Below are 97352 nucleotides of genomic sequence, written 5' to 3' on the forward strand. Positions count from 1 at the left end.
AATATATTAGCTTTCAGCTTCATTAGCTTCATTAGAGTTTAGAAAATAAAAAATATGACTAACAAGCTAACGAAGCTAACAGCTAACGAAGCTGGGCATGTGCCAGTACTTTTAAAAGAAGTTATTCAGTATCTTGATCCAAAAAAAGGAGAGGATTTTATAGATGCAACTTTTGGTGAAGGAGGGCATGCCAAAGAAATTTTAAAATTAATATCACCAGAAGGTAAATTATTGGGCATAGATTTGGATTTTGAATCTGGGCCGAAACTCGATTCCGGATCGGCGAACTTAAAAGCGTCCGAACCGCTCGTCCCTCGTAGCTCCTTGAGCGAAGTGGGGCTTAGCTGGTCTGGTATCGAGCTTCGGTCTGGTAATTTTGCAGATATTGCGAATATCTCATCAAGGTTAAACCTTGATGAAGTGGATGGAGTTTTATTCGACTTTGGTTTTAGATCTTTTCATATCGATGCATCTGGTAGAGGTTTTTCTTACGCGAAAGATGAGCCCCTAGATATGCGTTATGACACAGAAACAAGTCTAACGGCTTTAGAAGTTTTGAATTCTTGGCCAGAAAACGAATTAGAAAGAATTTTCGAAGAATATGGCGAAGAAAGAGATTCAAGAAAAATTGCTAAGGCGATTGCAGAGTCGAGAAAAGATAAAAAAATATTAACAACGGGGGAATTAGTGACGGTTATAGATAGTGTTATTAGGGGTTATAAAGTAAAAACTTACAGTAGAATCTTTCAAGCATTACGTATTGCGGTTAACAACGAATTAGAGAATATAAAGCAGGGTCTGGAGGGTGCGTGGAGTATTTTAAAGCCCAATGGGCGAATAGTTGCAATATCGTTTCATTCGCTAGAAGACAGAATAGTAAAAAACTTTTTTAACGAAAAAAAACAATCTGGTGTTGGTGAGGTATTAACAAAAAAGCCAATTATAGCTAGCGAAGATGAATTAAAAGAAAATGCTAGGTCGAAAAGTGCAAAACTTAGAGCAATTAAGAAAATAGAAACTAGTATCTAGAAGCTAGAATTTAGAAAAAGAAAAGAAAAAATGAAGAATATATTAATAAATAAACTAGAAATAATTTTAACAGCGTCGGTCTTTGTGTTTTTAATAACTTATATTTTGTTTTCGGGTCTATCTACTTCTTTAGATTTTAAAATAGACGAACTATCGATGCGCCAGTTAGAAGCTAAAGAAGTGTATGGAAATCTTTTAACAAAATTAGCCCAAACCGAAGGTGTTGAAGCTTTGGCAATATTAGCCGGAGGGTTAAAATTGGTAGAAATAAACTTGGCAAATGGTTACGTGGATATTCGTTCTAGTAAAGAGGTTTCTTCTGTTGTGTCTTTTGCCAAAGACAAGCCTTAAAAGTTAGATTAGGAATATAATGGAAGGAGGAATAAATAGAAACCGAATTTTTTTTATCGGAGGGTTGTTTGTGGTGTTGTGTTTATCTGCTTTAGGCAGACTTTTTTATTTACAAATTCTAAGAGGTTCAGCTTATCAAGAAACTGCCAGTAATCAACAAAAATTTGAAGACGTAGTTTTACCTGAACGAGGAAGTATTTATTTAAAAAATTCCGAAAAAAGTATACCCGTAGCTTTAACCAGTACTTGGTATAATATTTGGGCATCTCCCAAAGATATTCCACCAGAAGAAAAAGAAATAGTAGCTAATAAATTAGCAGAGCTTTTAGAAATAGAAAAGGAAAAAGTTTTAGAAAGAATCAGTAAAGAAAATGATCCTTACGAACCTATTAAAGATAAAGTTAAAAAAGATGTTGTTTTAAGTTTAAAAGAGTTAAATTTTAAAGGTGTTCATTGGAAAGCTTTTCAAGATAGATATTACCCATTAGATGGATTAGCTTCCAGAGTTATTGGTTTTGTAAGTAAGACAATTTCTAGCGATGGATCTAGATCTGGGCAATATGGTTTGGAAGGTTTTTACGATAAAGAATTAAAAGGTGAGCTAGGCTATGTTGCTGGAGTTAAAAAAGCTTTAGGTTCTTTGGTTTTGCCTCTTTCGCATGTTACAAAAGCTAGAAATGGTGATGATGTTTATTTAACGATTGATTATAATATTCAATTAACTTTAGAAAAAGAATTAAAGATAGCTTTAGATAAATATTCAGCTGAAGGGGCTAGTGGAATTGTTATGGATCCAAAAACCGGAGCTATTCTTGCTATGGCGAGTTTGCCTAATTTTGATCCTAACAAATATAACGAGGTTAAAAATGCTTCCCAGTTTTTAAATACCAACATTCAACTTGTTTTTGAACCAGGTTCTATTTTTAAACCAATAACTATGGCTTCGGCACTAGATATTAATGTAATAACTCCAGATCTTAAATATTTCGACACAGGCGAAGTTACAGTAGATGGTTTTACAATAAGAAATTCTACACTTCAATCTTGGGGCGAACAAACAATGACGCAGGTTTTAGAAAGATCTTTAAACACCGGTGTTATTTTTGCGTTACGCCGTATTCCGCAGGGAGTTTGGCGTGAATATATTAATAACTTTGGTTTTGGTGAGAAGACCGGAATATCTTTATCTGGCGAAGCCAAGGGGGATATTAGAAATTTAAAAAGCGGGGTAGAAGTTGATTGGCTAACTTCTTCTTTCGGACAAGGTATTTCTGTAACTTCGATGGCGATGACAACAGCTATTGCATCTATTGCTAATGGTGGCGAACTTATGCGCCCATATATTGTAGAAAAAGTGGTTGACAGTTCTTCTGCCGAAGATAAGGTGGTTTTAGAAAACAAAAAAGAAATTAAACGGCGTGTTATAAAAAAGACTACTAGCGAAGCCGTAACCAAGATGCTTGTTAATGTGGTGGAAAATGGAAGTGGTAGGTATGCTAAGATTCCAGGATATTCGGTTGCTGGTAAAACAGGCACAGCCCAAGTTGCCGGTGTTAATGGTGGGTATTCGGATAAAACAATACATACTTTTGTAGGGTATAGTCCTGCATATGATCCAGCTTTTGTAATGCTCCTTAGGTTAGATTACCCACAAGGAGCAAGGTTTTCGGAATCTACCACGGGACCTGTTTTTAAAAATGTTGGGGAATATATTTTACATTATTTAAAAGTTAAACCGGATAAAGCCTTACAAAAATAAATTCTAAACCCTAAGCTCTAAATTCTAAATATGATGAGGAAAATAATACAATACATATTAAAATATCTAAGCATGGCTATTTTGGCCAAATATAAACCCAAAGTAGTTGTAATTACTGGTTCCGTTGGAAAATCTTCTGCTAAAGAAGCCATAAAAACGGTCTTAGAATATTCTTTCCCAAAAAAGGTTAGGGCAAACGAAAAAAATTTAAATACAGAAATTGGTGTACCCTTAACCATAATTGGTGGAATAGATGCCAAAAATAATGTTATTTTGTGGTTTAAAAATTTTTATAAAGCTTTAAAACTAATTTTTTCTAACGCCAAGTATCCCCAGATGTTGGTTTTAGAAATGGCAGCGGATAAACCTAACGATATTGTTTATTTAACTTCTTTTATATATTCCGATATCGCAGTTATAACAGCCATTGGTGAGATGCCGGTACATTTAGAATTTTTCCCCGAGCGCGATGAATATATTAGCGAGAAAGTTAATGTTTTAAAAAGCTTAAAACCAAATGGCCTCGCTATTTTAAATTACGACGATCTTTCTGTTCGAGAATTAAGGGATAGAGTGCCAACAGGCCGACAAAGAATATATTATGGTTTCCAAGCTGGAGCAGAAATAGAGCTTTCCGATTTTGTTTATAATCTTCCAACCAAACCAGAAGAAATTAAAGATTCCGGAATGGAATTTAAAATAGAAGATAAAAATATTGGAAAAGTTGAATCTTTTAAAGTTTCGAAAACAATTGGTTTACCAACACTATATGCTGTTTTGGCAGCTACAGCAGTTGGAAGAGCGTTTGATGTAAGTTTAAAAGATATTTCTAAAGCTTTAGAAAAATTTAGCCCACCAGAACATAGGTTAGAAATATTAAAAGGTATCAAGGATACTATTATAATAGATGATTCGTATAACTCTTCGCCGCTAGCTTGCGAAGCAGCTTTAGAGCTTTTATCTAAATTTAAGAAAAATAGAAAAATTACTGTTTTAGGTAGTATGAAAGAATTAGGAATTAATATGGAAGAAGGGCATAGAATGATAGGAAAGAAGGCTGCTAAAATTGCTAAAATTTTATTTTTTGTGGGAGATGAAATGCTTTTTGCGAAAGAAGAAGCCGAGAAACAAAAAAAGAAGTTAGGCGAAAATTTATTTTGGTTTAAGACTTCTAATGAGGCGATCGAAACTGTTAAAAATATTTTACAAAAAGATGACGTTGTGTTGATAAAAGCCTCTCGTTCGGTTAAGATGGAAACGATTGTAGAGGAAGTAAAGGGTTGATTTTTTTGATGGAAACATCATCCCTCGCAGACGACTCGCCTCGCTGAAGCTTTGGCGAAGCGGGTATGGAGCCTCTTTATTAGATAGTTGTTTTCTCCATAATGCTGCTCGGGATAATGTTTACCTTGTTTTGTAGTTTTTGCCGCCATCGTCTAGTGGCCTAGGACATAGCGTTCTCAACGCTGGAACCGGGGTTCGATTCCCCGTGGCGGCGCATTATGAAAGATTCGCGAAAAAATTTAATTTTAGTTTTAATTATTTTTACTCTTGGAACAGTTGTAGGCTGGTTTCTAAGCTATTTTTTTAATAGAAATATTGAGACGAAAGATCCTTCTATAAATAAGATTCATCCTGTATCGGTTGATTATAAATTTATAAATCCTCTGCTTGGTTTCGATATTTCTGATAATCAGGAAGAGTTTGGAAACCTTAAACCATTAAGAGACGAACTTAATAAACTTATAGATAATTAGTTGAGTAACAAGGATGCAGATTCTATCTCTATTTATTTTAGAAATATGGAAAATGGGCAGTGGATAGGAATAAACGAAGACGATGATTATGATTCCGCCAGCTTGTTAAAAGTTCCTTTTATGATGGCATATTTTAAAAAAACCGAAGACGATCCAACAATACTTTCAAAAAAGATTTATTATGCAGGAGATAGTATAAGTAAAGATGCTAATTCAGCACAAGTTCCAACTCTTATACCTAATACTTATTATAGTGTGGAAGATTTAATAAGAAATATGATAGTTGATTCGGATAATTTTTCGAAAAAGCTTTTGCTTGAAAATATAGATTTAAATTATGTTAATAGTGTTTTTAACGAGCTTGATTTTCCATTGTTAAGCAATGAAGGCTATAAGGTTTCTTCTAAAAAATATTCTTTATTTTTTAGAACGTTATATAATGCCACATTTTTAAATAGAGAAATGTCGGAGGAGGCTTTAAACTTACTGGCTCAGGCTGAGTTTAAATATGGTTTGCGCGGTGGTGTACCCTTAGAAGTGCCTATTGCACACAAATTTGGTGATTATGCTTTGTATCAAAATAAAAAAATAAGCCAGATGGAACTCCATGATTGTGGTGTGGTTTATTATCCCAATCATCCATATTTTTTATGTGTTATGACCAGAGGAAAAAGTTTGCAAGCACTCACAGAAATAATTAAAGAAATTTCTGGTTTAGTATATAATAAGTCCTCTGACGGTTTGCTTAATAACTAATAAATTCGATCATTTTCTAATTATAATAGCAGGTGTGTAAAACACCTGCTATTTTGATATTTTGCCGTGCCCCGTAGTAACTTGAGCTGAAGGTTTTTAATATCAAACCAAATTTGGTAGTATATTTTTAATAAATAGTTTAGTGGGTATTTTTAGTGTAAAAACAGTCCAAATTTAAAAACCTTGGTTTGATTACAGCTCAACTACTACGGGGCGTGTTAATATCTTAGTAAATGCCACCACATAATAAAAACAAGAAGCAAAACTTAATACCAGAGATTCCTTGGCATAGCTTCCCCTTGGGCGATGTTTTTTTGCGCCTAAATTCTAAAAGAGATGGTTTAACAACAACGGAAGCCGAAAAAAGATTACAGCAATTTGGCCATAACGAATTTAGTTCAAAAATTGTAAAAACATTTTGGCATATTCTGTTTTCTCAATTTCTAAACCCATTAATAATAATTCTTATATTAAGTGGTGGTGTAACTTTTTATTTTGATTATAAAAAAGATTCCATTGTTATTTTTGGTGCAGTAATTATAAATAGTCTAGTAGGGTTTTTTCAGGAATATAGTGCTAAAAAATCTTTAGAAAGTTTAAAAAAATTAGAAGTGCAGAATTCTTTGGTTTTACGTGATGGCAAGTTTATCTTTTTATCTTCTTCTAAAATTGTTCCCGGAGACATAATTATGGTAAGAGCCGGCGATAGAATTCCAGCAGATGCCCGAATTATTAATAGTTTTAATGCCAAGACCAGCGAAAGCCTGTTAACAGGCGAAGCTAAGGATGTTTTAAAATCTGCTGGCACGCTGGCTTCTAGCGCAGTTGTTTTTGAAAGAACTAATGTTATTTTTGGCGGTACAATTTTAGCTGAAGGCTCTTTGGAAGCCATTGTTTTTGGCACGGGTGATAATTCGGAAGTTGGGCAAATAGGTAAATTACTAAAAAATATTAAAATTACCAAAACCCCATTCGAAAAAAAAATATATAAGCTTAGCCAGTTTATAGGCCTAGGGGTTTTGCTTATAAGCGTGCTTATATTCATTTTCGCTATTTTCTTGGGTCGAGACATTAAAGAAATGTTTTTAATAGCTGTGGCCATAGCGGTGGCCGCGGTGCCAGAAAGTTTACCGGTGGCGGTTACTGTTATTCTAGCTATTGGCACTAGGCGGATACTAAAAGATAAGGGTTTAATTAAAAAGATGGTTGCGGTAGAAACCTTGGGTAATACGTCTGTTATTTTGACCGATAAAACAGGAACTTTAACCCATGGAGATTTGCGGGTGAGCAAAGTATTAACCCCAGAAAAAAGAGGCGGAATATTAGAAATGGATGCTACGCCAGAATATTTGCCCAACAGGATTCTGGCTTTATCGTATGGGTTATTAGCTTCGGAAGCGGTTATAGAAAATTTAGAAGAAGAATTTATTAAATGGAAAATAAAGGGCAGTGCGGTGGCTAAGGCTTTGGTGGAGGCGGCTTATAAGGCGGGCTTAGATTTTAAAAAATTAAATAAAAATTTTAAAAAATTAGGCGAAATAAATTTTAATAGCCAAAGAAAATTTAGTGTTTCATTTAGAGAAAACGAAAACGGCGAAGTTTGGGCTATTAGCGTGGGGGCAGCCGATATTTTGTTAAGCCAGATAAAAAGAATTCAAGTTTTAAATAGGTATGAAAGTATTAGTTCTTTTGAAATTTCTACCATAAAAGATGCTATAGATGCCATGGCCAGAAACGGTTTTAGCGTTTTGGCGATATGTTCAAAAAAGATTGAGGATAAAAATTTATTACAAAATAAAAACATTGATAATCTTTTAAAAGATGTTATGCGCGAGCTTAATTTAGTTGGCCTTTTGGGTTTAAAGGATTCTATAAGGCCTGATGTTAAAGATTTTATTGCTTTAAGCCACAATGCTGGCATAAGAACGGTTATGGTTACAGGGGATCATACGGCAACAGCTCGGTTGGTTGCAAAAGAAGTTGGGTTTTTCTCTAAAGAAAGAAAAGTACCCGAAGTTTTAGAGGGCAAGGATATTAATTTAATTAGCGATAAAGATTTTTATCATAGGGTGAAAGACATAGATATTTTTAGTAGAGTGACGCCAGAACAAAAATTAAAAATAGTAGAGGCATGGCAAAGCCATGGTGGAGTTGTAACTGCTATTGGAGATGGTATAAACGATGCCCCACTGCTCTTAAAAGCGAATGTAGGTGTTTCTTTGGCTAGTGGAACGGATTTAGCGCGAGAAGCTTCTGGTATGGTGCTTTTAGAGAATAATTTTTCTGTATTAATAAAAGCTATTAAAGAAGGTAGGGTTATTTTAGAAAATATTAAAAAAGTAACAGCTTATCTACTAAGTACTAGCTTAATAGAGATATTTTTAGTTTCCATATCTTTAGTTTTAAAGTTACCCTTGCCAATAACCGCTATCCAAATTTTATGGGTCAATTTAGTTAGCGAAGTTTTGCCAGCCATCGCACTTTCTTTTGAAGGCGCCGAAAAAGACATAATGAATTTAAAGCCACAGAGTATTAAAAAACCAATTTTAGATAATCTTGCAAGATTTTTAATTTTTGTAATTGGTATTGCAGGTGCTGGAATGTTATTTGGTATGTTTTTATTCTTTGGATCTTCTTTTGAAAGTTATGCTTATGCCCAGAGTATTGTTTTTGCAGGTTTAGGTGTGATTTCTGTTTTTTCGGCGTTATCCTTAAGAAGCTTAAGAAGGCCAATTTGGGAAGTTTCGTTTTTTAGTAATAAGTATTTGTTAGCTTCTTTGGGGTTAAGTTTATTGTTTTTAGCTGGAGCTATTTATTTACCCTTTCTTAATAGTATTCTTAACTTGCAGCCAATTGGTTTTTTAGAGTGGGTGGTTATTTTTTCTGCAGCAGCAATTAATATAATTTTAGTTGAAATTTCTAAATGGATATTTAATAAAAAACGTGGCAATATAATATAAGTATTATGCCCAGTAGAACAACTTTGACTAATTAAACTTAGTTGCGTCTATGGGGTATAAACACGAAGTGATGTAAATCCCTTAAAAAAGGTAAGTCGTGTCAATTTAAGTTTAATAACAAAGCAACAGTCAAAGTTGTCTAACTGGGTATGAGTTCTGAATTTATTATTTTAATTATTCTAATAGTGGCTGGTTTTGCCGGTTTGTTTTGGTTTTTATCTCGTCGTCGAGCTGAGCTCGATGAAAAGCCACAAGATCAACAGAACCTATTCTTGATGCTTCAAAACCAAATAAGCGATATATCTAAAGTATTAGATAGTAAGCTAGGCGAATCGCATCGCAGTATGCAAAACCAGTTTGGCCAAACAGCTCAAATTGTGCGCGATGTAACAGAGCGTTTAACTAAACTAGACGAAACCAATAGGCAAGTGGTTAATTTTGCCGATCAATTAAAAAGTCTTCAAGATATTTTAAAAAATCCCAAACAACGCGGAATTTTAGGCGAATATTATTTAGAAACTCTTTTAAAAAATGTCTTGCCACCAGGTAGTTATCAAATGCAATATGCCTTTAAAGACGGCACTATAGTGGACGCCGTTGTTTTTGTTAAAGACAAAATTATACCAGTAGATTCTAAATTTTCTTTGGAAAACTATAATCGCTTAGTAGAAGAAAAAAACGAAGCCGAGCGCATTCGTTTGGAAAAAGTTTTTGTAAACGACCTTAAAATGCGTATTCAGGAAACTTCTAAATATATTCAACCAGGGCAGGGCACAATGGATTTTGCTTTTATGTTTATTCCGCACGAAGCCATTTATTACGATCTTTTGGTAAATAAAATTGGCGCCATGCGAGACGAAGATACCGAGAACCTTATACAGCGCGCTACTAATAGATACAAGGTTATTATTGTTTCACCCACATCTTTTTTGGCATATCTGCAAACAGTTATGCAGGGCTTAAGGGCTTTGCAGATAGAAGAATCGGCTAAAGAAATAATAAAAAGGGTAGAAGATTTAAGCAAACACCTGGCTAGTTACGAAGATTATTTAGGCCGTCTGGGCAAAAATTTAGGCACTACTGTAAGTATGTATAACCATGCCTACAAAGAATTTGGTAAAATAGATAAGGATGTGTTACGAATAACAGGCGAAAAAATGGGGGTCGAAACCATGGTTTTGACTGGTCCAGAAAAAGATGAAGATATCTAACGTTGTTCTTTAAACCCAAAAGGAGGTGTTTTATGTCTGGCGAAGCTCGGTTCGCTCTAACGCTTTTGGGCATATATTGGGTGTTTTTTCTGCCCTATTTTATTGATGGGAGTATTAAAATGAACCGTCTCTTGAAGCAGATGAAGATCCAGCATGAAGATGAATAACCCTCTCACAAATACCGGCCTAAACCATAGTGTTTAGGCCTCTTTTCTTTTATATTTAGGTGTGTTAACATCTATCTTGTTCATAAAACACTGTTCATAAATCATCACCCCTCGCAGACGACACGGAGCCTCTTTATTATATAATTTTGTCTTCTCCGTGATGCTGCTCGGAATGATGATTTATTCTCATCGCATGTCTAAATTTGCTGTAATAAAAACAGGTGGCAAGCAATATAAAGTTGCCGAAGGTCAAAAACTAAAAGTAGAAAAGCTTAAGGCCGAAGAGGGCAGTGAGGTTGTTTTTGATAATGTTTTAATGGTTTCTAATGAGACGGATTTAAAGATTGGAACTCCTATGGTAGAGGGTGCCAAAGTTTCGGCCAAAGTAGCTAGGCAAGCTAGAGATAAGAAAGTAATTGTTTTTAAGTATCGCGCCAAAAAACGTTACAAAAAGAAAGCTGGCCACCGCCAACATTTTACCGAACTAGAAATCACAAAAATCTCCGCCTAGCAATCTCAAAATCATCACCCCTCGTGGGCGATATAGAGCCTCTTTATTTATATAAAATAGTCTTCTCCATAGTGCCACTCGGAATGATGATTTTTTTATTTTTTACCTCCTATGCTTTAAGGCATTTATCAAAGTCTGGTCGTCGGCATATTCAATTTCGCTGCCGGTAGACATACCTTGAGCTAGGCGGGAGGTTCTGTGGCCAAGGCCTTCTAAAAATTTTTCTAAATACATTATAGTGGCTTGGCCTTCGGCATTGGCGTTTAAAGCTAAAATAACTTCTGTTTCTTTTTTAATTCTATTCTTTAAGCCTATCAAATTTAGGTTTCTATTTTCTTCTTTATCTAAAAGCGAAACATGCCCGCCCAGTACGTGGTATAAACCATCAAAGTTTTTTGTTTTTTCTATGCTTAAAGCGTCGTTGTCGTTCACCACTACGCAGATTTTATTTTTATCGCGTTGGGGGTTTCGGCAGAATTGGCATAACGAAATTCCACTGGCGGGTTTATCAAAAAGCATAAAACATTCCTTGCATTCACCCACAAACGATTTTAAGCTAGAAATATCGTGCGCCATAAACTTTAATTCGCTTTCCGTCATTTTGGTTAAGCGCATAGCAAATTTAGCAGCTTGGCGCGGGCCAATGCCGGGCAGTTTTTGAAAGTGGGAAATTAGTTTTTGGATGGGGGCGGGAAACATTTAACCAGCGGCTCTAATTACGAATGCACTCGAATGACACTAATTAAATTCATTCGTAAATTCGTGTGCATTAGTGTATTGGTGTCGCTATTCTATGTGCTTAGCTAAATCTCTAAACTGAACTCTGTCGGCATCAAAATATAGCTCAATTTTACCAGTGGGGCCGTTTCTGTGTTTGGCAATATGAATTTCGGCTACGTTCTTTTTTTCGGTATTGGGTTTTTCTCTGTCTTCACGATAAATAAACAAAACCACATCGGCATCTTGTTCGATAGAGCCCGATTCACGCAGATCGGATAATCTTGGTATTTGCGGGCTACGCGATTCTACCGCGCGCGAAAGCTGGGATATAGCTAAAACCGGCACGTTTAATTCGCGCGCCAAATTTTTGAGCGATCTGGAAATTTCGCTAATTTCTTGGGTGCGTCCTTCGTTATTATTGCGTCCTTCCATAAGTTGCAAATAATCAACAATTATTAGACCCAAACCATGTTCGGCCTGTAAGCGGCGGGCCATAGTGCGCATTTGAATAATGTTGCTGGAAGCTGCGTCGTCTATAAAAATAGGCGCTTCGGCTAATACACCCATAGCTTCTTGGATTCTAGAAAAATCACTATCTTCGCCATCCATGCTTAATCGGCCGGTACGGAGTTTCCATAAATCAACGCCAGCTTCGGAAGCCAGCATTCTATCCACCAATTGTTCTTTAGACATTTCCAAAGAAAAAATGCCCACAGGTATTTTTTCTTTTATGGCTACGTGGCCGGCAATATTTAAGGCCAGTGAAGTTTTACCTAAAGATGGCCGAGCCGCTAAAACAATCAAATCTGATTTTTGTAAGCCGGCTAAATAATGGTCTAAATCCGAAAAACCTGTGGGCACTCCGCGCAGAGCACCATCGCCTTTATGAAGCTTATCTATTCTTTCAAAAGCATCTTCCAACGCTGATTTTATAGATACAAAATCTTGTTTTAAAGATTTTTCGGCAATAGAAAATATTCTTCTTTCGGCTTCGTCTAGGACAAGTTCAATATCTTGGTTTTCTTGCCAGCCTAGTTGAGCAATATCTTGCGAGGCCGATAAAAGGTCGCGCAGTATTTTTTTATGCCTGACTATTTTAGCGTAATGTAAAACGTTGGAAGCTGTGGGTACAGAATTTATTAAACCAGTTAAATAAGAAGTACCGCCTATGCTTTCAAGCTGGCTGGCTTCTTTTAGGCGATTAGACAAACTTAAAACGTCAACCGGTTCAGATTTCTCGTAAAGAAATAAAACTGCGCTGTATATCAACTGGTGCTGGCGTTTGTAGAAATCTTCTGAATGCAAAAAATCCGCTACGCGGATTATGGCATTTTTATCCATCAACAAAGCTCCTAAAACCGATTCTTCGGCTTCAATCGATTGTGGGGGCAGTTTGTCTATGGAAACTGGGTTGATGTCGGTTTTTGTTAATGGAGAAAGCATGTTTAAAAAATCATTCTTCGCAGACGACACGGAGTCCTCTCAATTGTAGAATCGGTCATCTCCGTGATGCTGTTCAGAATGATTTTTTACCTCTTATTTTTAAAGCTTGGTAATTCTTGGTCCGCTAGAAGTATCTTCCACTTCCCAACCAAGATTTTTTATTTGATCGCGGAGTTTGTCGGATAATGCAAAATCTTTATTGGCGCGAGCTTTTTCTCTGTCGGCCATCAAAGCCATAACCTCTACAGGTGGCTCAACTTCGCTCATCACAGGCAAGATATTTAAAATATCGTTTACCTCGTCTATAAAGTCAACGATTTTCTGTGCATCACTCTGGGATAAGTTGTGTGAATCTATAAGTTTGTTGGTTTCTGTAATAAGTTCAAATAATGAAGCTAAAGCTTTAGGGGTGTTAAAATCATCGGCCAGCTCGCGCCAAAATGTTTTGGCAAAGTCTTCCCAAGGCAGGTGAGAAGACTGTCTGTTTATTTCTTTTAACCTCTGTTTAAAATCAGCAATTCTGTTTATAGAAGCACTCGCCATTTGAATCGTTTTTTTAGAAAAATCTAAACCAGTGCGATAATGTTGAGACAAAACCATATAGCGTAAAATTTGCAGTGAATTTTCTTTTAAGAATTCACGTATGGTAATAAAGTTATCTAAAGATTTAGACATTTTTTCGCCATCAACCAAAAGCATGCCGGTGTGAATCCAAACTTCGGCTAGCGGGCTTAAGCCCGAAATTGCTTCCATTTGTGCTATCTCGGCTTCGTGATGCGGAAAAATTAAATCCATACCACCACCATGTATGTTATAGCGCGAACCAAAATGTTTTTCGGTAATAGCTGTGTCTTCTATGTGCCAACCGGGGCGTCCTTTACCCCAAGGCGAATCCCAAGACGGTTCTCCATGCTTGGAGGCTTTCCATAAAGCAAAATCGGCGAAGAATTTTTTACCTGCTTCAACATCTATTCTTACACCCTCTTTAAGTTCGTTTATTTTTTGGTGGGATAATTTTCCGTATTCTGGAAATTTTCTAACATCAAAATAAACGCTATTCTCGGCCACATAGGCAAAACCTTTTTTAATTAAGCGTTCCACTTGCGAAATTATTTCGGGAATATATTTAGTGGCAGGAGCATAGGTATCCACTGCGCTTACGCCGAGCAATTTCATATCGTCTATATATTCTTTTTCAAAAAAATCCGCCACCTCTTGCGGATTTTTATTTTCTTCGGCGGAACGTTTTATTATTCTGTCGTCTATATTGGTAATGTTCTGTAAATAATGAACTTTCATGTTTAGCCTCTCGCGCATAAATTTAACCAAGGCATCAAAAAATATATAGGTGCGGGCGTGGCCTATGTGGCTATAGTCGTAAACTGTAGGGCCACACACAAACAAATTGACCCCGCCAATCATCGGGGTTTTTATATCGTCTTTTTTACTAGTTAGGGTGTTGTATAGTCGCAAGGTTTTTAGCTTTCTAGCTTTCTAGCTTTCTAGCAAATTTCTAAAAAGCTAACAAGCTAATGTCCTAGAAAGCTATCCTAGAGCCACTTTTTAGATTTAAAAAAGGCAAAAAACAAAGCCACGGCGCCCAACATTATACCAATAATTATCCAAAAGTCATAAGGCTGGCCGGCGATGGGCATAACCACTGTGTTCATACTGAAAATATTGGCGAGCAACGTTAAAGGAAAAGTAACAAAAGCCATGATGGTCAGCACTTTCATTATTTCGCCGGTTTTGTGTTCTAGCAGTGCAGAATTTGTGGTTTGCAAGCCTTCTATACTTTCGCGGTTATTTTCGGCTTGATTTAAAACTTGGTGATGTTCGCCCAGAAGATCTATTAAATAGGGCCGAGCTTTTTGTTCAAAAGAATCGCTTCGGGCCAATAAACTTTCTAAAACAGCGCCTTGGGGGCGGAAGGTGCGCAAAAAATTTAAAACATCGCTTCGGGCCAGTGAAAGCGCCAAAAGCATTTCTTTGTGGTGCCCCGTAAAGATAGCTTCTTCTATTTTTTCTATATTGCCTTCCATATGATCTAGCTGGCGCAAAGAAAAAGTGTACATTTCTTTAATTAAATAGTAGAAAAGATATATAGCGCCCCGCGACATGGCTTCTTTTTTAGCGTGCCCTATAGGAGATTTACATTTTTCTAGAAAATTATCTAGCGGATCTATGTGGGAGTATCGCACCGAAATTATAGTATCGGGCGTAATTATAAAATCTATTTCTACGGGTTCCGATATCTTTTTTTCTTCGTTGAAAATGGGGAAGTGTAAAACTAAATAAATATAGCCGTTATAATCTTCGGCTTGAGAACGAATAGTCGGCTTTTCCAAGCCCTCTATTATTAAGGGATGGACGTTATAGTTTTCGGCTAAAAAACGCAGTTCTTTAGGCGAGGGCTGTTTGATATCTAACCAAGTTACGTTGGGCGATTTTAGGGTGGTCATTTTGGGTAGGGATTAGCTTTTAGCTTCTTAGGTTATTAGTTAAATTATACCAAAATTCAGCCGAAATTGATTGTGGAATAAAGTTTATAAAATTGTAAAAATAAAAACCCCTCCATGGAGGGGTGGGTTATCGAGGGCATATTTTTAGGCTAACCTTTCTAGGTTTTTTCTCCGAGACATAAGCTTGGCATTTTGGGCAGTGTCTTAGCTGTTTCACTTTTTTATTGTGGCATTCTTCGCAGTGATGGTCGGGGGAATAGTCTTCGTATAAAATTACACCATACCAATAGTAATTCGTTAAGAATTTGAATATAGTTATGTAAAAAGGGATTTTATAGAAATATTCTAGTTTGCCTATTTTTTTACCGCACAAACGGCAATAGGTGTTTATAATCGCAGGTCTGCGGTGGCAAAAAGTTAAAGATTTTAGCATAGCCCGCTCCTTTTTTTAAAAGAACATTCTTACCAAGTTATCAGTTTAGTGTTTGTATAGTCAATTTTTTAAATAAAATCCCCCGACCGTTTGGTCGGGGGTGTGCAGTATCTGATTTTGCACAAATCTTTAATCGTCAAAGAAAAGGTGCCAGAATAATGCTATTACAAAACATGCCATAGCTCCGTTGTTGGCGGGGTCATAATCGGCAGTTGCGCCAACAACTAAAAGCACTGCTCCCAGTAAAGCAAATACTCTTGGGTATGGTATTTCATAAAGCCACTGCATTTTGTGCCTCCTTTTGAAAGTTATTGAACCCCTTGTCCAACACCAGGTGTTGGACAAGGGGTTTCATTTAGAAGTTCCAATCTTTCATTAGCTTGGGCATGTATAACGCTTTTAGGATGAGCTAAACTGCGGACAATTTCTAGCTCGGCTTTTGTGGATGCTTTATTCATCATGGCACACAGGGCAGTGACTCTAATAGCGGAGTCACAAGCTCTGCCATAAATGACGTAGCATTCTGCGAATGTTTTTCCAGTCAATTCAGATACCATTTTATCCTCCCTATTTTTAAGAACTTTCCATGTATTTCTGTTGTTTTTACTATAGCAATATGCTTAGTATGTGTCAATGTTCTTATCACTCTTGACTGTGGAGTGATAATAGAATAAGATAGACCGTAGAAAGTAGATTCTAGAGGGTAGATTTAAGTCTGCTTTCTAGTATCCACTTTCTATTTTCTAATGATCAGCGAACGCCAAAAAGACATCCTCTGGGCTGTTATAGAAGAGCATACCAAACTGGCCGAGCCCGTCAGTTCTAAATCGCTTTCTGAAAAGCAGGGTTTTGATATTGGCGCGCCTATGATTCGTAAAGAAATGAATCAGTTAGAAAAAGAAGGTTTTTTGGCTAGCCCGCATACTTCAGCCGGAAGAATACCAACAGATAAAGCTTATAGGTTGTATATACAAGAAAATATGTCTAACCCCGCTTCGTCCCGACAGAGGTCGGGACTTCGCGGGGCAAGTAGGTCAACGGGATTAAGCCAAAAAGAAGAAGAAAAGGTTTCGGTTTCTTTAAAAAAGAATTGGCCCGATGAACAATCTTTATTAAAAGAAATTTCTAAGTTAACCTCCGAACTTTCTAAAGAACTTTCTGTGGCGGGCACAGTCGGCGGGGAAAATAATTATACCTTTGGTTTTTCCAATTTAATAGACGAGCCGGAGTTTTCCAGTTTTGCTAATATTAACCAATTGATGAATTTGATGGATAATATGGATAAATATTTTGACCTTCTTTGGAACAAATTTTTAGAGGAAGATCTGCAGGTTTTTATTGGTAAGGAGAATCCTATAAAAGAAATAAACGAATTTACGTTAATAACAGGCAAGTATCAATTACCAGAAGGCGAGTCGGGCTTTATATCGATTATTGGACCAAAACGGATGAATTACAAACGCAATATGGCGTTGATTGAATACATTGCTAGTTATTTAAATAAACAATTATAAAATTCCAAACTCTAAATCCTAAACAATATCTAAATTACAAATCACAAATTGTTTGGAAATTAGATTTTGGATTTTGTTTAGAATTTAGGATTTAGTGCTTAGAATTTATAAATTTATGGACGACCAAAATAACAATCAACAAGAAGAATCAAAAGACAAGTTATCTTTAACCGAAAAAGAACGCGATGAATATTTAGATGGTTGGAAACGTGCCAAAGCCGAGTTGATTAATGCTAAAAAAGAATGGGAAGGGCAAAGTAAAGATATTGCTAGTTATGCCAAGATGGATTTTATAAAACAAATGTTGCCCATATTAGATGCTTTAGAAGCCGCTAAAGAAACAGAGGGTTGGCAAGAAATCAAAAGATTAATAGAAGATATATTTAAAAAGAATGGAGTTACAGAAATTGATGCAGAAGGCAAAGAATTTGATCCGGCATATCACGAAGCCATATTAGAAGGCGAAGGCCAGACGGGCTATGTTATAGAAGTTTTACAGAAAGGTTATAAAATAAGTGATTTGATTATTAGGGCAACGAAGGTAAAAATAGGTAAACAAAATATCTAATTTCTAATTCCTAATTTCTAAAATTAGTCATTAGGCATTAGAGATTGATTAGGAATTAGATATTAGACATTATAAATTTATTAAAAATATGAGCAAAATTCTAGGCATAGACTTAGGCACAACTAATTCCGCTATGGCAGTGGTGGAAGCCGGTGAGCCAAAAATTGTAGAAAATAAAGAGGGCAATCGCACCACGCCTTCTATTGCGGCTATTCAAAAGGGTGGCGAAAGAGTTGTTGGAATACTCGCCAAAAGGCAGGCTGTAACCAATAGTCAGAATACTTTATTTTCAGTTAAGCGTTTAATCGGTCGTAATTTTAACGATGCCGAAGTCCAGCGTGATAAAAAATTACTGCCTTACGAAATTAGGGCGGCGGGTGATGGCTCGGTAGAAGTTAAAATGCAAGAGCGCTGGTATAAGCCTCAAGAAATTTCGGCTATGATTTTGCAAAAATTGAAGCAAGATGCCGAAGATAGATTAGGTGAAAAAATAACCGAAGCTGTTATAACCGTGCCCGCTTATTTTAACGATGCCCAAAGAAAAGCTACCAAAGAAGCTGGTGAAATTGCCGGCTTAAAGGTTAGCCGTATTTTAAATGAACCTACGGCGGCGGCTTTAGCTTATGGACTCGACAAGAAAAAGGAGGAGAAGATTGTGGTATACGATTTTGGCGGAGGCACGTTTGATGTGTCGGTGCTTGAAGTATCCGAAAATACGGTAGAAGTTAAAGCTGTAGGTGGCGACACGCATTTGGGTGGCGATGATTTTGACCAAAAAATAATTCATTATTTAATAGACGAGTTTAGGCGTGATCAAGGCATAGATCTGGCTAAAGACACTTTGGCTTTACAACGTTTAAAAGAAGGCGCCGAAAGAGCTAAACACGAACTTTCTTCGGCACTAGAAACCGAAGTTAATATTCCTTTTATTACCACAGATGCTAATGGTCCTAAACATTTTTTAATGAATCTTTCCCGTGCCAAATTGGAAGATTTGGTTAGGAACGAAATAGAAAAATCGGTAGAAATTACTAAAAAAACAGTAGAAGATGCCGGTTTTAAAATTTCCGAAATTGCCGAAGTTATTTTAGTGGGCGGGCAAACCAGAATGCCGGCCATGCAAGAAGCTGTTAAAAAACTTTTTGGCAAAGAAGCTCATAAAAATATTAACCCAGACGAAGTGGTGGCCTTAGGCGCGGCTATTCAAGCTGGCATATTACAAGGCGATGTTAAAGACGTTCTTTTGTTGGATGTTACGCCCTTATCTTTGGGTTTGGAAACTTTGGGCGGAGTTATGACCGTGCTTATTAACAAAAACACAACGATACCAACTTCAAAATCTCAAGTATTTTCCACCGCGGCCGATAGCCAGCCTCAAGTGGAAATTCATATCTTACAAGGCGAACGCTCAATGTCGGCTGATAACAAAACTCTAGGCAGATTTATTTTAGACGGCATACCCCCGGCGCCGCGCGGTACACCCCAGATAGAAGTTGCTTTTGATATTGATGCTAACGGCATACTTTCGGTTTCGGCTAAAGATAAAGCTACAGGCAAGGTGCAATCCATTCGCATAGAGGGTTCTTCGGGGTTATCTAAAGAAGAAATAGCCAGAATGAAAAAAGAGGCCGAAATAAATGCAGAGGCAGATAGAAAAAAGAAAGAAATTTCGGAAGTTAAAATAAATGCCGAAGCTTTAGTTTATAGTACCGAAAAAACTTTGCGCGACCTTGCTGAAAAAGTTCCAGCCGAAGTTAAAAAAGAAATAGAAGAAAAAATAGAAGATCTAAAAAAGGTAAAGGACTCTACCGATCTAGATATGATAAAATCTAAAACAGAGGCTTTAAGCCAAGTCATCCAAAAATTTGGCGCGGATTTGTATAAACAAGTCCCGACAGATAACTCGTCAGGACAAGCCGAGTCCAATAAATCGGATAAAGATAATGAATCACAAGAAGGGGAATTTAAAGATAAACCCTAAGCACTAAATCCTAAATTCTAAACAAATTCTAATGCTTAAAATTACAAATAGTTTGGAATTTATTATTTAAATATTGTTTAGGATTTAGATATTGGAGTTTAAAATAAAATTATGGCAGGTAAAGATTATTATCATATATTAGGTGTATCAAAAACCGCTTCTCAAGAAGAGGTTAAGAAGGCCTATAGGGAAAAAGCTCATAAATTTCACCCCGATAAGTCTGGTGGCGATGAAGCTAAGTTTAAAGAAATAAACGAGGCTTACCAAGTTTTAGGCAATGCCGATAAGCGTTCGCAATACGATCGTTTTGGCACGGCGGAAAGTTTTGGCGGCTCGCCAGGCGGGCCAGCTGGTTTTGATTTTTCTAACTTTGATTTTAACAATGTGGAATTTGATTTAGGTGATATATTTTCCGATTTTTTTGGCGGAGGCAGTTCTAAACGTGGCCATAGAGTGGCCCAACGTGGGCGCGATATTGGCGTAAGTTTAGAGATTTCTTTAGAAGAAGCTTTTAAAGGTATAGCCAAAGAATTAGAACTAAGAAAATTGGTGCGGTGCTTGCGCTGTAAGGGCGATGGCACAGAACCGAATACGGGCAAAATAAAATGTAAAACCTGCGAAGGCGCGGGCGAGCTTAAGAAAACCCAGCGAACGTTTTTTGGCGTATTTTCCCAAACTGCGGTTTGCCCCACTTGCCAAGGCGAAGGTCAGTACCCCGAACAAGCTTGTAAGGATTGCTCGGGCGAAGGGCGTGTTAGAAAAATAGAAAAATTATCTATACCGATTCCAGCGGGCATAGAAACCGGCGGAGTTTTAAGAATACACAGTAAGGGTGAGGAAGGTATTCGCGGTGGCGAAGCGGGCGACTTAGAAATTAAAGTTAATATTAAAGAGCATGAACTTTTTGAACGCGATGGCGCTGATATTTACAGCGAAATCGGCGTGCCGTTTGATATGGCGGTTTTGGGTGGCAATGCCGAAGTAAAAACTATAGACGGCCAAGTAGATTTAAAAATTCCAGATGGCACGGAATCTGGCGCAATTTTTAAACTAGCCGGCAAAGGTATGCCATATTCGGCTTCTCGCCGAGGCGACCAGTATGTAGAAGTTTATATTCGTACGCCAAAGAAACTTTCTAGTAAAGCACAGAAAGTACTGAAAGACATCGCCGGAGAACTCTAAAGACTATCGAGGTTTAGCCTCTATAGTTTTTACAGAGTGCCAAACGGCGCTCTCTTTTTTATGATAAAATATGTTTAATGAAAAAAGATTTTCAAAAATGGCATAATAAAAAGAGTTGGATAAATGATATTGATAAACCTCCGTTTTTTCATGAAAGGGAAATTTGGTTTTGTTATCTAGGCGCGAATGTTGGATTTGAACAGGATGGCGCGGGAGAAGACTTTTTAAGACCTGTTTTGATTTTGAGAAAGTTTAATAAATACATGTTTTGGGCCTTACCTTTAACAAAACCTAAAGTAAAAATGAATAATAAAAAGGAAATTTATTATCATTCTTTCTCTTTTGGTTCAGGAACTATTAGTATTGCTATACTCTCACAAATCAGGACCGTTGATGCTCGTAGGTTGGCATATAGAATATCTGAAATCAGTAAGCAGGATTTTTTAGAAATAATTAAAAAACTCAAGATATTGCTACCTTGAGTTTTTCTTTGTTACCTCTACCTTGCGGCAGAGTCGGGCCGAAGCCATTGTTAAGCCTTCATTGTAGCAAGTGTAATTATCCCTGTCAAATTTATATCTTTGTTTATTCTTTATCTGATTCGCCTTACGACAAACCGAGGCCGAAGCCATTGTAGTTTGAGTATAAAGCAGGCAATAAGTATAACCTAAAAATCAGCCCAAAAGGCTGATTTTTAGGTGCTATTGATAAATAACACTAGTTTATGATATACTAGAAACAGACTAGAAAACTTTTCCATGTATACTGAAAACGGAGGTGTAAAATGAGCTTAAAGCTTATTTGGTATAAACTAGTCGGTATACCTATAAGACTAGGCGAGAAGTTAGCAGATGTAATATATCTGCCTCAAGATACGTCTCCAGCCTTGCTCCTTGGTAAAGATTATTATCTTGGGAAACGGGTCGCAAACAAAAAAGACCTCGTGGAATTTTCTAGAAAATACAGGCTTGCCATCTGGTTCCCTACCATATTTGGGGTTGATACCGAAATATTAGAAAGCCCATTTGGACCAATTACAAGGGTTTATGAAATAATCGGTCCAGGACAAGTTGAACAGACTGAGCAAAATTTAATTAGGGGACTTCCCCGAGGGTCATTGATACTTTTCATAGAGGACAAGCAGTTTGAATGAATTAAACCTATCATGACGACACAAACCACGGTAGCCGGCTGGCTAAAAAACCAGCCGGATTTTTTGTGCAATCTATCGAGGTTGAACCTCAATAGAGGGGTTTAAAAAATAAACAAGTCTATCAATTTAATCCACCTTATCTTTTGATGATCTTACTTCTAACGGGGTATAATTACTTTATGAGTTCTATCTTAAATTATTTAGTGGATTTATCTCGTAATATAAATTCTAAATTCGATCTATTTTTTTTAGGCGCGCAGAGAATGGATACTTATTTTATAATTGGTTTTTTGGTGGCTTCGTTTTTAATTTCCATACTTTTAAAAAGGCGCAAGATAATATTGCTGGCGGTAGCGGTGTATATGGTTACGGCTTTATATCAAGCCTTGCCGTTTGATTGGGCTTTGGCTTATGGCAATAATGTTTATATTTTCTTGGGCGCGGTTTTAACCATATTCTTTTTGCTTTACGCTACCATTGCTAAAGGTATTTATGGGGGAGCGAGCAATGATCACGCTGGTAGGATAAAGATGACTTTGCTTTCGGTTATAACGCTTGGTTTTTTGGTTTCTAGCGCGCTTAACTTTGTGACCGATGTAGATGTCTTAAGTAATATAGCTTTGGTAGATAAACTTTTTTCGGGCGATATTAGCCGAGGCATTTGGGCAGGATTGCCTTTATTAGGATTCTTGCTTTTGAGAAAATAGGTTAGTCACATCAAGGTCAGACCTTTGGTTTGATTTTTTGCCTTATTTTTTGCTATTATGCCTTAAGTAATCCGCCCGTAGCTCAGTTGGTAGAGCAGCTCCCTTTTAAGGAGATGGTCGTAGGTTCGACTCCTACCGGGCGGACAGATTAAGTATTTAGAAATTAGTAATTAGAAATTAGAAATTTAGTTGATATGTATCTTTTTTATTTCACATTAGCTATAATTTTGGGATTAGTTTGGGCGTATTTTTTTAATCTTAAAAAAAGAAAAAAATAATAAAAAAATGAATCGAAAATCTATCAGTTTATTTGTATTTGCCTTAGCGTTGGTGCTTACCGCTTTCTATGGCGGTTTTTTCTATGGTAAAAGCCAAGTGCCTGCTATTTATTCAATTGAAGGCGTTGGTAACAAGGCCTTAAACCAACCCGATGATATAGACTTTAGTTTGTTTTGGGATGCGTGGAAAATTATTCAAGATAAATATGTAGATAGGTCCAGCTTAGATAAAAAGAAAATGGTTTATGGCGCTATAGACGGCATGGTCAAATCGCTTAAAGACCCGTACACTACTTTTTTTGAACCGGTGGAAGCTAAGCAGTTTAAAGACGATGTTTCGGGTTCGTTTGGTGGCATTGGCGCCGAGATTGGCATTAGAAAAGAAATTTTAACAGTTATTTCTCCGTTAGAAGATTCTCCAGCTCAAAAAGCTGGTTTAAGGGCGGGCGATAAAATTTTAAAAATTAACGATACTATTACGGCCGATATGGGCATAAGCGAAGCGGTGAGTTTAATACGCGGGCCCAAAGGTACTGCGGTTAAATTAACCATAAGCAGAGCGGGTGCTGATGCTGTAAAAGAAATTAGCATTGTGCGCGACGACATTAAAATTCCTACTGCCAAATGGCAACTTAAAAACGACAAAATTGCCTACATTCAATTATTTAATTTTGGAGAAACTGCGCCCTTTGAATTTAGAAAAACAGTGCTGGATGTTTTACGCAGCCCAGCCGATAGAATTGTTTTAGATTTAAGAAATAACCCCGGCGGTTATTTAGAAGTTTCTCAAGATATTGCTGGTTGGTTTATGGAATCAGATAGTGTTGTCGCCATAGAAGATTTTGGCAATGGCACACCATCCAAAAAATATCTAGCCAATGGTAATTCTGTTTTAAAAAATATGCCGATAGTGGTTTTAATGAATGAAGGCTCGGCTTCGGCCTCCGAAATTTTAGCAGGAGCTTTACGCGATAATAAAAAAGTAAAATTAATAGGCGCTAAAAGTTTTGGTAAAGGTTCGGTGCAACAGTTAGAAAATATGCGCGAAGGCACCAGTTTAAAAGTTACTATTGCCAAGTGGTTAACGCCTTCGGGAAAATCTATTATGCAGGAGGGTTTAGAACCCGATGTTAAAATTGAATTTACCAAAGATGATATTGATAATTTAAAAGATCCGCAATTGGATAAAGCCATAGAAATTATATTAACAAAATGACAAATTTCTAATAACTAATTTCCAATCAAATCCCAAGGTCTAATTACAAATGATTAAAAATATTTTGACATTAGACATTCAAGCATTTAATATTGATTAGTAATTAGATATTAGGCATTAGATATTTATGAGAGTGGTTTTACTAAAAGACGTACCAAAACTTGGCAAAAAGTCTGATGTAAAAATGGTTTCGCCGGGGTATGCCAAAAACTTTTTGTTTCCGCGTGGTTTGGCTATGGTTTTGACTTCAGCTGTGGCTATGGATTTAGATGTTCAAAGCGAGGCTAAAAAGAAACAAGCCGAGAGGGAGCTTGTTGAGATGGAAAGTATGGCTCAAAAGTTGGAAGGTTTAGAGATTGAAATTCCAATGAAGGTTTCTAAAGAAGGCATTGGTTATGCTAGTTTATCGGCTCAAAAAATTGCTGAAACTTTAAGCGGTATTGGTTTTAAAATAACTAAAAGCCAAATCAAGATTAAAAATCCTATCAAAAAACTGGGCGATCATATGGTTATGGTATCTTTGCCTCACGGTTTAGAATCCGAAGTGAAGATTATAGTTGTAGAGGAGGAATAAGGATAAAAATTAAAAAAGGACCGCCCTTCCTGGAAGGGCGGTCCTTTTGTCTTCGCTAAATCACACTAACGGTCTTTACTAATTTCTTATGCCCAGTAAAATCCATTTTCACTTTAGTGCTAAATTTTACTATGCCATCTTTTCCAGCGTAGAGCGTGTCGTCGCCACCCTTTTTAACATTTTTACCAGCCCAAACCTTACTGCCTCTTTGTTTAACTATAAGATTACCAGCTTTGGCTATTTGGCCGTCGTGGAGTTTTATACCTAATCTTTTTGATCTAGAATCGCGACCTAACGCGGTAGATCCAGTTGCCTTTGTATGTGCCATATTTTTCTAAATTTATTCTAAATTTAGCTAAAAATATGAGCATCCCTCCGAAGCTCTGAAAGAGCGAAGGGGGACAGCCATATTCATAACTATCTGATTCGCAAAATTTATGCAGGACACTGTCCAAAATCGTCCCAACATTCTAACAAACCTTTCCCTTTCTCGTCAACAGTCACAAAATTATGCTATAGCATAAAAAGCTGACTATTATATACCTTTAGTACACCGAGCATACGATCGTATGCTCGGTGTACTAAAGGTATACCCCTCGACTTCCCTCAATTTGACTCGGGACAAGGTCGCTCAAGGTAATCCCTCGTCGCTCTGCCCCCTCGGGATATTTTTCGCCCTTATTTTTATATTATATTGTTTGCGAAAAACAAAACCCGCAAGGTTTGACCTTGAACGGGTTACCCGGAATACTCCGGAAGTGCTTACGCTCTATATCGTTTACTTTCACGATAGACATTGCCGAGGGCAGTCATAAATTCCGAGCTACGCAAATTCTCTGCCAGCGCGGCACGCTTCTTTGAAGGAACGTCGCCGAGAAACTCATCAACATGGGCGAGGACGTCATGCCTGTCGACTGGTTCACCCCGGTTCGCACGGTCTGCAAACTCCATTAAAACATCCGCTGTGGTCAGAGGGCGACCCAGCCGCTCTTTGAGATCTACGAGCATCTGTCTAGCCATTGATTCATTACTCTTTTGGTCTGACATACTGTTACCTCCTTATTTTGGGGAAAGAACTATATATTTAGTCTAGAACAAGATTTACAATAAGTAAAGAAAGGTCATATTTTGAATTCAATAACCCTACTTCGCTAAAGCTACGCAGGGCAGGCATTTCCACCTTTTTTAGACTCTGAATTCAATCACGTCGCCGTCTTTGACGATATATTCCTTACCTTCAATGCGCAATAGGCCTAGATCGCGGGCTTTGGACCATGAGCCGGCTTCTAGGAGTTTGTCCCAGCGTATTACCTCGGCTCGTATAAAACGCTCTTCAAAGTCGGAATGGATGGCCCTGCCTGCACGAGGGGCTTTGGAATCAATAGGTATAGTCCAAGCGCGGGTTTCGTCTTCGCCTGTGGTGAAGTAGGTCATTAAGCCCAAAGTTTCGTAGCTTTTGCGTATAAGCTTTTTTAAGCCAGTTTCTTTAATGCCCGCCATTTCTAGTATTTCTTTTTTGTCGGCGTCAGTCGCGTTTGACGCGATTTCCTCAATCCCGATAGCTATGGCTAAATAGGGAATATTTCCAAGGAGTTTTTTTAAAGCTTCATCTGGTTGCCAGTTTTCTTCAAGTTCCGTTTCCGAAATATTAAATACAACCAGCATTGGTTTGTATGTTAAAATGCCGATTTCGTAGGCGATTTTAATTTCGTCAGAATCAAGCTGGTCGTGGAGCAATTTGTTTTCTTCCAACAAATTTTTTATTTTCTGCAAGACATCTCGGCGTTTAACTTTAATTTTGTCGCTCCGCCAGCTGGCGGATTTGGCTTCGGATTCAGCTCTGGTTAATGCTTTAGAAACTATGTCTAAATCTTTTAAAATTAATTCTAAATTTATGATTTCAAAATCCCGCACAGGATCTGGTGTGTTTTCTACATGTATAATATTGTCGTTTTTAAAAACTCTAACTAGGTGCAAAATAGCATCTACATCGCGAATGTTATTTAAAAATTCATTGCCTAAACCTAAGCCCTGCGAAGCGCCTTTTACTAAACCAGCAATATCGGCAAATTCTATTATGGCCGGCACGGTTTTTTTGGAATGAGAAAATTCGCTTAGTTTTTGTAAGCGTTCGTCTGGTATTGCAACCACGCCGATATTAGGGTCAATAGTTGCAAAAGGATAGTTAGCTATCACTACTTCCTTTTGGGTTAAGGTTTTAAATAGAGTAGATTTTCCAACGTTGGGTAAACCAACAATACCGATCTTCATGCATGCGAATAGCGCTCGCTCGTGCTTCGCACTCGCGAAATGCGAATGCGCCCACACGAATCAAATGCTATAATTATTCAAGATAACATGACTAGCAATATATTTCACGAATACGATATTCGAGGGCACTATCCAGCAGAAGTTAACGAAACTATTTTTTATAACTTAGGTAAAGCGTATTACGAAGCTTTTAAACCTAAAAAAATTGCTATTGGGCGCGATTCAAGATTATCGTCGGACACTTTATTTTTGTATTTAGCTTCGGCGTTACAAAATGGGAAAGTAAAAATTATAGATCTAGGCTGTGTGAGCACACCTTTTTGTTTGTGGTATTCGCAAAAATATAAAGTGGATGCCTTAATGATAACAGCTTCTCATAATCCTAAAGATGAAAACGGGCTTAAGCTTTTTTCGGCAAAAAATGGAATAGTAGATAAGCTTAATGGTTTGGGTAAATTAGAAACCAAGTTTAAAGGCATTGGTATAAGCGAAGCTAAAATAGAACACAAAATTGATTCAAAAAAACATTCGCCCATAGCCGAATATGTTGATTTTATAATTAAAAAATATACTCCTGCTTCGCCCACCCTTCGCACAAGGCTACGGAGTGGCACGGCAAGGCTTCGCAGGATAAGCAAAATCAAAATCGCGCTAGATCTTTCTAATGGTTCGGCCGGGCAGGAATTTATTTTGGCATTGGAAAAATTAAAAATAGATTTTGCCACTTTAAACGAAACCCCCAACGGAAAATTTCCCGCGCATAGTCCCAATCCACTTTTAGCCGAAAGCCAAAAAGGCATAAAAATATTGCTTAAGCAGAGTAAGTTTAGTTTTGGCGCAATTATAGATGGTGATGGCGACAGAATTTTGTTCTTAGATGAACTAGGCGAAGTAGTAGATTCAAGTTATATATTTTCTTTGTTTATAGAAAATTATCTGCCCTATAAAAAAGCTAAAGCGATTGTAAAAAATATTGCTATTGGGCGGATTGTAGACGAAATTGCCAAGAAAAAAGGCTTGCAATTAGGCGTGGTGCCGGTGGGCAGAACCAAAATGCAGACGGTTATGAAAAAAATTAAGGCGGAAATGGGTGCAGAAAAATCTGGGCATTATTTTTTTAAAGATTTATATTATGGCGATAATGCCGTCGCCGCAATACTGGCCATGGTTTTTATTTTAGCTAAAAAGAAAAAATCTTTGTCTAAACTTTTAGAGCCCTATAAAAATTATATAATTATTCCAGAAATAAACATTCCTTTTGAGGGCAGGGTGGATAAAATTTTAGGCGCCATAAAAGATAAATATAAAAACGAAAACATAAGCGAGATTGACGGCTTAACCGTAGAGAATCCAATCCCCGCAAAATCGCAAGGCGATAGCGGGGCAAGCTGGCGGTTTAACCTGCGCCGATCTAACACCGAAAGCGTCTGGCGATTGAATCTAGAAGGTAAAAATAGGGAAGAGGTTGATAAGTTGAAAGAGGAGGTAGAGAATATCTTAAAATCTTAAAAATAGCACGAGTCAGCGATCGCTGACTCGTGCTAAATGTTCTCCCTTAATACTCCCTTAGTAGTAAATAATAGTAAAATTTATACTTGAATCAATACTGGCAAAATCATTGGCCGGCGGTGAGTTTTTTGGAATAAGAATTGGCCCAAGCGTTCTTTTATTTCTTCCTTTATAAGCGCATCGTTAAAGGGGTGTTCGCTGGCCGTAGCGCCTTCCACAACTTTTCTAATAATCATTCTAGCGTCTAACAACATTTGTTTGTTGTCGCGCAAATAAATAAATCCACGGGAAATAATATCTGGGCTACCACGCACTCGGCCACTTTTTGAATCTACCACAGCTACCACCATAAACATGCCATCTTCGGCTAGCATTTGTCTGTCGCGAAGTACTACTGAACCGACATCACCAACACCCAAACCGTCTACCATAACCATCTCGGCCGGCACCGATTTTTTATCTACAGAAATTTGATCGGCAGTTACTCTAACCACATTGCCATTTTCTACTACAACTATGTTTTCTTCTGGCATACCAAAACGTAGCCCAAGATCTTTCATCGCAAATAACATTGAAAGTTGGCCGTGGACAGGCATTAAGAATTTTGGCCTAACCAATTCCAACATATACATTAAATCGTCCTGTTGGCCGTGTCCGCCGGCGTGAATATCTAGCATTTTGTAGTTGTAAACTTTTACGCCGTGCCTAAGTAAATTATCTTTTAAATGCTGAATAGTGCGTTCATTGCCGGGAATAATAGAGGAAGAAAATATAATAGTATCTCCCTTTTTAAGTTCCAGTTGTTTGTGGCGGTGGGTGGCTAAACGCATCAAAACGGCGTTTTCTTCGCCTTGGCCGCCGGTACCCAAAACAGTAATTTTGCTGTCTGGGTATTTATTGCTTTCGGAAGCAGAAATTAAAGTACCTTTTTTAGTTTTGATGTAGCCCAAAACTTTAGAAACTTCTACCGCAGCTTTCATGCTAAAGCCTTCCACCACCACTTTACGATTATATTTTTCGGAAATAGCAATAATTTGTTGGACGCGGTTAATGGCCGATGCAAACATACCCACAATAATTCGGCCCGGCGCTTCTTTAATTAATTTTTCTAAGTTGTCTTGAATATCGGATTCAGAAATAGAATGGCCCGGTTCTTCGGCGCCCGTACTGTCGCTCATAACCAAAAGCAAACCATCGTCGCCAATCTTTTTTAAGCGATCGATCTCGGCGGGTTTATCTATAACAGGATTATGGTCAAATTTAAAATCCGAAGTGCACATTATATTGCCCACTGGAGTTTTAATAAGCAAAGCCATATCGTCGGGAATACTGTGGTTGATGTGGATAAATTCAACTTCAAACACGCCAATTTTTCTTTTATCACCGCTTCTTATTTCGTCTATCATTAACTTGGGCAGTTGTTTAAATTCTTCGTGGCGTTTTATAACCAAACCCTTGGTTAACGGCGCGGCATAGATCATTGGATTCTCTAGGCGTTCTAGCATATAAGGCAAAGCGCCAATGTGATCAAAGTGGCCGTGTGTAAAAATAAGACCGCTTATTTTATCTGTTTTATCTTCCAAATATTTTATATTAGGAATTAAAAGATCTATACCCGGCATATCTTCCTCGGGAAATCTTACGCCAGCATCAATCAGCAAAATATCGCGATCGTCTTTATCGTAATCACGCCATTCTATCACCGTCATATTTCGGCCAACTTCGCCTAAGCCTCCTAACGGGATAATTCTTAAACAGTTTTTCTGCGGAGTTTTTGCCTGTTGTTCTGCGTTTTCTTCGTTGTTTCTTGGCATGAAGTTTGCCCTTGGGGTTCTTGGCCCACGAAAACTGTCTCCATCTTGGCTTGAGGATGATCTGAAAAATAGTTTACCTGAATTTGATGGTCGGCCACTGTGCCTGTTACCTTGTCTATTATTTTGTCTGTTACCACTATGTGGTCTGTATGGTTGATTCATAGTCAAATATTAAATTACTAATTTCTAATATCCAATTTCTAATAAAAACCTAAATGTCTAAATGATTTAATCTTAATTAGACTTTTAAGCATTAGATATTTTATTAGTGTGCCCTCGAGAGGATTTGAACCTCTATGAGCTTGCGCTCGCAGCGACCTGAACGCTGTGTGTCTGCCGATTTCACCACGAGGGCTCTCTTCTTTTATTTCTTTATTCTCTTAGTAGCGGTATGCCATTTATTTATATTTTCAAACCTTTGGGACGGAGTATTGATGGCTTCGGCATTAAGGCCTTTAATTTTTCCAGATACAGCATAAATATAATTTGGACTATAAAGGAATATAGCTGGAATATCTTGCATTATTATTTTCTCAAAGGCCTCATAGTTTTTTATTCTTTTGGTTGGATTATTTTCTTGCCGGGCTGATTCTAAAAGGCCATCAACTTTTTTATTATTGTATAAAGCTAAATTTAAACCAGGATCTCTTCTTTGGGTAGAATGCCAGAAAGAGAATGGGTCGGGGTTTAAACTCAACACCTCTCCAAAAAGTATGGCTTGATATTGGCGAGGCCTAATATTTTGGGTTTGAATGCCGTTAACGGGCACAACATCTAAATCTACTTTAGCTCCTATTTTTTCCCAGTTTTGCTTTAGAGCGCTGGCCACTTGAGTGTGTTCGGGCCAATCGGTTGTGGTTAAGGCAAATTCTAATTTTGTTATTTTTCCTTTTATTTTTTTCTCTCTTAGGCCATCTGCGCCAACTTTCCAGCCAGATTTATCGAGCACGTTTTTAGCGGTCTCAATATCAAAGTCATACTTTGTGTTTGATTCATTAATTTTTAAAAGCCCAAAAGGCAACGGGCCGTTTTGAATTTGAGCTTCTTCTTTTAAAATATCTTTTACTATATCTTCCTTGTCTGTAGCATAAGATAAAGCTTTTCTGACATCGGTTTCAGCTAAAACATCGGATCTAGTTTGGTTAAAGAATACACCGTAATATCTAGGAAGTTTTATGTCGTAAAAAATTAGATCTCTGGATTTTTTAAGTTCGGTTTTGTCTAAAACTGAACTCAAAGAAAAGCCATCAATTTCGCGGCGCTTAAAAGCGCTAACAAGGTCTTCTTGATTTTCGTAGAAACGGATTCTTAGCAGAGAGATATTTGCTTTTTCATAATAGCGCGGATTAGGAGAAAACTCCATAGACTTTATAATTCCCGAAGCATTTTTTGTTATTTTTGTAACTTGATATTGGCCCAAGCCTACCGGTTTTAAATTGAGCTGGGTTAATAAAAAGTTTTGAGGCTGAACGTTTTCCCAAATATGGCGAGGGAGAATGCCCAAGGTAGCGTTTTCCAAAAAGGGTTCGTAGGCTACGGGTAATTTTATTATAAAGCTATGATCATCTATTTTTTCTATTCTGACACCTTGCCAGTTATTTCTAAGCGGGCTTTGAAACTTGGAATCCTTAATTAGGTTTATGGTAAAAACCACATCATCTGTTGTTAAGGATTTTTTATCTGGCCAGCTTAAGTTTTCCCTAAGCTTAAATTCATAAATTTTGCCGTTGTCTCTTATTTGATAACTTTCGGCGAGGTCCGGAATAATTTCTCCTTTTTCATTATGTTTAACTAAGCCCGAAAAAACTAAAGTGGTTAAATCGCGATCAACTTCGCTAGCCGAAGCCAAGGCGGGGTTAATATAGCGCGGTTCGCCAATAATGCCTTCGGCATATGTACCGCCCTCGGAAGCAGCCGAGGTTCTTAAAAACCAATAATCATAAACGCCTAAAAATAGGGTAGAAGTAATAGCTAAGCCTAAAAACACTAAAACAGCGTTTATTTCTTTTTCGCTTAACTGCCTAAGCAAGTAACGCCAGTGTTTAACCGATAACGAACGCAAAAATTTTATACGTTCCCAAATTTTTTTAAATTTTTCTTTCAACAAATGATTAATTAGCTATATTAGCGTTAGATTCGCTATATTAGCGAGAAGTTATAAAACTATATTAGCTAGAGCCGTGCCAAAAAACAAAATAGATAAGATAATTGTAGCTACGAAAAGATATTTTTCGGGGCCTCTTTTGGTGTGATGAAATTCTCCTTCACCTCCAAAAGCGCCAGATAAGCCCGAGCCTTGGCGCTGAAGCAAGACAGTAATTATTAATAAGACAGCTAAAACGATTTGTATTATATTTATTATCATTTTTGCAATCCCGTTAGAAACAGTCCGCCCCTAGGCCCTTTGGGCGCGCAGAGCGCGGGCGTGGTTTCTAACGGGACAATAAAAACCTACCCTTTTAGGGTTAAAAACAGAGTATTTGTTAAGTAAAAAGAGGTTTTTTTAGTACAGTTTAATGGTAGCAATTTGAGTTAGATAAGTCAATTTTAAAATAAAAGACCGGCAGTTGCGTTTGCAACTGCCGGGTGATTGGTCACGAGGTGCTCATGACCCTCACATTTGATGATCCAGAGCAGACAAGAATGAACCTAGATCTGGCTAACTCTTTGTCTGACCTGTACACCAGATCCAGACCTTTTTTTGGGTTGCCCGGATCGCTTGCGAGGCAGAGGAAGAATTCGGTATGGCGAGACTTCCTCACATCGACAAACTCTCTGGAAGTTGCCACCTTGACCTCTTTGCCTAGCGTGCCATCTTTCTTTTTTAGGCACGCTACGAGACCGCGTCTAGTGGAAAGCAGCAGATGCTCGGCTCCGTTCTTAAAATAGCCGGCAACACTGTATCCTTCGGGCAATTCCACACTGCTTAGGTCTGGAACTTCTCTGGTCGTTTGCATTTCCAATTCTCCCCAGATATTGGAAATAGGTTATTGCTTGCCCGCGTCAAACACGGGATGAAAAATCTTTATTTCTAGATGACCTTTAAGTATTCTCCTTTCTGCCGCATTTGAGTTTGGAGGTCATCGTCTCCCCCTTTAGATTTTAAGAGGGCTGACTAACGGGGGTAGTAGAGGGGAGGTCCACTAGTCCGTTCCGTCAGCGTAGTACATACGCTTAGGTTGTCAGCCCTCATTTTTCATGAGGATCGGTAAAACTTAAGGTACTAATATACTAATTAAAATCTTTTATTGTTAAGTTGTCAAGCCTTTATTTAGAAATAGCTTTTCTATGCAATTTTCTATGATAGTTTATAGCAAATCGGTGAGCTTCATCGCGGATTGATTGAAAAAGATATTTTAAGCTTCTGCCAAATTTTTGAGCCAGTATCGGTTCTTTATTTTCGGGCAAATAGATTTCTTCTAATTTTTTAGCTAAAGATACAACTCTAATTTTGGTGGGGGACAATATTTCTAGCGCTGCATTTAGTTGTGTTCGGCCGCCATCCACGATTATCAACTGGGGCAGTGTCCAGTTATTGTTTAATCTGCGTTTAATAATTTCGGCTATCATAGCGGGATCGTTTATACCGTGCACGGTTTTTATTTTAAATTTTCTATATTCGTTTTTATTGGATTTGTATTCGCCGTTTTCTTGCAGTTCAAAAACAACCATAGAACCCACGGCTTCTGCGCCTTGAAAATTAGAGACGTCAAACGTCTCTAATCTTTTTGGGTTTTCTTTAAAGCCTAGTAACGTAAAATCGGATTTGTCGTCTTTAAATATAGAAGGCGAAGCAAATTCAAATTTTTCGGTTAATACTTTGGTATGTTTTAAAACAGAATCAAGGTTTGTTATTTGGTTTTTAATAGTTTTAGCTAATTCAAAGTTTTGGTTTTTTATTACTTGTTTTATTTCTTTTTTAAATTCTTTAAGTAAAACTTGGCTTCGGCCGGATAGCACCGATTTAATTGCCCGAATGTTTTTTTTATATTCATTTAGCATGAGTCTGCGATCGCTGGCTCGTGCTAAGTTTGTTGATTTAAGGCAACAGAAAGTTAAGCACCGGCCCATATGTGCATTTAAACATTTGGTCTCATGTTTTTGCTTGCAGGTGCAGTAGGGAAAAATATCGCGTAAAATATGCAAAGTTTTTCTAACAGCAGTGCCGTCGGTGAAAGGACCTAAACAGCTTTTAGTTTTTAGCTTATAGCTGTTAGGTTGATGCAGAGGAATAATTTTAGGGAATTCTTCTTTAGCTTGCCCTGAGCCCGTCGAATGGGTAATAGCAACGTATAAATAGTTTTTACTATCACGCATTAAGACATTAAACTTGGGTTTGTGTTTTTTAATAAGCTCGGATTCTTTTATTAAGGCTGCTATTTCCGAGTCAGTCCGCAATATTTCTATATCGGTAATTTCGGCAAGCATTTTAACTTTTGCTGGATTAAAAAACTTAACCCCTTTGTGCTTGTCCTCCGAAGCTTTAGCGAAGGAGGAAAAGTAGCTTTTGACTCTATTTTTTAAATTCCCCGATTTGCCAATATAAATAATCTCGCCGGCTTTATTCTTGAATAAATACACCCCCGGCGAAGCAGGTAATTTGGCTAGTTTTTTAGTGATTGACAGCATTTTCATTATCTGGTAATAATAAGACAACGAATCAGTTACGGCAAGTTCTTAAACAAAGGAGGCTCAAGATGGTACATTTAAGACTTACACATGCGTGTGAAAGTGGTGATCACGAGATGTGTTCAGGTGGTGAGGGATCTCCCGATACTTTTGGAGGTTGGAAATGCACCTGTCATTGTCATCACAAAAATGTTCCTTATGAAGAAACGATGAGTGCTAAGATAGCCGCACACCAATTTAGAGATGTTAAGCACTGGAATTTTAATAGAAAACCTTCATAAAAAAAGCTCCACATTGGATACAAAACTCCCGAAGGGTTACCCTTCGGGAGTTTTATATCCAGCACCTTTTTATTAGAAAAGGTGCTGGATCTATTTTACCGCGAACATTTCTTCTAAACGATTTACTCGGCGTTCCAAACCTTTGATTTGTTCGCCCTGTTGTTTGAGAATTATTTTTTCTATATTATCTATTCTTTCCCCAAGATGTTTCTCAACTTTATCGAGCTGTTCTTTGGTGGCCATCTTGTTTTCAATACTGGTTATCTTACTTTCAACACTATTAAAACCACGAGCTACCATTCGGGCTAAATCTTCGATTGTAGTTTTTTTGGCTGGCATAATACATCCATTATAGACTCAGTCATAAACAAGTCAAACCCCGCCCTTGAGGTAGTCTCAAGGGCGGGGTGGATTTTTGGCGGGTTTTGATGTAGAATGGGTGGTTTATGTCTAGCCAAGATTACATCAAAATCCGCGGGGCGAGGGTGCATAATTTAAAAAATGTTAGTTTAGACATTCCCAAAAACAAGTTGGTGGTTATTACCGGCCTTTCGGGTTCGGGCAAGTCGTCGCTGGCGTTTGATACGCTGTATGCTGAAGGGCAAAGAAGATATGTAGAAAGTTTGTCGGCTTATGCTCGGCAATTTTTAGGCATTATGGATAAGCCCGATGTGGATTCCATAGATGGCTTGTCGCCGTCAATATCCATAGACCAAAAAAGCGTATCAAAAAATCCGCGCTCTACTGTTGGTACTATTACCGAAATTTATGATTACCTGCGTTTGTTGTTTGCTAGAGTCGGCAAACCTCATTGCCCCAAGTGTGATCGCGTAGTTTCGCGCCAAAGTCCAACGCAAATAACAGATAAAATTTTAAAATTTAAAAAAGGCACGGCTTTAGTAATTTTGGCGCCAATCATTCGCGATCAAAAAGGTGAACACAAAGCAGTTATTATGAAGTTATCAAATTCCGGCTATGCCAGAGTTAGAGTTAACGGTGAAATTTTAAAAGTTGAAGAAGCTTTAAAATTAAATTTAGAAAGATACAAGCGCCATTCAGTAGAAGCTGTGATAGACAGAGTGACCCTAGAAAGTGATCCCTCCTCCTTCGCCCCCACTTCGCCAAGGCTACGAGGGGCAAGCAGGGCTTCGGAGGACAAGGATCTTCGTGCTCGCATTGCGGAATCCATAGAACAAGCTCTTAAATTAGGTGACGGTTTGATGATTGTCCAACACCTGGTGTTGGACAAGTATTCAAAAAAGGACCGCCCTTCCAGGAAGGGCGGTCCTTCCGAGGAGCTGTTTTCCGAAGCGATGTCGTGCGCTTATTGTGGTATAAATTTTCCAAATGTTGAACCAAGATCATTTTCTTTTAATAGCCCGCACGGCGCTTGCCCGCATTGCACAGGTTTAGGTAATACCAAAGAAATTGATCCAGATTTAGTTTTTCCAAGCAAGCATATAACTTTGGCGGAAGGCGCCATTAAGCCGTGGGCTTCGGCTTCGCACCGCGTCGGCTACCAAGGTTGGTATTGGAGTATTGTGGAAGAAATTTCGCAAAAATACAGTTTTTCAGTTTCGGTGCCTGTAAAAGATTTACCGCAAAAATTTATAAACATTATTTTATATGGTGACAAAGATCGCGATGGCGATTTTGAGGGAGTTATTCCAAATTTATTGCGCCGTTACCGCGAAACCGAATCAGAATTTACCAGAGCCGAGATAGAACGCTATATGATAGATAAGGTTTGTCCGGTATGTAAGGGCGCACGTTTAAAGCCAGAAGTTTTAGCGGTTAAGTTTTTAGGAAAAAATATTAGCTATGTGGCAGATTTATCTATAAATGAATGCAAAAAGTTTTTTTCGGAGATTAAAGGTGGCCCTGCTTCGCTAAAGCTACGCAGGGTAAACTTAACCCAATCGGAGCTTCAAATAACTTTGCCAGTAGTTAAAGAAATTTTAAACAGATTAGATTTTTTGCTAAATGTCGGGCTAGATTATTTAACACTTTCTCGTTCTTCGGCTACGCTTTCTGGTGGTGAAGCTCAACGTATTCGTTTAGCTACACAAATTGGTTCTGGTTTAACAGGGGTTCTATATATACTAGACGAACCTTCTATTGGTTTGCATCAGCGCGATCAAAATAGGTTAATTAAAACGCTTAAACATTTACGCGACATCGGCAACACTGTAGTGGTGGTGGAACATGATGAGCAGACTATCAATAATGCCGATTGGGTGATAGATGTAGGGCCGGGCGCGGGTAAACACGGCGGTAAAATAGTTTTTGAAGGAACGCCTCAACAGCTCAAAAAATCAGATAGCATTACAGGGCAGTATTTGTCTGGAAGGAAGAAAGTAGAAGGTGGAAAATTGAAAACGGAAAAGAAAAATTTATCTTCTACTTTCCATAATCTACCTTCTATTGTTATCAAAGGCGCACAGGAAAATAATCTCAAAAACATTACAGTCAAAATTCCCTTGGGACAGTTTGTAGCAATCACGGGCGTTTCGGGTTCGGGTAAGTCTAGTTTGGTAAACGATATTTTGGCTAAATTTTTATTGCAAAAATTTTATAATGCTAAAGAATCTCCCGGAAAATTTACAGAAATAACTGGTTGGGAAAATTTAGATAAAGTTGTGGTGGTAGACCAAAGCCCGATAGGCCGAACACCGCGTTCTAACCCAGCCACATATACCGGAATGTTTAGTGTTATTCGCGATTTATTTGCCGCCACGCGCGAAGCAAAAGTTAGAGGTTTCGGGCCAGGCCGGTTTAGTTTTAATGTAAAAGGCGGCAGATGCGAAGTGTGCGAAGGGCAGGGGGTAAGAAAAATTGAAATGCATTTTTTGCCCGATGTTTATGTGGAGTGCGAAGAATGCCATGGCACGCGCTATAACAAAGAAGCGCTAGAGGTGGAATACAAAGGCAAAAATATTGCTCAAGTTTTAAAAATGCCGGTGGAAGACGCTTTTGAATTTTTTAAAAATATTCCCTCGTTAAAACAAAAAATTGGAACATTGCTGGAAGTCGGTTTAGGTTATATGGAATTAGGCCAGCCGGCTACCACATTGTCTGGCGGGGAGGCTCAAAGAATAAAACTTGCCACAGAATTATCGCGGCGCGATACGGGCAAAACTTTATATAGTTTGGATGAACCAACCACGGGTTTGCATTTTGAGGATATAAATAAACTGCTTAGGGTTTTGCATTTGCTGGTTGAAAAAGGCAATACGGTTTTAGTTATTGAACATAATTTGGATGTTATTAGAACGGCGCATCATATTATAGACTTAGGTCCAGAAGGCGGTAATGGCGGAGGCAAAATTGTAGCGGTGGGCACTCCGCAGCAAATCAGCCAAACTAAAAATAGTTACACTGGACAGTTTCTGCGTAAGTGATCGGAAGGACCGCCCTTCCAGGAAGGGCGGTCCTTCCTGTACTCAATATTGACATTATTGGCAAATATTTGCTATGTTTTATGAGTTCTTTTTTAACTAATTTCCCAAAACCCTTTATAATGGGAGGAACTATGAAACTCGGATTTTACAGCTTTGACGTAGCTCCAGGAAACAACATAGCTATACTGGCGGCCGAAGCCAGAAGAAGGGGGCATGAGGTAGTTGATCCCGAGAAACAAAAGCCGGTTAGTGATAGAGCCATGGTTGAACTCATGACTTGCGATATGGTTGTAACAGGGCTTTCGTCTTTTAAAACGGAAATGGAGCTCGATGTTGCGCGTTATTTGAAAAATGAGACCAAGTGGGTTGTGTTGGAAGACGTGCCAGAATCTTGTCTGCGGCCAAAGGCGCGTGATTTTGCCAACAGGGCAGATTTACTTTTGATGGCTCCTCATACCAAACCGGAAGATGCTGCACGTTTTGGTTTTAGGAGAAATATCTGCTTGGGTCCGCCTCCGCTCTGGGGCAAGGAATACAACGAACTGATAGCGGCTAAAGAAGCTAATGTCCGACAGAATATGGAGAAGGTTGTTATGGGTGGCAACCCCATACAGCTTCAGACTAGTGATGTCGTGGTCGGCTTGGTGGGTGGAAAAGATTCACCAATAAACGATCTAGTTCTTGGGATGCTCATTCAGGCGTTAGCTGGTCATCATAAAGCCGTTGTTGGTTTTAGCCAACATCCTGGTGAGAAGGCTACAAAACCAGAAGATGAAGAGCGTTTTACGCGCGCTTTTCAAGAGCGGGCTGAAATGTTGAGCCGAATTTGGCATCTTTCTAAAAACTGGAAAGGTGTTGAAGTTGGGGCTGTAGCAGATGTGATGATTTACGCCGGTGGCACCAACGCCAGTATTTCGGGCGCCTATGCTAGGATTCCTGGTATCTATCTAGATCTTCCGGAAGTTCGGGCAAGAATGGTAACACAAAGCGGTAAAGAAACATGGTTTGTGGCTGAACTTGGTGGAGCGCTTGTTGTGGACAACAAGGAAGATCTTGGCCCGATGATCAAAACTGCATTGAGCAATGAAGGGAGACAGTATCTGCTTGATATGCAAGAGAAAAATTTTCCATTGCCTGAAGATTGGCATACGGAAAAGAAGATCATCGATTATTTGGAGTGTTTAGTTTAGGAAATTAGTGTATCCGCTCCGACCTCGTGTCGGAGCATTTTTAATTTTAGTTGTCCAAATGGCATAGTCAGCAATTTATGCGATCACATAAATTGCTGACCGGTGCTAATTATTGCAAGAAACTATACGACGCAAAATTTGGGTTGTCTTACTGGGGTTGACCCCGTTAGAGATCGCGCGGGCTCGTAGCGACCCCCCATCTCTAATTGGGGTTGACACCTTCTTGTATATACGTATAATGAAATAGTTCACTAAAATAACACAGGTAGAGGTAATGGCGGGTCGCTTCAAGCGAACCTCACTAAAGGCGGGGCAGGGAACTCCCCTCCAGAGTACCAAACCCCGCTTGTAAGCCAAACAGGATTCCATATCGGGCTATGTCCGGTTTGGAATGTCCTCCCTCCCCACGATTCTCGTGAGTTGGGCGTGGTCCGATACCTGTTTAGCTGAAAGGCTGGATGCGACCGCTAGGCATCCAGCCCGAAATTAAAACTCTGCAAGGGCAGAGGATGTAGTTCTTTATAATTTTGTTTGGCCAGAAAGGTCTCTTGAAAACGAGTAGAGCTTTGCCTCTCGACCTCGTATTCTTCCCGGATCTTTCTGGCCTTGTATAGTCGAGGAACTTTTACGGTTCATCTTCTCCTGTTCGTCTTTCTTCCTTTCAACGGATTGGGGTTGATTGCCGTGCAGAGGGAAGTTCCTCGCACTCCCGCTCCGACCTTGCGTCGGAGCGGTTTTTTAATTCCCTACAGGAATCCCGCACAAAGTGCGGAGAGGAGATCATTTAATCTAGATAGTTCAAATTACGTGTCCTGAGCATACGATCGTATGCTCAGGACACGTTTCAGAATTTATATACATATTAAAAAATCACTAGAAAAATTTAGAAAACCAAAAGAGCTTGACCCTAGTTCTAACATTTGCTACATTATCAATCGTAATAGAAGAGTGATAAAATCATTTAGATAATAGAGCATAGAAGGTGGAAAGTAGCTTTAAATCTATCTTCTAAAATCTACTTTCTAAATTTCAAACATATGATAAAAATCAAACCACTATCAGATCGGGTCTTAATTGAACCCATGACCAAAGAAGAAAAAACTAAATCGGGAATTTATTTGCCTGATACGGTAGATAAAGAACGTCCCGAACAAGGCCGGGTTTTGGCGGTGGGTCCGGGCAAGGTTGATGATGGCGAAATTATAAAAATGTCTGTAAAAAAAGGCGATGTGGTTTTGTTTACCAAATATGGCCCTAACGAAATAAAGGTTGCTGGCAAGACTTATTTAATCGCACGCGAAGATGATATACTCGCAATTTTGGAATAAGTTCCAAAATTGCGAAATTTCTAATATCTAATTACTAATTTCTAAAAAATATGGCAAAGCAAATATTATTTAACGAAAATGCTAGAACCGCCATGAGGCGGGGCATAGACAAGCTGGCCGAAGCTGTAAAAATGACGCTGGGTCCGCGTGGCCGCGCGGTGGTTATAGAAAAAAGTTACGGCGCGCCTCAAGTAACTTTTGATGGCGTTACGGTAGCTAAAGAAATTGAACTTGCCGATAAATACGAAAACTTGGGCGCGGAGTTTGTAAAACAAGCCGCCGACAAAACCAATACCAACGTGGGTGATGGCACCACTACGGCGGTGGTTTTGGCTCAAGCTATGATCAAAGCCGGCGAAGAATCTATCAGCAAGGGCGGGTTTAATGTTATTCAATTGGCCAACGAACTTAAAGAAGTTTCTAACGCAGTTATAAAAACTTTAGAAAGTCAGCGCGAACTCATTAACGATAACAAAAAAATCCAAGAAGTAGCCACGCTTTCGGCCAAAGACACCAACATTGGCAAACTTATCGCCGAAGTGGTAAAAGAAGTTGGTAAAGACGGTGTAATTTCGGTGGAAGATGCCAACACCGTGGGCAGTTCTTACGAAGTGGTGGAAGGCATGCAGTTTGACCGAGGTTACATTTCGCATTATATGGTAACCAACGCCGAAAAAATGGAAGCAGTTTATGAAAACCCTTTAATACTTATTACCGACAAAAAAATATCTGCCTTAACCGATTTTTTGCCGTTTCTAGAAAAATTAGCCAAAGCCGGCAAAAAGAATTTAGTGATTATTGCGGAAGACGTAGAAGGCGAGTCTTTGGCTACGTTAATAGTCAACAAAATTCGGGGCACGTTTAATGCTCTCGCCATTAAAGCTCCGGGTTTTGGCGACAGACGCAAAGATATGCTAGAGGATTTAGCTATTTTAACCGGGGGCGAAGTTGTGACCGAAGAAAAAGGTTTGCGCTTGGACGCCATAGAAATAGATGTTTTGGGACAAGCCAAAAAAGTTATTTGTGCTAAGGAAAACACAACCATTATTGGCGGCGCGGGTAAAAAAATAGAAATAGAAAAAAGAATTAAGCAAATAAAATCGCAAATAGAAAAAAGCACTTCCAATTTTGACAAAGAAAAACTAGAAGAAAGATTAGGCAAGCTTGCTGGCGGAGTGGCTATTATAAAAGTGGGCGCGCCCACCGAATCGGCTCAAAAAGAATTAAAACAGCGGGTGGAAGATGCGGTGGCGGCCACCAAAGCGGCTATGGAAGAAGGTATTGTGCCTGGGGGTGGTATGGCCTTCTTTAATATAGTTTTTAAAAAGGATGTCAAAAATAAAAGTGAATTACCCGTAGCTTTAGCTGCGGCCAAAATAATGTTTAAAGCTTTAAGATCGCCGGTGGAGGCTATTATAGAAAACAGCGGTGAATCTATAGATGAAGTTATAGCGGAATTAATGCAAGCTAAGAAAGCACCGAATTCCAGTTGGCTTGGTTTTAACGCTTTAACCAATAAAATTGAAAACCTAAAAGATTATGGCATTGCGGATCCCTTAAAAGTTACTAAAACGGCTTTTATAAATGCCGTATCAGTCGCTAGCAACTATTTAACCGTGGGCGCGGCTATAACCGAAATTCCAGAAAAAAATCCGCCAGCAGGCGGAGCCTCTATGCCGCATGGGGGAATGGAAGACTATTAAACAAACTCTAAGCACTAAATACTAAATTCTAAACAAATCTCAAATCTTAATTTTCCAAAAAGTTTAAAATTTGTGATTTAAATATTGTTTAGGATTTAGATATTAGAATTTAGAGTTTACTGATATAATAAACACATGACATTAACTACTTGGATTCTAATAGGTGTGGGCGGTGTAATAGTCCTTTGGATTATCTACGCCTTTAATCGTTTGGTTACTTTGCGTACGCGCATAGAGGAGGCTTTTTCCGATATTGAGGTTCAGTTAAAACGCAGGTATGATCTTATTCCTAATATAATAGAAGCTGTAAAAGGTTATATGGGGCATGAGCGTTCGGTATTTGAAAATGTAACGCAGGCTCGTTCGGCGGCTATGTCCGCGTCAAACGCGTCAGGGGCACATGAGAAAGCAGAGAAAGAGAACGCGCTGTCTAATACATTAAAAACTCTGTTTGCAGTTTCCGAAAACTATCCCGATCTTAAAGCCAATGCTAATTTTTTAGATTTACAACGCGAACTGGCCGACACCGAAAATAAAATCCAAGCCGCTCGCAGATTCTATAATGGCAACGTACGCGATCTTAACATTAAAATTGATTCGTTTCCGTCCAATCTTATCGCCGGCTCGTTCGGTTTTAAAAAGAAAGAATTTTTTGACCTAGACGATAATTCTCCTGCCCAAGAACCGGTAGCGGTGAAGTTTTAAGTTCTTGGTTTAAGTACTCTACGAATTTGACAGAGCTTTATATAGTATGCTATCATTATAACAGCATAAATAATGCTGTTCTTTTCCATAAACCCGCGACAGGTCTTAGAGGACAAGTCGCAGAAAAGGAGAACAAGTCATGGCTCATGACAGGTTCACATTCAATAGCGCCGGCCAGACTCATGAACTGGAGATGGCGATGGATCGGGCTGGTGGGTACAATGCCGCGATAGTAAAGCGGATGTGCAAAGGTGATCGACTCACGCACATTCGGGAATATCTTCTTGGCTTGGCCGAGATTACATATCCCGAGCACATCATCAACTGCAGTGCCGACCCGTTCGTGCCTGAAGGCTGGAGCGTGGAAGAGCATCAGAAGAGCGGTTCTTTCAAATGGAGTCCCGCCGAGGTGCAGTTCTACCTCTCCGAGCTTCAGAAGCAAGACAAGGTTATCAAGGGAGATGAGCTTCGCCATGAATTGGCAGGTAAGCCGGTTTACAACGCGAACGTTCTTGATTATCTGCTGGCTCACCCTCATTTGATTCCCGAAGCGTGGAAAAAAGATGAGCAGGGACGCACCCAATACATCTTTTTCTGGGGAACCATTTACCGCGGCCGGGGCGGCGGCCTCTATGTGCGTTGCCTTTGTTGGGGCGGCTGCGGGTGGGGCTGGGGCTGCGGCTGGCTGGGCGGCGGCTTCCGCGGCGGCGGCCCCGTGGCTCTGCGCGCATAGTACTTTGACCCTTGGAATCTTGGGCTTTTCTTTAGCCCTTGATCCCTTGGGTCTTTTTAATTTAACCCAGTCAGAAGTAAAACTTCTGACTGGGTTTTGTAAAAAATCTAAAATGAATTAAGATTAACTCGGATACTAGGCGAATCTGCCGGCGGTTACGGCTTCCGGCGGCCGAATTCCGAGGCAAGCTATGCCAGAGTGGGAACGGCCACGGCTTTTCCCAGCGTGCTAACTTGATCTCTAAAAAACAAAGATACTTGGTGTAGGGTGCTGGTGGATTAGTTTCGCTTTGGCGAACGAGATCCCAAATAAAATACAGCCTTGAGATCGGTTTGTTTTATAACCTTCTAGGGGCAGTGGTATGGATGGCATCCTATACGCAACCGCGACCGGAACGGCAACCTCTATGTGCGTTACCTTTATTGGAACGACTACGAGTGGAACTGGAACTACAACTGGCTAGACAACGACTTCAACGACAACAACCCCGTGGCTCTGCGCGCAACTATTTTTATTTCTCCCCAATTATTTAGGGGAGTTTTATTTTTTTAAATATGATTGTTCAAGATGGTAAAGAACAGTCACTAATTTATGCTATAGCATTTTTTGATGACTATCATAGAGATAGAAACAGCGTGACATCCGATGTCATTCAGCGGTGTTTATTATTTTACCCTTTATGTATATACTTTCTTTGTATGAATATATATAACCAAAAGGATGCAAATGTACGTAAAACGTGGCTTTTGATGGCCGTGTTTTTTGGTGTGGTAATTGGTATCGGCTGGGTGGTTAGTCAATATTACCAAGATCCAAGTATTCTCTATATCGCAGTTATTTTTAGCATAGGTATGAATTTTATAAGCTACTGGTTTTCCGACAAAATTGTTTTGGCTTTACATAAAGCCAAAGCAGTGGAATTAAAATCAAACCCAGAACTTTTTAGAATTTTAGAAAATTTAACTATTACAGCTGGTTTACCCCTACCCAGATTTTTTGTAATTAACGATCCCGCTCCCAACGCTTTTGCTACCGGTAGAAATGCCAAACACGCGGTGGTGGCGGTTACATCGGGTCTGTTAGAAAAATTAGACAGGTCCGAAATCGAAGGCGTGTTAGCGCACGAGCTTTCACATATCGGAAACAGAGATATGTTGGTCTCAACTGTAGCTGTTGTTTTGGTTGGTTTTGTTTCTATTATTTCTGATATGTTTATGAGATCCTTATGGTTTAGAGGTGGCGATAATGATAATAGGGGAAGCAATGGAATAATTATTATTGTTGGAATTTTACTTTCTATATTAGCGCCAATTTTTGCTACGCTGATTCATTTAGCAATTTCTCGTAAGCGCGAATTTTTAGCTGATGCTTCGGCTGTTTTGTTAACGCGCTATCCTGAAGGCTTGGTTTCGGCTTTAAAGAAAATTTCTCAATACGATCATCAACCAATTCGTACAGCAACTAATGCCACCGCTCATTTGTTTTTTGAAAATCCATTTGGAGCCGACGCAGATGGCGATGGCATTCCCGATCACAAACAAAAAGTGCCTTGGCTGGCTAAATTATTTTCTACTCACCCCCCAATAGAAGAGCGTATAAAAGCTTTGCAGGGGTTGACCCCGTAGTAACTTGAGCTGAAGGTTTTTAATATCAAACCAAATTTGGTAGTGGATTACTTAATCAATGGTTTAGTGAGTATCTTTGTGTAAAGAGAATCTAAATTTAAAAACCTTGGTTTGATTACAGCTCAACTACTACGGGGTTGAAAGTTTAGAAATTTAGAGTTATATTTTTAATATGAAAAAACAAGCTATTGTTAAAACTAAGTATGGCGATCACCTGATTGTTTTGGAGCGAGATGGCAAAAATTATATGGTAACTGTGCCTGGTTTGCGGGAAATAATAACCCAAGGAGAAAATATTGCTCATGCTAAAGATATGGCCAAAGAGGCTATCGAATTAACGATAGAATGTTTGGTTGAAGAAAATATAAAGAATAATAAAAAAATTTCTTTTAAGAAACTGGCTAAGCAATTTGCAACGATTAATGCATGAGTATAATCCCGATTCTTAGCTCGCGTCAGCTACTTTCCGTCCTGCTTAGAGCAGGGCTCAAAATTATTAGGCAAAATGGAAGCCATATTCGGCTTTATAATCCTGTAACAAAAAGAAGTACAACTTTGTCGATGCACGCAAGAGATTTATCCCGCAAGATAATTACTGGAATAATAAAACAGACTGGTTTGTCTGTTAAAGAGTTTCTTGATATTTTGGGCAAGTAATAAAGGAGGAGTCGCATGTGGGTTTGGAATAAAAGTTTTTATTCCAAACGGGTTTCATCAAGTTGTTAATACGGCGGAGAGGTCGCATAGTGGTCTAGTGCGCTCGCTTGGAAAGCGAGTGTGGGGAAACCCACCGCGAGTTCGAATCTCGCCCTCTCCGCCGTGTTTATAATTAAAAGAAACCCCGGAACTAGTGCACCGCCTTGGAAAGGCGGCATACCTTTACCGGTATCGTGGGTTCAAATCCCACCTCCTCCGCCAGTTAGGAAGTCCGGTGTTAAACATACCACTCTTACAAAAATTGAGAGTAATGTGGTTATAAAGCCAAGCGTGCAAACGGTCGCCAAGATTGCCAAAGCGTTAGATGTTCTAATGGAAGATTTGCTATAATAAAAAGGTCAATTATAAAAATTAAACTGAAAGGATGTAAAAAATATGAAAACTCTAAAATGCGACCTATGCGAAGCAACAGCAGAAGGCGAAACATTTGAAGCGTGGATGAAGGCTCTCATGCCTCACTACATGAAAGCTCACGCTGACGTGATGAATGACCCTAAAAAGACTAAGGAAGACCAGCAGAAGTGGATGGTTGAAAATAAAGCAAGGTTTGAAGCTACTTAGAATAAGGTCGAACAAATTAACAAACTAACTTAAAAAACTATGAAAAAATTTACTTGTAGAGAAATGGGCGGTCCGTGCGATACAGAGTTTGCAGGAGAAACCATGCACGATGTCGGCGGAATGGGCGGCAAGCATATTATGAGCACGACTGACGAAGCTCATAAACCGCTACGCGAGCAAATGGCTAAATCCACAAAAGAAGAACAAGATAAGTGGTTTGTGTGGTTCAAGGGTTTGTGGGACAAGAAAGCCGAGGTCTAGTTTTTAGAATGTAATCAAAAATAAAAACTTATGATAGAAATAAATACGTTACAGATCAATGTTATTGCTGTACTGGTGGCAACAGTTGTGACTTTCATTCTCGGATTTTTTTGGTACGCTAAACTTTTTGCGAAACCGTGGATGAGAGAAATGGGCTATGACCCCAACATGAGACCTGATGGAAAAACAATGGTAAAAGGCATGGCACTCATGGTTATTGGAAATTTCCTTTTCGCGTGGGTTCTTGCGTTCTACTTTGCAGGCTGGCGGCTTCTTCCGGGTGGGCCTGCCGAATTTGGGACACTAGCCTTTGCACTTAATTCTGGCCTCTCTGTGTGGATTGGGTTTTTTCTCTCCGTTCATTTGAGTAAAGTTGCTTGGGAAAAACATTCATGGAAGTTATTCTTCATTAACAGTGGATATCATTTGGTTGCGACAGGAGTTGTTGCCCTTATTCTTGCGTATTGGATATAAAAGTAATGTCACTCCGAAGGTTGAACCTTCACTAGTTTGAGTTAAGGCTTAACGGGCGTGGTTGGTATGATTTTTAATCAGTGATAAAATAGTGGTATGGAAAATTCTAAAAAAATTAAATGGGTTTTGCGTATTGCCGCCGCCGGAGAATTTGCTGGTCATGGCGTTTTTGCTTTGCAAGGCAAAAAAGCGTGGGTAGAATGGTTTTCTATTTTTGGAGTTTCTGATACAAGCCTCGCAACTCAACTTTTGTTTTTTATTGGTTTATTAGATATTACACTCGCCATCCTTATTTTAATAAAGCCTATTCCCATCGCGCTTTTATGGATGACATTCTGGGGATTTTGGACGGCGTTGATGCGCCCAATAGCTGGCGAGCCAATTTGGGATTTTGTGGAGCGTTGGGCCAATTGGGGCGTGCCATTGGCTTTGCTTCTTTTAATTGGCTGGCCCAAAAAATTTCGGGAATGGTTTAGGTAGCTTTATGTTAAGCTACTTGCATTTTTTAGGGATTCAGGTACTATTGGTAAAAGCTTAATCAATAAAAATAAAAATATATGGCAAACAGTGCATTTATGAAACCAATGAATATCAGTTCCGAGTTAGCTGAAGTCGTTGGTAAGGGGCCTATGCCTCGTTCGGAAGTTGTTAAAAAACTCTGGGTCTATATTAAAAAGAACGGTCTTCAAGATACTGTTAACAAGCGCAATATAAACGCCGATGCCAACCTTAAGAAAGTTTTCGGCGGTAAGGGTACGGTTAGTATGTTTGAAATGACCAAGCTTGTTTCCAAACATCTTTCCTAAAATATCTTTGTGTAAAAGCAAGAACATCCTAATTTATTTAGGGTGTTTTTGAATTAGCCCTTAAAGAGTTGGTCAGCTCAATTTGGTTGACCTACTGATACACTTTTGATACACTGAATTGATGCCTACTGCAAAAACTAGAATCAATATAAGTTTGCCAGACGAAGTCAAAGAAGCACTTCAAAAGCTGGCTAAGCGTGACCGAGTGCCCGAAGCTACCAAAGCCGCTCGGTTGCTCGAGGTTGCTTTGGAAGTAGAGGAAGATTTATTTTGGAATGAAATTGCCGAAAAACGGGATAAAAAACAGGCTAAATTTATTTCTCACGCTAACGCTTGGAAGTAATGTTTAAAATATTTTATCATTATTTGGTAACGCAAGATGATATTCCAAAACTATCGACTGTATGGAAAAAGAATATTCGGCGCGCTATTGAAACAAAATTAATAACAAATCCGGAGGTTTATGGCAAACCACTCCGCCGATCGCTCAAAAATTACCGCAAACTCCGCGTGGGGGATTATAGGGTTATTTTTAGAATTGATGGCAGTAGTGTCAAAATATTTGTTATTCAACATAGATCCATCGTTTATTCTGTTATTGAAAAACGTATTGGAGTCTGATATTGTCTTTCGTATATAATATAAATCCCGCACCTTTTCAGAGTAAAACATTTATACGTTTAAAAGGTGCGGGATAAATAACATGTAGATGTGATCATCGCGCATTTTGGCAACGGTGGATAATTTTACGTGTGTTTGCTGTTGCAGAAAATATATTGTGTTATAATTAAAACAATTTACTAGTTCTAATTTTTTTAACGTGAATAATATTTTACCAATTTTAACAGGTATCGCCATGATTGGCGGTTCGGTTTTGGCTTTGGAAGGCGTAAATAAAATCGCTGGCGGCGAATTTTATTTGGCCAGTGTCAGCCATTTAGCCCAAGAATCTGCGCAAACAGCCGCGGCTGTGGTTGAGTCGCAACCATCAACCGCAGAACAGTATATGCCACCATCAGCTCCAACCCCTCCGCCCGCGCCAGCTGAATCAACGGTTACTACATCTAGTTCAGGAGTTCAAACATCATCTGTATCTTCACCAACTCAAAATCAAATGGAGGGTCAGAATAATAATGGTGATAATAATAGAGAAAACAAGGAGAATTTTCAAGAGTTTATTGACCCAAAACAAATACAAGATGGTTTAAGGAATATGAATCAGTTTAGAAATGAACTGCGCCGTACCATCCGTGATGTTAGAAGGCAAGCCAGCGAAACAGATATGGTAGAACTTACGAGCGTTTTGGCCGAAGTAGATAAATTATACGCCACCGCAGCTAATTCATCCGATTTAAATGATGCCAATGATGCTGTGCGAGAATTTTATGATAATCAATTTTGGGATAAAATAAATAGCGTTAGAGCGCGCTTACAAATTCCTAAAGAAATAAAACAAATAAGCCAGTCTATTAAGCGTTTGGATAAGATACTTCTGACTAAAAATATTCAAAATATCGGCTTAGATATAGCTAAAGCCCAAGGGACGCTAGCCGAAATGAAACAAGCCGCCGATAAAGTTCAAAGTTTATATAATAGTGGTGAGTATCAAGATGCCCAAGAAGAAATGAGGCTTTTCCACGAGGGTGGTCACCCCGGCGAGATTGAAGGTGTTATCTTTAGGATTCGTGACATCAAAAATATGGCCAAGCGGGTTAAAGACGCTACCGTTAGGGCCGAAATAGATGGAGTTTTGCAGGAAGTTATAGACACTTTTAACGCCGGTGAATACCGCGACGCCCGCGAAACTTTGGATGAATATGCCGACGACCTCCAGCGCCTAATTAGCCAACTTGTCCAAAGCCAGTCGCGCCGAGGTTACAGCCGCACCAACTCGATTTCCCGAGTCAAAAATTTGGAAGAATTGGTTGTAAAAAAACTTCAAGAGAGCGGTCAAGCTACTGGCACAGTTAATCCTTTTGCGAGGTAAAAATTATAAGGTCTGACTTCCTAGGGGGTCAGGCCTTTTTGTAAAAATTAAAAAATATAATAATAAAAAATAAATAAATTAGGCCAATATGAAAAAATCAATAATCGTTTCATTATTAATAAGTTTGACGTTGGTGCTTTCGGCCCAAGCTCAAACATCTTCTTCTCCAACTTCGATAGAAGATCTGCAAAAACAGATCCAGCTCTTGTTGAGTCAGATGAGTTCGCTCCAAAAAGAGATTACAACTTTAAAATCATCCACGTCAAACGTGGCAGTGCCCGTTGCGCCAACAACTTCTTCCATAGCGCCACCGCCCAATATTTCTTTACCCTTTGTGCGACCCACTTCACCATTCACTTCGCCGGAGATAGACGAATCGGAAGTGACTGGAACTGAAACCGAATTTATCCCTCCGCCAATATTAACCCGTTCGCTTTTGCGCGGTTCGCGAGGCGAAGATGTAAGGCAACTGCAGGAATTTTTAGCGCAGGATCCTACCATTTATCCTGAAGGGTTTACATCGGGCTATTACGGTATCGGCACCGAGGCCGCGGTAAAAAGATGGCAAGCTAAAAACGGCGTGCCGGCCGTGGGCATAGTCGGGCGCCAAACTATTGCTAAATTTAAAACATTTGTGGCGACTTATTCTCCTCTTCGACCGACAGTGCCCGTTGGACCTCTCCCTTTCCCTAGTTATTGTCCGGTTTATGCCTATATGCCGACTTGCAAAGAAGATCAATCGCCTAAAGATGCTAATGGTTGCCAAGTCTGCCAGCAAAAATTAATCACTGATCCAATAAAACCGGTAATCTGCCCGGCCTTGGCTACGGTTGATTCCTGTCCAGCCGGCGAGGAACGGATTGTTACATATAAATCAACGCAATGTGGCGTTTATTATGCCTGCAAACCGCGCGAAATCAGCCGAGCCGACAACACTATCGCCACTTTAAAAAAGATTTCATCTATACAAACCGACAACAGATTTACTGTTAACTTATACGATCCTGAAGGCGTTCAAAAATTTGCGATCTATAATTCTAAAGGCGCTGAAATTCATTTGGGTTACCCAGCCTGCAAAAAAGAATGGTCTTCGCCCGTGATCAGCGCCGATAGTGCGGAATTTCCGCTTAAATTGTTGCTAGCTGATTGCGCCAGTTCGCAGTATAGTACTATCTTAAGCACCTCCGTGGTGACTAAACCGATTGTGGAAGGGCTGACTTTCCCCTATACCTTTGCCAACGGCAAAGTGGTTAGTTCTTCCAATGAAGCCAGATCTTATTGCTACGCCAATGGTCCGAGTAGTGGCCAAAGTGTGGCCGCCGAATGCGAAACAAAATTTGGTGTAATTTACACCTCTGTAACTCCTGTTACTTCGGACCGGGCTGTTTATTTGTCTGACGCTTTTTCGAGTTGTATGTCTAGATCTGGTTTCTTGGCTGATGCCAAGCAAATTAAAACTTGGGCTCAATCTTCCGAGCCTATTCCTTGGTCAGTTTTAACCAGCGCATCCCAAAATACGGTACAGGCTTGTGAAAGAGAATACTATGGCCAAAGCACAGTGGAAACCGGCTCGGCTATGTGCACCGATGGTAAAGATAACGACGGCGACGGCTTTATTGATGCGGCCGATTCCAGTTGCGGTAGCACTTATATTGTTACACCGCCGACTGGTCAAAAAGAACAGATTTGGAATTCTCTAGGCTTAAAATCTTGGATCAAATCCGATGCCGATTCAGCTAGAATCACGCAGTTAAAATCGGTTTGTGCCAGCGTGCCGAATAGTTCTAATATCTGGACGTCTAACGCCGGTAATTATTCCAGCGCCGACTTTGGCATGCCCGACACCTCTAAATGCCAAAGGGCATCTAGTTGCACAGCCGGCCAATATTTTGATGGCGCGGCTTGTGTTACTACTGCTAGCACTAGTACCGGCTTAGTGGAAAATAGTTATGGACTTTGCAGTGACAGTATAGACAATGATCGTGATGGTTTGATTGATTCGGCTGACTCAAGTTGCGCTGGATTTACATCTTCCACATCTACTTACGCTTGTTCCGACGGCCGCGATAACGATAGTGATGGTTTGATTGATTATCCCAGCGACACTGGTTGCTATGCCAAGGAAGATACTTCGGAAGATGTTCCCACTACAACCACTAGCTGTTCCCAGTACGGTTCCGGCTGGCACACTATGGGTTCCGACGGCAACTGCTTTGACACCTACATGACAAACTACCGCACTGCTAATGGCACATTATATTCTTGCACCGCCACGCCAACCACAGGCTGTTCCGGAACAACTACAACTACCACCGGTAGCACTTGCGATAGCAGTTTAACCGCGCTCTTGGGCACTGGCTGCCACTTTATGTACAATGATTCTTCTGGAAAACAAGTCTTCTGCGATAACTCAATGACCAAATCAGCTAAACAAGGTGACACCGCCACTACTGCCGGCTGTTCATCATACACAACAACTACAACGAGTAACTGGCCAACCGATCAAACCAGCTGTTCCAGCCAAGGCTATAATTGGTGCACAACCACAGGTAGCAGTAGTGGCTGGTGCCAATCAAGTGTTTGCCCTTCTTCCAGTTCCACTAGCTCCGCTACCTGTACTTCTGGGCAATATTGGAATGGCACAGCTTGTGTGACGAATACTACAACCACCACTTCTACCGGTTCTTGTTCCCAATATGGAGATGGCTGGCACACTATGGGTTCCGACGGCAACTGCTTTGACACTTACATGACAAACTACCGCACTGCTAATGGCACATTATATTCTTGCACCGCCACGCCGACCTCCGGATGCAGTAGCACAAGTACTTCCAGCACGGCCAGTTCTTGTCCTAATAGTCGGCTAACCGAACTTCTGGGTTCTGGTTGCCACTTTATGTACAGCACCCCAACCGGCAACATTTACTGTGATGGTCCTATGACTAAATCTGCTAGAGAGGGAGATGCCACAACCACATCCAGTTGCCAAGCGCCCACAACAACCACTACTACTTCTTCTACTTCATCAACCACTTCCTGCGCTGGTACACCAGTGTCCTGTACTAATGAAACCCAATGTTGGGGCGCCAGCTATTATTGGTATGACGGCAGTTGCCATAGTTCGCCCCAATCCACCAGTACGACAATTTCCACTTCATCCACATCTTGCCCCAGCGGACAATACTGGAGTGGTTCGGCTTGTGTGAATTCAACACCGTCAGCTTCGGCTTACAATCAAATGAGAGATCAGTTAAAATCTATGGAAATTATTTTACGGGGCTTATTGGGAAGATAATCTAGATATTAAAGTAGATGTCGTTCAAAAAAGTTTTTCTTAAAGTGTCTAAAGTATCTATTGTCCTTACCTTAGTGACGCTAGGCGGTTTTGCTTGTGCCGATATCGCTCTTGCGCAGAAAGTTGATCAAACTGCGCTCATAATCCAACTCCAAAAACAGATCCAACAACTCTTGAATCAAATCCAAACTCTCCAAAAAGAAGTTACAGAATTAAAAACTGAAACTGGAGTCGAGACAATTCCACTAGTGACTGCACCAGTAGGCGAGTCAGACGAAACAATTGAGTTACCCGAACTGACTCGATCATTATCACTAGGCTCTCGAGGCGATGACGTTAAAAAACTTCAAGAATTTTTGGCGCGCGACAAAGAAATCTATCCCGAAGGCTTAGCCACAGGATTCTACGGGCCTAAAACTGTAGAGGCAATTAAACGCTGGCAAAGAAAAAACAATGTTGAGGTAGTAGGAAACGTAGGGCCAAAAACCATTGCTAAGTTTAGAGAACTAGGGCAGGGAGTAGTCCAAGGTTTGATTCAACAAGGCACGCCCTTGGGTATGATTCCGCCTGGTTTATTAACTGCACCTGGGATACAAAGACAAATGGCCACCTCGACAAGCTCGGGACAAGCCACCTCCACTATTCCGATTATGCCTTATGCAACTATGACTCCGCCGACTTTGCCACAGGCAACTACCACACCTGCTGTACCAGCGGTACCGGCTGTGCCGGCTATACCCGGTATTACCAGTGCAGTTCCGGCAACCCCAGCCACTCCGGCTCAGCCCGCTTCTACATCAACCAGTGCCAGTAACGAACTAAAAGTTATTTATCCTAATGGTGGTGAGACTTGGTATAAAGGCAACTCCTACACAATCACTTGGCAGAATCCGTTGGCCGCCAGGTTCACCGGCCAAGAAAAATATTACTGGAATATACTCTTAAAACGAGGTAACAATTCTTGGCAAGCCAATGATACCCCTGTGCCAGTAACCCAATCTTCGTATGTTTGGTCTAAGTGGACTGGCTGGGCTGAACCAATTCCTAATGCCAGCGACTTTAAGGTGGGTGTTTCTTTGGTTGATACCTGTGCCGCACAAGTTGGCGGCATCTGCCCTTCGGCTAATATTTCTATAATTCCTGCCGGCGGCATTGATTACAGCGATAACTATTTTACAGCTACGTCAACACCGCCAACAACCACGATTACTGATAGGACAGCGCCAACTATTTCTTCGGTCGTGGCAACCAGCATCACTTCCACCTCGGCAATTATTACCTGGATTACCGATGAACCGTCCGATTCGCAGATAGAATATGGTTTGAATAACCTTTTTGGAAATTTATCGGCGCTTGATACATCACTAACAACCAATCATTCCGTAACTTTAACTGGTCTAAACTCAAATACTACTTACTACTATCGGGTTAAATCTAAAGATATAGACGGATATTTTGCCTCAATGACTAATTATACTTTTATTACCCTTGCGGCCAGCGGTAGCTCATCCACTGCAACATGCTCGAATTTAACACTTGGATTCTCAAATAATAAAACCACATACGTGCTCGGTGAGAATGGTTATGTGACATACAGTTGCCCTTCAACTGTTTATGTGTGCATGAGAATAATCAACCCCGCTGGAGTTATAACAAACATCGGCTGTCACACTGCAACGTCCGGTATCGACGGTTTTGGTGGTCTTTCCTCGGTGGGAAACTACACCGCTCGCGCATGCTATGGTGCTACAGGTACTACAGATTGTCCAACAATCGCTGCATCTCTATCATTTACGGTCATTGCGTCTGCCTCCAACGCCGACACCACACCGCCGGTGATTTCTTCAGTAAGCACAATGGATCCGGCCGCTAACAGTGCCACTATTGTTTGGTTTACCAATGAAGCATCGGATTCGCAGGTGGAATACGGTTTGACAACTTCTTATGGAAATTCAACAACAGTCACTACCACTCTGAAAACTGAACACTCTATAGGTTTAACAGGTTTAACTCCAGCCAGTACCTACCATTACCGAGTTAAATCCAAAGACGGAGCTGGAAATCTTACAACAAGCAACGACTATACTTTTATTACCCTCACAACTGCGGCCGCACCAACGCCATCAACCGCATCCACCACGCCTTCGGCCTCGGTCTACAGTCAAATGAGCGATCAGCTAAAATCTATGGAAATTATTTTGCGAGGTTTGTTGGGTAGATAGTCAATGGAGATTAGAACTCAGGCGCACGACCTTTGGGTACGGTGCCTTTTTCTTTTGGGTTAAATTATTGCTACGATTAAAGCATGGCTAAGATTGTGGTGGTGATTCCAACTTACAATGAGAAAGATAGTATAGCTAGGCTAGTGAAGCAGATTTTTGGCTTGGGCCTGCCAGATTTAAAAATGCTAGTGGTGGATGATAATTCACCCGATGGCACGGGCGAGTTGGTCGAAGAACTCAAGCTTAAATATCCCATAAGCATTATTCACCGATCCAAAAAAAGGGGCTTGGGCACGGCTTATGCTGTAGCTTTTAAATTTATTTTGGGTCAAAAAGAAAAGCCCGATTATATTGTTCAAATGGATGCCGATTTATCGCATAACCCTAAAAATATTTTAGATTTTCTAAACAAGATAGGGGAGTACAATGTGATTTTAGGTTCCAGATACATCAAGGGTGGTGGAATCGAAAATTGGGACTTACTACGCCAATTAGTTAGTCGGTTTGGCAATATATATGCCAGGTTGGTTTTGGGGTTACCTTATAAAGATTTAACAGGTGGTTTTAAGTGTTGGCAGAGGGAAGTGTTAGAAAAAATTAATTTAGATTCTTTAAGTTCTACTGGCTATAATTTTCAAATAGAAACAACATATAAAGCCCATAAGTTGGGTTACAAAATCTGCGAAGTGCCTATAGTTTTTATCGAAAGGAAAACAGGTACATCTAAGTTTAATTTAAACATAATCTGGGAAAGTTTTATAAAAGTTTTATGGCTAAGATTAAAAACTTTTTTATAGAAAAAATAAAACCCCATAGTGATCAGGTTTTTTTAATTACAGTTATAGTTTTAGTTGGTGTGATCAGTTTCGGCTTAGGCCGTTTGAGCGCTAAATATAAAACAGCCGAGCTAAATATAAAAAGCACTATTGTTAATACTGCCGATTTAAATAAAATTGTTACAGATGATTCTGTCAAAAACAAAACAACTGTTAAAAAAGAGAGTGCCCCATCTGCGGTAGAGGAGAGTGAGCCCAATGTTGCGGCTATAATATTACCGGCTCAAAAGATTGTAGGGAACAGGGATAGCAAAATTTATCACTACGAAAATTGCGCGGGAGCGTTAAGGATGAAAGCAGAAAATAAAATTTACTTCGCATCTATAGTAGAGGCTAAATCGTCTGGGTTTAGACCTGCTGGGAACTGTCAAGGGCTAGAGTAGGGTGTGGATAAGTAAGTGTCGCACAATGTAGCTTATACGACATAGTCCATTAAGAAGACAAGGCAAGAATGGGACTATGTCGTATAAGCTGGAAAATATTTTGCAACATTACTTTTTAAGTAACATCGCAAAATATTTTCTTATTAAATTAAGCTGTCCGTAACTCACCTGCTACAGTTATAGATAATCCAACGGGTTTAAAGTTTTCCCATAGTTATAACTTATACGTAACTCCCCCGTCTTGGGATCTTTATAAGTGAAAAACTCCGTGAACACAGAAAAGTGTAAATGGGGTCCAGTAACATTACCGCTAGCGCCTTCATAACCTAAAATATCCCCAACAGAAACTTCATCACCCACAGATTGGCTAGAGATTTTAGACATATGAGAATATAAAGTTACCAAGCCTCCGGGGTGTTGAATTGCAATCCAATTGCCCCAATAGCCATTGCAAGAAGGCTTAATATAGTTTTGGCAGGATTCTAATCCTTTAGCAACAATTTTGCCTCCGGCTGCAGCTTTTATGGGGCTGGCTAAGCCAGCAGTTATATCTATGCCGTTATGTCCTTGACCGCCATAAGCACCCCGCCTAGCATATCTGGTTAAGCCATAACTTTGAGTAATTTTGGCGTTATCTTCGGGCCAAGCAAATATTTTTGTGCCGGCTCTAGGTATTGTTTCGGCTTGAAAATAACTGACAAAGTTTTTTTCAACTAAAATTTGTTCTTCTATTTTTGCTAAACGCGATAACAAATCAGCTTGCTGTTGTTCTACTTGGTTTAACAATTGTTGATATATCTGCTCTTGGCCTTTGGTTACCTTAAGCACTGTATCCTTTCTAGTTTTTTGTTCTTGTTGGGCAGATTTCTGAACAGATAATTGGGTATTTTTATTTTCCAGTTCTTTTTTATTTTCTTTTAAATTTACTTCTTTATTTTCTAGATTATTTTTTAACCGTCTGGTATCTTTAAGAACATCGTTCATTTTCTTTTGCAAAGAATCTAAATGTTCTGTTTGTTTTACAGCCTCGGTTAGGGTTTTATATTTTAAGGCTCTTTCTAACAAGCTCTCTTCATCAAACTTGCGAAGCTCTCTTAAGATGCTAGCTAAGACTTCTTGTTTTTCACCGATGCTAAGTTGGGTTTTTTCTATATCTGTTTGAGTTTCTTTAATATCAAGGCGAGTAATATGAATTTGGTTTTCGGTCTTTTTAATATCCAAATTAAGTTTGCTAATTTGGGTGGTTATAGTGGCTATTTCGTTTTTTAAAGAAACTACCTCTCCCCTTTTAGAATCCAAGTTTTTTTGGTATTCGGTAATTTTGGCCTCTAGTTCGTCAATATTATTTTGTAAATTATCTCTCTCACTTTTCAAGTTATCTAATTGGTCAGCTTCGGCTAAATTAGGCACGGAAATTAATACCAAACAAAAAAAAGCCAAGAAATACTTCAAAATATATGTTTTTCTAAACCTCATATTAGCCATTTTAACATAAATGATTCCCTCCCGCAGTTTCTGCGGGACTTCTTGGAAATAAAAAAAGTGCGTGTTTTTGTTGACCACGCACTTGCTGTTTTTATAGGGTTAAGTATTCTTACCATCCTTTTTCTTCTAAGTTTTGAAGAATTTTGTTTTCAGATACACAGTATAGCAACATCGAACATATGCTGTATATGAAAAGTCCGTTCATTATTATTTTTTCGCTGATTTCTACAGCAAGGCAAAACATTGATGCAACTATTCCCATAGCCAGTATTAGGTATGAAATGCAAAGCCTAACTATGAATTTTCTTCCAAATTCAATGGTTATCATATTTACCCCTTTCTATTAAGGAACTTAATTGTGCACGTCTGACATATAATTGCAAATTTTACTATATTTTGTCAATAGCTAGTTTTATTCTTCTTACAGACTCTTTTTTACCCAGTACATCTAAAATTTCAAAAGGGCTTGGAGATTTGGCGAGTCCGGAGAGCGCTACTCTTAAAGGCCACAATAGGTCGCCTCGGCCGATGTCGTTGGCTTTAGGCATAAGTTCGGTGGTGGTGGTGTCTATATCGAACGAATTTTCGGGCATATTTTCTAATATAGCTAAAACTGTCTCTAAATTTTCTTTAGTTTTTTCTTTTGGCGATTCTTTCCAGTTTAATAAGTCTGTTTCATAAACTGGTAAAGCAAATATAAAACCTGCCAGTTCTTTTATTTCGGAAAATATATTCAATCTATCTCTAAATAAGTGAGCTACTTTTATAAGCTGGGCCTCGTTTGGGTCATACATATCTAAATACGGTGCTATAAATTTAGCAATTTCCGCCGGCACCATATTTTTTATATAGTGATTATTTATAGAATCTAGTTTTTTATTATCAAAAACAGCACCTGATATTTGGACTCTAGAAATATCGAATTCTTTTATTAAATCGTCTAAGTTAAATATCTCTCTATTGTCTTTGGGATGCCAGCCAATTAAAGCTAAAAAGTTAAGCATTGCCTCTGGCAAATAGCCTAGCTTAGTAAACTCGTTTACAGAAACAGCGCCGTGACGTTTGGAAAGCTTAGAACGATCAGTCGCCAATATTAAAGGTAGGTGGGCATACCTAGGCCTTTTAAACTCAAGCGCTTCAATTAGCTCAACTTGTTTATGGGTATTTGATGTGTGGTCTTGTCCCCTAATAACATCGGTAATATCCATTTCATGGTCGTCAACAACAACAGCAAAATTATAAGCAGGATTGCCATCGGATTTTATAAGCACTATATTTTCTGGATCGCTGGATTTAAAGCCTATTGATGCTCTTAGAACTTCGTCTTTAAATATAATTTCTTTATATGCGGGTATCGTAAAAATTATAGCCACACCCTTTTCGCTTTCTACTTTTTGAGCTTTACCAGAGTTCACTAATTTATCTGCGTATTTTTTATATATTTCGATGCGTTCACTCTGCCTAACAATTCCCCCGTCCCAATTTAAACCCAGCCACTCTAGGCCGTTTGTAATATCTACTTCGTATTCGGGCTTGGATCTTGCTATGTCTGTATCTTCTATGCGCAATAAAAATTCACCATGATTTTGTTTGGCGAATAAATAATTAAAAAGCGCGGTACGAGCCGTACCAACGTGCATATAGCCGGTGGGGCTGGGAGCAATACGGGTTTTCACTTTCATAAATTTCTAATGTCTAATATCTAATTTCTAATCAAACTATTAATATCTAATGACTAAGTTTAGAAATTAGTAATTAGAAATTGGTCATTTGGCCAAATCCAAAAGGATTTGTGCCAGCTGGCTGGCTGCATCTATTTTAGCAAATTTTTTGGCATTTTCACTCATTGAATCTAACTCCGAACTGTTATTTAATATTTTTTCAATTACTTCCTTTAGCTTGTCCAGTTCATTTTCTTTTAAAACAACAGCAGCCCCAGTTTTGGCATAAGAAGACGCATTGACCGGTTGATCTCCGTTTTTTCTTTCTAAGGGAATTAAAATGCTTGGTTTACCAAAAGCCGCCAGTTCAAAAATTGTTCCAGCACCGGCTCGACCAATGGCAATGTCGCATAATGTATAAGCAGAAGCCAACTCTTTTTCGTTTAAAAATGGTACGATCTTTAAATTATTGTCCAACACCAGGTGTTGGACAGATTGATAATTAGCCGCGCCCACGCTCCAAATCATATTAAAATTTTCTAATAGATCAGGCAGTATTTTAAAAATAGCTTTATTTATTCTCTGTGCGCCTTGCGATCCCCCGCTAATAAATATCGTACACCGAGCATACGATCGTAAGCTCGGTGTACTTTCCTTTGGTGGAAAATCAAGAATTTTTTCGGCTTCTTCTTTGGTTAAATCCAGATACTTTAATCTGACCGGATTACCTACTACCTGAATATTTTTGCCCGCGAAAAAATTCTTAGTTTCTTCAAAAGATACGACAATATTATTGGTTACATAAGAAAGGAATTTATTAGCAAGCCCCGGTATTGCGTCGGACTCATGTATGATTATTTTCTTAAATAAAATTTCGGCAGCTAATACAGGTAAAACACTACCATAACTGCCCTTGCCCAAAACCACATCTGGATTTATCGAAACTACTATTATTAAAGATTGAAAAAATGCAAAAGGAATTTTAATAATTTCCCAAATATGTTTAAACGAAAAATATCGCCTTATTTTACCGGCGGCGATTATGGTTTTAACAATTACGCTTTCTTCTCGCAAGGCGTTTAGCGAAAATTCTTCTGGACCAACAAAATATATTTTTGCCTCTGGCGCTAGTTTTTTGATGGCTCTAGCTACGGCTACCAAGGGTAAAACATGCCCACCAGTTCCCCCACCACAGAGCATTATCTTAGGGTTTTTCATATACTTACTTTAGCAGTATTTTTTTAAATAAAAAAGCAGGCAACCGATTGCCGGTTGCCTGATAGATTCTAAGTTCTTGCATAACTCCTTGTTGCTAGCACTTTGGCTTTATCTCTTGGCGAAAACATTCCAAATAGGGCATAAGCCAATTGATCAAGGATTATTTTCCCTATCGGAGTTAGTTCAAATCCTGGATCAGCGAAGTCTATTTTTTTTACAGTTTCTAGAAGTATAGTCTCAACTTCATTTCTCCGGCATGTGACTTGCCACTTATCATTTACTTCCCACCTTACATATGCTTTTACAACTTCTGAAATAGTAGCTTCATATCCTTCTTCAGCCATTCTTATCGCAGCTTTTGCTGGACCAGATTGGCAAATAATTGCAGACAGTATAGCGTAAGAAAAAGCTTGGCGAAACTCATGCTTTGATTGCCAGCCTGCGTCTATCAAAGCATTTGCCCTGAACAATCCAAGCACAGAACCTGCAAAAGATTGAGCTGTGCCCAAGCCATTTCTAAAAATTTCGTCACTGAGCATTTCAACCCAGCTATAACCCCAAGTCGGTCTTAATGAAAGAGCAGTCACAATTTTGGCAGTTGCTTCTGGATTCAGATTTCCTAAACAGAATTGCAGTACTATATATTGTTGATCGCGAGCTTGCTCTTTGTTTTGGCTCAACGGATCATATGCGATCAGTTGTTCAAATACAGCCATTAGGTCTTGGCGTGTATCATTTCCAAACAAGATTACCCCTAGTTTCTTTGTAATAGCATCCATAACACCCTCCTCTCGAAGGTTTATTCCCTCTCGGGAATATGTGTCTCCTCTCGGAGACGGTTTATGTAAAGGAACTTATAGCGAAATACTAACCGATAATCATTAATTTCGTCAAGCACAAACATACCGCGAGCATACGATCGTATGCTCGCGGTATGCAGACAAAATAGATATAAATTTCTTTAATAATGCAATGGTCACTAAAAAATGCTATAGCATAAATTGTTGACCGTAGATATTTTGCCAGTTCCTTACTTTGAGTTACTATTATTTATTTTTAGCCACATTAGCCACCATACCCACGGCGGCGAGTTCTATCATTAAAGCGGTGCCGCCATAGCTTATAAAAGGCAAAGGGATGCCTGTAAAAGGTATCATACCTAAAATGCCAAGTGTGTTAATAAAAGCTTGTGTGCCTAGCCAAGCTACTACGCCTATAACCAAATAGCGTGAAAATAGATCTCTAGCCAGAGAGGCTATTTTGAGCCCGCTCAAAATCCAAATTAAAAAAGTTAGTAAAACCAATACAGCACCAATAAAACCAAGCTCTTCCGAGACCACGGCAAAAACCGAATCGCCTATGGTTTCTGGCAAGTAGTTATATTTTTGAATACCTTTGCCTAAGCCTAAGCCCACGAATTCTCCAGAACCTATGGCTATTAAGGCTTGTTTTAATTGATAACCCGAACCGGCGGTGTCTTTATTTGGGTTAAGAAATGAAGTGAATCTTTCTCTACGATAGGGTTCTATAGCAATTAAAGAAAAAAGTAAAATAATTCCAGTTAAAAAAACTAAACCCATAGTTTTTAAATCAGCTCCGGCCATAAAATACATTATAAAAGCCGTAGCGCAGATTATTATAAACGTGCCCATATCTGGTTCCAAAATTATTAACCCCCCGATAATTCCTGTCCACAACAGAAAAGGAAAAATCATAATGGGTTTTTTAATTTTATCTTTTTTTGATTCTAGCCAGTGAGCTAAATATATAACTAAAGCCAGTTTGGCAAATTCAGAAGGTTGAAAGGAAAAACCAAACACACTTAGCCAGCGTTGAGCGCCTAAGGCGCCCAAGCCTATTTTAGGTACAAAAACTAAACCCAACAAAATTATAGCAAAAATCAGCAGGGGCAAGCCCAGTTTTTTTAGTAGGGCTATGTCGATTCTATAAAAAATAAAAAAAGCCAAAAGCCCTAGGCCTAGGCCATATATTATTTGGTGTTTAAAATAGTAAAAACTTTCGCCGTGATTGGATTGAGATAGCGGTATAGAGGCATTGGTCATTACGGCTATACCCAGCAAAACCAAAACAGCAGTAGCCATTATAAACATTGTGGCCGCTTTACTATGGTTTTTCATTTTTTAAAACCTCTTTTTAGGACTTGGCCCGCTAGAGTTCCGGAAAAACCAGATTCACCTACTGCAATTTTTCCGTTTACCAAAACGTTTTTAATCCCCGAAGGATATTTTAAAGGATTTTCAAATGTCGAGTTATCTTTAATGTTTACTGGGTCAAAAATAACTATATCGGCAAAAAAATTTTTGGCTATAACTCCCCTATTTTTTAGACCCAACCATTCGGCTGGCTTAGCCGACATTTTATATACGGCTTCTTCTAGGCTTAAAACTTTTCTTTCTTTGACGTAACGCTCCAAAATTTTAGCAGTGGTGCCAAAAGAACGTGGATGTGGTACGGCGTTTCTTGGTTTAACTTCGTTATTGTAACCCGAACCGTCCGAAGCAATGATGCTGGCGGGGTGTTTTAACAAAATTTCAAAAACAGTTTCATCTATATCGTTCCAAAATACAGTAACTTGATCACGAGCGGCCAACAATAAATTTAATATAGCTTCGGCGCCAGAAATGTTTTGATCGCGCGCGACTTGAGCCAGGCTTTTACCCACAAAAAGCTGGCCCAGAGCACTCGTCGCTATGGTTATTTTTTCGTAAGGATAGTTTTTGTTTTCAATATCACGGACTATTTTTTCGTGTGTGCCGCTATTTTTTATTTTTTTAATAAGTTCATTTTTACCGCCAACGATAGCCCATTCTGGAAGCAAGAGATAAAGAATAATGGCTGAAGCTGTATAGGGGTAAACATCAAAACTTAAATTTGCGCCACTTTTTGAAGCTACATCAAACATTCGCAATAGTTTTTCGGCGGCAGCTATGTTTTTCTCGCCCAACATTTTTAAATGGCTAATCTTGGTTTTAACTGGTGCATGGTGTAAAAAACCCAAAACCTCGTTTAAGGAGGCATAAACTTCAGCGCCCTCGTTTCTTAAATGAAAAGATGCTACTCCGTTAGAAAATTTAGTTGTGTTAAGGAGCTTAATAATTTCTTCTTCGCTGGCTAGCCTTTCGTGACTATAAGCCAACCCAACAGAAAACCCATATGAACCCTCGGCTAAAGATCTTTTTAAAAGGGTATTAACCTGCATTTCTTCTTTAGGTGTTAAAGGCCTAACTGAATCGCCTACAAAATCTCTGCGCAAGGTGGCGTGTCCGGTAAGTGTGGCTACGTTAAGGCTAATTTTTCTTTTGGAAAGTGTATCTAAAAACTCGGCCATGCTAGACCAATTTATATTTGTCCCAGAGGTGCTGGCCCATTTTTGAACCGACACTAAAGAACCCTTAAGCAAAGGCGCTAGAGATGAGCCACACTGACCCATCAGGATTGTAGTTATACCCTGACGGACCATACTTTCTAAGACATTGTCGTTTAAAATACTGCCGTAACTATCGGAATGGTTTTGAACATCAACAAATCCGGGAGACACCACCATACCTGAAGCGTTTATTTCTGTCTGGGCTTTAGCTTTAGCCAGATTTCCAATTTCAAAAATTTTATCGCCCACAATACCAACGTCGGCTTTAAAAGCAGGGCGTTTGCCCGTACCATCAACCACAGAACCATTTTTTATGAGAATATCAAAAGCCATTTGAAACAAGCTCGAAATTCAAATATCTAAATCCTAAACCCTACTTCGCTAAAGCTTCGTAGGGCACAGCAATATCATGCATTTGAATTTGCTTGCCCGCCGTAGTTTTAACAGAGGCGGGTTTCGGATTTCGAATTTCGTGCTTCGAATTTATTTTAGCATACTACTTACCTATCAGTTGTATGATAATACCAAGGGCGGCCATAACAGCTGAAATTATCCAAAATCTTTCCGTAACTTTGGTTTCGGGCCAGCCTTTGGCTTGAAAGTGATGATGAATTGGGGCCGAAAGAAAAACTTTTTTACCTTTACGGAATTTTTTACTTATAACTTGAATAATAACCGAAGCCGATTCCACCATAGGCACAAAAGCTATAAGAGGCAAAACTAAAGTCGCATTGGTTAGTAAGGCAATAACTGCCAAAGTTACGCCCAGCGGCATAGCGCCGGTATCGCCCATAAAAAATCTGGCTGGGTGGATATTAAACCATAAGAAAGAAAGCAGGGCGCCCACCACCACTGCACAAAAAACACTAAGTTCGTATTTGCCTTCAAAAAAAGCTATTAAGCCATAGCTGGCAAAGGCCGTTAGCATCAAGCCTCCAGCCAAGCCGTCTAGGCCATCGGATTCATTAACCGAAAAAGATGTAGCCACGATAATAAAAACAGCAAAAGGTATGTACCAACTTCCTATATCAAAGTTCCCTAAAAATGGAACCTTAACCGTTGTCCAATCTAATTTGAAATAAAACCATAACGCCCCTATTACAGCTACTACTGTGTAAAGAACTAAACGATGCCGCATTTTTAACCCACCACCCTTTGGACCTATTTTAAAAACCCCAAGCAGGTCGTCGCCTAAACCTATAATGGCCGAAAAAATCATAATGCCTATCGGTAAAAGCGTTTGAGGCCGAGATAAAAAACTAAGGCTAGAAGCCAAGCTGTTGGGCATAAATTCTTTTAATAAGGCTAGCCCCGCGGTAAGAATTAATATTGTTAACCAAATAATAACCCCGCCCATAGTGGGCGTACCTTCTTTATCTTTATGCATAGCAGCAAAAACTGGCGCGCCTTCGGTGCGTATTTGCTTGCCTAAGCGGTATTTATATAAAATATTTGTCCACCATGGAGTTAAAACCATAGCCACAGCAAAAGCTCCAAAGGCTAAAGCTAAAATTCTGGCGACTTGAAATGAAACATCTAGCATAGTTAGGTTTGCGTATTAATAGCTGGCCAAGACCAAGCTGTTTCTACCCAGTTTATTAATTTTCTTATTTGATTAAACTTGTCGTTAGAACCCAGCACTAAATATATAGTTTCGGTATTATTTAAACTCGTGGTCAGTAAAACCATATTGCCTAGGGCTCTATTGGTAAAACCGGTTTTTCCACCTATAACGTTGGTGTATTCGCTTAGAAAAGGATTAGTTGATTTAAAATTATGAATAGCTACTTCGTTTAAAGATTGAGTGTTATAACTTGGCATTTTTAAAATATCCCAAACTAAAGTATATTTAGGATTTTCCCTTAGGTATTTTATAAATTTTGAAAAATCGCTAGCTGTACTAAAAGAATTTATATCTTCTAGGCCGGTGGGGTCTGTAAAATTAGAGTGTAGTAAGCCTAAGTCGTTAAATTTTAGGTTCATCATTCTTACAAATTCTCTAACGGGCGTGGCTTTGGCTTCGGGGTTGGTTTGCAGTTTTGAACCAACATGTTCGGCTAAAGCATAAGCCGCATCATTGGAAGATTCTAAAAGAGCAGCAGCTAGTAAATCTTTCATGGTAAGAATCTCCCCTTCTTTTAAATTACCGCTGTTACCCTCATTTTTAATGGCTCTAGCCGAAATAGACATTGTTTCTTGCGGGCTAGCATAATCTAAAACCAGGGCCACAGTCACAAGTTTGGTGAGTGAAGCTATAGGGCGAGGTTCATCTATATTTTTGGAATAATAATAAAAATCTTCTTTAAAATCCCAAGCTAACACAGCCACTGCCTCTGTTTCTATTTCCGGAATTTCAATATTTTTTTGAGGCAGAATTTTTACTTTTACCAGCGGGGTAGATTTTTTCTTGATATTTGAATTTAAAGCGGGAGTGTTAAAATAAGCGCTGGCCGCCATATATTTAGGCGTGCCAACTTGGTAAGACAAAAGCAACGTAGGAATAATAACGAACGCACCAATTAAGATATATAAAATTTGTCGCATTAGTTTTGAAGTAGCTTTTCTGTTTTAAGTGTTTCAGCCTTTAATTCGTTATATTTTGGCAGTTCGTGTTCTTGGGCTAAACCTAATTTTTTTAAAGCGCCCAAAGATATTTGGTAAGTTTGGGGTTTTGCTGAATCGTTTTTATCTACTAAGCCTCTTAATGTTAAATTACGCAAAGCATAAGCCGAATTTACACCCCTTAACACTTCTACCTCGCTTTTAGAAACTGGGCCTCTATAAGCCACCACAGCTAAAACTTCTAAACTGGCGGGTGTTAATTCTTCTTGTATCTCGCTTTTCACAAGCTTTTCTATATATTCTGATGCTTCTTTTCCCGAAACCAATTGCCATTTATCCTCTTTGTTTATAAGTTTGATGCCCCTGTTTTCTAGGTTAGTTTTTAAATTTTCTAAAGCTAAAACTACATTGTTACTAGAGGCCGAAGTTACTTCAGCTAATTTTTTTACGCTTATACTTTCGCCATAAGCAAAAAGAAGGCTTTCTAAAACTTGCTCTAAATTAATCAAATTTACTGGTTTAGCCATCGCAATTTTATATCTTCAAAATTAGAATTTTGTTGGGCGGTAATTTTTAAACTCTTTAACAATTCTAACACACAAAGAAATGTTATTAACTTAACTTCTGGGTTAGCGGTATCGGCAATTTGAGAAAAATTTAGTTCTAGTTTTTCTTTAATATCTTTTTCTAGATCCGCTGTTTTTTCTGCCAAGGAAACTTTTTCTATAAGCTGGGCTTGAGGAATTCTTTGGGGCAAAGTAATTGTGCTTATTAAGCTTGTTAAAGAATCAGACAAAGCTTCACCTGTTAATTTTTTAGGAAAATAAAAAACAGGTTCCATTTTAGCCAAATAAGCTCGGTTATAATATCTACTGCCTTTTATATCCAACTTATGAATCTCTTTAGCTAGTTCTTTAAGTTTTTGATATTCGGCCAGTTGGTCTTTTAAACTTTGAATATCTTTTTCTTCTTCTGCGGTCAGCTTCAAAAAAGGCAAAAGTGCGCGCGATTTTATTAAAGCCAAACGGCCGGCAATATTTAAAAAATTGGCCATATCGGCCATAGCCAAGTTAGTAGAGCTTTTTAAATAATCTAAAAATTGACCAGCGACTTCGGCTAAAGATATTTCGGTTATTTCTAATTTTTTAGATTCTATAAGTTGATGTAATAAATCTAGCGGGCCTTCAAATTTTGCTAGTTTTAGTTGATACATATTTTTTACAGTTTCATATGACTAAAATAGATTTCTCAACCAACGGAAAAGTCTTTTTGGCAGCTCTTTTATTTTTTGTACACTTTCTGATGGTTTTAGATTATTCTGTTTTGAATTTATTTTTTGATTTTTGTCGGCAGGTTCAATAACTATTGATTCCTTTTGTATTTGATTAGTTTTAGGTTGCTCTGTGGTTTTTTGTATATTTTGATTTGTTGTAGGTACGGCAAGATTGCCCTTAGTATCTGTATCGGGAATGAATAATTTTAAAGAGCCAAGTTTTTTAAGATCTATATCTTCCAAAATAGAAACCCTTGAATAACTATTATTGCTCGTACCGCTATAGGTAATACCTGAATTACCCAACCAAGAATTGATTGTATTTATAGACAATATATACCCAAGCGCGTTTAACTCACCCTTAACTACGGCAGAGGGTATGCCTATAAATGTTCCGTCTTTAAGATATGCTCCTCCGCCAGAATTTCCGTATTCCAATATAGCAGTCGTTTTTATATAACTTCCATCTGTGCCGCTAAAATCTCCGCTTGTGTATGTAACTTTTGTGCCAAATTTCGCAGGGAAGCCATATGTAGTAACCTTAGTACCCAAGCGAAGATTACTACTACTTTTTGTTATATCAACACTTGTCAGATTTTTATTTTGAGGGTTTCTAATTTTTAGAATGGCAATATCTTGATTGGGTGAGATTTTTGTAATATCGGCTATATGTCTGTCTCCAAAATATGGCTCATCATTAAAGTCATTTATAAATCCAACCAAGCAACCTAATGTCCCAGCTATAACATGCTTGTTAGTTAAAATAGTCCCATTAGAATCAATAATCGTACCTGAACCTTGACTAGCTCTCTTCGCATCAACAGGACACAAAAGTTTAACAGTAGATTTTATTATAGCATCTTGATTTGAAATTTCATCAGAACTATTTTGTGGTATTTGTTGTGTAGGTCTATTTGGTGCTTCGCAATATTGGTCAGTTGTTGGCGGTGCTGTTTCTACGCTTGAGCAATCAAAAGTTTTTCTACAGCTTCTATTTTGTATTCCTGAAAGTGAGCAAGAATTCCAATCATCACAAGTCCATGTATCGGCATCGCAAGTTGGTTGTATAGGGATTATGGGCTTTGGTGGAGGCGTACAACTTTGGTTTAAAATAGGATTACCTCCAGTACAGCCGTTTGGCGATGCGGAAGTAATCGGTCGCGTTTGTTGTCCATTTACCGAGCATGTACTCCATGCAGAATATGTCCACGAGATACAGGGTGGGGGCGTATAAGTACATACTTGTGCGACTGACGGAGACGGAGTATCAACATCTGAGCAATCAAAAGTCTTCGTGCAACTGCGTGATTGTTTGCCCTCTAGTGAGCAAGTGTTCCAATCACCACATGACCAAATGTCTGTAGTACAAGGCGGTGGAGTACTGGCGACATCAACAGAGAAGGAATTACTTATATAGTCCTTACCATCGGGCCCATCTACAGCACTAGAACATTCATCGTCAAGACATTTAACTTTTACATAAAAAGATGTTTTGCCATATGGTCTTTTCAAATCGTCGAGATTAACTAAAACCCTTATCACATCATGCTCTCTAAGCACTATTTTATGGCTAGTGCCATTCGTTTCATAAACTCGAGCGTTGCTTACCGAAACATCTGGGTTGCCTGGCATGCCAAAATTTTCTCCGTGGATCCATACCTCAGTTCCTTGCGATGTAACTATCTTTCGCGTTACGCTGGTTATTTTAGGAGGACCCCATGGAATGATTTTAAGAGGAAAAGCATTACTTCTAACTGGCGATGTTTCTGATGAATGAGATCTCTCTATCACGAGATAAAAATTTCTCGGGTCTTCAAAGTTACTAGGGTAGACGAGAATTTTTGTATCTGTCCAAGTGCCTGTAGTTTGTCCGCGATTATTGGGGCCGAAAACCCTTGACGAACCCTGACTGGTTCCAAAATATTCACCAATAATCTCGACTGGGGCTGTTTGAATATAGTTAATCGCACTCGGAGATATTGAGGTTATTTTTGGTAGTGGTCGTTTGCAGGCCTGACTAATAACTGGATCGCCCCCAGTACAAGTCTCTGGACCTAACGACGATACCGTTCTCGTCTGTTTTGCATCAACAGAGCAAACACTCCAGTCGGAATATATAAAAGGAGTACACTCGGTTTGTGCTTTGGTAACTTGAGCTAAAACAAAACCCGCCACAATAGTTAGTAGCAGAACAGCTATTCTTGAATACTTTTTAAAAATTTTAATATTTTTATTTTATTAAATCACCAACATTAACTTCAAGGGCTTTCGCCACTTTCTTTAAGGTTTCAAGTGTCGGATTTTGATTTTTTCTTGTCTCAATTTTAAAAGTAATTTTATTTAGCGAACGAATCCATTATTTCGTGTTAAAATGTAAAGTTATTTCATTTACTTTAACCCATTCTACGATGTATGATTTTTTGAGTGGACTTAGAAAATTTACTTTCAATTTTTTCTCATCAGAAAAATTTACTATAGCACACCAAATGGGACCCCCAAATATATAATTTCTTCTGTTCTTTGTTTTTGTAGTTACAGTAATTATTAAGTTTTCTGGTGTAGTATATTCATGTATATATTCACCGTCATGCTCTGGCATTTTTATCAAATCTCTTTTAAGTAATTGAACCTGTTCATTTTTTCTCAAAACCTCAAAGGGCTTCTTTTTGTTTTCCATTTTTTTACTTTATTAAATCATCAATACTCATCTCAATGGTTTTTGCAACCTTCTAAATTTTTGAAGTTTTATATGATACATCTATTAAAAAGCTCTAAACCCTAAAAACTAAACTCTAAAATAATTACTTTTTCTCGATTACTTTGATTCCCAATTCCTTTAACTGCTTTTCCGAAATTTCCGCAGGTGCATCCATCATTAAATCCCGGCCGTCGCCTGTTTTTGGAAACGAAAACACTTCACGAATGTTTGGCTCACCCGTAAGCAAAGTAACCAATCTATCTAACCCCCAAGCAATACCGCCATGAGGCGGTGTACCGTAACCTAGAGCTGTAAGCATATGCCCAAAGTTAGAAGAAATTTTTTCTTCTGAAAAACCCATAATTTCAAAAACTTTCTTTAGCAGTTCTGGTTTATGGTTACGAATACTGCCACCGCCGATTTCGAAACCATTTAAAGCTATATCGTATTGCGTGGTTAAAATTTTATCTATATTTTCTTTATTCATTAGCCATTCTATATGTTCATCTTTTGGTTTAGAAAACGGATTATGTGTAAACGTCCACTTCTTCGCTCCTTCGGAGCTTCGAAGTGCAGGCACTTTCTTATCCTCTTTAATTTCTTCAAAAAAAGGAAAGTCAACCACCCAACAAAAAGCTAACAGATCTTTATCATTTTTATTTTTTCTTAAGTCCGGTCGGTCGGTGCCATATTTTTCCATAGCTTCGGCGTAACTGACTCTGGGGAAAGGAGTTTCTTGTATTTTTTTATTTGGAAAGAGTTCTTTTATCAAGTTAGTCAGTAAAGATTCATTTAGGGCCATAACATCTTCTCTTTCCACAAAAGACATTTCTAAATCCAGCTGGGTAAATTCTGGTTGTCTGTCTCCCCTAGTGTCTTCGTCTCTGAAACATCTGGCAATTTGAAAATACCTTTCGAACCCCGCCACCATTAAAAGTTGTTTATATTGTTGCGGACTTTGAGGTAAGGCATAAAACTTGCCGTTTTGTAAGCGCGAAGGTACCACATAATCGCGGGCGCCTTCGGGAGTCGATTTAGTTAAAATAGGAGTTTCTATTTCTACAAATTCTTTTTTAGCAAGCCAGTTTCTAATAAATTGAATTATCTGGAAACGCGTGCAAATATTTTTTTGAAGCCTATCTCGGCGCAAATCTAGATAACGATATTTCATTCGTGTGTCCTCCCCTATTTCTAAACCGTCTGTATCCAAAGCAAAAGGCGGAGTTAGGCTCTCATTTAAAATTTTAAGCGCAGTAACTTGAAGTTCTACCTCGCCTGTAGGAATTTCCGAATTTATCATACCCTTGGGGCGTTCGGAAACTTGGCCTTCCAATTGCACCACAAAGCCCGTACGCAGGCTATCACCCAGTTTATGTAGTTCAGTATTATTTGGCAAAAAGACGCATTGTAAGACGCCAGTTCTATCTTTAACGTCTATAAAGATAAGCTTGCCGTGGTCGCGCCTGCCCCAAATCCAGCCGTAAACACTAACACTTTGCCCCTTGTTTTCAGGGGTTTTAGATATCAAAATCCGTTGCATATAGCATTTATTCTAGCTTTTTTGTATTGAATTATCAAACACGAGGTTCTGTAGTTGGCTCAACAATACCCACAGGGAAAAACCTGTGGGTATTTTTTTGATAGAATTTGAGGTTGAGTTGGTGATTTTTTAGAACTTGAGATTCAAAGCCTGTTCTAGCTTAACAAATTTTCTTTCATGTTCCTCAATAATTTTTCTCACATCTAGTTTCTTTTCCAAATCATCAAACCGCCGATCAAGGCGTTTATCTTGGTTTTCAAATGCAACAGCGACTATTCTAGCCAGCTTTTCAGTCTGCTCATCGGTATAGCTTTTGAGTTCTTTAGTGAGTTCTTTAGTTTGAACGCCCAATAATTGTTGGATGTCTTTTTTAGTTAAGTTAACCATAGATTCATTTTACTGCCATGTATAAATAAAAGTCAAAGTTTATTTAACTGGTTAGTTTGTCTTTGTCGGCTCAATCGGTTTTTTGGTTTATATTATTCTTTCTGGCGTATTCTTCGGTTGGAATTGTGATGCTAAATGTACTGCCTTTGTCTTTACCTTCTGATTCGCCTTTTATAATACCTTTATGAGCTTCGGTCATAAGTTTAGCCACATACAAACCCAAACCTGTGCCTTCGGTATACATCAATCGCCCGCCTTCGCCTCGCTCAAATTTTCTAAACAACCTGCTTTTACCTTCGGGAGTCATACCTACGCCTGTATCTTGCACTTTATAAACCAAATAATTATTTTCTAAACGCAGGCTAACATTTACGTTGCCTTTGGCCGTATATTTTATAGAATTATCTATAAAATTAATAACCACTTGGCGAATTTTATCGGCATCAGCCCAAGCCCTGGGCAGGCCGTGCGGTTTTATCCAAGCGAGTTTTAAACCTTTATTTTCGGCCATAGCTTTTAGATCAAAAACTGTATCGTCTATCATTTGGGCTATATCCACCGGTCCAAACGTATAAATTATTCGGCCATCCTCTATGCGGTTTAGGTTTAAAAGATCATTCACCAAAACTATTAAACGCTCGGCCGATTGAAAAACTTTTTCCAAAGTTGCGCTTTGAATTTCTTGAAGTTTGCCGTAACTGCCTTCTATCATCATAGAGATATAGCCTTTAATGGCAGTAAGCGGAGTGCGCAGTTGGTGCGAAACTATAGAAAGAAACTCTGATTTAGCTTCGTCCACTCTTTTAAGTTCATCGTTAGCTATCGATAACTGTATACTCATTTTTTCTAATTTTTCTCTTTGTTCCACTTCTTTAATAACGCTCCTTATTAGTAAAACTCCAGCAAAAGCAGTTAGTATAAATATACCGCCATTTATTACAAAATCTTGCAGTGTAGACGAGGTTGTCGTTCTAATAAGCAGAAAAACCCATATAGAAAAAGTTAATAATTCTGTGGCTACAACTTTAGAATTAAAAAGGTTATGTTTAAGCATGGCATAGCCAAAAAAAACTGGAAAAGCTGCAACTAGGAAGTTGCCGTAGGGTGGTACGGGAATGTTGTACCATAAAAAAAAGTTTGTTAGTCCCCCTCCAAAACCAAATATTGATCCTAAAATCACATAAAATGCCCGTCCTTTAATTTCTAAGGATGATTTTTTATATGTTTTTATTAATAGTGTTAAGGCATAGCTAACCAATAAGCCGTACACAGAAGCAAGGTAAAAATGATATAAAATGCCTGGTTCCGGCCAAAATGGAAAAGATAACTTTGGTACTATGTTTTTTATAAATAAATCCGGAAATATTAAAGAAAGTATTATTATAAGAAAGGTTAAGCCATAGACTAACTTTAGGATACGTTTTTCTGTTTCTTTTTTAAGAATTAAAATGATCCAGTGGAAATAAAATGCCGGAATTAAAGTAGAACCAATGGAAAATACTTTTATCCAGAAAGAGGCTGTTTCGTAACTGGTACTCAATAACCACTGCCAATAGCCCAACGACCAGATAACCATGCCTGTCATCAATAAAAAAAATACGCGATTGATTTTATCGCGCCAGTTTTTATAAATAATAAACAAAGCAAAGCTTAAAGAAGCAATGCCATTTATCAATCCAGAAATAGCAAAAATTTCCATTTATTTTTTAGCTATTAAAACCGCGTGAATTTTTAACGGTTCGCAAATGACCTTGGTATTTTTGGGTTCAAAGCCAGCCGCCAAAGCCATATCAATTAGATCTTGAGGCGTTCTATATATCATTGGCCAACCTACCACGCGCGAAATAAATTTCTGTTCCCGATTGTGAATTATATTAGCTGTTACAAAAATCCCGCCTGTCCGTAAGTATTCGTATATAAACGACAACAAAACTATTGTCTTTGTTTGATTAAAATAATCTAGAAGCCCAACCATTTCAATAATATCAGGGTTTTCACCATTGCGGTAATGCTTATAAAAATTACCAGCAGTATCTATTATCCATGATAAATCGTACTTTTGTAATAAATCCCCTGCTAGACTTTTGCTATAGTCGGCAGCGGCTGGATTTTTATCTAAAAACTTAACTGAAATAGGCCTAGCGGGTAAATTTAGTGCTTGTAAAACTTCTATTACCGCTCTAGCCGAACCAGAAGCTATGCTAAGAATATTTATTGGTCTATTATCGTTGATTTTATTTACAGCATCTATGGCTAGGCTTATTTCTTTTTTTGTTAATTTTAACCTGTTTCTTACAGCTAGGGAGTTATTAAGTACGCCAAACCAAACCAGGTGCGCAATTTTTTGGAATAATCCGTTGGAGGCGTTAGTTCGCCCGTGATTGTAAAGCACTTCTAATGCTCGGTGTGTCGTAGCGTGTTCTATAACTTCTTCGGCTGATTTATGCGATTTTTTTATATAGGTCTGAAAACTTTTAGGTAGCAAATTAAGTACTGATGTTATTACAAAACTCAAAGCTTTTCTGGCAGGACCACTGATCTCATAACCGTTACTCTTATCGTTATCTACAAAAATCTTAACTCCCCGATATTCTCCTATCTGTAAAAGATTATTCATTTTTATTGTTTATTATAACAAAAACACCCGTCTTTTACACGGACGTTAAAGCGAGAATGGATTTTACCATTCACCTATTTTCTTTTGAGGTTTTAAAATTGATACACGAAAATTTTCTTAACTAAACGGTTGTTTTCTCCTAAATTTACCATCCGAACAGGTTGCCTATTTTTAAGTGGAAAACTGCAGGAAATAACCCTGGTGCCAGATGCTAATTCTTTTTCTAGTTTGGATTCTAGTTGATCAAGGATTTTCGGATACAAATACATATAAATACACGTGGCTGTTGTTAGGTTTTCTTTAAAAATATTACCTCTACGGATTTTTATATTCAGGTTCTTATTTATAATCAAATTTATTTTCGCTAAAGTTATGGCAATCAGCGATTTATCTAGGCCAATGTATTTGGCTTCCGGTTCATTGCGAAAGCAGGCCATAAGCACTCGGCCGTCGCCACAGCCCAAATCATAAACTACATCATTGCTTTTTATGGCCATGGTTTTAACCACAGCTTCTAAAGCCTTTCGGGGCAGAGGTACATAAGGTGCTTTTATGTCCTTTATAAAGCTATACGAATATATAATATATAAAATAAAAATTAAAGAAACCGCTACCAAAGTTAATCCCATAAAGACGATATCAAACATAAGTATAGTTTCTTATTTTCTATAAACCCAAAAGATCTCTTTTTGGCCAATAAGGTCAAAATTAAACATCGGGAAGCCGGCGCTAGCAATTATAGCGCCGGTTTTTAATTCTTTTTTAAATTTATCGCCCAATAAGGCGTTTACATAGTTTAACTGAAACAAATAAACAAGGTCGTATTGGCTTAAATCTGTTTTCCAAAAATCCCCTCTTATAATATGCGCATTTTTTAAGCCGGCACGTTTTATTTTGTATCGACTATACCAAACAAGTAGCGGATTAAATTCTATGCCGTAGCTTTCAAAACCCTGTTTGGCAAATTCTATAACTACTCGCCCATCGCCCGAACCTATGTCTACGATCTTTTTAGCATTTTCTTTTTTGGCAATTTCAAATAAATCTTCTAAAACATTTTTTCTATTTTTTCTATAAGACGGCATAAACGGCGCGCCCGTAAAAAGAAGGGGCAAGCCCAAAAGCAAAAAAGCTAAACCCAGCCCAGTTAAAATTATAATTTCTAGAATAACTAAAAATGTCATTGTTGTTTTTCCTTCTTGCACACATCATACATTGAGCATACGATCGTATACTCAATGTATGATTGTTAAATTAGTTTAGGTTATAAATTTTTTCGGCTAAAAGCTGTGAGACAGTTTCTACTTCTTGGCTTGGAGTGATTTTATTTAGCTTAAATGCTCGGCCCACTATAATTTGTGTTCCTTGGTCTAATTTTATATAAACAGGCAGTATGGTAAGTTCGGGTATTTCCAAAGCCAGCACCGCCGCGCCCCTTTTGGGGCGCGGGAGTGAACCAGAGTTATGTCTTTCACCTGTAGGAAAAATTAAAAACACTCCCTTGCTTTGTAATACTTGCCGAGGCTTTCGCAACGAAACAGCTAGCCCTTGGCCATAATACGAAGGAAAAGTTTGCGTCAAAATAAAGAAAGGCCTTAAAAATATATTTTTGTAGTAACGATCATCTACCATAAAAGTTATGGGCAGATAATGCGAGAAAAAAGGAAATAGTGTGCCAATAATTAAAGGATCAAAAAAACCTTGATGATTAGAAATAATCATAAGCGGCCGTGGCAAATTTTTTAAGTTTTCTTGTCCCATAATTTTAAACGAACCAAAAAACCGGCTACAAATAAAAGTAACCAGCCAAACTATTCTTTGGGCAACAGCGTAAACAATTATCATAACTTTTCGGCACTAGCTATTTAGACTTTAAATGATCTATAAAAAGAGTTCCATTTAAGTGATCCACCTCGTGAAGTATTAAGCGCGCCAATAGGCCTTTAACGCGAATTTTAAATTTTTCGCCTTTTTCATCTATAGCTTTTACAGTAACTTTGTCGGCTCGGGGCAGTTCGTGCCATTCGCCGGGCAAACTTAAACAGCCTTCCTCTTCGGAAACCAATTTTTTAGAAATTTGAGTGATTTTTGGATTAATAAAAACTGTATGCCCATCTTTGGCTATTTCCTCGGCGGCTATAAATAAACAAATATTTTTGCCAATTTGCGATGCAGCTAAACCCACGCCATTTTCAGCTTTTAACAAAACTTCTTTCATTTCTTTAATTAGCTTTAAAATTTCCGGCGTGATTTCTTTAACTGGTTCGGACTTTGAGCGCAATATTTTATTTTTTTGACCTGTAATTATTTCCATATTATTTTGGAAAGTCTTTTATTATTTTTCCTATTGGTTTTTTAACTAAGCCTTTTAAAGCTCCAAAAAAGTATTTTCCACGCGCTTCCAAAGGTAAGTTTATTTTTTCTATAACTCTTTTAGCCAGACCCCTTAAATCGCTTTCGTGGTAAAGTTTGGCGATCCCTAAATAGGCTGCGAATTTTTTAGGTTCGCGCATCAAGCGGGAAAGATCTTCGGCTAACAGATGCTCTTTTGAATGAAGCTTTTTGTTAACCTTATTGTTTCTTATTATATCGCCAATGCGCATATTTTGCTTGTTTTTATAGTAGCAATTTACTGGCTATTTGCAAAACAATTAAGTATAATTTGAGCCATGAAGGTAGCATTTGCTGGCACCAGTGAGTTTGCCGTCCCTATATTAAAAACCATAACATCTCAAACAAATTGGGATGTGGCTTTGGTTATTTCCGAACCCGCCAAAGCTTCCGGCAGAAAAAATCAGTTAATAGCTTCCCCTATCTCTAAACTTGCCCAAGAGTTAAATCTAAATTTGTTAACTCCAGTTTCTATTAAGGATATTAAAGAAGATATTTTGAAGTCAAATCTCGATATTTTAGTCGTGGTTTCTTATGGCCAGATTTTGCCAAAAGATATTATATGTTTACCTAAATACAAAACTGTAAATATTCATCCATCGCTTTTGCCGCGCTTGCGCGGGGCTTCGCCCATTCAAACAGCTTTAGCCCAAGGTTTAACCGAAACTGGTGTGTCGCTAATGCTAATAGACGGAAAAGTAGATCACGGCCCAATAATTTCGCAAGAGGTTTTTTTAATTGATCAATCCGAAAATTACTTAACCCTAGAATTTAAATTAGCCCAAATAGGCGCGTCAATGTTTGTGCGCGATTTACCTAAGTATGTTTCGGGTGAACTCCAACCACAACCTCAAGACGATTCTCAAGCAACTTTTACTAAGATGCTTAAGAAAGAAGATGGTTTGGTTGATTGGTCTAAATCAGCCGATGATATTTACAATCAATGGCGCGCCTACCTAAACTGGCCGGGTGTTTATACTTTTTTTAAAGATAAGTCTGGCCGTACTATCCGTCTTAAGCTGATTGAAGTCGAACTTCAATCAGCAGATCAATCAATATATGCGACATCGGATGTCGCATATAGAGTGGGTAAGGTTTTTACAGATGAATCTAAAAATCTTTATATTGCTTGTCGCAAAGACGCAATAAAACTAATTAGAGTTCAGGTAGAAAACTCTAAAGTTTTAACTGCAAGCGAATTCTTAAACGGTCACGGCTATGTAGTGAGTCAAAAATTAGAATAATTTTATCCAAATACCCAATTTAAAAGTTTGTTTTCAATCTTGTTCATTAAGTTTGTATCAGTAATTTTGCCTATTAGTTTATTCTGGGACAGGACATTTCCGTCAATTCTTGTGGCCTGACAAATAACAGCTCTCATTGGTACTCTATAAGTAATGTCGCTATGCAAAAAAGTATAATCACTAATTTTAATTATTTCATTAAATCTGTCTTCAATCATCCCCGATTTAGATAATGGTATTGCAAAAGCCATACTTTTAAACCACGACACTTGATCCAGCCATAATATTGCCGGTCTTGGTTTTGCTATAATGTTTGTGACTATATTTTTATTACCACAAAACTGGCATGGGTAATCTAAAATAGAAAAGGGTCTATTGCATTTTGAGCAACTGATTATTTCTGGAAATTTGGTAACAAAAATAATATCCCATTTATTGAACATAATATCTAAAACGGTAGATCAGATAACACAGCTTTTTCTTCTTCTGAATTTGAATCAGTTCCTTTCGCTATGTCCAGCAGAGAATCCATTTTTGAGTTTTTTACGATTGGCAAATTATAAATAATATCCAAAAGATTCTGTAAACTCAAATTTCCAAAAGAATCGGCCACTTCATCAATAACTAATAGTTTTTCCGGTCCAAGAGATTTAAGTAGCTTTTCCTTAATTGGAATATGCTTTTTTAAATGATATCTTGTATATTTTTTAACGCTATTGGATAGAAGTGGAAATTCCTTCGCTTCAATGTAGTTTAAACTAATCAGCTGGTTAGTATATTTATCTAACTCTACGGAATATGGACCATGTTTATATCTCTTATATTCTATCGAAGTTATTTTAGTTTTTAATTTTTTCATGGCTAACAAATCTGCTAAAAACAAAAGTTTTTGTAGATGAGTTTTTCCTAATATTCCGTCAAGTCTAGAAATAAAATAAAAAACGACCCCAAGAGTATTTTTATCTAATGTTTGCCCAGTTTTCATAGATTTGAACCTTTATCTTATTTAATTATAGCTCTTATGTAACAAGAAACAAAATTGTCGTTACATGAGTTTTTAATTAACCCCCTTTACAATTTTAATCTCCTCTTCCGTTAAGCCGTAAAGTTTATAGACTTCCACATCAATTTTTTTATCAGTTTTTTCTATTTCGGATTTAATTTTATTGTATTCGTTGGAGTTTTTTTCAACTTCGTGTAATTCCTTGTTAAGCAAGAGAATATTGTCCACCAAAATAATGATCTGTTTTTGCTGGTCAGTTGTTGCTTTATAAATTGGGAATCGAGCAAGTTCATTAACTTTAAATTGTGGAAAAATCTTTCTTTGAAATTTATCAAAGGTTTTGGCAAACCACTGAGAAATAAGTTTTGAATTTAAAATCGCAAGGATATATTTAAGATTGAATTCTTTTAATGGAGAAAAAATAACCATGCTATTTATATCGTTCAAGTATTCATCATCAATGAATACTGCATTGACACAATATGGAAGTGGCGATGGTATTTGCCTCACCAAAATTCTTTGGCCACTAAAAGGTACTGATTTCCTTGGTTCTGCTAGCCAATTTCCATAACTTAAATACTCTCCTGACCAATCCAATAAATATCGCTTTACATCAACACCCTGAAGATATGGCCTAAAAGTATCGTTTTCTTTTTTACCAGAGTGAAATCTTCTTTCTTTTTTAATTTTCTCATCCTGAATGGGATTACCCTTACCAATTTGATAAGCTTTCAAACCTGTAGAAACCTCTGCAATTTCGCCGAGAAGAACTGTATTTTTAAGTTCAAGTGAGTCTTGTTTATTTTTTGTCTGAGAAATATTTATAACAAATTCATTTTGGTAAAAATCTTCAAGTTTGTGTTTAGATAAAATTGGGTTTTCACCAACTAAAATATCACCAACTTCAATATCTGTTGAGTCTGCTTTTCTAAAAAGCAAAAGACATGTATCCACACTAGCTTTGTTAAATATACTCTCAACCGTATTTATGATTCTTAAGTCTGCAGTATTTTTTAGCAAAAACTCTCTAAGTTTGGAAAATGAATTTATAGTTAGCCAATTATTAGGAATAATATAACCAAAATCACCATTTTTCTTAAGCAAGTTAAAACCTAATTCAATAAACAATGAGAAAGTATTTATTTGATATTGTTGTAATTTATAATTAGCGTAATAATATTCTTTTTCATTCTCATCAAAATTTCCACCTCGCGCAAAAATATAAGGCGGATTTCCTATAATCACATCGAACCCACCTTGTTTAAATACTTCTGGAAATTTTTCTCGCCAATTAAAAGGCTTTTTGTCTTTAAAATTACTGCCGAAATATTTTTTAAGTTCTTCGTCTGTGCCCGAAATTAAAGAATTGCCATTTTTAATATTGCTTAAAGATGGAAGTTTTTCTTTATCTTTTAAAACGCTTATCAATAAATTTAATCTGGCTATATCTACGGCTTTTTCGTCTAAATCTACGCCATAAATATTTTGAATCAATATTTGTAAGCGAGTGCGCGTGTTATCTGGCGCGTTAAAATCTTTGTATTTCTCGGCAATAAGTTCTACTGCCTTAACCAAAAATGAACCCGAACCGCAAGCAGGGTCTAGTACTTTAATTTTTTGTAAATCGTAAATACTTTGGCACTTTTCTAAAACAGGTCCAAGAGCGTTTTTAACTATGTAATCAACTATAAAATCAGGCGTATAATAAATGCCCTGTTCTTTGCGTTTTTTGGCATCTTTAGCAACAGAAACTCCTTTTTTAGATTCTTCCAAGCGGTAACTTAAATAGTTTTCGTATACACCACCCAAAATATCTGCTGGAATAAATTTAAAATCATACTCGTAATAACCGTGTTTGCCATATAAAATATCTATTACTTCTTCGGTAGCTTCGTCATGTTCTTCCCATTTTTCAAAAGGATGTTCAGAAAATAGGTTAGAGTTATAAAATTCATTCAACTCTCTAAACTTAGAAACCATTCCTTGGTATAGGTCTTCTCTTTTTTCGTTAGATTTCCAACCACGAACCAATTCCTTTAAAATTGGTGGCTCTAAACCCCTGTCTTCGGCAACTCTTAAAAAAACCAGCCTGTCTAAAAGTTTTTGAACACCTTCATCAATTAAGTCAGTGGATAGATTATCATTATGTATTTTAAAACTTTTCGTAAGCAAAAGCCTGCATTCTTGAATATCTTTATATAGCTTATCCCCCACAGAAACCTTCTGGAGCCGTTTGGAATACTTATCAGCATATTTATCTAGCCCTTTATCTAAAAAAGATTGTTTTGATAATAATTGTAATCGATCAAAATCTTCCAAATAATTTTTGTAATCAATTTGAAAAATCAATCGATCGGCCAACGCGCCTTCTATCAGTTGTGAACTGAATACTTTTATACTTTCAAAATCTGTAAGAACAGCATAATCAACTCCTTTGTTCCAAGAATATCTCATGGCCTGCCAAGCATATTCTTCTCTGTTTAAATCTGCCCTAAGAGGTTTGGCTTCAACATAAAGAACTGGGCGACTGTTTAAATGAAAACCATAATCAACTCGCCCGCCAGATATTTGGCTTTCTTCAGCAGAAACTTCATTTCTATTGGTAATATCCCAACCTAAAGCCTCAAAGAGTGGCGCGATAAAACTATGCTTAGTGTCTTGTTCTGTATAAGCTTGAACTCTGCCAGAACTAACCGCTTCTTCGTATTTTTTAATTAACGCTTCTATTTTTATTTTTGCTTCATCCATAAACTTACTTCTTGTTAATGATGTTTTCTAAAAATAGAAGTGAGGACAAAGGTTAAAAAGAAGATGCTGGCGCTGACTAAAATTATGGTAGGCCCCGGCGGAGAATTCAGAGTTGTAGTTGTAACTAAACCTAGCAAAACCGAGAGAAGACCAAAAATCATGCTCCATGCAGTCATAGTGCGGATTTGAAAGCTAAAGAGCTTAGCCGTAGCGGCGGGAATTATTATTAAAGCACTTATTAATAAAGTTCCCACTAATTTAATACCCATAGCTACGCCCAGTGACAGCAATAATACGAAAAACATTTCGTATTTTTTTACATTTATTTTATCTACTTTGGCTAAATCCGGCGCGAAAGAAACAAAAGCAAAGTTTCTAAATTTAAGAAGCAAACTAACAATTATAACTATGGCCAGTATGGCCGACAACAAAACATCGCCCCGTGTTAGGTTTTCTATATTGCCTAAAAATGTTTCTAAAAGTTCTTCCGAAGGTATTAAAAGCGAACCTAGCGCTAAAGAAGTTGTAAAGAAGACTCCTATAATTGCGTCTAAACCCAAATTCGCCTTGCCTTTTAAGAAAGAAATAACTAAACCGGCCAGCAAGGCAAAAGCCAGTATGCCCAAAAGCGCATTTATTTTAAACGTAATAGAGAGGGCAATACCCAAAAGAATAATATGTGCCACCGCATCCGAAAGCAAAGCTTCTCGGCGCAGTATTACAAAAACGCCTAGCAAAGGCAAAGAAAGCCCTAACGATAAACTTATTAGTACGGGATAGATGTTATTTAAGATTTCAAGCCAATTCATTAGGCTAAATTTTTAATTTCTAATTACTAATTTCTAAACTCGGATGATCGTGTTCCAAACCATGCGCGTGTTTATGAACCGAAGCGTGATGGCCAAAAATTTCCTGCAAGGTCTCGGGTGTTAAAGTTTCTTGAGGCGTACCTTGGCAAACCAAGTCTTTATTTAAACAAATAACTTTAGTGGCAAATCTATAAACGATGGAAAGTTCATGCGAAACCATAACCATAGTCATATTCAATTTTTTATATAAATCGTAAAGCAGGTTATAAACAGTTTCTTCGGTGCTAATGTCTATGCCAGCGGCTGGTTCATCAAAGAAAATAAGTTTAGGATTTTCTAGTAAACTTCGGGCTATAAGCATTCTTTGCATTTCGCCTTGAGAAAGATCGCCTAGCCTTTCGTTTATTAAGTGGCCAATTTTAACATCGTCTAGTCTTTGTTTAATCTCGTTTTCTTTCTTTTTGTTGGGCAACCAAAAATTTAGATCATTGCCTGTTTCAAACAAGAAAAATTCTTTAACGGTTAAAGGAAAACCTTTTTCAAAAGATATTTTTTGAGGCACATAACTGGTTTCGGGTTTTTTATGCCAAGTAATGTCGCCCGTATAATTTGAATCTAAACCCAAAATACTGCGCACCAACATGGTTTTACCGGCGCCATTGGGGCCAATAATAGCTAAAATATCACCCTCAACAATATCAAAGGTGACATTTTTTAGAATTTGCTTTTTACCAAAACCAAAACCTAAGTTTTTTACGCTTATTATTTTTTCGGCCATCAACTAAAATTTTTTTAGTTAGTAAACTTGAGCGTATCGGCCACCAAATTATGGAAAGATCTTTGTTCTGTATTTAAGCCATCGGATTCCATAAAATCTGTTTGTAATTGTACTACAGATTTGTCTTTTAATACATATGTAATCAGGGTAGTTGCTTTTTCGGCTGGCAAATATTCTTCGCGCCTAATGGCAGCGTTGCCATCTAGGGTTATTTTTTCTTCTTTAATTAAATAAAAACTATCATCTTCGGCATTAGCTGTGTCTATATCTTTTAAAAGAGATTCAACATCTGTATATTTTTCGTTTGATCTGGCCATCACTTTTAATATCGTTTTTTGATCTGGGCTGGCTACATATAAATTTTCTTCGCCCACAAAGCCTCCGCCATAAGTTACGCGCCAGCTATAGGGATATTTAATTTGGAAGAGATTATTTGTTTTTGTTTGGTATAAGTACCAGCCGAAAGTTGGGTCTTGCACTGCTTGGGCCACCTCAACTTTTTCTGGTTTTGAATTTTCTTTATAAAGAAAGAAAAACGCGCCAGCAAAAATAATGGCTATCAATATAGCTATTGGAGAAATACTGTTGTTTTCTATTTTTTTTATTTTCTTTTTCATAATGTCCATTCACCCGGCCCGTATAAAGCAATTAACAAAGCCAAAGCTAGTAAAGACAAATCTAGTTCGTAGCCCCCAACCCATTTATCTTTATTAGCTATTTTTCTAACCAAAGTTGCTATAAGCATATTAAAGCTTATAAGCAAGGCTGGTAGCTGGGTATATACGCCCAAAAGAACAGCTAAACCACCAAAAAATTCAACCACGGCTACTATTACAGATAACAACGCCGGCATAGGAAAACGCATGCTTTTAAGCCATTCGGCCATACCCATAGGGTTTTTTATTTTAGGCCAGCCATGCAACACAAAAGTTACGCCCAGAACGAGTCTGGCTACAAAGAGTACTAGGTTTTGATAGTCAAATAGATCCATTGCAGTGATCCAAAATTCTGGCACAAAAGAATCTATTCCGCAAGGAGAGCATCCCTAGTATATCTATTTGACGAATTCCATAGAAGCCAACTATCTACACCGGTGTCGTAGGTGGCTTGAATCTGCGCGCGAACTTTGGTGGCGTCATATTTAATTCCGCCAAGATCAAAGTCTTGCAACCATGGCCGCAGATTGGCTTTGTAAGAAGTTGTAGCTTTTAAATCTTGCCAAGTTGCTAGCGAGCCGTGAATTATTTCGTAAGGTTTGGATGCGGGTTTTTTAATGCCGTTAAAATTATCGGGGTAATGCGATGGATAAATCATAGGCGAGACATAATCAAAATAGGGCAAAGCATCTATTAAGCGCTGGCCAATGTTTAAATCAAAATTAAAATCCATGGCGCGCCAAGCGGCTAAGCCAAAAATATCGGCCGAAGTAGCAATATCTACATCTTTTAATTCTTGATCTAAATATGCAAAAAAACTGCCGATGAGTTCGTATTTTGGCCGAACCGCATTCCAAAATGGATAATCTACTACTTCTATATTGCCATCGGCCGGAAAGCGAACATAATCAAAGTTGACCTCATCAAAGCCATGCATGGCCATATCTTTGGCAATGTCTACGGCATATTGCCAGGCAATACGGCTGGAAGGATCAATCCAGGCGAGACCCTTATTATCTTTCCAAGTTTCGCCAGTTTTAACATTTTTAATAGCAATATCTGGGCGACCAGCGGCCAAAACCGGATCTTGAAAAACTTGCACACGGCCAATCACATAAATATTTTCTTTATGAAATTTGTTTATTAAATTGTCTATATTTCGAAGCTTAATTTCGTTATTAGCGCCAATTTTTTGAGCAAGGGGTATATTAACTGTATAGGTAAAGAAACCCGTAGCATCTTTTACATCTAGCACCACGCCGTTAAGTTCTGTTTCTTTAACTAACTGGATAAGATCATCTATTTTTTTAGAATTTGTGGTAGACCAAGCCGAAATATATATGCCTTTTATGGGGTGAGGTGGGTTTTTTAGTTTTTTAGTAGTAGATATATTTGTGACATTAGAAACAATGTTGTAGGCTGTGGATGATACTAGGTTAAACGTATTTTTTTGCGAGACAAACAAAAAAGTGGCAATTATTATTAAAAAGCCTAAGCTAGAAAATATAGCTATTTTCTTTTCAGTAGTCATTGATTGATTAATATTATAACATTAGCATATGGAAAACCTTGTTTTATATAGAAAATATCGTCCACAGACCTTCTCCGAGATTGCTGGGCAAGAACATGTTGTGCGGACGCTAAAAAATTCTTTGGCGCAAAATAAAATTGCGCACGCCTATTTATTTGCTGGCCCACGCGGTAGCGGTAAAACAACCATTGCTCGCCTAATGGCTAAAGCTTTGAACTGTGCCAATTTGTCCAGAATTCAAGAAGTGAATTCTGCTGACAAATTGAGCATCCGCCGAAGCTTTAGCGAAGGCGGATCCGACATTCCATGTAATTCGTGTCCGAATTGCCTAAGTTTTAACGAAGGAAAGTTTTTGGATCTTATAGAAATAGATGCGGCGTCTAACCGTGGCATAGACGAAATTCGCAGTTTGCGCGAAAACGTTCGCTTTGGGCCAAGCACAGGTAAATATAAAGTCTATTTAATAGACGAAGCCCATATGATTACAAAGGATGCCTTTAACGCATTCTTAAAAACACTAGAAGAACCACCAGCCCACGCTGTTTTTATTTTAGCCACTACCGAAGCCCATCGCTTGTTGCCTACCATAGTTTCCCGTACACAGCGGTTTGATTTTAAGCGTTTATCGGTGGCAGAACTTATGGGCAGACTCACGAATATTGCTCAAAAAGAAAATGTAGAAATTGAAGTTGAAGCTTTAAAACTTATTGCCCACGAAGCCGATGGCTCGGCTCGCGACGCCGAAGGCCTGTTGGGGCAGATTATTGCTACCGGCGAGAAAAAAATAACTTTAGCTAACGCCGAAGAGCTTTTGGGTTTATTTTCGCACCGCAAAATTAAAGACCTGGTTTCTTTGGCTTTAGCCAAAGACCAAGCTGGCGCTTTAAATTGGTTACATAACATAGTTAACGCCGGCTACGATGTTAACCAGCTTTTAAAATCTTTAAACCACTATGTTAGAAAACTTATAATGATTTCTGTCTCGCCTCAATTAACCCAAATAGCTAAAAATGATTTAGCCGAGGAAGATTTTAAACATATGGCGGAGCAAGCTAAAAAAATTCCAGCAGTGGAACTAGCTAACTGGTTGCATGTTTTCTCGCAGGCTAAAAATAATTTTAATAATTATCCCCTGCCCCAGATGGCGTTAGAGGTGGCGTTGATCAATCTATTGTCGAGTGAGTCGTTTGATGGTGCTAAGCCAGGCCTAGCTAACAATTCGGATCTAAAAATTTCTAATGACAAAGTTCTCCTTCGACAGGCTCAGGATCCCGAGTCTAATCGAGGGATAATTTCTAATCAAATCCAAATGTCTAATGCCAAAAAAGATACTATATCGTCTGTCGATTCTAAACCACAGATTCCCCAACAAAATTCTGATGCAAATATTTTAAACATCGTTTTATCCAAATGGACCGAAATAATCACAGAAGTAAAACCCCACAATCATTCCCTTTCGGGTTTTTTGTTGGGGATGAAACCCAAAGAGGCTTCTTCTAGCACACTCACACTAAGCACTAAATATTCTTTTCATCGCGATCGCTTAAGTGATGTTAAAAATAAAAAAATAATAGAAGACGCTATAGAAAAGGTTTGTGGCCACAAGCTTTCGTTAAGTTGTATTTTAGAGAGATAACTAAAATCCGCTACTTGTTGATAGCGAATTTTAGTTTATTTATCTTTGTCAATTTTGGCTTTGGCTTCTTTTGCTAATCTTTCTTTTTCTTCTAAAGCTAGTTGTTGCAGTTTTTCGTCTTGAATTTTATTTAAAATCTTTTTTACTTCCTCCATACTATCCCAGTTGTGTATAGAAATAGCCACAACATCTTTATTTATTTTTTTAATAGCTGTAAGTTTCTTTTTTAATTCGGCAGGTGTAACTAAATCGGTTTTAGTTAAAAATAAAAATTCTTGTTTTTCGGCCAAGGTTTCGGAATATTTTTTAAGTTCGTTTCTGATAACCTTATAGTCGCGGGCAATATTTTCGGATTCCGCCGAGATTAAATGAAACAAAATTTTTGTGCGTTCAATGTGGCGTAAAAATTTTATACCCAAGCCCTTACCGCTAGATGCGCCTTCTATAATACCTGGAATATCTGCCAAAATAAGTTCGTAATAAGCCCCCAAGCTTGGTTCTAATGTGGTAAACGGATAATTAGCCACTTTGCTATTAGCACGTGTAACTTCGTTTATTAAACTAGATTTTCCAGCGTTAGGTAAACCTAATAAACCAACATCGGCAATAAGTTTAAGTTCCAAACGTATTCTAAAACCCTCCCCCGGAGTACCTTTTTGAAACTGCGTTGGCGAGGTGTTTACAGAAGATCTAAATTTAAAATTACCCCAACCACCTTTACCGCCTTTAGCCACCAAAACTTGTTCGCCTATTTTTGTAATTTCACAAACTTCACCCGTGTCTAAATTTGTAATAACGGTGCCAATTGGAATTTTTAAAATTGTGTCTGCGGTATCGGCGCCGTCGTTGTTTTGGCCTTTGCCGTTTTCACCGTTTTTGGTTTTTATTTCTTTTTTGTATCTAAATTGAGCCAAAGCATTTAAATTGGAAATGCCTTCAAAATATATGCTGCCGCCCTTACCGCCATCGCCACCCACCGGCCCCAAGCTTTTCATATTTTTATTAAAAGCTACAGCGCCCCTACCGCCGTTACCTGCCTCTATTCTAATTTTTACATCGTCTATTAACATTTTCTTAAACTAAATCGTAAAAATCATCACTTCGAGCAGCATTATGGAGAAGACTATTTATATAATAGAGAGGCTCCATATCGTCTGCGAGGGGTGATGGTTTGAGAAGCCGAAGTCATTAATCTATAAAAGTTAAAGCTTTGCCCATTTTGTCGCCGCGTCCTGTTCGGCCAATTCGGTGTATATAGTCTTCGTAGGTATTAGGCAAATCGAAGTTAATAACGTGCGAAACATTGGGAATGTCTAGGCCTCGAGCCGCTACGTCTGTAGCCACTAACACCTGTACGCGATTATTTTTAAAAGCGGTAAGTGCGCGTTGTCGGCCGGAATGGTTTTTATCGCCATGAATGGCGTCGGCTTTAAAGCCCCGATCAACCAAGGCTCTAGAAAGTTTTTCTACACCGTGTTTGGTTCGGCCAAAAACTAGAACTTTATTAAATTCTTTTTGAATAAGAAGTTCGTGTAAAGTTTCTATTTTATTTTTACCTCCGCCAACTTTTACTACGTTTTGATCAACATTGGTGGCAGTGTCTCGGGTTTTTACAGAAACTCTTACAGGAGTTTTTAAAAATTCGTGTATAAGGCGTTCAATTTCTGGCGAGATTGTAGCCGAAAAGAAAAGCGTGTGCCTGTCCTTAGGCATACCAGCCATAACGAAACGCATATCGTGTATAAAACCCATATCCAACATTCTATCGGCTTCGTCTAAAACGATGGTTTTAAATTCGTTTAAGCGAATCATTCTGCGTTCTATCAGATCTTTCAATCTACCCGGAGTACCAATAATAAAATGATTACGTAATCTAAGTTCCGAAATTTGTCGGCTAATGCTCATACCGCCAACAGTGCAAACAGAAAACATTTGTAAGCCTTTAACCAAAGACTTAAATTCGGAATCTATTTGAATCGCCAGTTCACGAGTTGGCACAACAATTAAAACTTTGTCGTTGTTATTGGCCATATAAACTTTATTTATTAATGGAATTAAAAACGCAGCGGTTTTACCGGTGCCGGTATTGGCTATACCAACAACGTCCTTGCCTTCCAAAATAAGCGGAATGGTTTGGTCTTGTATCGGTGTTGGTAATTTATAGCCTTTGTTTAATACGTTGCTTTTTAACCTGTGATCAATAACAAAACTCTGAAACTTGTGTTCAGGTATGTATTCTACGCTTGCCGCTATATCTACCGCTTTGCTAATAAACTTAGCTGGGTTTATATATTGACCTATTTGACCGTTGCCTCGTCTATTCGGAGGACGGCTGGTATTATTAAACTTTCTAACAGGAAAAGGCCTTCTAGGGCCTCTATTACTGAAGCTTATCATATAATGCTTGGGCCTCATGAGTTTCCAGACAAAAGCCCTTAAGCTTATATTTTTAGGTATTATTCTGCGTATTTGCAGTAACGCCTCTAAACGTCAAAAACCGATGAGATATTAAATTATTTACCTATTATATACCAAATAGATTTCCGTGTCAACTATACCTGTTTTGTCGTGTAAAATACAGGCTTTTATAGCCCTGCTGTTATATTGACATTACCATATTAATATGCTACTATATAGTACATAGTTCGTTGACATTAAAATAGCTTTTATTTTATCCCGACATGGGCGGCCTTGCCCTACAACGCCTCATAAGAGGAAGTGCACAGAGTGCGCGCGAGTAGACAAGGCAAAAAGCAGTCTGCTCGTTTAAGGATAATATGGATCTACCAATTTTTGCTTCGAGAGACGAGATCATTAAACTCCTCCTCGAGCATCAGGTAGTAATCGTAGTTGGAGAAACGGGTTCTGGAAAAACAACCCAGACTCCTCTCTTTCTCTACGAAGCCGGTTTTGCTAACGGAAAGAAAATCGGTGTAACAGAGCCACGGAAAATCGCTGCAATATCTGTGGCGGCGTTCGTGGCTAAGCAATTGGGAACACAGCTCGGCGATCTTGTTGGCTATCAGATTCGTTTCGATGATATGACAGCCGACAGAACAAAGATCAAGTTCATGACGGATGGTATTTTACTTCGCGAGCTTCAGATCGATCCTGATCTTACCAAATATTCGGTAATCATGATTGACGAGGCCCACGAACGCAGCAAGAATATCGATTTCACGCTAGGGCTTTTAAAGGAAACACTGAAACGGCGTAAGGATTTTAAAGTCGTTGTTGCTTCGGCAACTATCGACCAGAAGAAATTCTCGCGCTATTTCGATAACGCTCCTGTGGTTAATGTTTCGGGAAGAACTTTTCCCGTCGACATTCTCTACGATGAGCGTGACTACGATCCTATGAACGTGATTGATGCTGTGGTGAACAAAGTGGGTTCCATTCACTGTTCGGGTGGTCACGGAGATATTTTAGTTTTTATGACCGGTGAAGATGAAATAAGAAAAGTCATTACCGGTATCGAGAAACTGGAGCTCTCTGGTCTTGTACCCTTACCATGTTACGGAACTCTTTCTCCCGAGGATCAGCAGAAGATTTTCGATGTTTATCCCGGAGAGAGGAAGGTCGTTGTTGCAACAAACATAGCCGAAACTTCCATTACGGTGGAAGGGGTCGTCTATGTGGTGGACGGTGGTTTCGTTAAACAACTGAACTTTCATCCGGAAATCGGGATAGAGAGTTTGGATGTTGAGGAGCATTCGCAAGCTGGTTGTAATCAGCGTGCGGGTCGGGCTGGCAGAACCCAAGCAGGTGTCTGTTACCGAATGTTCACAGAAGAAAACTTTAGCAACAGACCGAAGTTCACCGAACCTGAGATTCGAAGGAGTAATCTTTCCGGTGTCGTCCTGATGATGGAAGATATCGGAATCGAGAAGGTTATCGAGTTCGACTTCGTTGATCCGCCGGAACTAAACGCTTTTCGCGAAGCCTATGAAACCCTCATCGCACTCGGTGCGATCGAGCGAGATAAGAAAGGTCTCACGGAAATTGGCAAAGCAATGGCTGGTTTGCCGCTGGAACCAAGAATTTCGAGAATGGTTTTGGAGGCAGAGAAGCACAACTGCATGAGTTCCGTTGTTACCATCGCTTCTTTCCTTTCGGTAAGGAATGTTTTTAACAGGCCGAAAGGTAAAGAGATGGAGGCCGACAGGGCTCATCAAGCGTTCAAGGACAAGAGATCCGACCTTTTGACTTATTTAAACATCTGGCATGAATATGCCGAGTCTAGGTTTTCCATGGGGTGGTGTCACGAAAACTTCCTCAACGGAAAATCGTTAAAGGAAGTTGAAAGTATCCAGAGACAGCTTTTCGACATTCTCAGAAGAAGAGGTATTGAGATTTCGCAAAACGGATCCGATGAAGATGTGTTAAAGGCTGTAACAGCTGGATTGATCTTCAATCTTTTTCAAGAGGATGGAGGTCATTCTTATTCAGCTGTTTTGAGGATCTGTCCTGGTGTGTATATTCATCCTAGCTCGACCCTGATCAATGCAAATCCTAAGTGGATGGTTGTAACCAATATAACCGCAACCACAAAAGTGTTTGCCAGAGGTTGCAGCAATGTTAATGCTGGTTGGCTCGTTGAGCTTCTACCTCGCTTTTTCACCTTTAGAGGAGATTGGGAAATCGTAGATTTTGATGCCAACGGAAACGGCGTCGAAATTAAGCGTGAGGTTGTTTACAAAAACGAAGCTCATGCCGGCTATGCTAGGAAGATAGTTTCTTTAGAAGAAGCCGACGCCATTCAGCAAAGGAAGATTTTCGAAGCCGAGCTTAGTGGTTGGATTAGGCTCTCTTTTACCGAAAACGAAGAAAGTTTCTCTTCTCGATACGTGACTGAATACCGCGGCCAAAAGATCAGAGCAACGAGGTTTCATGGAATCGAAGAAGGTGTTCCGTACTACTGCAAACTTCTTCCCTATTCTATGATCTTCGATAGTGGCACTAACATGACCAGGGCAGATGTTGAGTTTAAAGTTTTCAACTTTTTCCCTGTTGTTTTGCCAGAACCCGAAGTTCAGGAAGAGGTAGTAGATATTCTGGTAGAAGTAATACCGGAGAGTGTTTCCAAACCCGAAGCTCCGCAACAAGTCAGTGAAACTACTTTTGCTGATTTGGCAGCACAGTGGGGCATCAAGGCAGGAAAACTCAAGAAGTAAAAGCACATTAGTTGGGATGTAAATCCCCGTAGGAGCCTATCGCATAATGCGATCGTTAAGGGCTCCATTTTTTTATTTAAAAATTAAAGCTTGCTTATTTCGTTTAGATCTTTATCTGGCACATAGAGGATAATAAGGCCTAAAATTATGCCGCCAATAGCGCTTATGGCATGGTTACCGTCGGCAAACATAATATCTATTTCATCTAATACATACCAAACACCCCGCCAAATAAGCACTAATCCAATAACAATAGATAAGTTTCTAGCAAAGTAAGAAATTATACTTCTATTTTTCTTCATAGTTATATTTTTAATCTATACTATCTATTATAGCAATAATTTGTTGATATAGTTCAGTTTCTTTTTCATTAAATGCCGCCAGCTGAGCGTTTTCTAAACTCTCCAATGCTTCTGCAACGTATCCTGCTTCCTTATAAAGTAATGCTTGTTTAATAATACACTCGATATTAGCTTTACTAGTGTTTATATTATTTGCTTCCGTTTCATTTTGTTCTGTCCATTTCAATAAAAGGGCGCGAGTTTCAGTGTCCTCGTTGCCTTTGGTGCGCAAAGCTTCAATAACTTCTTGATCTGTAATAAACTTATTTTCTGGCGAGTTAAATTTTTCTAACATAATTTTAAAATATTTTTTTATGATTTCACAAAACGGGCGGTATCATAATAATTCTGCTTTAATTTTGTCTCGGATTGTATTTAATATATCCTCGGGGGTTACGAAACTATGATCAGTTTTATAATTATGGCCATATAATTTATCTTCAAACACCATACTCATAAATGTCATTGGTTTTGTATAACGAGGAATAAAATGAGCATGTAAGTGCCGAGTATCGTTGCCTAAAAAAGAATAATTAAACCAATCGGGTTGGAAAACTTTTTTTACCACCTCTCTTAAATTTTGCAAAACCAAAAACAATTCCGATTGTTCTTCTTGGGTTGAATCAGTTAAATCGAGTGCGTTTTCACGCTTACACCAAACTACGCATCGACCAAGGTAGCTTTGATTAGGATGAACATAAATGGCCCAGTATTTATAATCTTTAATTAAGTTTTTTGAAAAATCCTCTGCCATAAATTTATTTCTTACACTCGCCTATTACGTAAGAACTTACTAATTGGTTTTTGCAGGCTTCGCAAGAACTCGAAAAAGTTTCTTTAATTGGGTTACATGGAGCTTTTATGCATTGAATATTAACTTCGGCGCAAACTGGCGCATAAACTTGAGTACAAAAATCTACACCACGTTGTTCTTTGGTACATAAATTTAAATATGGTTCGGGGGTTGCAACAATAGGCTTAATAGAAACTAATTTATTATTTTCTACTTTAAAATATTTTGAAACACCCACCGAAGGTTGGGCGGTCATAGGTTCTGTTATTTTTCTATCGGCATAATTTATAATAATTTCGCCATTTCTGTATTCGGTTGTTTGTGGTGCAATTCTATCGCCAAGAAAAACTGTGTTAGCGCCTTCGTAACCGTCGTCTTTACCTAGGGCTAAGGCAAGATAATAAAAAGTGCCACTGCCGTCGGTTTGGGAAGTTAAAATAAAAGCTATGTCTTGCACGCCATCACCATTAAAATCGGCTTTAACTTCGTTGCCAAAGTATACAATATCAGAACTTAATCTAACGGGTTTTCCTTCTAAAATAAAGATTATGTCTTTGTAAGTAGTTTGTATTGGTTGGTTTTCTGTAAGCGAATTTTTATGCCAAAATGCTATCGCTATTAAAACAATGGCTACTCCCAAAAATATGTAAGCTTTCTTAATAAGTATCATTGTGTTTATTATATCTTTTATAAATAAAAACGCCCAGCAGGTTCGCTGGGTCGTTGAAGATGGATCAATCGCCGGGGTCAGACATGATACTTCCGCAGGTGCAGTGCCGACCATGCAATCTAAATCTCCAGTGCAAATGATTGCATGAAACGTCTTCCGGTTCGTGTCCAGCCGCCACAAACTTTTCGTCGGCAGCTTTACGCTCAGATTGCCAAGCTTGCTGTGCTTGATACTCCATAGGCGGTGTCGGAACAGTTTGGCTATCGTGATCCGGAATTCTATTCATATAAACCTCCTTGTGAAAGAGTTATTAAAAAAGATATAAAGAAGAGTTAATCGGCCCATGTCGCCATGAGTTTTCCGCAGTAACAGTAATAGCCGTGAATTCTTTCGTCGTAATGCGAATGATCGCAAGTTTCCTTAGGCAAGTCATCTACAGATATGAGTCTGCCATTCATGATTGCCAGTCTTGGACGCTGTCCTTGTCCTAAATCTATTAATGTTACACCAGGAATTTGTGGTATATCGTCAAATGCAATTCCATCTCTGTTTTTCATTATGTTTTCTCCTCTTTTGGTTTCTTATTAAGAAAGGACTGAAGAATATAATATAAGTATTATTTCTGGCAGTCAATTTTGACATTTTATTCTAGTTGCGTAATCATATCTTCAGTTCCAAATAACTCATAAAAATTGGGAGGATAAGATGAACGGAGCCTTAGTAAAACCTAAAAAAGCGGTTGGTCAGATGGTAAATACAACCGCCAGAGTGATTAGAACAATTCTTTTAAAAGATTTAGAATCGGGGTTTTTTCGTGATGAAGAAGGTAAGATTTTTTATGTATCTTTACACGGGAAACAAACCCCTATTTTTCCTGTTCTTGAAGATGGTTCCATTTCTCATACTGGCAGAGGGGAAGATCTAAGAGATCCAGACGAGGTGATAAAACTGGTTAATCCTCACGAACTTGGAATCACAAAAATAACTTGGGTAAAATAGCTTCTAGTAAAAATACTCGCAAAAAACCGCGGGTATTTTTGTATAGAATTAAAAAATCCCCCGACGAAATGTTGAGGGATTTTTAGTGGTTAACGTTGCCTTCTTTTTTTATCTTTACCTTTCTTAAATTTCTTTTTTCCTTTTACCTCGCCTTTATTCTTTTTTGCAATTTAAATTAGTGGGTATTATTAATAATAAACTAGTATATTCGCCTTTAATCCATTGTCTGTTGATTGTAACACTATTTGACCAAGTTAAGTTTTTTAACTCTCGGCCATTTTTTTATT

At 38.4% G+C, this 97352-nt stretch carries 98 protein-coding genes and 4 tRNA genes; 49 read left to right on the forward strand and 53 right to left on the reverse strand.

What is annotated here, in order from left to right; all coding sequences use genetic code 11:
• The first annotated feature begins 54 nt into the window (after positions 1–54).
• From rsmH to rplU, 11 genes are all read left to right on the forward strand, one after another.
• Positions 55–1029, forward strand: coding sequence for a 16S rRNA (cytosine(1402)-N(4))-methyltransferase RsmH (rsmH, locus tag Q8Q95_02590; GenBank protein MDP3764486.1), 975 nt, complete (start codon positions 55–57; stop codon positions 1027–1029).
• A gap of 30 nt (positions 1030–1059) precedes the next feature.
• Positions 1060–1380 (forward strand): hypothetical protein, encoded by a 321-nt coding sequence (locus tag Q8Q95_02595; protein MDP3764487.1) that lies wholly within the window; start codon positions 1060–1062, stop codon positions 1378–1380.
• A gap of 19 nt (positions 1381–1399) precedes the next feature.
• Positions 1400–3139 carry a penicillin-binding protein 2 gene (locus Q8Q95_02600; protein MDP3764488.1) on the forward strand — a complete coding sequence of 580 codons (1740 nt, stop codon included), beginning with the start codon at positions 1400–1402 and terminating at the stop codon, positions 3137–3139.
• Between the two features lie 30 nt (positions 3140–3169).
• The gene (locus Q8Q95_02605) at positions 3170–4423 is read left to right on the forward strand and encodes a Mur ligase family protein (protein ID MDP3764489.1); all 1254 of its coding nucleotides are present in this window, start codon (positions 3170–3172) and stop codon (positions 4421–4423) included.
• Positions 4424–4564: 141 nt separating this feature from the next.
• Positions 4565–4637: transfer RNA gene (locus Q8Q95_02610), tRNA-Glu, on the forward strand.
• Between the two features lie 4 nt (positions 4638–4641).
• A complete protein-coding gene (locus tag Q8Q95_02615; GenBank protein ID MDP3764490.1) occupies positions 4642–4896 on the forward strand; it encodes a hypothetical protein in 255 nt (84 codons plus the stop codon).
• Between the two features lie 45 nt (positions 4897–4941).
• Entirely contained in the window at positions 4942–5652 is a 711-nt protein-coding gene (locus tag Q8Q95_02620) for a serine hydrolase (GenBank protein MDP3764491.1), read from the forward strand.
• A 233-nt stretch (positions 5653–5885) separates the two neighbouring features.
• On the forward strand, positions 5886–8612 hold the full coding sequence (locus Q8Q95_02625) for a cation-transporting P-type ATPase (protein ID MDP3764492.1): 2727 nt from the start codon (positions 5886–5888) through the stop codon (positions 8610–8612).
• A gap of 149 nt (positions 8613–8761) precedes the next feature.
• On the forward strand, positions 8762–9823 hold the full coding sequence (locus Q8Q95_02630) for a DNA recombination protein RmuC (protein ID MDP3764493.1): 1062 nt from the start codon (positions 8762–8764) through the stop codon (positions 9821–9823).
• A gap of 32 nt (positions 9824–9855) precedes the next feature.
• Positions 9856–9990 (forward strand): hypothetical protein, encoded by a 135-nt coding sequence (locus Q8Q95_02635; protein ID MDP3764494.1) that lies wholly within the window; start codon positions 9856–9858, stop codon positions 9988–9990.
• A gap of 193 nt (positions 9991–10183) precedes the next feature.
• Positions 10184–10501: a 50S ribosomal protein L21 gene (gene rplU, locus Q8Q95_02640; GenBank protein MDP3764495.1), complete on the forward strand. Its 318-nt coding sequence runs from the start codon at positions 10184–10186 to the stop codon at positions 10499–10501.
• A 102-nt stretch (positions 10502–10603) separates the two neighbouring features.
• Here the strand turns inward: rplU and recR are convergent, their stop codons facing one another.
• The 6 genes from recR to Q8Q95_02670 all read right to left on the reverse strand — a co-directional run bounded on the left by recR (position 10604) and on the right by Q8Q95_02670 (position 16116).
• Positions 10604–11200: a recombination mediator RecR gene (gene recR, locus Q8Q95_02645; protein ID MDP3764496.1), complete on the reverse strand. Its 597-nt coding sequence runs from the start codon at positions 11198–11200 to the stop codon at positions 10604–10606.
• An 87-nt stretch (positions 11201–11287) separates the two neighbouring features.
• Positions 11288–12664 carry a replicative DNA helicase gene (dnaB, locus tag Q8Q95_02650; protein MDP3764497.1) on the reverse strand — a complete coding sequence of 459 codons (1377 nt, stop codon included), beginning with the start codon at positions 12662–12664 and terminating at the stop codon, positions 11288–11290.
• 99 nt (positions 12665–12763) lie between these two features.
• Positions 12764–14137 carry a cysteine--tRNA ligase gene (cysS, locus tag Q8Q95_02655; protein MDP3764498.1) on the reverse strand — a complete coding sequence of 458 codons (1374 nt, stop codon included), beginning with the start codon at positions 14135–14137 and terminating at the stop codon, positions 12764–12766.
• Positions 14138–14214: 77 nt separating this feature from the next.
• The gene (locus tag Q8Q95_02660; GenBank protein MDP3764499.1) at positions 14215–15126 is read right to left on the reverse strand and encodes a magnesium transporter CorA family protein; all 912 of its coding nucleotides are present in this window, start codon (positions 15124–15126) and stop codon (positions 14215–14217) included.
• Positions 15127–15688: 562 nt separating this feature from the next.
• Positions 15689–15847, reverse strand: a complete 159-nt coding sequence (locus Q8Q95_02665) for a hypothetical protein (protein MDP3764500.1) — start codon at positions 15845–15847, stop codon at positions 15689–15691.
• A gap of 20 nt (positions 15848–15867) precedes the next feature.
• Positions 15868–16116 carry a hypothetical protein gene (locus Q8Q95_02670; GenBank protein MDP3764501.1) on the reverse strand — a complete coding sequence of 83 codons (249 nt, stop codon included), beginning with the start codon at positions 16114–16116 and terminating at the stop codon, positions 15868–15870.
• 189 nt (positions 16117–16305) lie between these two features.
• Here Q8Q95_02670 and Q8Q95_02675 point away from each other — a divergent pair, with 189 nt between their 5' ends.
• From Q8Q95_02675 to rplI, 10 genes are all read left to right on the forward strand, one after another.
• Positions 16306–17073 (forward strand): hypothetical protein, encoded by a 768-nt coding sequence (locus Q8Q95_02675; protein ID MDP3764502.1) that lies wholly within the window; start codon positions 16306–16308, stop codon positions 17071–17073.
• A 115-nt stretch (positions 17074–17188) separates the two neighbouring features.
• Positions 17189–17641: a nucleotide exchange factor GrpE gene (locus Q8Q95_02680; protein ID MDP3764503.1), complete on the forward strand. Its 453-nt coding sequence runs from the start codon at positions 17189–17191 to the stop codon at positions 17639–17641.
• An 88-nt stretch (positions 17642–17729) separates the two neighbouring features.
• Complete coding sequence (gene dnaK, locus Q8Q95_02685) at positions 17730–19622, forward strand: molecular chaperone DnaK (protein ID MDP3764504.1); 1893 nt, start codon at positions 17730–17732, stop codon at positions 19620–19622.
• 111 nt (positions 19623–19733) lie between these two features.
• Entirely contained in the window at positions 19734–20804 is a 1071-nt protein-coding gene (dnaJ, locus tag Q8Q95_02690) for a molecular chaperone DnaJ (GenBank protein ID MDP3764505.1), read from the forward strand.
• A 77-nt stretch (positions 20805–20881) separates the two neighbouring features.
• Positions 20882–21286 carry a type II toxin-antitoxin system PemK/MazF family toxin gene (locus Q8Q95_02695; protein ID MDP3764506.1) on the forward strand — a complete coding sequence of 135 codons (405 nt, stop codon included), beginning with the start codon at positions 20882–20884 and terminating at the stop codon, positions 21284–21286.
• Positions 21287–21588: 302 nt separating this feature from the next.
• Positions 21589–21957, forward strand: coding sequence for a hypothetical protein (locus Q8Q95_02700; GenBank protein ID MDP3764507.1), 369 nt, complete (start codon positions 21589–21591; stop codon positions 21955–21957).
• Positions 21958–22136: 179 nt separating this feature from the next.
• Entirely contained in the window at positions 22137–22664 is a 528-nt protein-coding gene (locus Q8Q95_02705) for a hypothetical protein (protein MDP3764508.1), read from the forward strand.
• A gap of 71 nt (positions 22665–22735) precedes the next feature.
• Positions 22736–22808: transfer RNA gene (locus Q8Q95_02710), tRNA-Lys, on the forward strand.
• Between the two features lie 141 nt (positions 22809–22949).
• Positions 22950–24158 (forward strand): S41 family peptidase, encoded by a 1209-nt coding sequence (locus Q8Q95_02715; GenBank protein MDP3764509.1) that lies wholly within the window; start codon positions 22950–22952, stop codon positions 24156–24158.
• 127 nt (positions 24159–24285) lie between these two features.
• A complete protein-coding gene (gene rplI, locus Q8Q95_02720; GenBank protein MDP3764510.1) occupies positions 24286–24732 on the forward strand; it encodes a 50S ribosomal protein L9 in 447 nt (148 codons plus the stop codon).
• Between the two features lie 55 nt (positions 24733–24787).
• Here the strand turns inward: rplI and rpmA are convergent, their stop codons facing one another.
• From rpmA to ychF, 3 genes are all read right to left on the reverse strand, one after another.
• The gene (gene rpmA, locus Q8Q95_02725; protein ID MDP3764511.1) at positions 24788–25060 is read right to left on the reverse strand and encodes a 50S ribosomal protein L27; all 273 of its coding nucleotides are present in this window, start codon (positions 25058–25060) and stop codon (positions 24788–24790) included.
• 434 nt (positions 25061–25494) lie between these two features.
• Complete coding sequence (locus Q8Q95_02730; GenBank protein ID MDP3764512.1) at positions 25495–25779, reverse strand: hypothetical protein; 285 nt, start codon at positions 25777–25779, stop codon at positions 25495–25497.
• Between the two features lie 138 nt (positions 25780–25917).
• Complete coding sequence (gene ychF, locus Q8Q95_02735) at positions 25918–27003, reverse strand: redox-regulated ATPase YchF (GenBank protein ID MDP3764513.1); 1086 nt, start codon at positions 27001–27003, stop codon at positions 25918–25920.
• Between the two features lie 87 nt (positions 27004–27090).
• On the opposite strand from ychF, the gene Q8Q95_02740 reads away from it, so the two are divergent.
• Positions 27091–28512, forward strand: coding sequence for a hypothetical protein (locus Q8Q95_02740; GenBank protein MDP3764514.1), 1422 nt, complete (start codon positions 27091–27093; stop codon positions 28510–28512).
• Positions 28513–28592: 80 nt separating this feature from the next.
• Here the strand turns inward: Q8Q95_02740 and Q8Q95_02745 are convergent, their stop codons facing one another.
• From Q8Q95_02745 to Q8Q95_02775, 7 genes are all read right to left on the reverse strand, one after another.
• Positions 28593–30488 carry a ribonuclease J gene (locus tag Q8Q95_02745; protein MDP3764515.1) on the reverse strand — a complete coding sequence of 632 codons (1896 nt, stop codon included), beginning with the start codon at positions 30486–30488 and terminating at the stop codon, positions 28593–28595.
• A 109-nt stretch (positions 30489–30597) separates the two neighbouring features.
• Positions 30598–30681 (reverse strand) — tRNA-Leu (locus Q8Q95_02750).
• 9 nt (positions 30682–30690) lie between these two features.
• Positions 30691–32433: a peptide ABC transporter substrate-binding protein gene (locus Q8Q95_02755; GenBank protein ID MDP3764516.1), complete on the reverse strand. Its 1743-nt coding sequence runs from the start codon at positions 32431–32433 to the stop codon at positions 30691–30693.
• A 48-nt stretch (positions 32434–32481) separates the two neighbouring features.
• On the reverse strand, positions 32482–32691 hold the full coding sequence (gene secG, locus Q8Q95_02760; GenBank protein ID MDP3764517.1) for a preprotein translocase subunit SecG: 210 nt from the start codon (positions 32689–32691) through the stop codon (positions 32482–32484).
• 229 nt (positions 32692–32920) lie between these two features.
• Entirely contained in the window at positions 32921–33283 is a 363-nt protein-coding gene (locus Q8Q95_02765) for a hypothetical protein (GenBank protein MDP3764518.1), read from the reverse strand.
• 310 nt (positions 33284–33593) lie between these two features.
• Positions 33594–34955: a GIY-YIG nuclease family protein gene (locus Q8Q95_02770; GenBank protein MDP3764519.1), complete on the reverse strand. Its 1362-nt coding sequence runs from the start codon at positions 34953–34955 to the stop codon at positions 33594–33596.
• Positions 34956–35326: 371 nt separating this feature from the next.
• Positions 35327–35575: a hypothetical protein gene (locus tag Q8Q95_02775; GenBank protein MDP3764520.1), complete on the reverse strand. Its 249-nt coding sequence runs from the start codon at positions 35573–35575 to the stop codon at positions 35327–35329.
• Positions 35576–35682: 107 nt separating this feature from the next.
• Here Q8Q95_02775 and uvrA point away from each other — a divergent pair, with 107 nt between their 5' ends.
• From uvrA to Q8Q95_02890, 23 genes are all read left to right on the forward strand, one after another.
• Positions 35683–38637, forward strand: coding sequence for an excinuclease ABC subunit UvrA (gene uvrA / locus Q8Q95_02780; GenBank protein ID MDP3764521.1), 2955 nt, complete (start codon positions 35683–35685; stop codon positions 38635–38637).
• Positions 38638–38768: 131 nt separating this feature from the next.
• Entirely contained in the window at positions 38769–39827 is a 1059-nt protein-coding gene (locus Q8Q95_02785) for a hypothetical protein (protein MDP3764522.1), read from the forward strand.
• 1040 nt (positions 39828–40867) lie between these two features.
• Positions 40868–41155 carry a co-chaperone GroES gene (locus Q8Q95_02790; GenBank protein MDP3764523.1) on the forward strand — a complete coding sequence of 96 codons (288 nt, stop codon included), beginning with the start codon at positions 40868–40870 and terminating at the stop codon, positions 41153–41155.
• 50 nt (positions 41156–41205) lie between these two features.
• A complete protein-coding gene (gene groL, locus Q8Q95_02795; protein ID MDP3764524.1) occupies positions 41206–42858 on the forward strand; it encodes a chaperonin GroEL in 1653 nt (550 codons plus the stop codon).
• A 135-nt stretch (positions 42859–42993) separates the two neighbouring features.
• Positions 42994–43563 carry a LemA family protein gene (locus Q8Q95_02800; protein MDP3764525.1) on the forward strand — a complete coding sequence of 190 codons (570 nt, stop codon included), beginning with the start codon at positions 42994–42996 and terminating at the stop codon, positions 43561–43563.
• 139 nt (positions 43564–43702) lie between these two features.
• Positions 43703–44296, forward strand: a complete 594-nt coding sequence (locus tag Q8Q95_02805) for a hypothetical protein (GenBank protein ID MDP3764526.1) — start codon at positions 43703–43705, stop codon at positions 44294–44296.
• Between the two features lie 698 nt (positions 44297–44994).
• Positions 44995–45921, forward strand: a complete 927-nt coding sequence (locus Q8Q95_02810; GenBank protein ID MDP3764527.1) for a M48 family metallopeptidase — start codon at positions 44995–44997, stop codon at positions 45919–45921.
• Between the two features lie 172 nt (positions 45922–46093).
• A complete protein-coding gene (locus Q8Q95_02815; protein MDP3764528.1) occupies positions 46094–46351 on the forward strand; it encodes a type II toxin-antitoxin system HicB family antitoxin in 258 nt (85 codons plus the stop codon).
• A complete protein-coding gene (locus Q8Q95_02820) occupies positions 46348–46578 on the forward strand; it encodes a type II toxin-antitoxin system HicA family toxin (protein MDP3764529.1) in 231 nt (76 codons plus the stop codon). Before Q8Q95_02815 ends, Q8Q95_02820 begins: the two co-directional genes overlap by 4 nt.
• Before the next feature lie 75 nt (positions 46579–46653).
• A tRNA-Ser gene (locus Q8Q95_02825) sits at positions 46654–46738 on the forward strand.
• A gap of 2 nt (positions 46739–46740) precedes the next feature.
• Positions 46741–46968 (forward strand): helix-turn-helix transcriptional regulator, encoded by a 228-nt coding sequence (locus tag Q8Q95_02830; protein ID MDP3764530.1) that lies wholly within the window; start codon positions 46741–46743, stop codon positions 46966–46968.
• Between the two features lie 45 nt (positions 46969–47013).
• Positions 47014–47199 (forward strand): hypothetical protein, encoded by a 186-nt coding sequence (locus Q8Q95_02835; protein MDP3764531.1) that lies wholly within the window; start codon positions 47014–47016, stop codon positions 47197–47199.
• A gap of 39 nt (positions 47200–47238) precedes the next feature.
• A complete protein-coding gene (locus Q8Q95_02840) occupies positions 47239–47460 on the forward strand; it encodes a hypothetical protein (protein ID MDP3764532.1) in 222 nt (73 codons plus the stop codon).
• 30 nt (positions 47461–47490) lie between these two features.
• Positions 47491–47934 carry a DUF1761 domain-containing protein gene (locus Q8Q95_02845; GenBank protein ID MDP3764533.1) on the forward strand — a complete coding sequence of 148 codons (444 nt, stop codon included), beginning with the start codon at positions 47491–47493 and terminating at the stop codon, positions 47932–47934.
• Positions 47935–48030: 96 nt separating this feature from the next.
• A complete protein-coding gene (locus tag Q8Q95_02850) occupies positions 48031–48414 on the forward strand; it encodes a hypothetical protein (protein ID MDP3764534.1) in 384 nt (127 codons plus the stop codon).
• Between the two features lie 77 nt (positions 48415–48491).
• Complete coding sequence (locus tag Q8Q95_02855) at positions 48492–48740, forward strand: SWIB/MDM2 domain-containing protein (protein MDP3764535.1); 249 nt, start codon at positions 48492–48494, stop codon at positions 48738–48740.
• A 121-nt stretch (positions 48741–48861) separates the two neighbouring features.
• Positions 48862–49083: a ribbon-helix-helix protein, CopG family gene (locus tag Q8Q95_02860; protein MDP3764536.1), complete on the forward strand. Its 222-nt coding sequence runs from the start codon at positions 48862–48864 to the stop codon at positions 49081–49083.
• Positions 49083–49361, forward strand: coding sequence for a type II toxin-antitoxin system RelE/ParE family toxin (locus Q8Q95_02865; GenBank protein ID MDP3764537.1), 279 nt, complete (start codon positions 49083–49085; stop codon positions 49359–49361). The genes Q8Q95_02860 and Q8Q95_02865 overlap by 1 nt, the downstream gene beginning before the upstream one ends.
• 199 nt (positions 49362–49560) lie before the next feature.
• Entirely contained in the window at positions 49561–50727 is a 1167-nt protein-coding gene (locus Q8Q95_02870; protein MDP3764538.1) for a hypothetical protein, read from the forward strand.
• Between the two features lie 88 nt (positions 50728–50815).
• Positions 50816–54022, forward strand: a complete 3207-nt coding sequence (locus Q8Q95_02875; GenBank protein ID MDP3764539.1) for a peptidoglycan-binding protein — start codon at positions 50816–50818, stop codon at positions 54020–54022.
• A 17-nt stretch (positions 54023–54039) separates the two neighbouring features.
• Entirely contained in the window at positions 54040–56244 is a 2205-nt protein-coding gene (locus Q8Q95_02880) for a fibronectin type III domain-containing protein (protein MDP3764540.1), read from the forward strand.
• An 83-nt stretch (positions 56245–56327) separates the two neighbouring features.
• The gene (locus Q8Q95_02885; GenBank protein MDP3764541.1) at positions 56328–57041 is read left to right on the forward strand and encodes a polyprenol monophosphomannose synthase; all 714 of its coding nucleotides are present in this window, start codon (positions 56328–56330) and stop codon (positions 57039–57041) included.
• The gene (locus Q8Q95_02890; protein MDP3764542.1) at positions 57014–57463 is read left to right on the forward strand and encodes a hypothetical protein; all 450 of its coding nucleotides are present in this window, start codon (positions 57014–57016) and stop codon (positions 57461–57463) included. Before Q8Q95_02885 ends, Q8Q95_02890 begins: the two co-directional genes overlap by 28 nt.
• 177 nt (positions 57464–57640) lie before the next feature.
• On the opposite strand, the gene Q8Q95_02895 is transcribed toward Q8Q95_02890, so the two are convergent.
• The 22 genes from Q8Q95_02895 to Q8Q95_03000 form a co-directional block, all read right to left on the reverse strand.
• Positions 57641–58939 carry a peptidoglycan DD-metalloendopeptidase family protein gene (locus Q8Q95_02895; protein MDP3764543.1) on the reverse strand — a complete coding sequence of 433 codons (1299 nt, stop codon included), beginning with the start codon at positions 58937–58939 and terminating at the stop codon, positions 57641–57643.
• 118 nt (positions 58940–59057) lie between these two features.
• The gene (locus tag Q8Q95_02900; protein ID MDP3764544.1) at positions 59058–59276 is read right to left on the reverse strand and encodes a hypothetical protein; all 219 of its coding nucleotides are present in this window, start codon (positions 59274–59276) and stop codon (positions 59058–59060) included.
• 61 nt (positions 59277–59337) lie between these two features.
• Positions 59338–60630 (reverse strand): glutamate--tRNA ligase, encoded by a 1293-nt coding sequence (gene gltX / locus Q8Q95_02905; GenBank protein MDP3764545.1) that lies wholly within the window; start codon positions 60628–60630, stop codon positions 59338–59340.
• A gap of 84 nt (positions 60631–60714) precedes the next feature.
• The gene (locus tag Q8Q95_02910; GenBank protein ID MDP3764546.1) at positions 60715–61827 is read right to left on the reverse strand and encodes a UDP-N-acetylglucosamine--N-acetylmuramyl-(pentapeptide) pyrophosphoryl-undecaprenol N-acetylglucosamine transferase; all 1113 of its coding nucleotides are present in this window, start codon (positions 61825–61827) and stop codon (positions 60715–60717) included.
• A 68-nt stretch (positions 61828–61895) separates the two neighbouring features.
• On the reverse strand, positions 61896–62606 hold the full coding sequence (locus Q8Q95_02915) for a hypothetical protein (protein MDP3764547.1): 711 nt from the start codon (positions 62604–62606) through the stop codon (positions 61896–61898).
• 267 nt (positions 62607–62873) lie between these two features.
• Positions 62874–63965 (reverse strand): putative lipid II flippase FtsW, encoded by a 1092-nt coding sequence (gene ftsW / locus Q8Q95_02920; GenBank protein ID MDP3764548.1) that lies wholly within the window; start codon positions 63963–63965, stop codon positions 62874–62876.
• Positions 63962–65548 (reverse strand): amidohydrolase family protein, encoded by a 1587-nt coding sequence (locus tag Q8Q95_02925; protein MDP3764549.1) that lies wholly within the window; start codon positions 65546–65548, stop codon positions 63962–63964. Before Q8Q95_02925 ends, ftsW begins: the two co-directional genes overlap by 4 nt.
• Positions 65549–65711: 163 nt before the next feature.
• Entirely contained in the window at positions 65712–66758 is a 1047-nt protein-coding gene (gene mraY, locus Q8Q95_02930) for a phospho-N-acetylmuramoyl-pentapeptide-transferase (GenBank protein ID MDP3764550.1), read from the reverse strand.
• Between the two features lie 2 nt (positions 66759–66760).
• Positions 66761–67759 (reverse strand): serine hydrolase, encoded by a 999-nt coding sequence (locus tag Q8Q95_02935; protein MDP3764551.1) that lies wholly within the window; start codon positions 67757–67759, stop codon positions 66761–66763.
• On the reverse strand, positions 67759–68304 hold the full coding sequence (locus Q8Q95_02940) for an SMC-Scp complex subunit ScpB (protein MDP3764552.1): 546 nt from the start codon (positions 68302–68304) through the stop codon (positions 67759–67761). The genes Q8Q95_02935 and Q8Q95_02940 overlap by 1 nt, the downstream gene beginning before the upstream one ends.
• The gene (locus tag Q8Q95_02945) at positions 68289–68990 is read right to left on the reverse strand and encodes a segregation/condensation protein A (protein MDP3764553.1); all 702 of its coding nucleotides are present in this window, start codon (positions 68988–68990) and stop codon (positions 68289–68291) included. Before Q8Q95_02945 ends, Q8Q95_02940 begins: the two co-directional genes overlap by 16 nt.
• A 21-nt stretch (positions 68991–69011) precedes the next feature.
• Positions 69012–71225, reverse strand: coding sequence for a serine protease (locus Q8Q95_02950; protein ID MDP3764554.1), 2214 nt, complete (start codon positions 71223–71225; stop codon positions 69012–69014).
• A gap of 181 nt (positions 71226–71406) precedes the next feature.
• Complete coding sequence (locus Q8Q95_02955) at positions 71407–71727, reverse strand: hypothetical protein (protein ID MDP3764555.1); 321 nt, start codon at positions 71725–71727, stop codon at positions 71407–71409.
• Positions 71728–71851: 124 nt separating this feature from the next.
• A complete protein-coding gene (gene aspS / locus Q8Q95_02960) occupies positions 71852–73288 on the reverse strand; it encodes an aspartate--tRNA ligase (GenBank protein MDP3764556.1) in 1437 nt (478 codons plus the stop codon).
• Positions 73289–73417: 129 nt separating this feature from the next.
• Positions 73418–73675 (reverse strand): hypothetical protein, encoded by a 258-nt coding sequence (locus Q8Q95_02965; protein MDP3764557.1) that lies wholly within the window; start codon positions 73673–73675, stop codon positions 73418–73420.
• A gap of 70 nt (positions 73676–73745) precedes the next feature.
• On the reverse strand, positions 73746–75374 hold the full coding sequence (locus Q8Q95_02970; protein MDP3764558.1) for an ATP-binding protein: 1629 nt from the start codon (positions 75372–75374) through the stop codon (positions 73746–73748).
• The gene (locus tag Q8Q95_02975; protein MDP3764559.1) at positions 75375–76292 is read right to left on the reverse strand and encodes a hypothetical protein; all 918 of its coding nucleotides are present in this window, start codon (positions 76290–76292) and stop codon (positions 75375–75377) included.
• A 92-nt stretch (positions 76293–76384) separates the two neighbouring features.
• Positions 76385–76939 carry a methyltransferase domain-containing protein gene (locus Q8Q95_02980; protein ID MDP3764560.1) on the reverse strand — a complete coding sequence of 185 codons (555 nt, stop codon included), beginning with the start codon at positions 76937–76939 and terminating at the stop codon, positions 76385–76387.
• A gap of 12 nt (positions 76940–76951) precedes the next feature.
• A complete protein-coding gene (locus tag Q8Q95_02985; GenBank protein MDP3764561.1) occupies positions 76952–77476 on the reverse strand; it encodes a class I SAM-dependent methyltransferase in 525 nt (174 codons plus the stop codon).
• 70 nt (positions 77477–77546) lie between these two features.
• Positions 77547–78137: a lysophospholipid acyltransferase family protein gene (locus Q8Q95_02990; protein MDP3764562.1), complete on the reverse strand. Its 591-nt coding sequence runs from the start codon at positions 78135–78137 to the stop codon at positions 77547–77549.
• 16 nt (positions 78138–78153) lie between these two features.
• On the reverse strand, positions 78154–78606 hold the full coding sequence (gene def / locus Q8Q95_02995; GenBank protein MDP3764563.1) for a peptide deformylase: 453 nt from the start codon (positions 78604–78606) through the stop codon (positions 78154–78156).
• A 1-nt stretch (position 78607) separates the two neighbouring features.
• Positions 78608–78895, reverse strand: coding sequence for a hypothetical protein (locus Q8Q95_03000; GenBank protein ID MDP3764564.1), 288 nt, complete (start codon positions 78893–78895; stop codon positions 78608–78610).
• 66 nt (positions 78896–78961) lie between these two features.
• On the opposite strand from Q8Q95_03000, the gene fmt reads away from it, so the two are divergent.
• Positions 78962–79927 carry a methionyl-tRNA formyltransferase gene (gene fmt / locus Q8Q95_03005; protein ID MDP3764565.1) on the forward strand — a complete coding sequence of 322 codons (966 nt, stop codon included), beginning with the start codon at positions 78962–78964 and terminating at the stop codon, positions 79925–79927.
• 2 nt (positions 79928–79929) lie between these two features.
• Here fmt and Q8Q95_03010 read toward each other — a convergent pair whose 3' ends face one another.
• The 8 genes from Q8Q95_03010 to Q8Q95_03045 all read right to left on the reverse strand — a co-directional run bounded on the left by Q8Q95_03010 (position 79930) and on the right by Q8Q95_03045 (position 87452).
• The gene (locus Q8Q95_03010) at positions 79930–80370 is read right to left on the reverse strand and encodes a hypothetical protein (GenBank protein ID MDP3764566.1); all 441 of its coding nucleotides are present in this window, start codon (positions 80368–80370) and stop codon (positions 79930–79932) included.
• Between the two features lie 5 nt (positions 80371–80375).
• The gene (locus Q8Q95_03015; GenBank protein ID MDP3764567.1) at positions 80376–80912 is read right to left on the reverse strand and encodes a Panacea domain-containing protein; all 537 of its coding nucleotides are present in this window, start codon (positions 80910–80912) and stop codon (positions 80376–80378) included.
• Positions 80913–80984: 72 nt separating this feature from the next.
• Complete coding sequence (locus Q8Q95_03020) at positions 80985–83678, reverse strand: N-6 DNA methylase (GenBank protein MDP3764568.1); 2694 nt, start codon at positions 83676–83678, stop codon at positions 80985–80987.
• A 14-nt stretch (positions 83679–83692) separates the two neighbouring features.
• Complete coding sequence (locus Q8Q95_03025; GenBank protein ID MDP3764569.1) at positions 83693–84487, reverse strand: metal ABC transporter permease; 795 nt, start codon at positions 84485–84487, stop codon at positions 83693–83695.
• A gap of 19 nt (positions 84488–84506) precedes the next feature.
• Positions 84507–85265: a metal ABC transporter ATP-binding protein gene (locus Q8Q95_03030; protein ID MDP3764570.1), complete on the reverse strand. Its 759-nt coding sequence runs from the start codon at positions 85263–85265 to the stop codon at positions 84507–84509.
• Between the two features lie 14 nt (positions 85266–85279).
• Positions 85280–85882, reverse strand: coding sequence for a hypothetical protein (locus tag Q8Q95_03035; protein ID MDP3764571.1), 603 nt, complete (start codon positions 85880–85882; stop codon positions 85280–85282).
• Positions 85879–86280: a DoxX family protein gene (locus tag Q8Q95_03040; protein MDP3764572.1), complete on the reverse strand. Its 402-nt coding sequence runs from the start codon at positions 86278–86280 to the stop codon at positions 85879–85881. The genes Q8Q95_03035 and Q8Q95_03040 overlap by 4 nt, the downstream gene beginning before the upstream one ends.
• Positions 86281–86288: 8 nt before the next feature.
• A complete protein-coding gene (locus Q8Q95_03045; GenBank protein MDP3764573.1) occupies positions 86289–87452 on the reverse strand; it encodes a putative glycoside hydrolase in 1164 nt (387 codons plus the stop codon).
• 28 nt (positions 87453–87480) lie between these two features.
• Between Q8Q95_03045 and dnaX the strand changes: the two genes are divergently transcribed.
• Positions 87481–89088, forward strand: coding sequence for a DNA polymerase III subunit gamma/tau (gene dnaX / locus Q8Q95_03050; GenBank protein MDP3764574.1), 1608 nt, complete (start codon positions 87481–87483; stop codon positions 89086–89088).
• 35 nt (positions 89089–89123) lie between these two features.
• On the opposite strand, the gene obgE is transcribed toward dnaX, so the two are convergent.
• Together obgE and Q8Q95_03060 are read right to left on the reverse strand one after the other, a co-directional pair.
• Positions 89124–90158, reverse strand: a complete 1035-nt coding sequence (obgE, locus tag Q8Q95_03055) for a GTPase ObgE (GenBank protein ID MDP3764575.1) — start codon at positions 90156–90158, stop codon at positions 89124–89126.
• A 118-nt stretch (positions 90159–90276) separates the two neighbouring features.
• Positions 90277–91485, reverse strand: coding sequence for a DEAD/DEAH box helicase (locus Q8Q95_03060; GenBank protein MDP3764576.1), 1209 nt, complete (start codon positions 91483–91485; stop codon positions 90277–90279).
• Positions 91486–91865: 380 nt separating this feature from the next.
• On the opposite strand from Q8Q95_03060, the gene Q8Q95_03065 reads away from it, so the two are divergent.
• Positions 91866–94262, forward strand: coding sequence for an ATP-dependent RNA helicase (locus Q8Q95_03065; protein ID MDP3764577.1), 2397 nt, complete (start codon positions 91866–91868; stop codon positions 94260–94262).
• An 83-nt stretch (positions 94263–94345) separates the two neighbouring features.
• On the opposite strand, the gene Q8Q95_03070 is transcribed toward Q8Q95_03065, so the two are convergent.
• The 5 genes from Q8Q95_03070 to Q8Q95_03090 all read right to left on the reverse strand — a co-directional run bounded on the left by Q8Q95_03070 (position 94346) and on the right by Q8Q95_03090 (position 96524).
• A complete protein-coding gene (locus Q8Q95_03070) occupies positions 94346–94564 on the reverse strand; it encodes a hypothetical protein (GenBank protein ID MDP3764578.1) in 219 nt (72 codons plus the stop codon).
• 10 nt (positions 94565–94574) lie between these two features.
• Complete coding sequence (locus tag Q8Q95_03075; GenBank protein ID MDP3764579.1) at positions 94575–94898, reverse strand: hypothetical protein; 324 nt, start codon at positions 94896–94898, stop codon at positions 94575–94577.
• 42 nt (positions 94899–94940) lie between these two features.
• Positions 94941–95357 (reverse strand): HIT family protein, encoded by a 417-nt coding sequence (locus tag Q8Q95_03080; protein ID MDP3764580.1) that lies wholly within the window; start codon positions 95355–95357, stop codon positions 94941–94943.
• A 4-nt stretch (positions 95358–95361) separates the two neighbouring features.
• Positions 95362–96180, reverse strand: a complete 819-nt coding sequence (locus Q8Q95_03085; protein MDP3764581.1) for a hypothetical protein — start codon at positions 96178–96180, stop codon at positions 95362–95364.
• 218 nt (positions 96181–96398) lie between these two features.
• Positions 96399–96524, reverse strand: a complete 126-nt coding sequence (locus Q8Q95_03090) for a hypothetical protein (GenBank protein ID MDP3764582.1) — start codon at positions 96522–96524, stop codon at positions 96399–96401.
• A 247-nt stretch (positions 96525–96771) separates the two neighbouring features.
• Between Q8Q95_03090 and Q8Q95_03095 the strand changes: the two genes are divergently transcribed.
• Positions 96772–97065, forward strand: a complete 294-nt coding sequence (locus Q8Q95_03095; protein ID MDP3764583.1) for a hypothetical protein — start codon at positions 96772–96774, stop codon at positions 97063–97065.
• Positions 97066–97352: the final 287 nt, after the last annotated feature.

The sequence above is a fragment of the bacterium genome (genome assembly GCA_030697795.1).
In the GTDB taxonomy this organism is placed as follows: domain Bacteria; phylum Patescibacteriota; class Minisyncoccia; order JACQLN01; family JACQLN01; genus JACQLN01.

Excerpts from the sequence above, each read along its gene's own strand:
- rsmH (MDP3764486.1), top strand. The coding sequence starts at position 55 with ATGACTAACAAGCTAACGAAGCTAACAGCTAACGAAGCTGGGCATGTG.
- Q8Q95_02595 (MDP3764487.1), top strand. The coding sequence starts at position 1,060 with ATGAAGAATATATTAATAAATAAACTAGAAATAATTTTAACAGCGTCG.
- Q8Q95_02600 (MDP3764488.1), top strand. The coding sequence starts at position 1,400 with ATGGAAGGAGGAATAAATAGAAACCGAATTTTTTTTATCGGAGGGTTG.
- Q8Q95_02605 (MDP3764489.1), top strand. The coding sequence starts at position 3,170 with ATGATGAGGAAAATAATACAATACATATTAAAATATCTAAGCATGGCT.
- Q8Q95_02615 (MDP3764490.1), top strand. The coding sequence starts at position 4,642 with ATGAAAGATTCGCGAAAAAATTTAATTTTAGTTTTAATTATTTTTACT.
- Q8Q95_02620 (MDP3764491.1), top strand. The coding sequence starts at position 4,942 with ATGGAAAATGGGCAGTGGATAGGAATAAACGAAGACGATGATTATGAT.
- Q8Q95_02625 (MDP3764492.1), top strand. The coding sequence starts at position 5,886 with ATGCCACCACATAATAAAAACAAGAAGCAAAACTTAATACCAGAGATT.
- Q8Q95_02630 (MDP3764493.1), top strand. The coding sequence starts at position 8,762 with ATGAGTTCTGAATTTATTATTTTAATTATTCTAATAGTGGCTGGTTTT.
- Q8Q95_02635 (MDP3764494.1), top strand. The coding sequence starts at position 9,856 with ATGTCTGGCGAAGCTCGGTTCGCTCTAACGCTTTTGGGCATATATTGG.
- rplU (MDP3764495.1), top strand. The coding sequence starts at position 10,184 with ATGTCTAAATTTGCTGTAATAAAAACAGGTGGCAAGCAATATAAAGTT.
- recR (MDP3764496.1), bottom strand. The coding sequence starts at position 11,200 with ATGTTTCCCGCCCCCATCCAAAAACTAATTTCCCACTTTCAAAAACTG.
- dnaB (MDP3764497.1), bottom strand. The coding sequence starts at position 12,664 with ATGCTTTCTCCATTAACAAAAACCGACATCAACCCAGTTTCCATAGAC.
- Q8Q95_02660 (MDP3764499.1), bottom strand. The coding sequence starts at position 15,126 with ATGACCACCCTAAAATCGCCCAACGTAACTTGGTTAGATATCAAACAG.
- Q8Q95_02665 (MDP3764500.1), bottom strand. The coding sequence starts at position 15,847 with ATGCAGTGGCTTTATGAAATACCATACCCAAGAGTATTTGCTTTACTG.
- Q8Q95_02670 (MDP3764501.1), bottom strand. The coding sequence starts at position 16,116 with ATGGTATCTGAATTGACTGGAAAAACATTCGCAGAATGCTACGTCATT.
- Q8Q95_02675 (MDP3764502.1), top strand. The coding sequence starts at position 16,306 with ATGATCAGCGAACGCCAAAAAGACATCCTCTGGGCTGTTATAGAAGAG.
- Q8Q95_02680 (MDP3764503.1), top strand. The coding sequence starts at position 17,189 with ATGGACGACCAAAATAACAATCAACAAGAAGAATCAAAAGACAAGTTA.
- dnaK (MDP3764504.1), top strand. The coding sequence starts at position 17,730 with ATGAGCAAAATTCTAGGCATAGACTTAGGCACAACTAATTCCGCTATG.
- dnaJ (MDP3764505.1), top strand. The coding sequence starts at position 19,734 with ATGGCAGGTAAAGATTATTATCATATATTAGGTGTATCAAAAACCGCT.
- Q8Q95_02695 (MDP3764506.1), top strand. The coding sequence starts at position 20,882 with ATGAAAAAAGATTTTCAAAAATGGCATAATAAAAAGAGTTGGATAAAT.
- Q8Q95_02700 (MDP3764507.1), top strand. The coding sequence starts at position 21,589 with ATGAGCTTAAAGCTTATTTGGTATAAACTAGTCGGTATACCTATAAGA.
- Q8Q95_02705 (MDP3764508.1), top strand. The coding sequence starts at position 22,137 with ATGAGTTCTATCTTAAATTATTTAGTGGATTTATCTCGTAATATAAAT.
- Q8Q95_02715 (MDP3764509.1), top strand. The coding sequence starts at position 22,950 with ATGAATCGAAAATCTATCAGTTTATTTGTATTTGCCTTAGCGTTGGTG.
- rplI (MDP3764510.1), top strand. The coding sequence starts at position 24,286 with ATGAGAGTGGTTTTACTAAAAGACGTACCAAAACTTGGCAAAAAGTCT.
- rpmA (MDP3764511.1), bottom strand. The coding sequence starts at position 25,060 with ATGGCACATACAAAGGCAACTGGATCTACCGCGTTAGGTCGCGATTCT.
- Q8Q95_02730 (MDP3764512.1), bottom strand. The coding sequence starts at position 25,779 with ATGTCAGACCAAAAGAGTAATGAATCAATGGCTAGACAGATGCTCGTA.
- ychF (MDP3764513.1), bottom strand. The coding sequence starts at position 27,003 with ATGAAGATCGGTATTGTTGGTTTACCCAACGTTGGAAAATCTACTCTA.
- Q8Q95_02740 (MDP3764514.1), top strand. The coding sequence starts at position 27,091 with ATGACTAGCAATATATTTCACGAATACGATATTCGAGGGCACTATCCA.
- Q8Q95_02745 (MDP3764515.1), bottom strand. The coding sequence starts at position 30,488 with ATGAATCAACCATACAGACCACATAGTGGTAACAGACAAAATAATAGA.
- secG (MDP3764517.1), bottom strand. The coding sequence starts at position 32,691 with ATGATAATAAATATAATACAAATCGTTTTAGCTGTCTTATTAATAATT.
- Q8Q95_02765 (MDP3764518.1), bottom strand. The coding sequence starts at position 33,283 with ATGCAAACGACCAGAGAAGTTCCAGACCTAAGCAGTGTGGAATTGCCC.
- Q8Q95_02770 (MDP3764519.1), bottom strand. The coding sequence starts at position 34,955 with ATGCTGTCAATCACTAAAAAACTAGCCAAATTACCTGCTTCGCCGGGG.
- Q8Q95_02775 (MDP3764520.1), bottom strand. The coding sequence starts at position 35,575 with ATGCCAGCCAAAAAAACTACAATCGAAGATTTAGCCCGAATGGTAGCT.
- uvrA (MDP3764521.1), top strand. The coding sequence starts at position 35,683 with ATGTCTAGCCAAGATTACATCAAAATCCGCGGGGCGAGGGTGCATAAT.
- Q8Q95_02785 (MDP3764522.1), top strand. The coding sequence starts at position 38,769 with ATGAAACTCGGATTTTACAGCTTTGACGTAGCTCCAGGAAACAACATA.
- groL (MDP3764524.1), top strand. The coding sequence starts at position 41,206 with ATGGCAAAGCAAATATTATTTAACGAAAATGCTAGAACCGCCATGAGG.
- Q8Q95_02800 (MDP3764525.1), top strand. The coding sequence starts at position 42,994 with ATGACATTAACTACTTGGATTCTAATAGGTGTGGGCGGTGTAATAGTC.
- Q8Q95_02805 (MDP3764526.1), top strand. The coding sequence starts at position 43,703 with ATGGCTCATGACAGGTTCACATTCAATAGCGCCGGCCAGACTCATGAA.
- Q8Q95_02810 (MDP3764527.1), top strand. The coding sequence starts at position 44,995 with ATGAATATATATAACCAAAAGGATGCAAATGTACGTAAAACGTGGCTT.
- Q8Q95_02815 (MDP3764528.1), top strand. The coding sequence starts at position 46,094 with ATGAAAAAACAAGCTATTGTTAAAACTAAGTATGGCGATCACCTGATT.
- Q8Q95_02820 (MDP3764529.1), top strand. The coding sequence starts at position 46,348 with ATGAGTATAATCCCGATTCTTAGCTCGCGTCAGCTACTTTCCGTCCTG.
- Q8Q95_02835 (MDP3764531.1), top strand. The coding sequence starts at position 47,014 with ATGAAAACTCTAAAATGCGACCTATGCGAAGCAACAGCAGAAGGCGAA.
- Q8Q95_02840 (MDP3764532.1), top strand. The coding sequence starts at position 47,239 with ATGAAAAAATTTACTTGTAGAGAAATGGGCGGTCCGTGCGATACAGAG.
- Q8Q95_02845 (MDP3764533.1), top strand. The coding sequence starts at position 47,491 with ATGATAGAAATAAATACGTTACAGATCAATGTTATTGCTGTACTGGTG.
- Q8Q95_02850 (MDP3764534.1), top strand. The coding sequence starts at position 48,031 with ATGGAAAATTCTAAAAAAATTAAATGGGTTTTGCGTATTGCCGCCGCC.
- Q8Q95_02855 (MDP3764535.1), top strand. The coding sequence starts at position 48,492 with ATGGCAAACAGTGCATTTATGAAACCAATGAATATCAGTTCCGAGTTA.
- Q8Q95_02860 (MDP3764536.1), top strand. The coding sequence starts at position 48,862 with ATGCCTACTGCAAAAACTAGAATCAATATAAGTTTGCCAGACGAAGTC.
- Q8Q95_02865 (MDP3764537.1), top strand. The coding sequence starts at position 49,083 with ATGTTTAAAATATTTTATCATTATTTGGTAACGCAAGATGATATTCCA.
- Q8Q95_02875 (MDP3764539.1), top strand. The coding sequence starts at position 50,816 with ATGAAAAAATCAATAATCGTTTCATTATTAATAAGTTTGACGTTGGTG.
- Q8Q95_02880 (MDP3764540.1), top strand. The coding sequence starts at position 54,040 with ATGTCGTTCAAAAAAGTTTTTCTTAAAGTGTCTAAAGTATCTATTGTC.
- Q8Q95_02885 (MDP3764541.1), top strand. The coding sequence starts at position 56,328 with ATGGCTAAGATTGTGGTGGTGATTCCAACTTACAATGAGAAAGATAGT.
- Q8Q95_02890 (MDP3764542.1), top strand. The coding sequence starts at position 57,014 with ATGGCTAAGATTAAAAACTTTTTTATAGAAAAAATAAAACCCCATAGT.
- Q8Q95_02895 (MDP3764543.1), bottom strand. The coding sequence starts at position 58,939 with ATGAGGTTTAGAAAAACATATATTTTGAAGTATTTCTTGGCTTTTTTT.
- Q8Q95_02900 (MDP3764544.1), bottom strand. The coding sequence starts at position 59,276 with ATGATAACCATTGAATTTGGAAGAAAATTCATAGTTAGGCTTTGCATT.
- gltX (MDP3764545.1), bottom strand. The coding sequence starts at position 60,630 with ATGAAAGTGAAAACCCGTATTGCTCCCAGCCCCACCGGCTATATGCAC.
- Q8Q95_02910 (MDP3764546.1), bottom strand. The coding sequence starts at position 61,827 with ATGAAAAACCCTAAGATAATGCTCTGTGGTGGGGGAACTGGTGGGCAT.
- Q8Q95_02915 (MDP3764547.1), bottom strand. The coding sequence starts at position 62,606 with ATGGATGCTATTACAAAGAAACTAGGGGTAATCTTGTTTGGAAATGAT.
- ftsW (MDP3764548.1), bottom strand. The coding sequence starts at position 63,965 with ATGAAAAACCATAGTAAAGCGGCCACAATGTTTATAATGGCTACTGCT.
- Q8Q95_02925 (MDP3764549.1), bottom strand. The coding sequence starts at position 65,548 with ATGGCTTTTGATATTCTCATAAAAAATGGTTCTGTGGTTGATGGTACG.
- mraY (MDP3764550.1), bottom strand. The coding sequence starts at position 66,758 with ATGCTAGATGTTTCATTTCAAGTCGCCAGAATTTTAGCTTTAGCCTTT.
- Q8Q95_02935 (MDP3764551.1), bottom strand. The coding sequence starts at position 67,759 with ATGCGACAAATTTTATATATCTTAATTGGTGCGTTCGTTATTATTCCT.
- Q8Q95_02940 (MDP3764552.1), bottom strand. The coding sequence starts at position 68,304 with ATGGCTAAACCAGTAAATTTGATTAATTTAGAGCAAGTTTTAGAAAGC.
- Q8Q95_02945 (MDP3764553.1), bottom strand. The coding sequence starts at position 68,990 with ATGTATCAACTAAAACTAGCAAAATTTGAAGGCCCGCTAGATTTATTA.
- Q8Q95_02955 (MDP3764555.1), bottom strand. The coding sequence starts at position 71,727 with ATGGAAAACAAAAAGAAGCCCTTTGAGGTTTTGAGAAAAAATGAACAG.
- aspS (MDP3764556.1), bottom strand. The coding sequence starts at position 73,288 with ATGCAACGGATTTTGATATCTAAAACCCCTGAAAACAAGGGGCAAAGT.
- Q8Q95_02965 (MDP3764557.1), bottom strand. The coding sequence starts at position 73,675 with ATGGTTAACTTAACTAAAAAAGACATCCAACAATTATTGGGCGTTCAA.
- Q8Q95_02970 (MDP3764558.1), bottom strand. The coding sequence starts at position 75,374 with ATGGAAATTTTTGCTATTTCTGGATTGATAAATGGCATTGCTTCTTTA.
- Q8Q95_02975 (MDP3764559.1), bottom strand. The coding sequence starts at position 76,292 with ATGAATAATCTTTTACAGATAGGAGAATATCGGGGAGTTAAGATTTTT.
- Q8Q95_02980 (MDP3764560.1), bottom strand. The coding sequence starts at position 76,939 with ATGTTTGATATCGTCTTTATGGGATTAACTTTGGTAGCGGTTTCTTTA.
- Q8Q95_02985 (MDP3764561.1), bottom strand. The coding sequence starts at position 77,476 with ATGACATTTTTAGTTATTCTAGAAATTATAATTTTAACTGGGCTGGGT.
- Q8Q95_02990 (MDP3764562.1), bottom strand. The coding sequence starts at position 78,137 with ATGATAATTGTTTACGCTGTTGCCCAAAGAATAGTTTGGCTGGTTACT.
- def (MDP3764563.1), bottom strand. The coding sequence starts at position 78,606 with ATGGAAATAATTACAGGTCAAAAAAATAAAATATTGCGCTCAAAGTCC.
- Q8Q95_03000 (MDP3764564.1), bottom strand. The coding sequence starts at position 78,895 with ATGCGCATTGGCGATATAATAAGAAACAATAAGGTTAACAAAAAGCTT.
- fmt (MDP3764565.1), top strand. The coding sequence starts at position 78,962 with ATGAAGGTAGCATTTGCTGGCACCAGTGAGTTTGCCGTCCCTATATTA.
- Q8Q95_03010 (MDP3764566.1), bottom strand. The coding sequence starts at position 80,370 with ATGTTCAATAAATGGGATATTATTTTTGTTACCAAATTTCCAGAAATA.
- Q8Q95_03015 (MDP3764567.1), bottom strand. The coding sequence starts at position 80,912 with ATGAAAACTGGGCAAACATTAGATAAAAATACTCTTGGGGTCGTTTTT.
- Q8Q95_03020 (MDP3764568.1), bottom strand. The coding sequence starts at position 83,678 with ATGGATGAAGCAAAAATAAAAATAGAAGCGTTAATTAAAAAATACGAA.
- Q8Q95_03025 (MDP3764569.1), bottom strand. The coding sequence starts at position 84,487 with ATGAATTGGCTTGAAATCTTAAATAACATCTATCCCGTACTAATAAGT.
- Q8Q95_03030 (MDP3764570.1), bottom strand. The coding sequence starts at position 85,265 with ATGGCCGAAAAAATAATAAGCGTAAAAAACTTAGGTTTTGGTTTTGGT.
- Q8Q95_03035 (MDP3764571.1), bottom strand. The coding sequence starts at position 85,882 with ATGAAAAAGAAAATAAAAAAAATAGAAAACAACAGTATTTCTCCAATA.
- Q8Q95_03045 (MDP3764573.1), bottom strand. The coding sequence starts at position 87,452 with ATGACTACTGAAAAGAAAATAGCTATATTTTCTAGCTTAGGCTTTTTA.
- dnaX (MDP3764574.1), top strand. The coding sequence starts at position 87,481 with ATGGAAAACCTTGTTTTATATAGAAAATATCGTCCACAGACCTTCTCC.
- obgE (MDP3764575.1), bottom strand. The coding sequence starts at position 90,158 with ATGTTAATAGACGATGTAAAAATTAGAATAGAGGCAGGTAACGGCGGT.
- Q8Q95_03060 (MDP3764576.1), bottom strand. The coding sequence starts at position 91,485 with ATGATAAGCTTCAGTAATAGAGGCCCTAGAAGGCCTTTTCCTGTTAGA.
- Q8Q95_03065 (MDP3764577.1), top strand. The coding sequence starts at position 91,866 with ATGGATCTACCAATTTTTGCTTCGAGAGACGAGATCATTAAACTCCTC.
- Q8Q95_03070 (MDP3764578.1), bottom strand. The coding sequence starts at position 94,564 with ATGAAGAAAAATAGAAGTATAATTTCTTACTTTGCTAGAAACTTATCT.
- Q8Q95_03075 (MDP3764579.1), bottom strand. The coding sequence starts at position 94,898 with ATGTTAGAAAAATTTAACTCGCCAGAAAATAAGTTTATTACAGATCAA.
- Q8Q95_03080 (MDP3764580.1), bottom strand. The coding sequence starts at position 95,357 with ATGGCAGAGGATTTTTCAAAAAACTTAATTAAAGATTATAAATACTGG.
- Q8Q95_03085 (MDP3764581.1), bottom strand. The coding sequence starts at position 96,180 with ATGGTCGGCACTGCACCTGCGGAAGTATCATGTCTGACCCCGGCGATT.
- Q8Q95_03090 (MDP3764582.1), bottom strand. The coding sequence starts at position 96,524 with ATGAATGGCAGACTCATATCTGTAGATGACTTGCCTAAGGAAACTTGC.
- Q8Q95_03095 (MDP3764583.1), top strand. The coding sequence starts at position 96,772 with ATGAACGGAGCCTTAGTAAAACCTAAAAAAGCGGTTGGTCAGATGGTA.